Genomic DNA, 90,453 nt, shown 5'->3' on the forward strand with positions numbered 1-90,453 from the left:
CGGCGGTGCGCGCATGGATCGATCACTTGGTCGAATCGTTCAATGCCTGCGGGGATAGATTTCTATGAAACAGGGAAGAATGAGCGAAGCCGAGGTCGCCGAGTTTTGTCTGGCCCTGCCCGGCGCCCGGGAAGATTACAAATGGGGCGGCGTGCGGGTGTTCTCGATTGCCGGCAACAAGATGTTTGCCTTGCAGGGATTACGTGGGGATTCGCTGGCGTTCAAGGTCGACAAGGATCTGTTTCTCGGCCATTGCGACCGCCCGGGGATTCATCCGGCGCCGTATCTGGCGCGGGCGCAGTGGATCATCATGCACCCGCCCTACCCGCTGAGAGCCGAGGAATTGCAGGGTTTGTTGCAGCGATCGCATCAACTGGTGGTGAGCAAGTTGCCCAAGAAGACTCAAATCGGCCTGCTTTTGTAAGCACGCAAATCCTGTGGGAGCGAGCCTGCTCGCGAAGGCGGTTTGTCAGGCGACTCATCAGCGAGGATGAGATTGCTTTCGCGAGCAGGCTCGCTCCCACAGGGGATTTTCGATGGACGTTAAATCAGCGACAGCAAGTTCGATCCGAGAAAAATCTGGTCAATCCAGAACACCTGATGCAACAACACGATCGCCCAGAACAGAATCTGAAACGACACCTTGCGCGTCTTGTGCCGAAACACCTGCTGCGCAATCAAAGCTCCTGGCCAGCCGCCCGCCAGTTCTACCGCATGCAGGATGTTTTCCGGGGTGCGCCAGGCATCGGCGCGGGCCTTGCGTTTGTCGGCCCAGTACAGAAAGAACGCCAGCACACTGACAATCCCGTACGCCGCCAGCGGCACCCGCGAGATGCCGCTGAGCCACATCGACAGCGAGCCGAACAGCGGCAGCGCGCAGACGATCAGCAACACCACGAGCTTCAATTTCAGATGCTGAACGCGCCCGCCTGAAGGCCGCCCCTCAGGGCGGCGCGTGCGGGAATCGTTCATGCCTTGGCCGCCGACCAGTCCACCCAGCCGAACTGCCAGGTCGCCAGAATGAACAGGCCGAACGCAATCCGGTACCAGGCAAAGGCTGCGTAGCTGTGGCTGCCAATGAACTTGAGCAGGCCGCGCACAGCGATCATGGCGAAGATGAACGCCGTGACGAAACCAATGGCGAACACCGGGAAATCCGCCGGCACAAACAGATCGCGGTATTTGTAACCCGAATACACCGCCGCACCGACCATGGTTGGCATGGCGAGGAAAAACGAGAACTCGGTGGCCGTCTTGCGCGACAAGCCGAACAGCAAGCCACCAATGATCGTCGAGCCCGAACGCGAGGTGCCGGGAATCATCGCCAGGCATTGCGCGAAGCCGATTTTCAACGCGTCGGTCCAGCGGATTTCATCGACGGTTTCGGCATGCACTTCATGCTGGCGCTGTTCGGCCCACAGCATGATGATGCCGCCGATGACCAGCGCCGCCGCCACGGTGATCGGGTTGAACAGGTATTCGTGAATCAGATCAGCAAAGATCACCCCCAGCACCACGGCGGGCAAAAAGGCGATCAGCAGGTTGGTGGTGAAACGCCTGGCGCTCGGTTGGGTCGGCAGGCCGATCACCACGTCGAGGATCTTGCGGCGAAATTCCCAGACCACCGCGAGGATCGCGCCGAGCTGGATGATGATGTTGAACGCCATGGCCCGTTCGCCGCCGAAGTTCAGCAAGTCGGCGACGATGATCTGGTGTCCGGTACTCGAAATGGGCAAAAACTCCGTCAGCCCTTCTACAACTCCTAGAATCAGTGCCTGCAAGGCGGTCCAAAGATCCATCAATCCCCCAGAGAGCGATGCGCGCGGGCATGCCCCGATAGTATTTTTTCGTTCACTGCGTCCAGCGTAGCCGGTAAAAGCTGTAGCGATTGCGCGCGCACAGGATCCACACGAAACGGTAAAAATTCCGTGAAATATCAAAACCGGATTCAGGTTTTTGCGCGCGGGGCCGAAATCCTAACAGACAAGCCTTAATAGCGCTCCCCGCGTTAGGCGGCTCAAGTCGCGCAATCGCGAGCCCACAGCGGTGGCTGAATGCTGGCGATCGTTTATTACAAGAACAAGAATCCGGAGTGACAGCGTTATGAACAGCTTGCGCAGTGTGTCGATCAGCCGACGCTTGTGGCTCATCTTGATCGTGGCGGTGGTCATGTTGCTGACCTTGGGCGTGCTGATGCTCAAGCAGATCCACGACGACCTCTACCACGCCAAGGCGCAGAAAACCCAGCACGTGGTGCAGACCGCCAGTGGCCTGCTCACCTATTACCAAGGTCTTGAGACCGCCGGCACCCTGACCAGGGATGCCGCGCAAAAGCAAGCGTTGACCGCGATCCGTGGCCTGCGCTATGACCAGAGCGACTACTTCTGGATCAACGACCTCACGCCCGTGATGGTCATGCACCCGACAAATCCCAAGCTCGAAGGCCAGAATCTCTCGGCGATCCGCGACCCGGACGGCTTTGCGGTGTTCAACGAGATGGTCGCCATTGCCAAGGCCAAAGGCGCGGGCATGGTCAATTATCGCTGGCCGAAACCGGGTGCGACCGATCCCGTTGCGAAGACTTCGTACGTGAAATTGTTCGAGCCGTGGGGCTGGGTAATCGGTTCCGGCGTTTACGTCGACGATGTTCAGGCGGAATTTCAGGAACAAATGATCAAGGCGTCGGCGATCGGCCTGGCGATTGCGCTGATCATGGCGCTGCTGGTGATCCTGATCGCACGCAGCATCGTCCGTCCGTTGCAGGAGACCGTGAATGCCATGGCGAACATCGCCAGCGGCGAGAGCGACCTGACCCGCAGCCTTGATACCCACGGCAAGGATGAGGTCACTGAACTGGCCCATCACTTCAATGCCTTCACCGCCAAATTGCGCCGAGTGATTGGTGATCTGCAGGTCTCGGCCAGCGCTTTGGGTCAGTCGTCCAGTGAGCTGGGCAACGATGCCTCGCAAGCGCAGCAGCGCAGTCAGCAGCAATCGCAGCAGATGGAACTGGTCGCCACGGCGATCAACGAAGTCACCTACGGCGTGCAGGACGTGGCGAAAAACGCCGAACACGCCGCCGCCGAAATGCGTGATGCCGAAGCGCAGGCGCAACAGGGGCAGATCAACATTGACGGCAGCCTGCAACAGATCGACAAGCTCTCCGGCACGATCGATCAGGCGGTGGAAGTGATCCGCACCCTGGCGGCGGAGAGCACGCAGATTGGCAGCGTGCTGGAAGTGATTCGCTCGATTGCCGAGCAGACCAATCTGCTGGCCTTGAACGCGGCGATTGAAGCGGCGCGTGCGGGTGAACAGGGTCGCGGGTTCGCCGTGGTGGCCGATGAGGTGCGCTTGCTGGCCCAGCGTACGCAGAAATCGACCGCTGAAATTCAGTCGATGATCGAGCGTTTGCAGAATCACTCGGAGGCTGCGGTGAAGGTGATCGGCGACAGCAGCAAGGCCTCGCAATTGACCATCGAACAGGCGGGACTGGCCGGGGCGAGCCTTAATGCCATTGGCCAGGCGTTGCGTAATCTCAATGGCCTGAATGCGTCGATTGCCAGCGCTACCTTGCAACAGGCGCAGGTGGTTGAGGACATCAACCAGAACGTGACCCAGGCGGCCGGGCTTTCCCATAGCACCGCGTTGGCGGCTGAGCAATCCAGTGCAGCCAGCTTGCGCCTTGGGCAACTGAGCGAACAGCTCAACGGGTTGCTGCGCCAGTTCCGGGTCTGACCGGTCACCGAGGTGAGCCCACCCCTCACCCCAGCCCTCTCCCCGAGGAGAGGGAGCAGATCATTGCGCTTTTCATGATCTGCGTTCGACGCGATATTCCAGGTCAGCGTACCTCGACCAAACAACGCGGTCAGTTCCCTCTCCCTCCGGGAGAGGGTTAGGGTGAGGGGCTTTTGATCTGACTAATGCAGTACAATCCGCCCCCTTCTCAACTCCCCCAAGGATCCGCCATGTCCGGGCTTGAACTGTTTGCTGCTGCCCTCGGTGTCATCGCCGTGTGGCTGACGGTCAAGCAGAATCCGTGGTGCTGGCCGATCGGGCTGGTCATGGTGTTGCTCTACAGCTGGATCTTCTTTGAGGTGAAGCTGTATTCGGACATGTTGCTGCAAGTGATCTATGCCGCGCTGCAAATCTACGGCTGGTGGCAATGGACCCGCGCCGGGACGATGCATGACGGTCGCCAAGTCACCCGCCTCGATGCACGCTCGATTCTGCTCGGCCTTGGCATTGGAGCGATCGGCAGCCTGCTGCTGGGCGCGGCGATGGCGCACTGGACCGACGCCGCACAGCCGTGGCTCGATGCCGCGCTCACCGGTTTCAGTCTGGTGGCGCAACTGTGGATGGCGCAAAAACGCCTGCAATGCTGGGCGCTGTGGTTCGTCCTCGATGTGATCTTTGTCGGCCTGTTCATCTATAAAGGCCTCTATCTGACTGCCGGCCTGTATGCGCTGTTTACCCTGCTCGCAGTGCAAGGCTGGCGGGAATGGCGTGCCGATCCGGCGTTGCGCACATGAAAGTCGTTGTTCTCACCGGCCCGGAATCCACCGGCAAGAGCTGGCTGGCGGCAGGCCTTGAGCAGCGTTTCGGCGGCGTGCGCGTTGATGAATATGTTCGTCGGTTCATCGAAGACAACCCACGCGACACTTGCCTCGCGGATATTCCTGATATCGCTAGAGGCCAGTTGCAATGGGAAGATCAGGCACGGGCGAAACAACCCGAACTGCTGATTCTCGACACCCATCTGCTGAGCAACATCCTCTGGAGCCAGACCCTGTTCGGCGACTGCCCGGCCTGGCTGCAAAGCGAATTGCTCACGCGCCATTACGACCTGCACCTGCTGCTGTCGCCGCAACAGGTCGACTGGGCCGAAGATGGTCAGCGCTGCCAACCGGATCTTGCGGATCGCATGGCATTTTTCGAAGCCACCCGCGCCTGGTTGATTGAGCATCAACAGTCATTGCAAGTTATCGAGGGCAATTGGGCCGAGCGCCAGACGCAAGCCTTTGCGGCGGTCGAGCTTTTGCTGTCCAGCTGAGCCGCCTTGGGACGAAACTGTCCGTTTTTGAAACACTCCTCACCGCGCAAAGCCCCCGTCCAAACGCTGTTCATCACTCCGTCACGTCACCTGTTACGCCGATGAAACACATCGGCGCAAACCCTTGTTCCAGAGCTTTCCGACGTCAAGCACCGTCCAATCACCCATGCATGTGTCTCAGCGCTGAAACAGTACCCGCTTTGAGCATTCCCGGAAAACACCTAAGCCATTGAAATAACGCGACAATTCAAAACCGGCACAGCTTTCGCTCTCTCCTTCACAACGCTGAATAACCCAGCCCACTGAAGAAGGAATTGCAGCCGTGGGGAATTTCAATAAAAGCCTGACCTGCCTCCTGCTGATCGGATCAGCCGCCAGCGCATTGATCAGTGCCAGCGCCCAGGCCGACGGCAATGGAGTGATCGTCCTCAACCGCGACGTTCAACCCATCGCGATCGGTCGCAATGGCGGCAAAGATCCCTATCCAACCACGGTCAACGCCAACCCTTCGGCGCGGATCAACCAGACCCTCAGCAGTACCGAACTCACTGACGGTGATTTCGCCAGTGTCGCCAGCGGCTCATCGATTCGCGGCAACATGACCACGCCCAGTTCCAACCTGCCCGGCATGAACACTCTGACCAACCAGAACGGCCTGCCCGGTATGCGCACTGGCAGCGGCGGTGGTTCTGGCGCCTCGATCTCCAACACGGTCAACCGGGCGATGAGCACCGGGCTGGCGCCTCTGACTCGCATGGCCGGAGGCCAATGACATGAATCGCACCCTGCTGCTTCTCGCCCTGCTCGGCTGCACCAGCGCCATGGCCGATTCGGCTTCAGTGAACAAGGCCAATATTCAGGATTCCGGTGTTCAGTATCGCGGCAACTTCAATGTCAACCAGGCTGCCGGTGACCAGATGCAACAAGCCAACACCAAGGCGATTGCCATCGGCACCGAAGCCCATGCCACCACCAACGTCAGGCAAACCATCGACACGCCCGCCAGCCGCGCCATCGACGCGAGCGCCAATATCGGCGGCAACTCTTTCAGCAATGGCAACGGCATCCTCGGTGTGAACCAGGGCGCCGGTGCCAACAACCAAATGGCCAACGTCACGCGCGTCAGCATCAGTGCCGGCCCGCAGAGCGTTGACGACAGCGCCCTTTCACAACAGAACGTGGCGTTTATACCGAGCTCAGGAGCAACTGGTACTTCAATCGGCAGTCGCCAGGTCACGACCAGTGATCAGGCCTTCACCGGCAGCCGCGGGGTAATCCAGGTGAACCAGAGTGCCGGGGTGGGGAACCGAATGGCTAACACCCTGAGCATCCGGGTCGCAGACTGACCCAAACAAAAAGCAGTGCAATTAGAAAAGTCCCAACACTTAACCAACTAATAAGCACGACGGAGAAACAACCATGAAACCTACAATGGCTCTCAAACCACTGGTTTTCGCACTCGCAGCAGTGATGGCAATGGCAGCACAGGCTGGCGGCCGTGGTGACAATGATCATGGTAACGGGCACGGCAATGGACATGGCAACGGTCACGGCCAGCCACAAGGTCCGAATCTTGAACAACTGCTGCAGATCACCGCAGGCGCCGGCGCCGCTGTACTCGACGCACAAAACAGCGACGGCAACGTGGTGAAAAACCAGGGCACCCTGAACAACGCCAATGCCAGCGACTCGCTCAACGGCTCCAACGGCAACATGGGCGCCAACGTCGCCGCCGGCGACGGCAACCAGCAGGACAACGCTGCTGCACTGGCCACCGCTGACGAGAGCTTCATCTTCGGCAATGCTGTTGCCGCCTCGAGCGCGACTCAGGTGAACAACAACAACTACGTGAAAAACTCGTCCACCTTCAACAACGCCACGCTCAGCAATGCAGGCAACAATGGTTCCGGCAACATCGGCATCAACGTGACCGCCGGCAACTTCAACCAACAGAAAAACAACCTCGCCATCGCCGTTTCCGGTGGTCGTGTAGCGCAGGCCGCTGCCTCTGCCAACCAGTCCTCGACTGGCCTGGTCGTGGAAAACAAAGGCGTGCAGGCTTACAAAACCGACACCCTCACCGGTACTTATGCAGCCGCTGGCGCGTTCAAAGCCAAAGGCACCGCGACCATCGAAGACGACAACCACGGCGGTTGGGGCAACCGTGGCGGCGGCCATGGCGGCAACGATGATCAGAAAGCCAAGTTCGAAGCCGTGGGTACTTTTGGCCTCGCTGGCGTCACCACCCAACAAGTGTTGACCAAAGATGGCTGGAAAACTCCAGTCGTCAACAACGCCAACATGACCAACTCGATGAACAACTTCTCCGGCAACGGCGGAGCCAACGTCTCGGCGGGTGTGGGCAACCAACAAAGCAACTCGCTGTCCATCGCCGCAGGTTGCAAAGCCTGCATGTAAGCGCGATCGAAACGAAAGCCCCGGCAACGGGGCTTTTTTCCCAGGTTCCACAAGGCGTATTCGATCATGCGGACTCCTGCCCTCCTCGCTCTGCTTTGTCTGTGCGGCCTGACTCAGGCAGCCCAGATGCCGATCGCTGCCCTGCCGGGTGGCGTGCTGGTCTACAAGGACGTGCAAAGCATTCGTGAGCGCAAGTTTGCCGACATCGTCGAACAGAAAACCGATTTCAGCTGCGGCGCTGCTGCACTGGCAACGGTCCTACGCCAAGCCTATTGGCTCGACGTCGATGAGGAGCACATCATCAAAGGCATGCTGGTCCACGCTGACCAGGACCTGGTGCGAACCCAGGGTTTCTCCATGCTCGACATGAAGCGCTACGTAGAAAGCATCGGCATGCGTGCCCGTGGCTACCGGATCCCGCCCGAGAAACTCAAAGCGGTGACCATTCCGGTGGTGGTTCTGATGGACATTCGTGGCTACAAGCATTTCGTCGTCCTGCAGCGCTCGGACAAGGATTGGGTCTACATCGGTGACCCGGTTCTCGGCCACAAGCGCTACAAGCACGACGACTTTGTCAAAGGTTGGAACGGCATTGTCTTTGCCATCGTCGGCCCCGGTTACGACAAGGCCAATGCCTTGCGCAGCCCTCCCGTGCCGCTGACGGCGAAGAACTCGCTGGACAGTTTCAACCCGGTCAAAGATGCGGAATTGATGGATTTCGGGTTCATTCAGAGCGACTTCTTTTAATCGCCGAGTTAGAGAATGGGACTGGATGTCCCGGGAGCAGCAGATGAAAAGCTCATACTGGCTGGCCGCCGCCTGCCTGGCAGCGAGTGCGTCAGGTTTAGCCCATGCCGGATTCAAACCCATCGAAATCAAGGACCAGGAGCTCGCCGAGCTGCGCGGTCGTTACGTCATGCCGGGGCGGATCATCAGCTTCGGCATTGTCATGAGCAGCACCTGGCGCAACGCCAGCGGCGACTTGATCGGGGCCGCGACCTCGATGCAGATCCAGGCTGCAACCGTCAAACCGGAATTCTATGTCTCGACCATCAAGGAGTCGGGCAACGGCAGCACCCCCACCTTGGGCACCGGCACTGTCATCGGCGGTGCCGGCCTCAACAGTAGCCAGGGCGTTACGCAGAGTGTGCGCGCGGCGGGCGATGGCAATACCGCCAACAACAACGTCGCGATCAACGTCAGCGAAGCCAGTCAGGCCCCGGCACTGGTGCCGTCGCAGGGCCAGGCCCTCATCGCCGGGCAGACCATCAGCGGCAGCAACGGCGCCGGCAGTGTCGCGGTTTCGGCCAATGGCGGTGGCGTGCAAATGGCCATTCAGGCCAGCGGCAATCAAGGCACGGCACTGCAACAGGTCGCCCAGGGCGGGCTGCTGCAGAACACCCGTTTGCTGGGCAGCGCCAACGTGGTCAACAACCTTACGCAACTCAACGTCGTACTTAACAATAACGGCAGAAGCGCCGGTGCACTGGATTGCAACCTGACCCAACTCGGGGCCCTACGCAATATCGGATATTGAACTACGCTGAGTCTCGATCATTGGGCTTAAAGGGACGGCTTATTCATGTATCGATCAGTATCACTGCGTGCTGCAGTGTGTTTGAGTACCCTTCTCCCGGCGGCAATGCTGCAAGCAGCACCCGACGCCGATGTAGAAGCCCTGAAACGGGAACTTCTGGAACTGAGACAACGATACGAACAACAACAACAAGCGCTGGCGGTACTTGAACAACGGGTCCGCCAGGTAGAAGAAACACCCGCCGCCCCACCGCCAAAACGGCTGGCCAAATCGCCGTCCGACATGAAAGGCAATCGCGTCGCCGCCGGAGCCGCCACAGGCACCGGTGCGGCCGCTGCATCGGGAGGCGCTGCCGGGGGCAGTGGCGCATCCTACGGTCAATCACTGGCCGATGATTCACAACCGGCACAGAGCGTTTCCAATCTGTATGACGAAGCCAGCGGTTTCTTTGGCGGCGGCAAGTTCAGCGTGGAAACCGGCCTGACCTATTCGCGCTACGACACCCGTCAGTTGATCCTCAACGGTTTCCTTGCGCTGGATTCGATCTTCCTGGGCAACATCAACCTCGACCGGATCAAGGCCGACACCTGGACCCTGGACCTCACCGGCCGCTACAACTTCGATAACCGCTGGCAGTTCGACCTGAACGTGCCGGTGATCTATCGCGAGTCGACGTATCAATCCGGCGGCGGCAACGAGGGCGCGGCTGGCGTAACAACCGAAGAAACCGTGACCAAGGATCCAACCATCGGCGACGTCAACTTCGGTATCGCCTACAAGTTCCTCGACGAATCGGTCAACACCCCGGACGCCGTCGTCACCTTGCGCGTCAAGGCGCCGACCGGCAAAGACCCGTTCGGCATCAAACTGCGCCAGACCGACGCCAACTCCAACCTGTTCGTCCCCGACACCCTGCCCACCGGCAACGGCGTCTGGTCGATCACGCCGGGCATCTCGCTGGTCAAGACGTTCGACCCGGCGGTGCTGTTCGGCAGCCTTTCCTACACCCACAACCTCGAGGAATCGTTCGACGACATCAGCTCCACGGTCAACCAGAAAAACCCGGGCAAGGTGAAGATTGGCGACAGCTTCCAGATCGGCGCCGGTATCGCCTTCGCGCTCAACGAGAAGATGAGTATGTCGTTCTCGGTCTCCGACCTGGTGCAACGCAAGAGCAAGCTGAAACAAGACGGCGGCGATTGGGAATCGGTGGTGTCCAGTGATGCCAACGCCGGTTACTTCAACGTCGGCATGACCATTGCGGCCACCGACAACCTGACGATCGTGCCGAACTTGTCGATTGGTATGACGGATGATGCGCCGGACTTTTCGTTCAGTCTGAAATTCCCGTATTACTTCTAAGCAAAAGCAAAAGATCGCAGCCTTCGGCGGCTCCTGCATGTGGATTCGAGTAATCCCCGCAGGAGACGCCGAAGGCTGCGATCTTTTGATTCTGAGGCTCTTGCTCGTGACCACTCATCGGAAACACGTCCGCACCTGTCAGATCTGACAGGTGCGCTTTTCGCAGAAATAACTTCTGATAGCTCCAGCGTCTGGTCGCCCGTGACCAGCTCGGGCTCAGGAGATTTGCCATGACCATTCTTCTCGCTGCAGATTTGTTTCCTCCAAAAATTCCCATGGCAACTGATCTGGAAACACCAGAGGCGTATCACGGCGGTATTTCACTGGAAGCCGTGAGAACGGGTTACCTGACAGCTGTTGTCGATCCTTGGGTCAACCAGAGTATTGGAGAAAAGTGCGCCTTCCACTGGGATAACTCGCTCTTACCGGTTCGAACGATAGAAATTGATGACACCAATCTCAATAAACAGCTGCTGTTCCAGATCCCGGCAGGTCAAATCACCAACGGCGACGCTTACGCGTTTTACAAAGTAACCCGGCCACATCAGCAGCCTGTGAAATCCCAGGAAATACTGATGCTGGTTAAATTTACCCGGCCCGGCGGCGATGACAGCGACAGTGAACCGGGAAATTCCGGTCTCGTGTACACGCTGGATCCGGACCCGTCGAAGGGGGTGGATGCCGAAATGGCCAAGCTGGGCGTCAAGCTGTTGGCGAGCTACGTAAACTGCGCCACATTCGACCGAATTATCGGGCGCTGGGGTGACCAGTTGGTGTCCTACTATCCAGTCACCAGAGAGCAAGTCGAAGATCCGGTCAATAATCCGATCTTTCTCACCTTCACCGAAAAAGTCATCAGAGACGAAGGCAACGGCAGGAACATCGAAGTGAGTTATCAGGTGTTCGACCGGGTCGGCAATCTGCCGGATCCAAACGCGCCATGGTCGAAAGTCACCTATGTGAATGTGGACCTGAGCATCAGCCGCTTGCCGGCGCCAACAATCTGGGTCAACAACCAGAACGTCACCACCATCGACCTGAAGGTGCTGGGCACGAGCGACGCCGATGCACGGGTTTATTTCACCCCGCCGGATTTCCAGATTGGAGACGAGGTCGAGCTAAGGTGTACCGGCCAGACACCTGAGGGAGAACCTGTCACGATCGGACCGTTGGTACACACGGTCGGCGCCGTGCCTGGGCACTTCGATTTCAAGCTGGCCAATGCCTCGATCAGGGCCATGGTCAATGGCTCGGCCACGACCAACTACAAGTTAATCCGCGCCAACGTACCTGCGCGTCCGTCCAATGACGTTGTTGTTCCAGTCACCGGCGAAGTCAGTCAGTTGAAACCGCCAACGGTTGTCGAGGCGCCTGATTACAAACTTGACCCGAACCGGCATCAGAACGGATTCACCACGGTGTTTGACACTTCGATGTTTGGCGCAAATCACGAGGTAAAACTGGAAATCGCCGGCAGACCCGGCGCCGGCTCAATACCTCCACAGCAAAAGCCGGTGGCGGGACAGTCGAAAGTGCAATTCGAGATTGATTTCTCCGTCACCGGGGCAAATCTGCAGCGCAGTGTGGATCTGATATACAGCCTGATCGTTAATGGACAACCGACGCCGGTGCAGAGTGTGACGCTGGTGATTGGTGAGTTGTTGCAGACGAGCATGCCGATGCCGAAGCTCGAAGGGTTTGATGGTGAAGTGCTGGATGTTGGGTTGATCAAGGATGACACCAAGGTTTTGTGTGAGGCTTGGCCGTTCCAGTGCGCCGGGTGTCCAATTTGGTTGGAGTATGTGGAGACGTTTGCGGGTGGTGGGGAGCGGGTTAAGGAGCAGTTTGTGGGGGCGGCGCATGATCAGGAAGTGGGGCTGAGTTATCTGACTGAGGTGGAGTGGTTGCGGGGGTGTAAGGCGGATTCGAAGTTGGTTGTTGTGTTGAAGGTGGGGTTGTATTCGGGGACGGTTGAGAGTGAGGCGGTTGGGTGTCGGGTGAGGAGTTATGGGGTTAAGGCTGGGTTGGATGATTTGACTACGTTTGATAACTATGACTGGAATCACTGGGCAATTAGCGCTTCTGGGGATTATCAATCTAAGATTTCTAATTCTTCAGATGAGTTTTTTTTAGAATCGCTATCTAATACAGGTTCGAGTATTTACCACGTGTGGATCTCCAAATCTTTTCAAGGCATTGAGACGGGCACCCCGCTTGAGTTTAGTTGTGATTGTCGTTCCTCAAGCAGTATCGGATTAATGCTCGTGCAGAATAATGAAATTGTATTAGAAGACAATGTACCTTCGGGTGGGTTGTGGCAAAAAAAAATCGTAGCATTTTATGCAAGCGAGTCCCCGACACCTAACTCCCTAATGTTAGTTTTTCACGCGACCTCCCCCCACACTATAAATATGAAAAATCTAAGAATTAAACATAAATAATATAAAAATGGTGTCAGGACCAAGACTAGTATTGCTTTCCCCTAAACACCTCCCAATATGATTTCACTCACTCCAAAACGCTTGCAATCACCTAATCTGATGCTTATGCAACAACCGATAAAAAGTAGGCCGCGAAACCCCTAACACTTTCGCAGCCACACTCAAATTATCACTATGCCGATTCAACACATCACACAACGCCTGCCGTTCCGCTCGGGTCTTGTAATCCTCCAGCGTGCCCATCGGCGTGGCGATCGAGTGTTGGCTGATCAACCCTAAATCCCTTGCCTCGATCTGCCTTCCCTCCGCCAACACCAGCCCCCGCCGTACCCGGTTCGCCAGCTCGCGCACGTTACCCGGCCAGTCATGCTTGCCCATGGCAATCAATGCATCTTCGCTGAAGCTGCGTGGCCGGCGCCCGGTTTCGTGGCTGTAGAAGTGCGAAAAGTGGTTGGCCAGCATCGACAGATCGCCATGGCGCTCGCGCAATGGCGCGGTTACCACTTGCAGTACGTTGAGCCGGTAATACAGGTCTTCGCGAAAGCGCTTCTTCTCGATCGCCGCTTCCAGGTCAACGTGGGTTGCGGCCAGAACGCGAACGTCCACCGGGATCGGCTGACTGCCGCCTACCCGCTCGATGTGCTTTTCCTGCAGAAAGCGCAACAGGTTGGCCTGCAATTCCAGCGGCAAGTCGCCGATTTCATCGAGGAACAACGTGCCGCCATTGGCCGCTTCGATGCGTCCGACCTTGCGCTGGTGTGCGCCGGTGAACGCGCCTTTCTCGTGGCCGAACAATTCTGACTGGATCAAATGCTCTGGGATCGCCCCGCAGTTGATCGCTACAAACGGTTTGTTGTGACGCTGGGATTGTCGGTGCAGGGTGCGCGCGACCAGCTCTTTGCCGGTGCCACTTTCGCCGCGAATCAGCACGGGCGATTCGGTCGGGGCCAGTTTGCTCAGCAGTTTGCGCAGTTCGCGGATCGGTTTGCTGTCGCCGAGCAGTTCGTGCTCTGGCTGATCGACATGAATCGTGCCCTGCCCGCGCAGGCGCGCCATGCCGAAGGCGCGGCCGAGTGTGACTTGTACGCGGGAGACATCGAAGGGCAAGGTGTGGAAGTCAAAGAACCATTCACAAACGAAATCGCCAACGTTCTGTAAGCGCAGGACTTCCTGATTGAGCACGGCAATCCATTCGGTGCCGCTGCGGCTGATCAGTTCTTTGACCGCTTCTGGACGTTCCAGGTGATAAGGCTGCAAGCGTAGCAGGCCGACGTCACAGGCGCGGGATGCGGCGTTTTCCAGATTACAACTGTCGACATCCCAACCGACGGCGCGCAATCCGGGCAACAGGCGATGGCAGTCGTCGCAGGGATCGACCACCAGTAAACGTCTCGACGCAGGCGCTTCGCTCATGACTGTTCCTTGGCGCCAAATTTGATAAATGATCGTAAAAACAGTCATTTGGCAGACCCGGTTGTAACACTAGCAAGATTTTGACGGAGGCTTGTACCGATTGCTTATAGGCTGGCTATTAAAAGAGTTATAAGAAAGTTGGTTGTTAGTTAGCTATCGACTATTTACGCTGAGTCAAAGAGCAGCCCCTCACCCTAGCCCTCTCCCAAGGGAGAGGGAACTGACCGAGGTGTTTGCGCGGGGTACGCCGATCTGAAAGACCAAGCCGAACTCGAGCTTGAAAAGCCCACAAATCGGCTCCCTCTCCTCGGGGAGAGGGCTGGGGTGAGGGGTGAATTCAGCGCGGTGTTCGGACAGGTGCAGGATTAACGAAACGAACTTACGTTATGTAAAGAACCTGAAATTTCTTTGTTTCAAGTGTGACCCACCCCCCTGTTGCGTGCATCAGTACAAGTAACCCGCCGCACGGTAAGCCCAACCGACGGCACATCACTTGATTGGGCGCCAATAGAGAGAAGACCCCATGACTGCCCCGCTGCGTATCAACGAAGCTCTTCTGATTGCCAACCACGCGTTCAAGCCTTTTCAATGCGTGGCCTGGGCGCCACAAGACGGCAATGGCGAACTGAGCCTGACCGTCGTCGACCGCACCAATTCCCACATCGGTCGCAAACAGATCCCGAGCAGCGCCTACTCTGACCCGGCGCAACTCGAACAACTGCTGCAACAGGCCCGCGCCGAGCTGAGCGAAGACGGCCACAAGTTGCAATCGTGGTCGATGCCACACTGATAATCGAACAAAGGCGGATGACGTTAAAGTCATCCGCCTTTGTTGTATGCGAAGTCGAATAAGCACAGTACTTACCGCGCTGTTTCATCCAAATTGCTTGGCTCGCTTGCGACTGGTTCAACAAGACACTGTTCTGGCACAGTGCGACCGTCGTTCTGTTGATTCGTCCAGTTGTACTTCTCGCGGTTCAGGGATTGAATGTTTCGCTCGTGCAGTCAGCCTCCCAATCACTGGGATATCGGCTACTCGCAAGGAGACGCGTGCATGTCGACCCTGAACACTTATGCGCTGCCCACGGTATGGAACAACCCCGGTTCGCTCGACTCGACCTTCGCCATCGGCGGTGTTGCGCAGGTGTACTTTGCCGGTAGCCTGTCCAGCCAGACGCAACATGTCGCGCTCGATGCGCAGGGTCGGATTCTGGTCGCCGCCAAGGTCGGTACGCCGAAGGGAAGTCGTTTTGGCCTGGCGCGGCTGCTGGGTGATGGTTCGGCGGATTTGTCGTTCGGTATTCAGGGCAGCGTGATCGGCAGTTTCGTCGAAGGATTCGAAGCCAAGGCCGGCAAGGTTCAGGTACTAGCTGACGGCAAGATTCTGCTGGCCGGCCTGCATTATGAAGACACCCATCGCACCCTCCCCGCCTTCGCCCTGTTCGATGCCGACGGCCGGCCAGATCGAACTTTCGGTGATGACGGCTTCCAGATCGTGCGTCTGCCCGGGGAGCTGTCCATGGGCACCCGCGACAACTGGCTGCCGCCGGGTGTGCCTGGTGTTGAAGCCTGTGACTTTGCGGTGCAGGACGACGGTCGCATTCTGCTGATCGCCAACCATCATTTCAGCCTCGCCGACCACGCCGGGATGCTGATTCGCCTGTGTCCTGATGGAAGCCTCGACGAATCGTTCAACGGGCGCGGATTTGTCATGGTTCGCCACTTGCTGCTCAACACCTGGCTGAGCACCCTGCTGTTGAAGGCGGATGGGCGAATTGTCGTCGCAGGTTCCATCGACTTTCCGCAGCAAGGGCTGCTGGCGGTTTACCAGTCCGATGGGCGTCTGGACGAGCGTTTTGCCGTGGACGGTTTCATGGCGTTCAGGGCCCACGGCAACAGCGCTCAGGTCAGCCAGATCATCGAGTCCGCCGACAGGCTCTACTGCTTCGGCAGCAGCCGCGATCCGATCCGCTGCCTGACGTTTGTCCTGCACGCCAACGGTCGACCGGACCTGCACTGTCATCATGGCCAACCACAGGTGGTGGACATCGGTCCCAGCGGATGCCAATGGAACGCCGCCCAGTTGATGAGCGATGGCCGCATCGTTGCCGTGGGCGCGACCATCGGCGGGGTTGAAGCCGACTTCATGGTCGCCCGTTATCAAGCTGACGGCAGTCTCGATCCCGCGTTCGGCCAGGGCCACGGTTGGTTGCGCACGCGACTGGGGCGAAGTCTCGATACAGCCAATTCTCTGGCCATACAAACTGACGGGGCTATCGTGGTGGGGGGCTATTCACTGGATGGCAACTACCGGGCAATGGTTGCGCGTTATCTGAATCCATAGAGCATTCAACAGGATCGAGGTTATCGGCGACTTGATCTTCCTTGAAACATCCGGCAACTTTCGCGCTTCTAAATAAAAGGAGCAGCCGATGTCCGGTTCAATCGCCCAGGCGTTCGCGCACAACTTCCTCGGGCAATCGCCACGCTGGTACAAGGCGACCATCGTCGGTTTTCTCATTCTCAATGCCGTGGTCCTGTTCACCATCGGCCCGGTCGCCGCAGGCTGGTTGCTGGTGATCGAATTCATCTTCACCCTGGCCATGGCGCTCAAGTGTTATCCGTTGATGCCCGGCGGCCTGCTGTTGATTGAAGCGTTGCTGTTGAAGATGACCACGCCGCAAGCGCTTTACGATGAGTTGCTGCACAACTTTCCGGTGATCCTGCTGCTGATGTTCATGGTTGCCGGCATCTACTTCATGAAAGATCTGCTGCTGTTTCTCTTCTCGCGGCTGCTGTTGGGCGTGCGCTCGAAAGCGATTCTGGCGCTGATGTTCTGCTTCTTGTCGGCATTTCTTTCGGCATTTCTTGATGCGTTGACCGTGACGGCGGTGATCATCAGTGCGGCTGTCGGGTTTTACTCGGTGTATCACCGGGTCGCGTCTGGCAATGATCCACGCAAGGACAGCGAATTTGGTGACGATCAGCATTTACCGTCGCGACACCATGAGGACTTGAATCAATTCCGCGCTTTCCTGCGCAGCCTGTTGATGCACGGCGCGGTCGGCACGGCGCTCGGTGGCGTCTGCACCTTGGTCGGTGAGCCGCAGAACCTGTTGATTGGCCATGAGATGGGCTGGCATTTCGGCGAGTTCTTCCAGAAAGTTGCCCCGGTGTCGCTGCCGGTACTGGTGGCGGGTCTGGTTACTTGCGTGCTGCTGGAGAAGCTGCGCTGGTTCGGATACGGCACGCTGCTGCCGGACAACGTCCGCGCTGTGTTGGCTGACTACGCTGCCGAGGACAACGCCAAACGCACGCCCCGTCAGACGGCGGCGCTGCTGGTGCAAGGCGCGGCGGCGCTGATTCTGATTGGTTGCCTGGCGTTTCACCTGGCTGAAGTCGGCCTGATCGGTTTGATGGTGATTGTGTTGATCACTGCGTTTACCGGCATCACCGACGAGCATCGCCTGGGCAGCGCGTTCAAGGACGCCATGCCGTTTACCGCGCTGCTGGTGGTGTTTTTTGCCGTGGTGGCGGTCATTCACGATCAGCATCTGTTCGTCCCGCTGATCGAGTGGGTCTTGGCGTTGCCGATGGATCAACAGCCGGGGATGTTGTTCATCGCCAATGGTCTGCTCTCGGCGATCAGCGACAACGTGTTTGTCGCGACCATTTACATCACTGAGGTGAAACAGGCTTTTCTTGCCGGGCACATGACTCGTGAGCACTTCGAAACGTTGGCGATTGCGATCAACACCGGCACCAATCTGCCGAGTGTGGCGACACCGAATGGTCAGGCAGCGTTTCTGTTCCTGCTGACCTCGGCGATCGCGCCGCTGGTACGTTTGTCGTACGGGCGCATGGTGTGGATGGCGGTGCCGTATACCGTGGTGATGGGTTTGTTGGGCTGGTATGCGGTGAGCTATTGGCTCTAAGCAACACTGAATAACCCTGTGGGAGCGAGCCTGCTCGCGAATGCGTTAGGTCAGGCAAAGAAGGTGTTGAATGTGCCGACGCCTTCGCGAGCAGGCTCGCTCCCACATTGGTTTTTGTGTCGGGTCAGTGCGGGAGGATGTACTGCTCGATCGCCAAAGCCACGCCGTCTTCGGTGTTCGACGCTGTAACGACATCCGCCTGACGCTTCACCGCCTCCTCCGCCTGCCCCATGGCAATCGACAAACCGGCGCATTTGAACATCGCCGGGTCGTTGCCGCCGTCGCCGATGACAGCGGTTTGCTCCAGCGGCACGCCGAGGTATTCGGCAATCGTTGTCAGCGCGGTGCCTTTGTTGGCCTCAAGCGCAGTGACGTCCAGATACACCGGCTGCGAGCGCGACACTTGCGCCATGCCGTTGACCTTGGGCAACAGCTGCGCCTCCAGCTCAATCAGCAACTCTGTGTTATTGCTGGTGGCAACGATCTTGTCGATGCGCTCCAGATACGGCTCGAAACTCTCGACCACCACCGGCGGATAGCCGAGGCCGCTCTGCTCACGAGGGACCATCGGCCCGTGCGGGTCCTTGAGCAGCCAGTCGCCGCCACTGAACACCCAGATTTCCACCTCCGGTTGATCGGCAAACTGCGCCAAAGCAATCAGCGCGGTCGTGGCCGGCAGATAATGCGCGGCCAACAGTGTGCCGTCCGGTTTGACGATGGTGCCGCCATTGAACGCCGCTGTCGGCAGATCAACGCCCAGCGCCTCGATCTGCTGCAACATGGCTTTCGGCGGGCGGCCGCTGGCGAGGCTGAACAGCACGCCGGCCTCGCGCAATGAACGCACGGCGTCGATGGTGCGCTGGTTCAGCGTGTGATCAGGCAGCAACAAGGTGCCGTCCATGTCGCTGAGCAGAAAACGGATCGGTTGTTTCGGCAAATCACTCATCCCAGGCCGTGCCAGACGCGACCATCGCGAGTCAGCAGATCTTCGGCTGCTTGCGGGCCATCTTCGCCGGCCGCATACGTCTCGACGCTCGCATCCTGCTGCCAGGCATCAAGGAAAGGCTGCACCGCTCGCCAACCGTTCTCAATGTTGTCGGCACGCTGGAACAGCGTCTGATCACCGGTCAGGCAGTCGTAGATCAAGGTTTCGTAGCCAGTCGACGGCTGCATCTCGAAGAAATCCTTATACGCAAAACCCAGCTCGATATTGGCCATGTTCAGCGCCGGCCCCGGGCGCTTGGCCAGCAGGTCGAACCACATGCCTTCGTTTGGCTGGATCTGGATACGCAGGTAAGTCGGCTGCAACTCGTCGACTTCGGTGTCGCGAAACTGCGCGTACGGCGCCGGTTTGAAGCAGATGACGATCTCGGTGTCGCGCACGCTCATGCGCTTGCCGGTGCGCAGATAGAACGGCACGCCGACCCAGCGCCAGTTATCGATCATCACCTTCAGCGCCACATAGGTTTCCGTGGTGCTGTCGGGCGACACGTTGGCTTCTTCGCGATAACCCTTCAACGGCTGGCCATCGCGCTCGCCAGCGCTGTACTGCCCGCGCACCGAGTTGGCCCGGGCTTCTTCCGTCGACCAGGGACGAATCGCCCCGACCACTTTGGCCTTCTCGCCGCGCACCGCGTCAGCGCCGAAAGCAGCCGGCGGTTCCATGGCGACCATGGCCAACAATTGGAACAGGTGATTGGGCACCATGTCGCGCAGTGCGCCGGTGTGTTCGTAAAAACTGCCACGGGTTTCCACACCGACGGTTTCCGCCGCAGTGATCTGCACATGGTCGATGTAATGGTTGTTCCAGAAGGCTTCGAACAGGCTGTTGGAAAACCGGCTGACCAGGATGTTCTGCACGGTTTCCTTGCCCAGGTAATGGTCGATCCGGTAGATCTGCTTCTCGCTCATGACCTTGAGCAGGCAAGCGTTCAAGGCTTCGGCAGTGTGCAGATCGGAGCCGAACGGCTTCTCGATCACCACCCTTCTGAACGCTTCGGGGGTTTCTTCAAGCAAACCGGCGCTGCCGAGACGGCGCACCACTTCACTGAAGAAACGTGGCGCGGTGGCCAGGTAAAACACCGCATTGCCGGTGCCGCTGTCGGCGATTTTCGCCGCCAGGGCTGAATAAGTGCTGTCGTCGAGGAAATCACCCTGGACGTAGCTGATGCCTTTGGCGAGCTTGGCCCACAAGGCCGGATCAAGCATCTGATCGCCCTTGCCGACCTTCGCCGCCACTTCGGTACGGATGAAGTCTTCGAGCTTTTGCGCGAAGGCTTCATCGGTAATGGCGTTGTGATCAACGCCGACGATCCGCAGATTCTCGTCGAGCAGGCCGTCGCGACTGAGGTTGTACAGCGCCGGCATGAGCAAGCGCTTGACCAGGTCGCCGTGGGCACCGAACAGGAACAGCGTGGTCGGTGGTGCGGGTTCTGCCTTGGATTTTCTGCGGATCGTACGGGTCATTTCTTGGCAATCTCCACGTGGCCGCCGAAGCCGAAGCGTTGTGCTGACAGGATCTTGTCACCGAAGGTGCCCTGCCCGCGAGAGCGGTAACGGGAGAACAGCGAGTTGGACAGCACCGGTACCGGCACCGCTTGCTCCATGGCCGCTTCGATGGTCCATTGGCCTTCGCCGCTGTCAGCCACGGAACCGGAGAAACCGTCGAGCTTCGGATCGCTGGCCAGCGCATCGGCAGTCAGGTCCAGCAGCCACGACGAAACCACGCTGCCACGACGCCAGACCTCAGCGATATCAGCCACGTTCAGATCAAATCGCTGATCTTCCGGCAGGCGTTCGCTGGATTTGGTCTTGAGGATGTCGAAGCCCTCGGCGAACGCGGCCATCATGCCGTACTCGATGCCGTTGTGGATCATCTTCACGAAGTGCCCGGCGCCTGCGGGACCGGCGTGGATGTAGCCGTGCTCGGCACGGTGGTCATCGGATTTGCGGTCCTTGGTACGCGGGATGTCGCCCATGCCCGGCGCCAGTGCGGCGAACAGCGGATCCAGACGTTTGACCGTCTCGGCGTCGCCGCCAATCATCATGCAATAGCCGCGTTCCAGACCCCAGACGCCGCCGGAGGTGCCGACGTCGATGTAGTGCAGGCCCTTCTCGTTCAGCGTCTTGGCGCGACGAATGTCGTCCTTGTAGTTGGTGTTGCCGCCGTCGATGATCGTATCGCCGGGCTCAAGCAGTTCGCTCAGGGTGTTGATGGTGTCTTCGGTCGGTGCGCCCGCCGGCAGCATGACCCAGACCGCGCGCGGCTTGTCGAGGCCGGCGACCAGCGCTGGCAAGTCGGCGACGCCAGTGGAGCCCTCGGCGACCAGGTTATCGATGAAAGCGGTATTGCGGTCGTAAACAACGGTGGTGTGCCCGTTGAGCATCAGACGTCGCGCAATATTGCCGCCCATGCGGCCCAGTCCAATAATCCCGAGTTGCATGTGCTGATGCTCCTTACTACAAATAAATGTGTGTCATTGGTTATAGCCCAACGCGACTGATGGAGGTTAGTCCAGAGCGTTGCGATGAAGTTTCCGGGCATTGTGCCCGATCCAGAGTGATAACGCCCCGAATCCTGCCGAAGACACACCGACCATGAAAAATAAAAAAGTTCCCTTCCAGGGCAAAAGAAATCAAAATTGGCGCCGATAGTAAGTCAAGCGCCTCAAAACGAGGAGTGACTTACAGTTGATGCACGCCATTTGCGAGGTGAGCAATGGGCACAGTACACACAGCAATGCCGCCACAAACCCTCTACGTTACGATCCGTCGCGATGAATTGCGCCAGTTGAAAGACGAGCGCGACCAGTTGAAGCACGAATTGGCGCAATTGCGCGCATTGACCCAGGGCTCGCAGCCGCAACCGCGTCCGGTTGTGCAGCGCGCACCCCACGCCTGATCCCCGCCTGCTTCGGGAACGGCCCCCGTCGTTCCCGACACGTTGCACCTCTGACCGCTTGATACACACCAACAGCGGCGCTTAACAAATCTTTCACAAGCCCTTGGGGATACTCCGCCCCATTCTGGCCGTGCCTGCGCGCACGGCCTCTGTTCGTCGGTGTCATGGAAGCGTTTCCGGCGTGGGTCTGATGATTGAGCTGGAGCGCTGAATGGCATTGTTCAAACGCAGCAAAACGACTGCGGCCGGTTTCGACTGGGCCGGATTCATCTGGCTGTTCGTCTTCTTCTGGTATTTCTCGGGTATTACCCAACTGCTGATCCAGCTGACCGGCACGTCCGGCTTCACCGGATTTCGTCAGGCATTCGTGATGAGCGCGCTGTGGCTGGCGCCGATGCTGCTGTTCCCCAAACAGACTCGCCTGCTCGCGGCGATCATCGGTGTGGTGCTGTGGGCCTGCTCGATGGCCAGCCTCGGCTACTTCTTCATTTATCAGCAGGAATTCTCGCAGAGCGTCATCTTCATCATGTTCGAGTCGAACGTGTCGGAAGCCGGCGAGTACATGACCCAGTATTTCGCCTGGTGGATGATCCCGGCGTTCCTCGCCCATACCGCGTTTGCCTACTTTCTGTGGACGCGCCTGCGTCCGGTGTACATGCCCCGTGGACGCGCAATGGTTGCCGCGACCGCGATCGTGATCGCCGTGGCCGGTTATCCGCTGATCAAACAAACCATGCGCATGGGCAATTTCGCTGAAGGCTTCGAGAAATTCGAAACCCGCATCGAGCCTGCCGTGCCGTGGCAGATGGCTGTGGCCTATCACCGGTATCTGGAAACGCTGGGGGACATGCAAGGCATGCTCGACAGTGCCAGCAAGATCGCGCCGCTGAAAAACCTCAAGGACGCCTCGGCCGGTCAGCCGGCGACGCTGGTGCTGGTCATCGGTGAATCGACCAACCGCCAGCGCATGAGCCTCTACGGTTATCCGCGCAACACCACGCCGGAACTGGACAAGCTCAAGGATCAACTGGCGGTTTTTGACAACGTCATCACCCCGCGCCCTTACACCATCGAAGCGCTGCAGCAAGTGCTGACCTTCGCCGATGAGCAGAACCCGGATCTGTACCTGTCGACGCCATCGCTGGTCAGCGTGATGAAACAGGCCGGTTACAAGACCTTCTGGATCACCAACCAGCAGACCATGACCAAGCGCAACACCATGCTCACGACCTTCTCCGAACAGGCTGACGAGCAGGTGTACCTGAACAACAACCGCAACCAGAACTCGGCGCAATACGATGGCGACGTCATCGAGCCGTTCAACAAGGCGCTGGCCGATGCGGCGCCGCGCAAGCTGATCGTCGTGCATCTGCTCGGCACGCACATGAGCTATCAGTACCGTTATCCGCCGACGTTCGACAAGTTCAAGGATCGCCAAGGCGTTCCGGCTGGCGTGCGTGACGATCAGGTACCGACTTACAACAGCTATGACAATGCCGTGCTGTACAACGACTTCGTGGTCTCGAGCCTGATCAAGGACTACGCCAAAACCGACCCGAATGGCTTCCTGCTGTACCTGTCCGACCACGGTGAGGATGTCTTCGACTCCGCCGGCCACGGCACGCTGGGCCGCAACGAAAACAAACCGACCGCGCCGATGTACACCATCCCGTTCATGGCCTGGGCCTCGCCGAAGTGGAAGGAAAACCATGACTGGAACTTCGCCGGCGACCTCAGTCGCCCGTACAGCAGCTCGCAGCTCATTCATACCTGGGCGGACTTGGCCGGGTTGAGCTCCGATGAACTGGATCGCAGCAAAAGCCTGGTCAGCGACAGCTTCGTACCGCGCAAGCTGCTGATTGGCGACCCGTACCAGGCACCGCGGCGGGCGTTGATTGACTTCAGTTGATGAAGCCAAAGCACCCGGATCCGGCGGAAGTAGCGCAGAAGTAAAACGACAAAGGGCCGAGAAGGCCCTTTTTTGTGCCTATCGACCGCGTTGTTTCTGTAATACGCCGCAATATTTGCGCAGAACCAGCGTTAACCCATTGTTAATGGCCGCGACGCAGACTTCTTCCGCGGTCTGCTTCACGGACGAACCGACTCCCACTTGTTCAGTAGGAGGCACCATGAAAACCACTACCTTCATTCTCACCACCCTGCTCGCCCTCGGCTCCACCAGCGCCTTCGCTGAAGGCGGCGCCGAACGTATGCGTTATTACTACGACAATTTCCCGGTCCAGCACGCGCAAAGCGAGCAGAAGACCGACGCCAGCGCGAAAGAAATCCGCGTCCCTGCTGACCAGACGGCGCAGGTGACCGAGTCTTATCGCGACTGAATTTTACCGAGCAACCGATGAGCCTTCCGTGGCTCCGCTCTGGCCCGGGAGATGACAGTTAGGCGCCCTCATTGGGGCGCCTTTTTTTATGTTGGTGATTTGCGGTGAGGAGCCTTCAGGCCTGCAAGTCCTTTATCCAGAACAGCATCCGCCCGTGATCCGGATTGAACATCCCCGGTGCAAAGCCGAATTTGCGATACGAACCCTGCGCCACCGCATTGCCTTCCAGCACTTCGAGGGTGATCTTGCAGCAGCCACGCTGGCGGGCGATTTCTTCTACCTTCTGCAGCATTTTCTGACTGAGCCCCAGGCCGCGAAATTTGCCGACCACGGCGACGTCGTGAACGTTGACCAGCGGTTTACAGGCGAAAGTAGAGAAGCCTTCAAAGCAGTTGACCAGCCCGGCCGGTTCGCCGCCGACGAAGGCCAGCACGCTGAAGGCATGCGGGCGGCGGGCGAGTTCTTCGGGCAGGCGTTGCAGCAGTTCGGGCGCGATCGGATGACCGCCGCCCATGGGATCTTCGGCGTAGTGGTTGAGCACGATGCCGATGGCTTCGGCGTGCACCGGGTTGCTGTAACTGGCCTGAAGTACGAGTATTTCTGCGGAATCCATTTCCATCCCCGATTAAGCAAAGAGCCCCGGCGCGCAAGGTGCTAGCTGGAAGGCCTAGCGGGGACATTAGCTTGGGTGCGCCTGAGAGGGCAACTTGAAAAGCTGAAGATCAAAAGATCGCAGCCTCGTTGCACTCGTCAGCTCCTCCGGTCCGATATGTGTAGGAGCTGACGAGTGCAACGAGGCTGCGATCTTTCGTGGTCAGTGGCCCCAGATGAGCTCTTCGGTCCAGCCCAGTTCGGCGAAGTCTTCGGCGCGCAATGCGCTTTCGCCGACACAGAAAAATTCATCCAGTTGCGGTGGCTTGACCGCCGTGCCGCTGAGCATGGCGTGCACTTGGCCGCGATGATGGATCTGGTGTTCGAACAGGTGCGAAAGCATGCGCAGGCGGCTGTCATGTTGCGGTTCGTCGCGAGCGATAGTGACGATTCTTGGCAGATCGGCATCGCGCAGTTGCTCGCAATAGGCGATCAGCCGGCGATCGACGCGGGCCTGCTCTGCACGCAGCGCCGCAGCCTCGGTAAACGGCTCGTCTGCATTGAAGAAAACATAGCAATCCGGGTGCGGCTCGTCCCCGCGCAATTCGCGTTCCAGCGCGTCGACGTAGAACCAGTCGCAAGTGAGGATGTGACTAAGCGTGAGGCGGATGCTGGGGAAGAAGCTCACCCGTGGCGCCGCCAGTTCAGTGGCATCGAGCTGGGTCCAGGCCTTGGCCAGGCGATGGTTGGCCCAGGCATTCTGGTAGGCCATGGTCAGCAAATGATGGGACAGCGGTTGACTCATGTCGGTGCCCTCTTCTTTCAGGCTTCAGCGAAGCGCTGCAATTGCATCTCCTGCAAACGGCTGAGGGTGCGGCGGAACGGGAATTCCAGATAGCCCTCGGTGTACAGCGCATCCATCGGTACGCTTGCCTCGACGTACAGCGGCACCTTGCGGTCGTAGCATTCGTCGACCAGCGCGATAAAGCGGCGAACGCCGTCGTCATGTACCGACAATTGCGGCAATTCCCGGTCGCCGGCGACCACGCGCGCAGCGCCGTCTTCGGTACCGCGTGCGATACGTCCTTCGCGTTTTTGTGCGCTGAGGTTCGGCACTTCGCTCAACAGAATAGCCCGGTAGCGATCACACAGGGCGATGAAGTCCATGGCGGCGAAAGGTTGTTCGCACAAATCGCTGTAGCGACACCACAGCACGGATTCGCTGGCTTGCACCACGTTGAGTGTGCGGTGGCCCACGGCCACTGGCTCCTCGCTGACAGTCTCATCTGCAGCCAGCGATTTGAACACGGCCTCCAGTGCGCTCGGTAAATCATCCGCGCGAACAAAATAACGCTGCTCGATCGTCCCCGGATGCAAGCGATGATCCTCGGCGCCATTCACCGCGACCACGGTCATGTGCGCCTTGATCGCCGCAATCGCCGGCGTGAAACGGTCGCGGTTGAAGCCGTCGGCGTATAGATCATCGGGCGGCAGATTGGAGGTGCAGACGATCACCACACCTTCATCGAACATCACCTGAAACAGCCGGCCGAGAATGATCGCGTCGCCGATGTCATTGACGAACAGTTCATCGAAGCACAGCACGCGCACTTCGCCGGCCAGCTCTTTGGCCAAAGCGCGCAACGGATCGGCGATGCCACTGAGTTGAAACGAACGCTGATGCACCCAGCCCATGAAGTGATGAAAGTGTTGACGCCGCGCTGGCACCCGCAGGCTCTGATAGAACTGATCCATCAGCCAGGTTTTGCCGCGCCCGACCGGCCCCCACAGGTACACGCCGCCGACCGAACGGGCACCAGCGTGCAAGGCTTCATGGCATTTTTGCAAGGCCCAGACCGCGTGTTCCTGGGCTTCATCCTGGATGAAACCCTTGTGGTCGACTGCGTATTGCCAGGCACTGAGGGGGGAGTCGAAAGTCATGCGCGGGAGTATGCCACGGGCGCTTTTCCATTGCCGGTCGAGGCACGCTTGATCGTTCCCGCGCTCTGCGTGGGAATGCCTCAAGGGACGCTCCGCGTTCCAGCTCTGGAAGGGACACGGAGCGTCCCGGTCTGCATTACCACGCGGAGCATGGGAACGATCAGAACAAGGGAGAGGCAGTAAAACCTGACCTTTCAGGCAGTTATTGCTCGTTGCCCTCGCCGCCCTCTTCCGGCATTCTGCGCACCCATTTTCTGACCCGGCCCCGCCTTGCGGCGCGCACCTCACCATGACCGCCTCTGACAAAACCCCGCGCAACAACGACCTGATCTACGGCCTCAACGACCGTCCGCACCTGACCGCCACGGTGTTTGCCGCGTTGCAGCACGTGCTGGCCAGTTTCGTCGGCATCATCACCCCGACCCTGATCATGGGTGGCGCCCTCGGTCTGCACAGTGAAATCCCCTACCTGATCAGCATGGCGCTGTTCGTCTCCGGCCTTGGCACCTTTGTCCAGGCCAAGCGCTTCGGCCCGGTGGGTTCCGGTCTGCTCTGCCTGCAAGGCACCAGTTTCTCCTTTATCAGTGTGATTCTCAGCGCCGGGTTCATGGTCAAGGCGCGTGGCGGTGGCACTGACGAGATCCTCTCGACGATCTTCGGCGTGTGCTTCTTCGCCGCGTTCATCGAAGTGGTGCTCAGCCAGTTCATCGGCAAACTGCGCATGCTGATCACGCCGGTGGTGACCGGCACGATCATCACGCTGATGGGCTTGTCACTGATCAAAGTGGCGATGACCGACATCGCCGGCGGCTTCGGCGCGCCTGACTTGGGCGCGGCCAGTCACGTATTTCTGGCGGCACTGGTGATCGGCACCATCGTTGTGCTGAACCGTGTCGACGTGCCGTTTCTGCGCCTGGGCGCGATCGTCATTGGCCTGACCCTCGGCTACGTAGTGGCATGGCTGATGGGCACGGTGGATTTCGCTTCGATGCCCGAGGTGCCGCTGGTCAGCGTGCCGGTGCCGTTCAAGTACGGCTTCAACTTCGATTGGGTGGCGTTCGTGCCGGTGGCGGTGATTTTCCTCGTGTCGCCGCTGGAAGCGGCCGGTGATCTGACCGCCAACTCGATGATCTCCCGGCAACCGGTGAAAGGCCCGCTGTACATCCGTCGCATCAAATCCGGCCTGCTCGCCGATGGTCTCAACTCGGCCATGGCGGCAGTGTTCAACAGCATGCCGATGGTGACCTTTGCGCAGAACAACGGGGTGATCCAGTTGACCGGTGTGGCCAGCCGCTACGTAGCGTTTTTCATCGCCGGGCTGCTGGTGTTGCTCGGTTTGTTCCCGATGATCGGCGCGGTGCTGCAACTGATGCCGAAACCGGTGCTGGGTGGCGCCGAACTGGTGATGTTCGGCACCGTCGCCGTGGCCGGAATCAAGATCCTAGCCGAGGCCGGCCTGCATCGACGCAACATGCTGATCGTGGCGATCTCGCTGGGCATGGGCCTGGGTATTGCGGCGGTGCCGGAAGTCCTGCGCGAACTGCCGCAAGCGCTGCGCAACATCTTCGAATCGCCAATCACCGTTGGCGCGTTGTGCGCTATCGTGCTGAACATCTTCCTGCCGGAAGAATTCATCGAGCTGGAAGAAGATGATTTTGACCCGGAAGCGTCGATTCTGCAGGTCATGGAAAACCCCGACGTCGCCGCCAAAGGTGAACCCGGCCAAGCGGCGGCTGTCGCACAGTTGAACCGCTGACGTCGCGCCTCGAAAAAAAAGGGCTGCACCGGCGACGGTTCAGCCCTTTTTTGTCGAGAGATTTTTATGCGCCGCGTCCACGCCGTCATCCTGTCGCTTGTGCTGTTGTCGCTCAGTGCCTGCGCACTGTTTCCCAATCGCGACCCGGTGAACATCAACGTGGTCGGCCTCGAACCGTTGCCCAGCCAGGAACTGGAAGTGCGCTTCGCGATCAAGTTGCGCGTGCAGAACCCCAATGAAACGGCGATCGATTACAACGGCATCGCCCTGGATCTGGAGGTCAATGGCCATTCGCTGGCGTCCGGTGTGAGCGATCAGAGCGGCTCGATCCCGCGTTTCTCTGAAGCCATTGTCACGGTACCGGTCAGCGTCTCGGCGTTCTCGTTCCTGCGCCAGACCTTGGGCCTGAGCCAGACGCAAAGCCTCGACAACCTGCCCTACGTGCTGCGCGGCAAACTGGCGGGCGGGTTGTTCGGCACGATGCGCTTTACCGACAGCGGCAAGTTGAGCTTGCCTAAAGCGAGTGCGGCGACGTGGTAAAAAGTTTTCTGATCGGGCACCGATCCCTGTGGGAGCTGGCTTGCCAGCGATAGCGGTGCATCTGCCAAAAAGATGTCGACTGACATGGCCCCATCGCTGGCAAGCCAGCTCCCACAGGTTCTTTGCAAGCTTCAATGTCAGGTATTGAACCGCACCCCCGGCTTCGCCCGCTCATCAACGGTCAACTCGAACACATCCGGCCGCGCATAGTGGCCGACCACATCGTAGTCATACCGCGCGCGGATCAGTTCATCGGTGTCGATCTGCGCCGTCAGCAAACCCGCTTCCCCACGCAACGGTCCAGCCAGCACATCGCCCATCGGCCCGACGATCACGCTCCCGCCGGCAATCAAAGGTCGATCCCCGGGCCAATTGGCAATCTCCACACCCAACGCATTCGGCGAGGCCTGTACCTGACAGGCGCTGACCACGAAGCAGCGGCCTTCATGGGCGATGTGGCGCATGCTGACCTGCCACATCTCGCGCTCGTCAACGGTCGGCGCGCACCAGACCTCCACGCCCTTGGCATACATCGCCGTGCGCAGCAGCGGCATCATGTTTTCCCAGCACACCACCGCGCCAAGCTTGCCGACCTGGGTGTCGAACACTGGCAGCGTCGAGCCGTCACCCTTGCCCCAGATCAGTCGCTCGGTGCCGGTGGGCATGAGCTTGCGGTGTTTGCCGAGCAGCCCGGCCTGCGGATCGAAATACAGCACCGTGCAATACAACGTGCTGCCGGCGCGCTCGATCACGCCGATCACCAGATTGGCCCCGGTGCGCGCTGACAATCCGGCCAGCACGTCGGTTTCGACGCCAGGCACATCAATGGCGTTGGCAAAATAACGCGCAAAGGCCTCACGCCCCTCAGGCAGTCGATAACCCAACTGGGTGCCGAAACCCTCGCCTTTCGGATAACCACCGAGCAAGGCTTCCGGCATCACCACCAACGCAGCACCGGAGTCGCGGATTGCGTCTTCCCAGCTGAGAATCTGGTCGAGGGTTTCGCCTTTGCCCCCGGGCAAGGCACCGATCTGCAACGCCGCAACTATGGATTTGGCCATCGTGTTTACTCCATCAGGTTCAGGTGTTGCCGATTCTCCAGCCTCACGCGATCATGAATAAAGCCCTGCCCACTGCTGAATGATATGAGCCAAATGAATATCGCCGACATCGACCTGAACCTGCTGAAAGTCTTCGAAGCGCTGCACGAGGAATCCAGTGCCAGCCGCGCCGCCCTGCGCTTGGGCGTAACACAGTCAGCGGTCAGCGCGGCATTGCGTCGCTTACGTGAGGTGTATGGCGATCAGTTGTTCGTGCGCACCGGGCGCGGTCTGGCGCCGACGCTGCAAGCCAATCAGTTGAAACCGGTGATCAGCGATGCCCTGAACAAATGCCGGCAAAGTCTGGCCATGCTTGATCCAGCGGCCAATCAGTACGAGGGGCGCTCGGTGGCGATCGGTCTGTCAGATGATTTTGAAATTGCCTACGGGCGCCGCCTGATCGAGGAAATCGCCCGTCGTGCGCCGAAGCTGCGGCTGATATTTCGCCAGACCCACAGCCAGATCGTCGCCCGCGCGCTGATGGAGCGCAGCATCGACCTGGCGATCACTGCCGGAGGATTTGCCGAGCGCCTGCTCAGCCGTCAGGTGTTGGGGGAAGGCGACTATGCGTGTCTGGTCGACCCGGCCAGTCTCGCGCCAGGCCAACAGCAGATCGCGTTGCAGGAGTTCGTTGAACGCGAGCACATTCTGGTGTCGTCGGGCGGCTTTATCGGCATTACCGATGAAGGATTGGCGGCAGTGGGTTTGAGCCGCCGAGTCTGCGCGTCGACCACGCATTTTGCTGCACTGCCCTTTTTGCTCAAGGGCAGTCAGGCAGTGGCGACGATCCCGGCCCATGCCGCCGCAAGTATCGCGGCGCTGAGCGGGCTGGCGCTGCTGCCCTGCCCTCTGGCTTTACCGCGCTATCCGGTGGAACTGGGCTGGCGCACCAGCACGCAGATCGATCCGGTGCTGGTCAAGGTTCGCGAGGCAATTGCCGCCACGTTCAGCCAGGGGTGAAACAGATTATTTGTTCGCCGCCATCAGGCGATTGACTTCACTGCGCACCATGTTGGCGAACTCCGGCGGCGACATGCCATCCAGCTCGGCGCGGACCCACTCGGCCCATTTGCCCTTGCGCTTGGAGCGCTCCCCAAACAGGCGCGCGGCTTCGCCTTTGGCTTTGCCCAGATTGTTCTGCCAGAGTTCGAACAGACGGGATTTCTCGTCTTCCAGCGCTGCGCGCTCTGCGAGGGATTTGTCGGCCAGATTGAAACTCATGGGGATTTATCCTGCTGCGTAAAATGGCGACATCTTACACGCTCGACACAAATCTCCGGTGCAGGTTTTTCCCTTGTCCGCGAATGACATGCAACTTTTCGCCTGCCGCTACACTCCATTGGTCACTGTCCATTCACCTGCAAGGAGTCACCCAATGGCCCGTAAAACCGCCTCGCAAGCTGCCGAAGAGCAAATCAAGGATCAAGCTTTCAGCGAGCTTCAGGCTCTGATCGAAGAATCGGACAAACTGCTCAAGAGCAGCGCTTCACTGGTAGGCGAAGAAGCAGAAACGCTGCGCGCACAAATCGCCCAGAAGCTGCAGCTGGCACTGGATTCGGTGTCCAGCGTGCGCGACCGCACCAAACCCGCCGTTGAAGCCACGGAAAATTACATCGGTGGCCACCCATGGCAAACCGTAGCGATCTCCGCCGGTTTCGGCCTGGTGGTGGGCCTGCTGCTCGGCCGTCGCTGAGTCAGGCGCATAGAAAAAGGCGAACCTCAGGGTTCGCTTTTTTATGCCCACCGCTTTGCTTTTCCATTACTGAACTCACCTCGGTATCCCAAATCGGCGTACCTCGCCCAAACCACGCGGTCAGTCCCCTCTCCCCCCGGGAGAGGGCTAGGGTGAGGGGCTTTTGACCTTGTCACTGCAATGTCAGAACAACAAAAGACTCACTCCCCCGCCAACTCCCGCAACTGCCCCAGCGTCTGTTCATCCAGCGTGATGCCCTGCGCTAATGAGCGGGCACGCTGCAAATGCCGCCGATCCCCCGGCAATCGTTTGAGCCCGACTCCGTGCATCTGCCGCACCAGTTCCTCGCTGCGTTGGGCAAAGCTCTGCCCTGCCGCTTTGCTCGGGTCGATGACGATCAACAGCTGGCCGGTCCATGGTGTCTTCGCGCCCGGATGGTTGGACCAGTCGAACTCGAATGAGAAATTGCCGCCGGTCAATGCCGCTGCCAGCAACTCGACCATCATCGACAGCGCCGAGCCTTTGTGCCCGCCGAACGGCAACAACGCGCCGCCTTCAAGAATCGCCTTGGGGTCCTGGGTCGGTTGGCCGAGGCTGTCGACCCCCATGCCGACCGGGAGTTTTTCGCCCTTGCGCGCGGCGATCTGCACATCGCCATGGGCAATGGCGCTGGTGGCAAGGTCGAACACAATCGGCGCAGCGTTGGCCCTTGGTGCGGCGAAGGCAATCGGATTGGTGCCGAACAATGGCCGATCAGCGCCATGGGGCACCACGCAGGTCATGCTATTGACCACGCTCAGCGCGACCAGACCTTCGTCGGCGAAGGGCTCGACATCCGGCCACAAAGCAGCGAAATGATGCGAGTTGCGAATCGCCAGCACCGCGATCCCGGCATGACGCGCCTTCTCGATCAGCAGTGGTCGGGCCGCTGCCAACGCTGGCTGGGCAAAACCGTTGCCGGCGTCAACCCGGACAAACCCCGGCGCGACGTCTTCAACCTGGGGCACCGCATGGCCATTGACCCAACCACTTTTCAGCGTCGAGACATAACCGGGGATGCGAAACACGCCATGACTGTGGGCGCCGTCGCGTTCGGCGTTGGCGCAGTTGGCGGCCAGCACCCGGGCGACGTCGCTGGAAGTGCCGTGGCGCAGAAAAATCGTTTCAAGCAGTTGCGTCAGTGCCTCGAGGGACACTGTGGACGAGCCAGGATCGTGTAGCGCAGACATCTGAAGCTCCAGAATGATTATTGGAGGGAACAACAGCGTACGGTCGAATTTGCCCACCGATTAACCGCGCCCGAGCTGCCAGCTGTCAACCCTTCGATTGATCGGCATCCGCTGGCGCGCCCAGATGCACATTTCACGGTCAGCGTGTGCGGTAACTATCTACCGCAAGTGCTCCAGTCTGCGCATCTACTGTTGAGTTCCAGCCCGATGGCGCCCCGTTCAGAGTTGCAATGATGTCCACCCCGACTGCCCCGCTGTTGTTTCCAGTGATATTCGATTCACCCGGCCTGCATGCTGCCCTGGGTCCGGCACACGGTCTCAACAGTAAAGACTTCGACTGGCTTGCCCATGCGCAACTGGCGACGCAATCGCTGCGCAACAAGCAGACCCCGCCGATGCTGGCCGAACGCATCCTGCTCAACGCCGACAAGCAACAGGCCGTGCCGCTGGCGGGCAGCTTCATGCTCAGCGCAGGGCCGGATGACAACGGCGTGTTTCTCTATACGCCCTACGATGGCCTGAAAAAATTCGCTGACCGCCAAGCACTGACGGACGCCCTGCAGACACGCCTCGACAATGCCGGGGAAGCTGATGATCTGCTGGCTTTCCTCTCGGTTTCGCTGCGCAAGGAACTGGTGGAAAAACGCGGGATTACCCTGACCTGCGAAACCATCGAAGGCGATGTGTTCGAGGACCAGCAAGCGGCTATCGGCGAATCTCTGGACCGGTGCGCCCGTGACCTGCTGGACGAGCTCAAACGCCTGCCATCCCTTGCAACGTTGCTGGAAAAGATTCTCGACGAACTGCTCGAAGCGCATTTTGCTGCGTTGCAACAGTCGCTTACCCGGGTCGGTTTCTATTCGACGACCTCCTCTGCGGACAAACAGTGGGTCGACTCGCTGTCGCTCAGTGAGGCGCTGCTGCTGCACTTTCATCGCCAGGGCTGGCCGCACGGTCAGACCGTGGAATTTACCCATCCCGCTCGTTCGGTAAGCGAAGACGATCAGTCTGCCTGGACCCATGCGATCGAGTGCGCATCGGGAAAATTGACCATGCTGTTGTTTCGGCAGCTTGAGATCTACTGGAATGGAGCCTCATTCGAGGGCTCGCCCAGACGTACCCTCTTCAGCCAGACGCTACAGGATCAAGCGCGAGCGGATCTGATGATCAAGCGCGAAACGCAGATCCTCACTGCCAGCGAATTCGACGCCCTTCACTGTCTGGTCCGTGAGCCAAGCGTTGCAGTGCGGCGGCCAACGTTCGAAACCGTGTGCCTGAGCGAAGAGACAGCCTGTGTCGAGCTGGCCGGTTCGCTGATGATCAATCATGACAAGGCTTATCTCTATACGCCCAGCCAGGGCCTGCAGGTACTCACCGACTACGCCGACCTCAAACAGACACTGACCGCCAAACTGCGAGCTGTCGGGCACGAAGATGAGCTGTACGGGCTGATGAACCTGCAAGAGCGCAATCGCTACCTTGGCTTCACTAACGCACAGGTATCCGGGGAAAACATTGGCGGTGAGATCATGACGACGCTGTTCGAGACCATCATCACCAAACAACGCCAGAACATTGAATTCGTGTTGCAGCGCTTTCGTCAGAGCAAACGCACCACCGATATCCATGCACTCTTTGATAAGGCATTGGATATCCGTTCGATGATTCATGAACGATTGCTCAAGCTCGATCTCAATCAGCGCTGGAGTACCCGTCCGTTATTCACCAGCACTCCGCCATCGTCACTCGTGCAAGCGGACAAGGCTGCGCAACAGGCGACGAGTCTGGGACGGACGCTGGATAATCTGACCAGCCACTTCAAAGACCAGCCGACCGCGCACAGCGCCGAACAGCGCGTCTTTTTGGAAGGCATTCTGTGGAAGCTGGCGCAGGCGTTCGAAGATGGCCTGCGCGGTGAGGCGTACCTGCGCAGTCTCAGCGGGTCATGGCTGGAGGCGGAGCGAAAGATCGTCGACACCGTGTTCGATGCCACGCATCCGACACGCAGGGAGCGCCAGTCACTCAATGGTTTTCGCCCCGATGCCTGGTCGCTCACCCTCACCTGTGCCGAGTTCAAAGGTGCATTGCCGCTCGCTCACTGCGTGCTTCTGACCGAGCGCGGCGGCATGGATGACCAGCATTCCGGACGCGCCATCCTGTGGACACCGGCCACTGGGCTGGAACAGTTTGAAAATATCGCCGTCGCGCAGAAGCAATTGCAACAACGCCTGGATGACAACAACCAGAGTCACACGCTGCTGGAAAATCTGCCAAGAGCTCAACGTCGACTGGACCTGCAATACACCCTGGGCAGTTTTCAACTGATTGAAGACCGGGTTTCCAGTAATCGCATGCAATCGGGCATTGAACACTTCCTGGCCGATTCAGAAGAGCTGCGCGTGTGTATCAAGGCCCAGGACACGTTGCAGACTTACCTTGAGCAAATGAAAAGCGCGGTGATCGATACCAATCTGCGCCGCGCCGTTGACCTTGCCCGAACCCTTGCCAGTCATCTGGATTATCCCGACTGGTTGCGCATGGCCTCGGCGACCGAGCAGCGCACGCAACTGGCGTTGCTGGATGAACTGCGCCGCGCGTTCATCGACGGCAAGGATTTCCTCGATGAGGCCCCGGCGCTGGCCACTCATATCGAGCAGACCCTCAAGACACTGCTCGACGCGCGATTTCCAGGCAACGGCCTCAAGCCACAGGACATCCGGATCACCCCCAACCTGACACTGGCCGGCCCGGCCTGTGACTTGCTGGAGTTTGCCTTGCATCACTACAACGTCGTGCAGGACAGCGGTTTCAAAGTGGCATCGACAACCGCGACGGCACTACCGAAGGATTTTGGCCAGTCCGCCGTACGGCAACTGCTGCAATCTCTCGACGTTGCCACTACCTACACCGCGAAAGTGACCGAAGCGCTGACAGCTGATAGCGCGTCAGTACGCCTCAGCAAAGAACGGTTCTTGCGCCAGCTGCCCTGGCAATTGATGCAGCACGCCCACTCGATGAAGTTGCAACAGCAACTCTCCGATACCGGCTACGACTATATCTGCCAGGTCCTCGATATGCCGGACGGGATAGCGCGGGCGATGGTCGACGGTGCTCACGCCATCGCTTGTCCGCTATCGTTGATCAAGACTTCAGGCGCTGATTGCGTAGACGCGCTCGGACTGTATGTCTTCGGTCCGGGCGCAGGGCAAACAGGTCCCCGGGTCCTTTATGCGCCTTACTCAAGATGGATATTTCGCGAGTTCGAGAACGAAGCGCAGTTGATCGAAGCACTCAATACCCCCGGCCACTTTCAGGACTTGCTCATCCGGCGTCTGCCTGACGCGCAGCAGGCCGTATTCAAGAGCCTGTTGAAAACAACGATCGGCAAAAACAGTGAAATCACCCTTCATGACTCCCCCATAAAGGGCAACGTGCTCGAGCGGTTGCACAAAGACACCCTGAGTCTTCTGCCACAAATGCTGCGCAGCCAACCACAGATCAACGCCCAGGCAGATTGGGAAGCAGTGAAGTTTCTGTTCAGCCACGGCGTCCGCCTGGTGCCGCACGTGTTGCCGGGCAAACTCGCCTGCGGATTTTTCCTTTGGCGCAGCTATCAGGATTTCAAGGCCTCCGCTGAAGGCCTGCAGGATCACCACTGGGCGAACGCCCTGAAAAGCTTCATTGCAGGGGCGATTACCCTCTTCAGCCTGGGACGTCTGTCGTGGGAAAGCGAGGCAGAAACGGTCAGTACCGAATTCGCCGCAGAAGCGCACGCACCTGAGGGTACAGCCACGACGGTGCAAGCAGCCTCTCGCTGGGCAAAAGTGTCACCGGTAACGCCCGCCCGCGTGGATCTGCAGCCCTTCGAAAGCAGCACGGCGCTGGAAAGCCTCAAGCTCGATGCCAATAAGCTGGTCTATGGAGATTCGTCGACGACGCAGAAATACGCCGCTATTGCCGGCAAGGTGTATCCGACGGTCCAGGTCGAAAAGACCTGGTATTTGCGCAAAAAAGACGGCAACCAGGGGCCGGCACTCGAGGAGAAAAATTCCCGTCTGGTCGTCGCAAGCACCAGCCAGCAGGTGTATCGCTGCCGGTCAAAAAAACGTGACCCTGTGCAACACGAAGTCGAGGAAAACCGTTCCATAGAAATGTATATCCAGGCCAGAGGCATGGCCCAGATCAACCGTCGCTATCCGGCCAGGGCGTTCGTGATACAGCAAGCGGTAAATCGTGCAAGAGAATACGCAGTCAATTGTCTGCATAACTACGTTACGCAGCGCGACAACCTTACCGGCACGCGGTTAGAGACAGTTTTAAAGGAGTTCTTCGAGGTGTCGGTAATAACGCCTACGCTGCTCAGGAAATTCGAGAAGGTGATTATTCCTGTTTGCCGAGAACTGACGAACCCGAAAGACGATCTGCTCTACACCGAACGCTTTTTTACTGGTCTGAACGGACCTGGCAGCGGCAATACCGTGGCATTCGTTTTCAAACAGGATAAGAGAAAAATCATTCATCTCACTGAGCTGTTTTTCAACCCGGGACTGGATAAATACACTGCGCATTTGCCCCCTCGGTTCAATGTTGATTCCCATGCCCGCGCTGTAACGCTGATCCATGAGCTCTCGCATCTGGTTTGCGACAGCGACGATCTTGTCGCCGTGCAGGCCATGGCGCCTTATCTGGACCTCATCGATACGAGGACGCCCTCGGGCAAACATGCCAAGGAATCTATTGAACGTCATCGCAGCTTATTGTCGCGCTACGGCAAGCATTTGTTTGCGGTGAAGACCGGCAAACAGGTCTGGACCGACCTGGACAAAGTACCCGCGCATGCCGGCAATTACCAAAAAATCCTCAGCCTTACCAACACCACAAACCTTGCAGATGCACGCCTGGCGTTTTGCCGCCCTGATTCTGCAGATGCAAGGATTGACGTCATGCTCGCCAACGCCGATTCGATCGCGTTGCTCATCAGTGAACTGGGCCGCCAGCTCGACCCGCTTCCCGCCCCTCTATCGTCAGCGGCGGCGGGGTCGGATCAGGCAGGAGCCTCGCAAGCGCTGCCGTGAAGACAAAAAAATGCGCTGACGTCGCGCCAGCGCATTGCTCAACACAAGAATCAGTGAGTGCTTAAGGTGGGTTGGTCCTTCTGGTCCCGCAGCACATTGCCGGAAGCGCCATCAATGCGGAATTCGTAAACAGTGCCATCGGCCTTGCGCCCTTCGCCTTCCCAGTAGCCGTCATTGTCGGCGCCGATCTCATAGACCTCGACATAGCCGGCCTTGGTCTTGGCGACCTCGATGGCTTTTTCGATAGTGATCCAGCCTGCGCCGGGCTTGTCCGCCAAGGCGGCACCGGCGCTGAGCAGACCGGCAGTGGCGATCAGGGCTGCGAATGTCTTTTTGATCATTTTTTCACTCCATTTATGGATAGTAGGCAGTTGCTTCCTGTTTTTTTGGGCGCCACAGGGAAAAATAAGTTCCACGTTGATGGGTAAATGCCATGACGGATGTTCTCGGCAGCCTGCCGGCGAGGTTAGAATGAGCGAAATCAGGACGAGTCAATGACCCAAGACACTCTCTCGGAAGCCGAATACGATGCGATCACCGATGCCGCCGCGCACTGGTGCATGCGTTTGCACGCCGCTGACTGCACGGACGAGGAGCGTCGCGCATTTGAAGCCTGGCACGAAGCCCATCCGCTGCACGCCTTTGAATACGAAGCCATGCAGGAAATCTGGGAAGTCGCCGGAGATCTGCCTCGAACCGAACCCGAGGCGCTCGCGGCGCAGCGCAAACCCTTGCGTTCGTGGCGCAAGTTCGCGGTCATCGCCGGCGCCTGCGCTGTCGGCTTGCCGCTTGCGGCCTACAGCGGCTGGAATCTGGGCTGGGTGCCCAACGGTTATCAGCATTACGCCGCCACCGACAGTGTGCGTCAGATCACCCTGAGTGACGGCAGCCAGCTGGAACTCAACCTGAACACTGACCTGATCTTCAGCAATTACAAACATGAACGTCGCGTCACCCTGAACAAGGGCGAGGCGTTTTTCAATGTCAGCCATGACGCGTCTCATCCGTTTGTGGTGCGCGCCGGCGACGGCAAGATCCGCGTGACCGGTACCCGATTCAATGTGTGGATGTATGAAGATCAGGTTCGGGTCAATCTGGTCGAGGGTTCGGTGTTGGTCAGCAGCAATCGCGATCTGCCGGGCGACGGCCTGCGTCTGAGTCCATCGATGCAGGCACGCTACCGACATGGCGATTACGCACCGCAAATCAGCCAGACCTACCCCGGCGATACCTCGCTGGCGTGGCGCAGCGGCCGACTGATACTGGACAACCTTGCGCTGCACGACGCCCTGCCTTTGATCAACCGTTACCTGGACAAGCCGTTGATGCTGGCCGACACCAGTACCGGCGCGATCCGCGTGGGCGGTGTCTACAACATCAAAGAAATGAACAACCTCGCCAACAGCCTGCCGAAAGTGCTGCCGGTCTACCTGACCCGCAACAAGGAAGGCAACCCGGTAATCAATTCGATGCCGCAACGCCCACCGAAAAGCTGAAGGCCGCGTCCCTTGCGGGAGGCGGCCTTCGTTTGTTTCAGGCGACGACTGTTTACTGCGCTGCCACTTTTCCTGCTTGATCATGCTTGATCGTCTGCACCTGATATTGCGGATCCGCCTTGATCTGCTGCTCAGTGAATGGCAGGACACTCCACTGTTTCTTCGAAAACGCCTCGGTCTGATCGCGTGAATATTTCGACGCCGGATCACTGGATAACGAGAACGCCAGCAGCCCTTGGGCGTGCGGGCCTTTTTCGTCGAAGCTCACCACTTGCAGATAGCTGGTGCCGCTGACCACCTCAAGTTTGCCGTCATCACGGGGCACGCTCTGCATTGCATTGTAGATGCCCAACGTACCTGGCCCGCCATGAATCGGCGTTTGCCGCCCGCCACTGCTGACCACCTGGATATCACCCCAGCGCATGTCCGGCTTCAGGCCCATTTTGCCGGCCAGCTCGACCGACGCCAGCATCGCTTCACGCAGCGCCTTGGCCACGGCCGGTTGTTCGAGCGCCAGGCCGTGCGGAGTGTGTTGCGCATCGGCCGGATTGAATGCAACACGCCAGATTTCCGGTGATTCAAGCAGCGCCTGCATGATGTTCTGGAAGTGCACCAGACCGATCCCGGAATCCAGACTGGCACGACCATCCCAGGCTTTGAGGCTGGCGCAGACCGGCTTCAGCGTGGCCGCATCGCTGCCCAGATCGGCGCCGCAGAACTTCAGCAGATCGGGCATGACCTGCGCGGCCAGATAGACCTGATCGTCCATGACCATGTGCTGCAGATCCTTGACCGCCAACGGGCCTTTTTTGCTCAGCTCAGCCAAACGATCAAGCGCAAATCGCGAGCGCAGGCCCAGCGGTTGTCCGTCCTGACTGATCAGCGGTGAATAGCCAGTGAGCGGTTGCGCCGGGTTGGCCAGCCACGCTGAATCGTTGGAGTGCTGAACGAAATCCTTGCGCAGCAATTGCGGCAACTGGCTGGACGCAAAAATGCCCGGCTGCGCCGCTTGCGGATCGACATCCCAGGCACAGCCGCTGTTGGCACCGTCCAGGACAATCATGCGCAGACCGAGGCGTGGATCGCTGCACTTGGCCAGCTTTTCCGCGCTGACATTCGGCACCACCGACAGGTTCATGTACAGCGTCTGGCCCTTGTCATCCACCGCCAGAGTGTTGACCCACGGAATGCCCTGGGTCGTGTGCACCGCGTCTTGCAGATCCTTGAGACTGCCGGCCCGGTTCATCGCATACCACTGTTCGAGCACGCGATCGTTGTCGAGGTTGGCATCGCGCAAGCTGTAGGCATATTGCTTGTCCCAGTCGAGCTTGCCCGGCCATTGCACGATCGGGCCGAACTGCGAACTGTAGATATCGCGCTTCACCGGCACGACCTGGCCATCAGCCTGCTTGACCTGCACGGTAACCGTCTGTTTGTTCAGCGGCAGCGACTTGCCATCGAGCAAATACCGAGTCGGATCCTTTGGATCGAGTTGCAGGCGATACAAGGTGAAGTGCTTCGACGAGTCGACAGTGTGGGTCCACGCCAGATGCTGGTTGAAACCGATGTTGATCATCGGCAGACCCGGCAAAGCCGCGCCCATCACATCGAGCTTGCCGGGGATGGTCAGGTGCATCTGATAGAAACGCATGCCGCCGACCCATGGGAAATGCGGGTTGGCCAGCAACATGCCACGGCCGTTGAACGAACGCTCGCTGCCGACTGCCACGGCATTGCTGCCGCGATCCAGGGCGAAACGTTGCTGACGGGCGTCGGCCAACTGGAACGCCTCGGTGTCGTGCTTGACCTGCGCCGTCGCTTGCGGCGGTGTCGCGCCAGCAAGGGCTTCGGCGAACTGGCCCACCCCGCCTTCCACCAACAGGCGCCGCGTCAGTTTGACCAGATCCTCGGCACTGATATCGCGTACCCACTCGCCCTGGCATTGCTGCGGCAATCCCTGCTGGCGCCGTTCGGCCAGATAGCGGTTGTATCCGGCGGCATAACCCTCGACCAGGTCGCGGACCTGCGTCGGTTGCGCCTGCCAGAAGGTTTCGACCGCTTCTGGAGTATTGAGCCAGGTGAAGAACACATCACTGACGCGGTTTTCCCGTTGTTCGACAGTGAACTGCTCCGGGCCGAAGTAGCGTGAGCGCTCGCCGTTGACCGTCACAATCTCGTTGGCCAGCAAACAAAGGTTGTCCTGGGCATAGGCGTAACCGATGCCGAAGCCCAGCCCGCGTTCGTTCTCGGCGCGAATGTGCGGCACGCCGAAACTGGTGCGGCGAATATCGGCGCTGGTTTGTGCAGCCGGGCTCAGTGCATGGGCCGACAGGCTCAGTCCGAACAAGGTGCTGGCGAGGGCCAGCCCGGTGAGTTGCCTGGAAATAATCACGCTTGCTCCTGATCGAAAGGTCGATTGCCCCTGCGTCCACGCGCAATGAGCCTGTCGAAGAAACGAAGCTGAGGAAAAAAATTTAGCGGGCAATCTTTCGGCACGAGGCCGGCATCACAAGGCCGGGACGAATTTGCGACGAAATTTCTACATCTTTTCTTTCATGATTTGTCGTGCTGAAACGTCTTGTTTAGAGAGCGCAACAAAACCTTTCCCGATCTGGCTCTGAAAAGGAGTAATCGCATGTACAACTCGCAACTACCAACGGACGGTAGCCAGACGCCACAGGGCGTTTCCATGGGTTCGCACACCGGCAATTTCACCCAGCGCGGCGAGCGTCCGGGCAACGAGCGTATTCGCGTGCTACTGAAGAGTTTCGGCCTGCGCACCAGCCTGATTCGCCTGAAAGTCATCGACGCCCTGCTGGTGGCGGCACAGAGCAATCGTCGCCTGGGCGTCCGTGGCGTGCATAGCCAGTTGCTCGATCTGGACGTGCCGTTGTCGTTTCTCAGCGTGCGCGAAGTGCTGAAACGCTTGTGCGCCGAAGGCGTGATCACCTTCAACGCCGACAAGAGTTACAGCCTGCACCCGCAGGCTGCAGCGGTCCTCAACCACGAATGAGGCACCGGGTGCTCGCCGTTACGGCTTGACCTTGCGGCGCATCACGCCATTGATCACCACCACAACCACGGCCACGCCGATCGCGACGTACTGGAAAGTTTTCTCGGTGATCATGCCGGCGTTTTGCAGCCAGGACAGGCCCAGCATGATCGCCAGTACCGACAGGGCGATCAGAATCGAATAAATCAAGCGTTGCTTCTGGGTCATTGCGGTTTCCTGAAACGTTGGAATGTATGCGTTTGCAAGCCATACGCTTGCCGAATTACGGGGACGTGCCGGGGCAAACGGGCGCTCATGTTACCGCCCCTGAAGACTTTTGGCTGCAAGGTCAGCCGACCTTGAGGCATGGCCCGCCCTCCCTGCTCTGGCGCAAACAAGTAAACAGCTTCGGCGCCGCGCCAATCCTTTAAACATGCCGTAAGTTTTTGAAATCTGCTGACGCAGCAAACGGCTAGGTCGGCTGTGCGTCTGCACCTAGGCTCTGCGAACTTCCTACCACTCATAAAACAGGGATGTTCATGCAGAGAACACTTATCAATATCGGCCCCAGACAGGTTGCCGGTTTCTGTCTGGCGCTGACCGCTTTCGAACTGCTCACTTACATGGCCAGCGACGTGATCATGCCAGCGATGCTGGACGTCACTACCGACCTCGAAGCGGACGCGCGGCATGTTCCCCATGCATTCAATCTTTATCTGTTGGGTGGCGTCTGCCTGCAATGGTTGCTTGGCCCCTTGTCCGACCAATTCGGACGCAGGCCACTGCTGTTGACAGGCTGCGCGCTGTTCGGTGTGTCGTGCGCGGCAGCTTTCAGCACCGACAGCATTGAAGCGTTCAACCTGTTGCGTCTGTTGCAGGGCATGGGGCTGGGATTCGTCGTCGCCGTGAGCTACCCGGCATTGCAGGAGGTTTTTTGCGAAGCCGACGCCGTCAGGCTGATGGCGTTGCTCGGCAATGTTGCGTTGTTATCGCCGTTGCTCGGGCCGCTGCTTGGCATCCTGCTGCTGGAATGGCTGAGCTGGCGGGAAATTTTTCTGCTGCTGGGATGCACAGCAGCGCTGGTATGGCTCGGCCTGTTGCTGTGGATGCCGGAAACCGTGGGCGTCGAGCACCGCGACGGTCATCAAACTCGCCCAGTACCCTTCTCCTGGCGCCTCACTTGTCGGCGCTACGGTGCGCTGTTGGGCAATCCGCGTTTCCTCTGCGCAAGCCTGGCGCTCGGCCTGATGAGTCTGCCGCTGACCGCCTGGATAGGCCTGGCGCCATTGCTGCTGGTACGGGTACTGGAAATGCCGCCGCTGGAATATGGCCTGTGGCAGATACCGGTGTTCTCGGCAGTCATCGCCGGCAATCTGATTCTCGACCGCTTGCTGCAGACTCATTCGCTGACGCAATTGATTCAACTGGCGCTCTGGCCGTTCTGTCTGGGCCTTCTGTTTCTGGCCGCGTGCGCATTGCTCGGCGCGGGGCTTGGTCCGGTGGTGGCGAGTTTGTCGCTGTACGCCGTCGGGCTGGGCATGAGCAATGCGGCGGTGTATCGCCTGGCGCTGTTTTCCAGTGACGACAGCAAAGGTCTGGTGTCGGCGCTGACCGGCATGATTTCGATCGCCGTCATGGGCCTTGGCGGTTCGCTGATTGCGGCCATCGGTGGCGGCAGCCGTCTTGAATACTTCGCTATCTGGGCCGCATTCGGCGGGCTGATGTGCCTGCCCATGGTTTACCGGCTCCTGCAAACCACCACATCTGATGTGGCCTCGCCTCAGTAAGGAACACTGATGACTCACCTACCCTATGCCGACGCGCTGTGCGCGTTGACGCAACCCTATTGCCTGAATTCAGCCGCGCCCGCTCTGTTTGATCGGGCGATGACCGAAATCAGCCGCTTTCACTGCGATCACACCCCGGGTTACGCCCATTGGCTCAACGCCCATGGACTGACGCCGCAGGACCTAGACAATCTCAATGACTGGTCGCGTCTGCCGCCGATCTTTGCCAGTTTCTTCAAGCAACACCTGCTGCTGAGCAGCACCGGCGCAGACGCCCTTGAACTGACTTCGTCGGGCACCAGCGGGCAGAAAAGCCGGATGCGTTACGACGAACGCAGCCTGGCTCGCGCGCAGTTCATGGTTGCGCAGATCTTCCGCCATTACGCCTGGGACACTCCCGATAGTCCGTGCAACTACCTGCTGTTGAGCTACGAACCCGAAGGACGCATCACCTTGGGCACCTCGTTTACCGACCAGTTTCTCTGTCGGTTTGCCCCGGTCAATCGCGTGGTCTACGCCTTGCGTAACACTGGGCGCGGCCATCAGTTCGATGTATTCGGCGTGATCGCCGCCTTGCAGTCTTTCGCTGAAGAAGGCTTGCCGGTACGGATTTTCGGCTTCCCGGCGTTTCTCTGGCAGACCCTGCAACGCATGCAGGCTACCGCTGTGCAGGATGTGCAATTGCCCGCCGGTTCGCTGGCCTTTTTTGGCGGTGGCTGGAAAACCCAGGCTGCGCAGGAAATTCCCAAACAACAGTTTTACGCCCATATCCATCGGCAACTGGGCATCGAACCGGCCCGCTGCCGCGATGGTTACGGTGCTGTCGAGCACGCCGTGCCTTACATCGAATGTGCCCGTCACCGCTTTCATGTGCCGGTGTATTCGCGAGTGCTGATTCGCGATCCGGCGGATTTTTCCCTGCTGCCCTATGGCCAACAAGGCCTGCTCGGCTTCGTCTCGCCTTACATCTCATCGAGCCCGGCCCACGCCGTGGTCATGAGCGACCTTGCCACGCTGCACCCGGGCGCAAGTTGCGGCTGTGGATTGACCAGCGACTGGTTCGAACTGCACGGCCGCGCCGCCACCACAGCGGGCAGAAGCTGCGCAATGGCCGCCGCCGAATTACTGGGAAGTCACTGATATGTATTTGATCAATGGACAACTGCACCACGCTTATAGCCTCGACCAAGCGCTGCAAGACCTGCAACAGGCGTTGCCGCAACACTTGGCGAGGGCCCTCGACAGCCGCACAGTCATCGACGCAGTCGCGGGATTTGCCCGGCAACTGCATGACGCGCACTCGGATCTGCCCCTCGACAACGAGCAGCGGCAGGCCCTGATCGATTTCTGCCAACCCGAAGCGCTAGCCTACAAACGCCAGCGTGAGTTGGGCGCCGAAGCCGATTGCCTGCGTCGTTTCGATTATCGCCAGCCACGCTTCGAAGCCTGGCGTCCACTCGGGCTGGTGGTGCACATCACTCCGGCCAACGCGCCGCTGCTGGCCTTTTGCGCGGTGGTGGAAAGTCTGCTCGCCGGCAACGTCAACTGGTTGCGCCCCAGCCGCAGCGATCAAGGCCTGACGGCGCAACTGTTGCGCGCGTTGGTCGACTGCGATGCAAGCGGACAACTGGCCGGACATGTGGCGGTGATTCCAGCGAGCACCGAGCAGATCGGCAAGCTGTGCAAACCCGCCAACGGCGTTGCAGCGTGGGGTGGCGAAGCGGCCCTGCAAGCGATTCGGCAACAGTTGGTGCCGGGTTGTCGCTGGATCGATTGGGGGCACCGCATCAGCTTCGTGTTTCTCACCCCGGAATCGTCTACGCCAGAGGCGCTTGATGCCGTCGCCGATGAAGTCTGCCGACTGGATCAGCAGGCCTGCTCCAGCCCGCAATGGCTGCTGGTGGACAGCGATGATCCGCAGGTTTTGTGCGATATCGGTGAACGCTTGGCACAGGCCCTGCAACGACGCGCCACGCAATGGCCGGTCCTGGTACCGACAATCCAGGAAGCCTCGCAAATTACCACGCACACGCAGATGGCCCGCCTCGGCCAGAGTTTCGCCGGACACACCGGGCAAGTGTGGAGCGGCCCGGGCTGGCGGGTGATCTGGAGCCATGATCGGCAACTCGCGCCTTCACCGCTGTTTCGCAGCGTACTGCTGCACCCGCTGCCGCAAGCGCTGCTGACCGCCACCCTGCTGCCGTGGCGCAACGTCCTGCAAAGCTGCGCGCTGATGTGTGCGCAACCGCGCATTGCCGAGCTTACCCATGCGTTGATCGCCGCCGGGGTCACGCGTATCGCACCGATCGGCAGCATTCACGACGGTTACGCAGGCGAACCCCATGACGGCGTCTATGCGCTGCAACGCTTGAGTCGGCGGGTATCGGTGAGTCTGGCGGCCACGCAACTGCCGAATCAGGCCAGTCTCGATTTACCGCTACTCGCGGCGAAGTCGTGCGCTGCGATCATGAACAAAGAGGCCTTCGTCGCCCAGCCCATCAACGATCAGGCGCAGTTGTATTTCCGCTCCGGAGGCAGCAGCGGCACCCCTGCTCTGGCCGGCTACAGCTATCGCGATTTCGATCGACAGATGCGCGCAACCGCTGACGGTCTGTTCGCCGCTGGTCTTGATCCGGCGCGGGATCGGGTCATGAACCTGTTCTTCTGTGGCGGGCTGTACGGCGGTTTTCTCAGCTTCAGCAAAGCGCTGGAATTGCTTGAGGTGACGCACCTGCCCATGGCCGCCCCCGCTGATGACGATTATCGGGAGATTGCTCAATTGATCATCGACCAACGGGTCAACGTCCTGGTGGGAATGCCCGCCACACTGCATCGCCTGTTTTTGAATGAGCAGCAGCGGCTGCGCGCTTATGGCGGGGTTGAAAAAGTCTTTCTCGGTGGCGAGCACCTGAGCGAGCAGAACCGTGCATTGCTGCGCAGTTGTGGCGTCTCGAGCATTCGCTCGGCGATCTACGGCAGCGTCGATGCCGGCCCGCTAGGCCATGCCTGCAAGGCTTCGGCGGATGGCGTTTTCCATCTGATGAACGCGATCCAGCACTTGGAAATCGTCGCGTTCGATGAGGATGTGCCGGTGGTCGAGGATCAAGTCGGTCGGCTGCTGGTGACCTCGCTCGCCCGTGAAGGGGGCCAGCGCGTGCAGCGTTATGAGATTGGCGACACCGGGCGCTGGCTGCCGGGCGTCTGCGCCTGCGGGCTGACGTCGCCACGCTTCGAGCTGTTGCAACGCCACGGCAAGCTGTTGCGCATCGGCACTGACTTCATCTCCCTGAGCGAATTGGCGTCGCGGCTGCAAGTGCCGTTTCAGTTGCAGCTGGACCACAGCGCTGACGGCGTCGAGCGCATGCAACTGCACTGCGAACTTGCAGCCGACATCGCTAAACACCGTCTCGCCGATTACCTGACCCTGATGACCGTGGTCGACAGCGGATTGCTGGTGCTGCAGATCGAACAATGCCCGCCCGAGCACTTCGTTCAAAACAAACACAGCGGCAAGACGCCGCTGGTCATTGACTCCCGCCGCTGACGCTTGCCGTGAGCTGGCTCATTCGAATCAAGAAGAATACACCGTGAAAACAACCGACCCGATTAGCGAATTGACGGGTTTTGCCCGCAAGCATTCGCCCTACTACAGGAACAGCCTCGCCGATATTCCCGAGGCAATAAGCTCGCTGCGCGAACTGCCACTACTTGATCCGGCAGACTTCTGGAAAGACAGCGCGGATCTGGCGCAATGGCCAGTTCTGACAGCACCGATTGCCCACGCCCTGGTCTTCAAGACCGGTGGCTCAACCGGCGGCGGCAGGCTCTCCGTATATGCCCGCACGGAATGGCAACGCACAGTGGAAGCTTTCGGCCGCAGTCTGAGCGAGCAATTCAGCTCCGGCGACCGTGTCGCCAATCTGTTCTTCGCTGGCGACCTCTACGCCAGTTTCCTGTTTATCCACGATTCACTGGCCCATGTGGAAACGCCTATCACCGAGTTTCCGTTTACCGGCGAAGTCGACCCGCCAATGCTGGTCGATGCCATCGTGCAACACCGGATCAACGTGTTGGCTGGCTTGCCTGCGCAACTTTTGACCTTCGCCAGTTGGCTCGACCAACGCGGCCTTGCGCTGCCCTTGGTTGATAGCGTGCTTTATGGCGGGGAGAGTCTGTTTGCCTCGCAACGCCAGCTTCTCGAGCAAGTGCTGCCCAACGCGCGCATTACCTCGATCGGCTACGCCAGCGTCGATGGCGGATTCATCGGTGCAAGTCATCGTGACTGCATCGAAGGAGAACATCGCACACCTGACGGTCACGCACTGCTGGAGATTGTCGATCAGCACAGCGGCGCAACGATCGAGGCCTGCGATCAAACCGGTCTGCTGGTGCTGACCAATCTGCATCGCCGTTTGATGCCGCTGATCCGCTATCCCGTCGGAGATCTCGCGTGCTGGCGCGAACCGCCGGGCACTGCACAACGCAAATTCGCCCTGCGGGGTCGCAGCGGCAACAGTCAGCGCGTGCGGGTCGGCATTCTGTCGCTGATGACCGATGAAATCAGCGAAAGCGTACGGAGCATCACTGGCAGCAACGATTGGCAGTTATTGGTCGAGCACGACGACGGCAGGGATCTATTGACGGTGAAATACGTAGTCAACGAAAGATCGACCCGCATCGAGGACAGACTCGAGGCCCGCTTGATCGAACTGTATCCGCAGATACCGCAACTGCGAGGCGCCGGGTTATTGCAGCTGCGTATACGGAGCTGCCGCTTCGAGGACCTTGAGCGCCATCCTCGCGCAGGGAAAAGCCTGCGGATCGTCGATTTACGCTGCTACGACCGACATGACAGGGAGGTGCGTGATGGAAGCGTTGATCCTGCGCAATTACCGTGACACCGACGCCACGGCAGTCAGCCAGCTGTTTCGCGAGGTCTATGGCGATCATTACGTGCAAAGCGACGTCTACCTGCCCTGCCTGATCAACCAGAACCACGCCGACAAACGCTGGCACTCACTGGTTGCAGTGGAGGGAGAGCGGATTCTTGGCCATGCCACTTTGTATCGGCAGAGCGAAAGCTCGCACGATGCCGAACTGGCCTTGAGCGTCGTACATCCCGATACCCGCGGCAAGAACATTGCCACGCGCCTGGGCGCGCAACTGCTGACTCATGCACAAGCGTTGGGTTGTCGCAGCGTTTCGATCAAACAGGTCACCCACCACCCCTATACCCAACGCATGGCTATCGGTCTCGGTTTTCATAACACCGGACTGTTGCCGGACTATGTCCGCTCACCCTTTGGCGGCAAAACACCGGAGTCGATCGTCTTGGGTGTCCGCGCCATAGACGGCTATCAGCGCCCGCTGCCGGAGCAGCCGTGGCCAACCCGCTACCGTGCGTTCATGGAGCGTATGACGGCGGCGTTTGGCTGTTCTCCCAGTGCAGCATGCTGGCGCGGGCCCTCGGTTCAGGTTCAACAACACGGCAATCGGCATGAAATGCTCGTGGAAAAACTCGAACCGGAACTGCTCGATCAGCTGAGAACGTTGCCCGGGCATTGGCTGATTTCGATTCGTTTGCAGCTGTCCCGACAGTTTGCCGTGGATCTGCACAGTCTTAACGCCATCGGTTTTGCTTTCACCGGTCTGGCGCCTGCGCAAGACAATCGAGGAGGCTGGCTGACGTTGTTTCATCGCGGCTACCGCACGCGCAAGCTGACATTGCATTGCCCGCACATGCAGCAGTTACACGACCAGGCACAACGTCAACTCACTGGGCGAGCCATGGCTGCGGTGTAATCAGCCGGAGCCCGCACACGGATGAGCGGGCTTCATCGGCAGATGTCACGCCTTTGCCGTCAGGCCTTTGTCGGACGGAACTGCCGCATTGCCTTCGCCATAGGTCTTGAGATTCTGCAGGACGTAAATGGCTTTCTTGAATTCGGGAATCAGGCTCTTGCCGTAGTAATTGCCATTGAGACTGTTGGTCTGGATGGCATCGAGCTGCGTGGCGAAATATTCCAGCGCGTTGAACTTCGCCTCCGGGTCTTTCTGCACGCCGAAGCGGTCGAATTTGTCGCCGGCATTGAGCAAGGTGATCGAGGTGATCTCGGAAATCAGGCCGCGCCCGCGCAGGAATTCGCTGAGGTTGCCCAACTGCTTGACGGAGACGTTGGCTGGATCAAAGCCCTTGATCTGCTTGCGCAAACCCTGTTTGTCCATCTCCGCGACGTTAAGCGCATTCGGATCGTTGCCGACCAGGGTCAGCATCTGCTGCACCTTGACGCTCTGCGAAACCTGCTTTTTCGCGCCGGTATCACGGACCATTACGCCCGCCTTGCTTTCCCAGGCGCCGGTATAGCCGATCGTCATGCGAGGATTCCTTGTGCAATGAGCATGAAATGTCCTTGTCCCAACCAATTGAATGGGCGCGAGTATCGGCCGCTTCGCCTGATCCAACCAACCCTTTTGTGCGCTTTTTTACAAATCTCGTACATTCATGACACCGAGCTTAAGGCCCGCAAACATTGCTTCAGCGCCGTCATCAGGATGTAACAACTGTGGCGATTGCGAGGGATGTACCAATCCTGATACCAACCGGTCATCGACCTGAGTTCTTTCGGCGCGCAAGTACCTAAAGCTTCCGCCCGTAACGACGATACGCTGTGATACCCGCCCTGTTTTATTCCTGCCCTCCAACAAAAACGCCGCTCAAGGATCAGTTCCATGCCCGCACTGCGCACAATTCAGGCTCGCTACACGCTGTTTCTGATTCTGTTCATCCTGTTGTTGTCCGTGCTCACCGTGGTCGGCATCAGCCAACTGGTCGCACCGACCCTGCGCGATACCGAAGAGAAGGTCGTGCTCAACCGCATCGCCGAAGTCGCCGTGCAGATTCAGGGCGAACTGAACAAGGTGCAGGCGCAGCAACGCAGTATCACCCAGACCATCCCCCTGCTCGACAGTGCAGCCATCGACGTGGTGTTGCCAGGGCTGGTGGATCAGTACGGCGAACTGAAAGTCTTTGGCGGCGGTATCTGGCCGTTGCCCGGCCAGCGCGAAGCCGGGCGCAACAAGTTCAGCACCTTCTGGCATCGCGATGCCTCGGGTCAGCTCAAGGTCAATACGTTCTGGAACAGCGACGCCGCACCGAACTACTACGACCAGAGCTGGCACAAGGGCGGCATGGCCACCCCGCGCGGCCAGTGCGCGTGGGCCGCTGCCTATAAGGACGACGCCAGTGCCGAGCCGCGCACCAACTGCGCCATGGCGATCTACAAGAACGGCAGCGCCTGGGGCGTCTCGACCATCGACGTGACCCTGGGCTTCTTCAACGACCTGGTGGCGCGCAAGGAAAAAGACCTCAACGCCGAAATGCTCATCGTCGAGGCTGACGGCAAGATCATCAGTAACAGCTCGCGCATCAGCGGTCCGATCGTGTTGAAGAACATCAGCGAACTCGCGGCCAGCTCGACCTTCATCAATCAGATCAAGACCGGCCTGCAGAACCGCGATAAAGCGCAACGCGTCGAGTTCGACAACAACGGTGAAGACGCCACATTCTTCATGCGCCCTATCGAGGGCACACCGTGGTTCCTCGCCACCGCCCTGCCGACCAAAATGCTCACCGCCCAGCGTGACGATGTGCTCAACAGTCTCAGCCTGATCCAGATACCGCTGGTGATCCTGCTGGTGCTGTTGCAGGTTTACGCGATTCGCAAACTGGTACAGCGCATGAAGGCTCTGAAAGCCAACATCGATTCACTGTCCAGCGGTGACGCCGACCTGACCCGTCGCATCACCATTCGCGCTGAGGACGAACTGGGCGCCATCGGCCATTCGGTCAACACCTTCATCGTCTATTTGCAGAACATGATCGGCGAAGTCACCCAGGCCACCGGTGCCATGGCGTCCAGCCTCGATAATCTGCAGCGCACTTCGGCGCACACCAGCCAGATTCTGCTGCGTCACGCGTCGGAAACCGACCAGACTGTCACCGCCATTACCGAAATGAGCTCCACCGCTGAAAGCGTGGCGCAGAATGCCGCTGAAACCGCTGCGTTCACCCAGCGCGCCAATGAAAATGCCGATCGCTCGCGCGTCGTGGTGGGTGAAGCGACCAACAGCGTGGTCGCGCTGATCGACGAAGTGGCCAGCGCTACACACAAAGTTGAAAACATGCAGCAGGACGCCCAGCGCATTACCGAGATTCTCGGCGTGATCGGTGCGATTGCCGGGCAGACCAACCTGCTCGCCCTCAACGCCGCGATCGAAGCGGCCCGGGCCGGTGAACAGGGTCGTGGCTTTGCGGTGGTAGCGGATGAAGTCCGCGCCCTCGCCGCCCGCACTCAGGCCAGCACTTCGGAAATCAACGAGATGTTGACCCGTCTGACCCAAGGCGTCAGTTCCTCGGTCAGTGCCATGGAAAACACCCAGGCCAGTTGCCAGTCCGCCGCTGACGCCACCGCCCGAGTCAACTCGGGGCTGGACGAAATGGCCGGTTCGGTCAGCCACATCAACAGCCTCAGCACGCAGATTGCCACCGCCGCCGAACAGCAAAGCGCAGTGACCGAAGAGATCAACCGCAGCATGGTGCAGATCCGTCACATGGTCGACGAACTGGTGCAGAGCGGCCAGGCCAGCGAGCTGAATACCCGCCAGTTGCTCGAAGCCAACAGCCGCGTGAGCGCGATCATGGGGCGGTTCAAGGTCAGTTAAGCCAACCGCGACCACGGGGATGTTGGCCTTTACGCCAATCCCCTGTGGGAGCGGAGCCTGCTCGCGAAAGCGATTTCTCAGTCACTGGAGCTGCGGCTGGTCAACCGCATTCGCGAGCAGACTCACTCCTACAATGGTTCGGGTGTTTTGTAGCAACTGGAAACACTCAGTTGATGTAGGAGCGGGAAAACAGGTCAAAATGCGTTCTTGCTGACCTTCACCGAGTCGAGAGCCCATTCCCATGCGAAGCCAACTGCGTCTGCTCGCCCTGAGCGCCCTGTTCATCTCCTCCCTGGCGCAAGCCGCCGAACTGATCCCGATCGAAGTGCACCGCGATGCCAATTGCGGCTGCTGCAAAAAGTGGATCAGCCATCTCGAAGCCAATGGCTTCAAAGTCGAAGATCACGTCGAAAGCGACATGAGCAGCTTTAAACAGCAGCACGGCGTACCACCGCGTCTGGCGTCCTGCCACACGGCGATCATCAATGGCAAATTCGTTGAAGGCCATGTGCCTGCCGATCAGGTGCTTGCGTTGAGCAAGCGCGACGATCTGCTGGGTGTGGCTGCACCGGGCATGCCAATGGGCTCACCGGGCATGGAAATGGACGGCATGAGCGACGCGTATCAGGTCATCGGCCTGAAGAAGGACGGCGCTGATGTGGTAGTGGCGGACTACCCGGCCCGTTGATGGGGGCAGCCTACTTCGGCCTGTTCTTTGCTGCGTTTGGCGCGGCGACATTGTTGCCGTTGCAGTCCGAGGCGCTGCTGGTCGGCCTGATCGTCAGCGAGCGTTACTGGCTGTGGGGTTTGCTCGCGGTGGCGACGCTGGGCAACGTGCTCGGTTCGCTGGTCAACTGGTGGCTGGGACGGGGCATCGAGCGGTTTCAGGATCGACGCTGGTTCCCGGTCAGTCCGCGGCATATGGCCAAGGCGCGCAAGCACTACGAGCGCTATGGGCATTGGTCGCTGCTGCTCAGTTGGCTGCCGGTGATTGGCGATCCGCTGACCTTGATTGCCGGCGTCATGCGCGAACCGCTCGGGCGCTTTCTGTTGATCGTCACCCTGGCCAAAGGCGCGCGCTATGGCGTGCTGGCCTTGCTGACACTGGGCTGGCTCGGTTGAACCAACCCTTCCTGTGATTGCCTTTGTTTAACGTCGGCGTAATCCCGACCTTCCAGAGTCGGCCAATTTTCAAGGAGTTAGTGCTTATGTCCGTCACGCTTTCCCGCTGGCTGCCCGGCCTCGTCCTCAGCGCTGCCCTGCCATTAATGGCGCAAGCGGCCACTGAAACCGCCCCCGCCGAAGGGCCTGCCTACGGCCCGGAGCTGCAAGGCTTCCAATACCCCTACACGCTTAAACACTTCGCCTTCGAATCCCAGGGTCAGAAGCTGCAAATGGGTTACATGGACGTCGCCGCCAATGGCAAGGCCAACGGCCGCACCGTGGTGCTGATGCACGGCAAGAATTTCTGCGCGGCGACCTGGGACAGTTCGATCAAGGCCTTGAGCGATGCCGGCTACCGCGTGATTGCGCCGGATCAGATCGGCTTCTGCACCTCCAGCAAACCCGAGCACTATCAGTACAGCTTCCAGCAACTGGCGACCAACACCCAGCAATTGCTCAAGGCGTTGGGCATTCAGAAAGCCACTGTGCTCGGCCACTCCACCGGCGGCATGCTCGCCACCCGTTATGCGCTGCTGTTCCCGGAGCAGGTCGATCAATTGGCGATGGTCAACCCGATCGGTCTGGAAGACTGGAAAGCCCTCGGTGTTCCCTATCGCACCGTCGATCAGTGGTATCAGCGTGAGTTGAAGGTCACGGCCAAGGGCATTCGCGACTATGAGCGCACCACTTATTACGACGGCCGCTGGAAGCCCGAATTCGATCGCTGGGTCGACATGCTCGCCGGTCTGAGCAAAGGTCCGGGCAAGACCCAGGTCGCGTGGAACTCGGCGCTGATCTACGACATGATCTTCACCCAGCCGGTGTACTACGAGTTCAAGGACCTGAAGATGCCGACCCTGTTGCTGATCGGCACCTCCGACACCACCGCCATCGGCAAGGACCTCGCACCGCCGGAAGTCAAAGCGAAAATCGGCCACTACGAGGTGCTCGGCAAACAGGTCGCCAAGTTGATTCCGCAGTCGACGCTAATCGAATTCCCGGGCATGGGCCACGCGCCACAAATGGAAGAACCGGAGAAATTCCATCAGGCGTTGCTCGGTTGGCTGGGCAAGACTCCTTCCGCTCCATGATGAGGTAAGCCGATGACGGTGCAGATTGCAGTGATCGATGACTGGCAGGACGTGGCACGCGACGTGGTCGACTGGTCCGTGCTGGAGAGCATCGGTGAAGTGACCTTTGTGCATGATTACCCGGCCGACAACGCGACACTGGCCGAGCGCCTCGGCCAGTACGAGGTGATCTGCGTCATGCGCGAACGCACGCGTTTCGACGCCGACTTGCTCGGACGCTTGCCCAATCTGAAGTTGCTGGTCACCGGCGGCATGCGCAATGCGGCGCTGGACATGCCGGCCGCTGCAGCGCTGGGCATCAAGGTCTGCGGCACCGACAGTTACAAACATGCCGCACCGGAACTGACCTGGGCGCTGATCATGGCGGCCACCCGTGATCTGGTGAAGGAAGCCAATGCCTTGCGCGCCGGCCAGTGGCAACAGGGCCTCGGCGGCGATCTGCATGGCAAGACCCTGGGAATCCTGGGTTTGGGCAGCATCGGCCAGCGGGTCGCGCAGTTCGGCCAGGTGTTCGGCATGCGGGTGATCGCCTGGAGCGAGAACCTCACCGCCGAACGCGCGGAACAGGTCGGCGTGACGTACGTCAGCAAGCAGCAACTGTTCGAGCAGGCCGACGTGCTGTCGGTGCATCTGGTGCTCAGTGAACGCAGTCGCGGTCTGGTTGATGCCCAAGCGCTGGAGTGGATGAAACCGAGCGCGCTTTTGGTCAACACTGCTCGCGGGCCGATCGTCGATGAAGCGGCGTTGATCAAGGCGCTACAGAAACGGCGCATTGCCGGGGCAGCGCTGGACGTGTTCGAGCAAGAGCCTTTGCCGGCCCTGCACCCGTTTCGCACGCTGGACAATGTCCTCGCCACGCCGCATGTGGGCTATGTCAGTCGGCAGAATTACGAGCAGTTCTTCCGGCAGATGATCGAGGATATTCAGGGTTGGGCAACTGGGGAGCCGGTGCGTCTGTTGAATTGATTCCATCACTTTAAAGTTCAGTTGCTGCAACAGGCCTCTTCGCGAGCAGGCTCGCTCCCACAGGTTGTACGCGTTCCAATGTGGGAGCGAGCCTGCTCGCGAAGGTCTCATCTCAGATACCGCTCTGAAATACCCTCGCACCACAACGGTGCAACCGGCCCATCCCCTAGCACAAAACCGTGACTACCCAGTCACCGTTTTGGCCCACTCCGACCGAAAAACATGCCCTTCGTCGGAGCGTTTCCGCTCCTGAACCCTCGCTTACATCCCGACACAACCGATTGTCGAACAATTTACCCATTTGCCCTAACCCGCTCTAGGATCTGGCCTAGACTGATTTTTCAGTGGCCAAACCACTCGGTCATACCGACGAAAAAAAGTCGAAACTTTTGCTTCACGCCACAGGTCATCAGAACAACTGGGCGAAAGCGACTGGTGTAATCCTTGCAACGGCCTCACCACCCATTCTGCTTGCGCGTGTTGGGTCAGCATTTGCTCACCGATGCGTGGCGCCTTTGCGCCCGGCCACAGGACTTGGCCACGAAACAGCTTGTTCGAGACAAGAATCAGATCACACACGGGAGATACATATGATCAGTGCGGCATTGGATATTCAGGGAGAGCGTGCTCACCAGTCGCTTGGAGAATCGAGCACCATCAGTGTTCCCGGCAGCCGACAGATCAACGTACCCGGCACCAAGACGCTTGCTCCGGTAGCAAGCCAGAATCCCAACAAGAAAAAAGTGTTGTTCGTGACTTCGGAAATCGCCGATCTGGTCAAGACCGGCGGCCTCGGTGACGTCTCCGCCGCCCTGCCCCGGGCCATGGCCCATCTGCATGATGTGCGGGTGCTGATTCCCGGTTATCCGCAAGTGGTGCACAGCGAAAACCCGATTCACATCATCGGCGAGCTGGGTGGCCACGCTGCGCTGCCACCTTGCAAGATCGGACGCATGGACATGCCCGATGGCCTGGTGATCTACGTGTTGATCTGCCCTGAACTCTACGAGCGTGAAGGTGGCCCTTACGGCGCCAACAACGGTCGCGACTGGCCGGACAACCATATCCGCTTCGCCCGTCTCGGCCTCGCCGCTGCCGACATCGCCGCCAATCTTGCGCAAATTCACTGGCGCCCGGATCTGGTGCACGCCCATGACTGGCCGGCTGGCCTCGCGCCCGCTTACATGCACTGGCGCGGGCAGCGCACGCCGACCCTGTTCACCATTCACAACCTTGCCTACCAGGGCGTGACGAGCCTCGGTTCCTGCCCAGAGCTGGGGATTCCCACCCATGCCCTGCAACAGGAAGGCATGGAGTTCTACGGCAAGATGTCGTTCCTCAAGGCCGGCATGGCCTATTCGAGCCACATCACCACCGTCAGCGCGACGTATGCTCAGGAAATCACCACCCCGGACTTCGGCTGTGGCCTCGACGGTTTCCTTGCCGCCAAGACCCAGCAAGGCCTGCTCAGCGGTATCCCGAACGGCATCGACGAGAGCTGGGATTCGGCGACCGACCCGCACCTGTTTGCCCCGTTCGCCATCGGCGACTGGGAAGGCAAAGCGGTCAACGCCGCCCACGTCCGTGAGCTGTTCGGCCTGAATGACTCTTCCGGCCCGCTGTTCGCCGTGGTTTCGCGCCTGGTCTATCAGAAAGGTCTCGACCTCACCGAAGCGGTGTCCGAGTTCATCGTGCAGAACGGTGGTCAGATCGCGATCATTGGTCGCGGCGAGCCGGAAGAAGAGCAAGCCATGCGTGAACTGGCCCTGCGCTTTCCTGGCCAGATCGGCGTGCGCATCGGCTTCAACGAGACCGATGCCCGACGCATGTTCGCCGGCAGCGATTTCCTCCTGATGCCTTCGCGTTACGAACCTTGCGGCTTGAGCCAAATGTACGCCCAGCGTTTCGGCTCGCTGCCGGTCGCGCGCAACACCGGCGGTCTGGCCGACACCATTGAAAACGGCGTCACCGGTTTCCTCTTCGATGAGTCCACCGTTGATAGCTACAAGGAAGCCCTGAGCCGCGCGTTCAAGGTCTTCGCCTTCCCGGAACTGCTCAATGCCATGCGCTGCCGCGCCATGGCTGCACCGTTCAACTGGAGCAAAGCGGTTGAACCGTACGCCGAACTTTACGAACAACTGGTCGCCAAGGCGTTGGGTAAAGCCAGCCACAAATAACCAGGGAGTTGCAGAAAATGCCGTCAAGGACCCAAGAAACCTGGCCCCACGGCGCGATCATGCTGGATGCCGAGCACACGCAATTTGCGTTGTGGGCGCCTGACGCGTTCTACGTCAGTGTGGAACTGGAAGATGGAAAATCGTTGCCCATGCTGCCTCAGGGCGACGGTTGGTTTGTAATCAAGGCCAATTGCCCGGCGGGCAGTCGCTACCGTTACTGCATCGATGGCGAACTGGAGGTGCCGGACCCGGCCTCCAGAGCGCAGGATGGTGACCTCGACCGCCACAGTGTGGTGGTCGATCCCCATGCCTACCAATGGCGGCACACGACCTGGAATGGTCGGCCGTGGAGCGAAGCGGTGATTTACGAGCTGCACGTCGGTGCGCTCGGTGGATTTGCCGAAGTTGAACAGCATCTGGCGCGCTTGGTGGCGCTGGGCATTACCGCCATCGAATTGATGCCGCTGGCGCAATTCCCCGGTGATCGCAACTGGGGCTACGACGGAGTGCTGCCCTATGCACCGCAAGCCTCCTACGGCACACCGGAACAACTCAAACACCTGATCGACACCGCCCACGGCCATGGCCTGGCGGTGATTCTCGACGTCGTCTACAACCACTTCGGTCCCGACGGTAACTATCTGCATCGTTACGCCAAAGGCTTTTTCCGCGAGGACAAGCACACGCCCTGGGGCGCGGCGATCGACTTCCGTCGCCCGGAAGTGCGCGAGTTCTTCATTGAAAACGCGCTGATGTGGCTGCTCGAATACCGTTTCGACGGTTTGCGTCTGGATGCGGTGCACGCGATTGAGGATCCCGACTTTCTCAGCGATCTGGCCCGACGCATTCGCCAGCAGATAGACCCGACCCGGCACGTCTGGCTGACCGTCGAGAACGAGCTGAACCAGTCGAGCCTGCTGGAAAACGATTACGACGCGCAGTGGAACGATGACGGTCATAACGCCCTGCACGTGCTGCTGACCGGCGAAACCGACGCCTACTACGCCGACTATGCCGCGCAACCCACCGAGCAATTGGTGCGCTGCCTGAGTCAGGGCTTTGTTTTCCAAGGCCACATCACTCGCCATGGCGAACCCCGTGGCGAGCCGAGCGAACATCTGCCCTCCACTGCTTTCGTGCTGTTCCTGCAGAACCATGACCAGATCGGCAACCGTGCCTTTGGCGAACGCCTGCATCAGCTCGCCGACCCGCGTGCGGTACAAGCGGCGACGGTGTTGTTGCTGCTGTCGCCGATGATTCCGCTGATGTTCATGGGCGATGAATTTGCCGCCGAGCAACCATTCCTGTTTTTTACCAGCCACCACGGTGAACTGGCGGAACTGGTGCGTGAAGGTCGGCGCAACGAGTTCGCCGCATTCAGTGCCTTTACCGATCCGCACAAGCGCGAACAGATCCCCGATCCGAATGCCGAAGAAACCTTCCGCGCCTCACAGCCACGACTAGTTGGCAGTGGCACGCCGTTACAACAGGAGACGCAAGAGCTCTATCGGCAACTGCTCAAGTTGCGGCACCAATACATCATTCCCAACCTCTCCGGGACTCAGGCTCTGGGCGCGCAGATGCTCGGCCATGGCGCGGTCAGCGCACGCTGGCGACTGGGCAACGGCAGTGAGCTGCGAATTGACCTGAACCTCAGTGACACGCCAGTGGTCAACCCTGCACAGACTGATACCGAATGGTTGTTTCAACAGCCAGCCGCAGTCGAACTGTCGGACCCGAACCAACTGCCGGCGTACACCGCGCTCGTCAGCCTCACGGCCGCACCCGTTATGCACCCCCTGGATGGAGAGCGCCTATGAGCGATGCGCAACTGGAAATACTCGCCAGTCGAGCCGGCCTTGCCGTCGACTGGATCGACGCCAACGGGCGTCAGCAAAAAGTCGCTCCTGCTGTGTTGCGCAATGTCCTGATCGGACTCGGCCACCCCGCCAGTACGGCGCAAGAAATCGATGCCAGCCTGCTGGAATTGCAAGAAGTCCAGCAAGACCGCCATTTGCCACCCCTGCTGACCTGCGACGTGGGCGTTGCCCTCGACCTGAGCCGCTATTTCTCACCGGAAACCCCCTGCGAAATCCATCTTGAAGACGGCTCGCAGATGAACCTGAAGCTGGACAACGAAGCCATGTTGCCCGGCTTGATTCCGGTCGGTTATCAGCAAGTGCATATCGCCGATCAGTATTTCACGCTCGCCGTGGCGCCTGAACGCTGCTTCAGCGTCGCCGATGCGGTCGATAGCCCGATCCCGCGAGCCTGGGGTCTGAGCGCCCAGTTGTATTCGCTGCGCCGTCCGGGTGACGGTGGTTTTGGCGATACCCAGGCGCTGGAGGAACTGGTTCGTGTAGCGGGCGAACGTGGCGCCGATGCGCTGGCGATCAGTCCGATGCACGCGATGTTCAGCGCAGACAATGGCCGCTACAGCCCTTATTCGCCGTCCAGCCGCTTGTTTCTCAATTCACTGTATGCCGCGCCGGGGAGCATTCTCGGGGAACGCGCGTTGCGTGATGCAATTGATGCCAGTGGCCTGGCCGCGCAGTTCGAGCAGCTGGAAAATCTCAAGCTGATCGACTGGCCGACCGCTGCCGAAGCAAAGCAGAAGCTGCTGCAAGCCTTGTATGAAGGTTTCGTCGCTGGTGAGCATCCGCTGCACGCCGACTTCGCCAGTTTTCGTCACGCCGGTGGCGAAGCGCTGGAGAACCATTGCCGCTTTGAAGCGATTCAGGAAATGCGCGCCGCCCGTGGCGAAAGCCTCGACTGGCGCGAATGGCCGGAGCACTGGCACGACCCGCGCGGCGCAGCGCTCGGCGCGTTTGCCGAGGAATATGCCGAGCGCATCGGTTATTTCGCCTTCTGCCAATGGCTGATCCATCGCTGCCTCGAACGAGCGCAAACTGCTGCGCGCAGTGCTGGCATGGGGATCGGTCTGATCGCCGACCTCGCCGTCGGTGCTGACGGTGCTGGCAGTCAGGCCTGGAGTTTCCAGGACGAATTGCTCGCCTCGCTGACCGTAGGCGCACCGCCGGACATCCTCAATCGCAGCGGCCAGGGCTGGGGCATTTCCGCGTTCTCGCCGGAAGGGCTGATCCGCAATGGTTTCCGCGCCTTCATCGACATGCTGCGCGCCAACTTCGCCCACGCCGGTGGCTTGCGTATCGACCATGTCATGGGCCTGCAACGCCTGTGGGTGATTCCCAACGGCGCCGCTCCGGCCGATGGCGCCTATCTGTATTACCCGTTCGACGACATGTTGCGCCTGCTGACCCTGGAATCCCATCGGCATCAGGCCATTGTGCTCGGTGAAGACCTCGGCACGGTACCGGAAGGCCTGCGGGAAAAACTCGCCGCGCGTTCGATTCTGGGCATGCGCGTATTGTTGTTCGAACAGGACAACACCCGCTTCAAACCGATTCTCGACTGGCCGGATGATGCCCTGGCGACCACCAGCACCCATGACCTGCCGACACTCAACGGTTGGTGGCATGGCCGTGACATTGACTGGAATGCACGCCTCGGTCTGGTTGATGCCAACGGCGAAATCGACTGGCGCCGGCACCGTGAGCGTGAACGCGAAGGCCTGCGCGATGCACTGCGCCAGGATCCGCAGAATTTCCGCGAAGAGTCCCACGAAGCCGATCAAGTGGTCGATGCCAGTGTGCGTTTCCTCGGCCACACCCGCGCGCCGCTGGTGCTGCTGCCGCTGGAAGATGCCTTGGGTATCGATGAACAGCCGAATCTGCCTGGCACCACCGATTCACATCCGAACTGGTCGCGACGTTTGCCCGGTCCCAGCGAAGCGTTGCTGGACGGCCCCGATGCCGCCCGCCGCCTGGAACTGCTGGCCTGCGCGCGCCTTCAAGCCTCTGAGCGTGACCAATGAATCAACAGCAAATCCAGCCACTGCGCGCCACCTTGCGCCTGCAATTTCATAAAGGTTTTACCCTCGAACAAGCGGTGCCACTGGTGCCGTACTTTGCCCGCCTCGGCATCAGCCATATCTACGCCTCGCCCCTGCTGGCGGCGCGCGCCGGTTCCATGCATGGCTACGACGTCGTCGACCCGACCCAGGTCAATCCGGAACTGGGCGGCGAGCCGGCGTTGCGCCAACTGATCAGCACCCTGCGCGAACACAACATGGGCCTGATCCTCGACATCGTTTCCAACCACATGGCCGTGGGCGGCAATGACAACCCGTGGTGGCTCGACCTGCTCGAATGGGGACGCCTGAGCCCGTACGGCGAATTCTTCGACATTCAGTGGCACTCGCCGGACCCGTTGATGGAAGGCCAGTTGCTGCTGCCGTTCCTTGGCAGTGATTACGGCGTGGCGTTGCAGGAAGGCACGCTGAAGCTGAAATTCAACGCGCAGATCGGCACTTTTTACGTCGAGCATTACGACCACCACTTCCCGATCTGCCCGAACAACTATGGCGAGCTGCTCAAGTCCGACGACACGCTGAAGACTCTGGCAGATCGCTTCAGCACACTCAGCTACCAGACCGACGCACATTCGCTGGCGATGCCGCTCAAGCAGGAGCTGCGCGAGCTGGCGAGCGATCCGCGTGTTCTGGCGACTATCGAAGGCAACCTCGCACAGTACGATTCCACCACCGAGGAAGGCTTCCACAAGCTCCACGAGTTACTGGAACGGCAGAGTTATCGCCTGGCCAGTTGGCGCACGGCGGCGGACGACATCAACTGGCGGCGCTTCTTCGACATCAACGAGCTTGGCGGCCTGCGCGTCGAGCGTCCGGCGGTGTTCGAAGCGACCCACGGCAAAATTTTCCAATTGGTCGAAGAAGGTCTGGTCGACGGCTTGCGCATCGACCACATCGACGGCCTCGCCGACCCGCGTGGCTACTGCCGCAAATTGCGCCGTCGCCTTGATCACTTGGCGCCGGGACGTCATCTGCCGATCTATGTCGAGAAGATCCTCGGCGAGGGCGAAACCCTGCGCCGCGACTGGAGCGTCGACGGCACCACCGGCTACGAGTTCATGAATCAGCTGTCGCTGCTGCAACACGACCCGGACGGCGAACACGTGCTCGGCGAACTCTGGCAGCGCCGCACTGAGCGCCCGGCTGCGTTCATGGAAGAAGCGCAACTGGCCCGTCAGCAGATCCTCAACGGCTCGCTGGCCAGCGACTTTGAAAGTGTCGCGCAGGCCCTGCATCAAGTCGCGCGGGATGACCTGATGACCCGCGACCTGACCTTGGGCGCGATTCGCCGCGTGCTGCATGCGCTGATCGTGCACTTCCCGGTTTATCGCACTTACATCAGCGCCATGGGCCGGTCCGAGCAGGACGAAGCGATTTTCCAGCACGCCATGGACGGTGCGCGGCAAACCCTCAGCGAAGCCGACTGGCCAGTGCTCGACTCGGTCGCCAGCTGGCTCGGCGGCACGCCTTGGCGCCGCAAGCCACGGGGGCGCTCGCGCAAGATCCTCAAGCATGCCTGCGTGCGTTTCCAGCAACTGACTTCGCCGGCGGCGGCCAAAGCCGTGGAAGATACCGCGCTGTATCGCTCGGCGGTGCTGCTGTCGCGCAATGATGTCGGTTACAACACCGAGCAATTCAGCGCGCCGGTCAGTGAGTTCCACGAAGTCAATCAACAGCGCATGGCCGAGTTTCCAGACAACCTGCTCGCGACTGCTACCCATGACCACAAGCGTGGCGAAGACACTCGCGCCCGGCTGGCCGTGCTGAGCGAACGCAGCCATTGGTACGCCGATCAGGTCGAACTGTGGCGCGCCCTCGCCCGCCCCGTGCGCATCGAAGACGACGCGCCTTCCGCTGGCGACGAACTGATCCTCTATCAGGCATTGCTCGGCAGTTGGCCGCTGGACCTGCAGGACGACGACAAGGCCGGTTTCGCCGATTACGCCAAGCGCATCTGGCAGTGGCAACAGAAAGCCCTGCGTGAAGCCAAGCTGCAAAGCAGCTGGAGCGCGCCGAATGAAGCGTATGAAAACGCAGCACAGGCGTTCACGGAAAAGCTGTTGACCGGTGAAGAAGGCGAGTTGCTGCGTGCGGCGCTGAGCAAGACCGTCAACAGCATCGCCGCTGCCGGCGCGCTCAACGGGCTGGCGCAAACCTTGCTGCGCATGACCGTGCCGGGTGTGCCGGATCTGTACCAGGGCAACGAGTACTGGGATTTCAGTCTGGTGGACCCGGACAACCGTCGGCCGGTGGATTACGCCGCCCGCGAGCAAGCGTTGCAGGCATCTGTGCCGGGTACCGAACTGCTCAAGGACTGGCGTGACGGGCGCATCAAACAGGCGCTGATCAGTGAGGTGTTGAACCTGCGCAAGGAACACAGCGAGCTGTTCCGTCGTGGCGATTACCAGCCATTGGAAGTACTGGGCAGTCAGGCGCACAACGTCTTGGCATTCGCGCGTGAACACGAAGGCGTGCGGGCCATCGTGGTAGTGCCGGTGCGTTGCGCGACGTTGCTGGAAAACAGTGCCATGCCGCAGGTCGATGCGCGGCGCTGGGGCGATACGCGGGTGGTTTTACCGTCTGCCGCTTCGGATGCAAACCTGAAGGGACTTTTTGCAAGCAGCGTAGTCACACAAAACAGGGAGCTGAATGTCAGCGAAGCGCTGGGGGATGTCCCGGTCAATCTCTTTATCCAACACTTAACACAAGCATGAGTTCAGTTCAGGAGCATTGCGATGAGCACCGACGATAAACGCATTCGCGAATTCGCCTATCAGATCTGGGAGTCGGAAGGGAAACCTGAAGGCCACGAAGAACGTCATTGGGAAATGGCGCGCAAGCTGGCCGAGGCCGAAGCGCTGGCACCCAAGAAGCCACCGAAAGCGGCGGGCAGCAAAGTGGCTGGCAAGACTACAGCCGCTGCAGCGAAAAGCACCGACGGCAAGACTCCGGCAACCGCCAAAGCCAAACCGGCAGCGAAAGCCAAGCCGGCGGCCACGCCCAAAGTAGTCCCGCCGGGCGAAAAGGCTACCGAGAAAAAGCCGCGAGCAGCGAAGAAGCCTCCGGCGAACTGACCCGATCCATTTTTGAACTGAATGACTGTGTGGCGAGCGTGCTCGCCACAAGGGGTTCTTGCGCCCCGAAGAAAGTCCCTTATTGGGAACAACACACAACCCTGTGGGAGCGAGCCTGCTCGCGAAAGCGCTAGGTCAGTTGGTGAAAATGTCGAATGTACCGACGCTTTCGCGAGCAAGCTCGCTCCCACCAGGAAATCTCATTGCCTGAACTGTCCCGTTTTTTTGCAGGAGCAATCATGACCCGTCCAAAGAAAGCCGAACCCGCTGCGCACGCCGAGCCGTCGAGAATCCGTGAAGGCCTGCCCTTCCCGCTCGGTGCGACCTGGGATGGTCTGGGGGTGAACTTTGCTCTGTTTTCCGCCAACGCCACCAAGGTCGAGCTGTGCATTTTCGACGATGCCGGCGAGGTCGAGCTCGAACGCATCGAGCTGCCGGAATACACCGATGAGATCTACCACGGCTACCTGCCGGATGCGCATCCTGGCTTGATCTACGGCTACCGCGTATATGGTCCTTATGACCCGGCCAATGGTCACCGCTTCAACCACAACAAACTGCTGATCGACCCGTACGCCAAGCAATTGGTCGGCGAGCTGAAATGGTCGGAGGCGCTGTTCGGCTACACCATCGGCCACCCCGACGCCGACCTCAGTTTCGACGAGCGTGACAGCGCGCCATTCGTGCCCAAGTGCAAGGTCATCGACCCGGCGCACACCTGGGGCAACGACCATCGCGTCAGCGTGCCGTGGGACAAGACCATCATTTATGAAACCCATGTGCGCGGCATCAGCATGCGTCACCCGTCGGTGCCGGAAAACCTGCGTGGCACTTTCGGCGGTCTGATGGTCGACGACGTGCTCGAGCACATACGCAAGCTCGGTGTGTCTTCTGTCGAACTGCTGCCGATCCATGCTTTCGTCAACGATCAGCATCTGCTGCAAAAGGGCATGACCAACTACTGGGGCTACAACAGCATTGCGTTCTTCGCCCCGGACCCGCGTTATCTGGCCAGTGGCAAGATTGCCGAATTCAAGGAAATGGTCGCGCATCTGCACGATGCCAACCTCGAAGTCATTCTCGACGTGGTCTACAACCACACCGCCGAAGGCAACGAGCAAGGCCCGACCCTGTCGATGCGCGGTATCGACAACGCCTCCTACTACCGCTTGATGCCGGACGACAAGCGCTACTACATCAACGATTCCGGCACCGGTAACACGCTCGACCTGAGCCACCCGTGCGTGCTGCAAATGGTCACTGACTCTCTGCGCTACTGGGCCAGTGAGATGCACGTCGATGGCTTCCGCTTCGACTTGGCAACCATTCTTGGCCGCTACCACGATGGCTTCGACGAGCGCCACAGCTTCCTCGTCGCCTGCCGTCAGGACCCAGTGCTGCGTCAGGTGAAAATGATCGCTGAGCCGTGGGACTGCGGTCCCGGCGGTTATCAGGTGGGCAACTTTCCGCCGGGCTGGGTTGAGTGGAACGACAAGTTCCGCGACACCGTGCGTGCGTTCTGGAAAGGCGACGACGCTCAGCTCGCCGATTTCGCCAGCCGCATGACCGCTTCCGGCGAGATGTTCAACCAGCGTGGGCGCCGGCCGTATTCGTCGGTGAACTTCATCACCGCCCACGACGGTTTCACTCTCAACGATCTGGTCTCGTACAACGACAAGCACAACGAAGCCAACGACGAGAACAACCAGGACGGCAGCAACAACAACCTGTCGTGGAACCACGGCGTCGAAGGTCCGACCGACGATCCGGAAATCAACGCTCTGCGCCACCGGCAGATGCGCAACTTTTTCGCCACCCTGCTGCTGGCCCAAGGTACTCCGATGATCGTCGCCGGTGACGAGTTCGCCCGCACCCAGGACGGCAACAACAACGCCTATTGCCAGGACAGCGAGATCGGCTGGGTCAACTGGGACCTGAGCGAGGACGGCAAGTCCCTGCTCAAGTTCGTCAAACGCCTGATCAAGCTCCGCCTGACTTATCCGATCCTGCGACGCGGACGTTTCCTGGTCGGCGAATACAACGAAGACATCGGCGTCAAGGACGTGACCTGGCTGGCACCGGACGCTACCGAGATGACCACCGAGCACTGGCACGATGCGCACAACCGCTGCCTCGGCATGCTGCTCGACGGTCGCGCGCAGGAAACCGGCATCCGCCGCAAAGGTGCCGACGCGACCCTGTTGCTGGTGGTCAACGCCCACCACGACATCGTCAACTTCACCCTGCCTGAAGTGCCGGATGGCGGCTTCTGGACCTGTATGATCGACACCAATCAACCGTCGATTCGCGGCCAGGAGCGCTTTGACTTCGGCCATGAATATTCGGTGACCGGGCGTTCGTTGCTGCTGTTCGAACTGCAACGTGACGAAGAAGATTGATATGGACTTTCAACATTATCTGGCCCGCCGTCCGCCAGATTACGCCGACACCAATGCCCTCGGCCGTTGCCTGCGGGCAATGGTCGAGGCCGGCCTCGACCGCTTGCCGCTGCCCGGCAGCGGTCACACGCTGGAGCGCTTTCAGCGTCTCTCGGAAGTCGGTGGACACGATTTAGGCCTGTGCAAACTCTATGAGGGCCACACCGACGCGCTGGCGATCATCGAGCAATTGGGCGGTACGCCAACCCCGGGCAGTACGTGGGGCATGTGGGCCGCCGAACCGCCGCAGGCACGGGTGAAAGTCACGCCGGCCGGGCATATGGTGATGCTGAACGGACGCAAGGCCTGGTGCTCTGGCGCTGCGGTGCTCAGCCACGCCTTGCTTACCGCATGGGACGCGGACGGTCAGCAGCAATTGGTTGCAGTCGCACTCGATCAACCTGGCGTGACCATCACCGATCAAGGCTGGCAAGCGGTGGGCATGGCAGCCACCGGCAGCGTCGAAGTACTGTTCGACAACGCCGAAGCGCAGGCCATTGGCAACCCCGGTGATTACCTGCAACGGCCGGGGTTCTGGCAGGGCGGGATCGGTATCGCCGCTTGCTGGTACGGCGCTTCACGGCGGATTGCCGAAGGGCTGCGTCAGCATTGCGCGCAACGCGATGAACCGCACGCCCTCGCCCATCTCGGTGCGACTGACACAGCACTGCAAGCGGCAGCCGATGTGTTGCGCTTCAGCGCGCTGCAAATCGATGCGCAGCCCGAGGCCGACGCTGAATTGCTCGCCCGCCGCGCCCGCGCCGTGGTTGAACAGTCTGCTGAACAGGTGATGCGTGAAGTCGGTCGTGCGTTGGGTGCCGGGCCGTTTTGTCAGGATCGGCATTTCGCCCGGTTGAGTGCCGACCTGCCGGTGTTTCTGCGCCAGAGTCACGCTGAACGCGACCTTGCTGCACTGGGCCAGCAGATTGCTGGTCAGTCCTGCGAGGTCTGGGCGTTATGAAGGACAACCCGATCGTTGGCCAGGGCACTTCATTGCAGCAATGGCAGGCTTCGCGGCGTCTGGCCGAGCTGCCGGCCATCGACATTCTTGACTTGGTACCGCTGGGTTCGCGAGCGGTGATCATCGCACCGCACCCGGACGACGAAGTGCTCGGTTGCGGCGGCATCATGCAGTTGCTGGCGGCAGCCGGACGGCCGTTGCAGTTGATCTCGGTTACCGATGGCAGCGCCAGTCACCCCGGCTCGCAGCGCTGGACAGTCGAGCGTTTGAGCGTGGTGCGCCCGCAGGAGTCTGCCGAAGCCTTGCGTCGTCTCGGTCTGCCGATGCATAGCCTGAAATGGCTGCGCGGAGGTTTTACCGATACGCAAGTGGCGGCGCAGGAAACCGAGTTGAGCGAATTCATCGCCGGTTATCTGCACGCCAGTGATGTGGTTTTCACTACCTGGCGCCAGGACGGTCACAGCGATCACGAGGCCGTCGGCCGCGCCAGTGTCGAAGCGGCGCGACGCGTTGGTGCGACCTGCCATGAACTTCCGGTCTGGACCTGGCACTGGGCAACCCCGGAAGACGCTTCGGTGCCATGGGAGCGTGCGCGCAAGATTCTCCTTTCACCGACGCACATCGCACGTAAACGCCACGCCGCGCACGCGTTCGCCAGCCAGTTGGAAGGCGACCGCGACGTCGGCCTCGGGCCAGTGCTCGCGCCCTATGTGCTCGATCGTTTGCTGCAACCTTTTGAAGTGGTGTTCCTGTGAGCGTCGATGACCGCTATTTCGACGGCCTGTTCGCGGGCAATGACGACCCATGGGCGTTCCGCCAGCGCTGGTACGAACAGCGCAAGCGCGCGATCAGCCTCGCCGCCCTGCCCCGTCCGCGCTACAGGTCGGTGTTCGAGCCGGGTTGCGCCAACGGCGAACTGAGTGCAGAACTGGCCCCGCGCTGCGACCGCCTGTTGTGTTGTGACACGGCGAGCGCGGCGGTGAAGCTGGCGCGGACGCGCTTGAGCATTTTCGAGCATGCCGAAGTCCGCCAGGGCCGCCTTCCCGTTGACTGGCCGGAGGAAAAATTCGACCTGATCGTATTCAGCGAAGTCGGCTACTACCTCGACGAAAAAGATCTGACAGAAATGATCCGCCGGATCAGTGGGTCACTGACCGCCGACGGCCAATTGCTGGCCTGCCACTGGCGCCCGCCGATCGAGGGTTGCCCGCTGAATGCACGGCAGGTCCACGATCAGATCCACGATCAGTTGGCTTTGCCGCGTCTTGTGCTGCATCAGGAAGCGGATTTCATTCTCGAACTGTGGAGCCGCGAGCCACGCTCGGTGGCGGCCCTGGAGGGCTTGCGTTGATCGGTATCGTGATTCCCGCGCACAACGAAGAGGCGCTGCTTGATGAATGCCTGCGTGCAGCGTTGCGCGCCAGCCAGCATGCACAACTGGGCGGCGAGCCGGTGGAAATACTGGTGGTGCTCGACAGTTGCAGCGATGGCTCGGCGCGGATCGTCAGCGCTTATCCGGTGCTCAGCTTGCAGATTGATGCGCGCAACGTTGGCGAAGCCCGCGCCACCGGTGCGCGCCTGTTGCTCGAGCGCGGTGCCCGCTGGATCGCCTGCACCGACGCCGACAGCCGCGTCGCCGATGACTGGCTGGTGGCGCAACTGGGGCTGGAGGCTGATGCTGTGTGCGGCACGGTCACTGTCGAGCACTGGCACGAATCGATCGATGAAGCGGCGCAGATTCGCTATCACCGCCATTATCAGGCGTGCGATGGCCATCGACACATTCACGGCGCCAACCTCGGTGTCAGTGCCGAGGCTTATCGTCTGGCCGGCGGTTTCAAACCGCTGACCTGTGACGAGGACGTGCAACTGGTGCGTGCACTGGAGCGCAGCGGTGCGAATATCGCATGGAGTCACCGTCCGCAAGTGCACACCAGCGCCCGTCTGGACAGCCGGGCCAAGGGCGGGTTCGGTGACTTTTTGCGCAATCTGGCACAGCTGGAATAAAAAATTACGGATCAGATTGATCTGTGACGCGACGAATCGGCTGTCTTGAGCAATACTCTGCCTCGCAGTAATCCAAGGGTTGGAGCACTGCACCGTTGCTATTCATTTGCCTTCACGGGCCGCGATCAGCGTTGGCTGCTCACGACTGAGGGCGAGATACCACAAGGACGTCGCACTCATGAAATCGTCATTGCTCAACGAACACGGCCTGCCGGCACAGATCTGGAACAGCGCGCCGCAACTCGACAATATTCCCGTCATCAACACCCACAGCCTGGTACCCGCCGGCGCCCGCGCCGTGGTCATCGCCCCGCATCCGGGCGACGAAGTGGTCACTTGCGGCGGTCTGCTGCAATTGCTCTCCAGCCTTGGCCATCCCCTGCAATTGCTCTCGATTACCGACGGTAGCGCCAGCCACCCCGGCTCGCGCCAGTGGTCGGAACAACGTCTGAGCGTGTTCCGCCCGCAGGAAAGCGTCGAAGCCCTGCGCCGCCTCGGCCTGCCCATGCACAGCCTGAAGTGGGTGCGCGGCGGCTTTACCGACAATGCACTGAGTGATCAGCAAAGCCAGCTCACCGAGTTCATCGGCCGTTACCTGCGACCGGGCGACGTAGTGTTCAGTACCTGGCGCAAGGATGGCCCGCCGGATCATGAAGTGGTTGGCCGGGCCAGTTTCGACGCGGCGCAGAAAGCCGGGGCGACCTACCACGATGTGCCGGTGTGGGCCTGGCACTGGCCGGAGCGCGAGCAGCAAATGATTCCCTGGGAACGCGCGCGCAAGCTGCGTCTCGACACCTGGACAGTCGCGCGCAAGAGCCACGCCACCCATGCTTACGCCAGCCAGCTCAAGGGCGAGCCGGCCATCGGCATCGCCCCGCTGCTGCCGCCCGTGCTGCTGGAGCGGATGCGCTTGCCGTATGAAATCGTCTTCTTCTGAACGGTGGAAGCTCAACATACCTTTGGGAGCGAGCCTGCTCGCGAAAGCGGTGTGTCATGTGTCAGATGTATTGAATGTGATGAAGTCTTCGCGAGCAGGCTCGCTCCCACATTGGCCCAGCAGTGAATCATCGTAAGGAACTGCCACCCCCTCAAACCAGTCGCATGAACAGGCATGGCCCAATTCAGAGGAGTGAACGTGTCCAGCGATCCCAAGCGTCAAGCGGTCGACGCGCCAGTCATTCATCGCCTGCGGGTACTCACGGTCAACACCCACAAGGGCTTCACCGCGCTGAATCGGCGGTTCGTTCTCCCGGAGCTGCGCGAAGCGATGCGCAGTACCTCGGCCGATCTGGTGTTTCTGCAGGAAGTGGTGGGTGAGCACGAACGCCATTCCAGTCGTTACAACGACTGGCCGCAGACGTCGCAGTACGAATTCCTCGCCGACAGCATGTGGAGCGATTTTGCCTACGGGCGCAACGCCGTTTACCCCGACGGCCACCACGGCAACGCGCTGCTGTCGAAATACCCGATCCGCGAATATCGCAACCTCGACGTGTCGATCACCGGGCCTGAACGGCGCGGGCTGTTGCACTGCATTCTTGATGTCCCCGGGCATGCCGAGGTGCATGCAATCTGTGTGCATTTGAGTCTGCTGGAAAGCCATCGACAATTGCAGTTGCAACTGCTCTGTCAGCTGCTTGAATCTCTACCCGACGATGCGCCGGTGATCATCGCCGGCGATTTCAATGACTGGCAGTTGCAAGGCAACGCCGCCCTCGCCCGTCGCGATTATCTGCATGAAGCCTTTGAGCGTCACCATGGGCGCCCGGCGAAAACCTATCCCGCGCGGTTTCCCTTGCTGAGGCTTGACCGGATCTACTTGCGCAATGCCAGCAGCCACGACCCACGCATTCTTGGCAACAAGCCGTGGACGCATCTTTCCGATCACCTCCCGCTGGCGGTCGAAGTGCATCTGTAAGGGCATTTTTGACAGCAATTAAATGACAGGCCTTCCCGGCAACTGACGCTCGGGAGGACCTTTCGTCGGCGGCAAAAAACCGTCAGCCACCTGCTTCGCAGGCGTTTTTCCATGCAAACAAACACTTAGTTATGTGCAGAAAAACAAACGCTTGCAAAGGCTGATTTAAGCGCGCCATTCATCGTGCATTTTCTTGACGCGCAGGCGTCACTCTTCTTATCTCTACCTTACTACCCCCGGAATCACTACTGGGGCTGACCTTCCGGCACTCGCGAAATCGAGCAGCCGCGGTTCGCCCCGCTCTATTCGGTCGCCCCTCGTTCGGGGTAGGAGAGGCGCCAAACACGAGATGACGCATGCGCTTGCAAGGTAGACCTCCATGAAAACTTCACTGACCCCACACGAACTGAAAATCACTCTTTGCACAGTGTCAGGTTCACTGCTGCTGTGCTCGTCCATGGAGGCGCATGCGGGATCTGCGGCGGACGAACCCGCGTGGTATCACGCCGACGTACCGGTGCTGACCCTGCCAGCAACCGTGATAACACCCGGACCGCTGCCATTGAGTCAGCAGAGTTCGCGCCTGATCACTGAGGATCTTGCCCCATCTGCCTGGGACGAGCTGTACGGCAAAAGCGCTCGGCAAGCACAGACCGACGCACTTTCATCCGGTTATGCGATGGCCGCTGGTGAGTTCAAAGGTCCGGCCGTAGTCACGTTGAAAAGCGCTAACGGGACCACTCAGACCCTTGGTCTTATAGGTGGCGACAATCAGGTCCAGCTGAATGCCGATGGTGCGCTGACCCGACGTGCCCTCGCCGACCGCAACACTGACAGCCTCAACCTGCAAGGCCAGAGCCTCGGCGCCTATTACAGTCTGGTGGGTGCGCAAGGCTGGCACGTCGACCTGTCGGCCAGCGGCGGTCGGGTCAGCGGCTTCAGTCGCACTGCGCAAGGTAATCGGCAAGCCACCGAAGGCAATGCGATGACCTTTTCCGTCGAAGGCGGTTACCCGATCGGCTTGAGTGAAAACTGGGTGGTCGAGCCGCAGGCACAACTGATCAACCAGCGCATCAGTCTCGACGCTCCGTACGCCGGCTCGGGCAATGCCTCTTCCACCGACCTGACCGCGTGGAGTGGCCGCGTCGGTGCGCGGTTGAAAGGCAGTTATGACTTGAACGGGTTGCCTGTCGAACCCTACGTGCGCACCAACCTTTGGCACACCGTTTACACCGGCAGCACGGTGACGCTCGATCAGGTCGACAAGATCAGCAGCAGCCGCAAGTCTTCAACAGTGGAATTGGGTTTGGGACTGGTGGCGCGGGTCACACCGGCGGTAAGCCTGTACATGAGCGCCGATTACAGCAGCGATGTGGATGACAATGACCTGAACGGGATCATCGGCAGCCTTGGCGTGCGGATGCGCTGGTGATCTGCTGAACGCTGAAGAACCTTGTGGGAGCGAGCCTGCTCGCGAAAACGGTGCCACCCTCAACATCATTGTTGACTGACATGGCGCCTTCGCGAGCAGGCTCGCTCCCACAGCTGCTAGCCCTGCGGCTTGAGAATCAACACCGCCAACGGCGGAAGATTCAGTTCCAGCGACAACGATTGACCATGACTCGGTACTTCATCGGTCAATGCCCCGCCACCATTGCCATAGTTGGAGCCGGCGTAAATGTCGGCGTCACTGTTGAACAGCTCGGTCCAGCGCCCGGCAAACGGCACGCCGACCCGATACGCCTGGCGCGGTACCGGTGTGAAGTTGGCGACGACCAAAACCGGCGAGCCGTCCTTGCTCCAGCGTAGCCATGCGTAAACGCTGTTGATCGCATCATCGCCAATCAACCACTGGAAGCCTTGCGGCGCGTCGTCCTGATCGTGCAGCGCCGGCTCTTCGCGATACAGCCGGTTGAGATCGCCAACCAGTTTCTGCACGCCTTTGTGCTCGGAATACTGCAGCAGGTACCAGTCCAGCTGCTGATCGTGGTTCCACTCGCGCCACTGGCCAAACTCGCAGCCCATGAACAGCAATTTCTTGCCCGGGTGCGTCCACATGAAGCTCAGATAAGCGCGCAGGTTGGCGAACTTCTGCCAGCGGTCGCCGGGCATCTTGTCGATCAGCGAGTGCTTGCCGTGCACCACTTCGTCGTGGGAAATCGGCAGGATGAAGCGTTCCGACCAGGCATAGACCAGACCAAAGCTCAACTCGTTGTGGTGATGGGCGCGGTACACCGGGTCCTGCTGGATGTAGTGCAGCGAATCGTGCATCCAGCCCATGTTCCATTTGTAGGAAAAGCCCAGGCCGCCCTGCTGGGTGCTCTGGCTGACGCCCGGCCATGCGGTGGACTCTTCGGCGATCACCAGCGCACCCGGCGCTTCCAGTTCAACCACGTCGTTCAAATGACGCAGGAAGTCGATGGCCTCCAGGTTCTCGCGACCGCCGTGGCGGTTCGGCACCCATTCGCCAGCCTTGCGCGAATAGTCGCGATACAGCATCGACGCCACGGCATCGACACGCAGGCCATCGATATGGAAGTGTTTCAGCCAGTGCAGCGCCGAGGCCAGCATGTAGCCGTGCACTTCGGTGCGACCGAGGTTGTAGATAAGGGTGTCCCAATCCTGATGGAAACCTTCCAGCGGGTTGCCGTATTCGTACAGCGCGGTGCCGTCGAACTGCGCCAAGCCATGGGTATCGGTGGGGAAATGCGCCGGTACCCAGTCGAGGATCACACCGATGTCGGCCTGGTGACAGGCGTTGACGAACGCGGCGAACTGATCCGGTGTGCCGTAACGCGCACTCGGCGCGAATTGCGAAAGCAACTGATAGCCCCAGGAACCGCCGAACGGGTGCTCCATGATCGGCATCAGTTCGATGTGGGTGAATCCCAGCTCTTTGACATAAGGAATCAGCCGCTCGGCCAGCTCCGGCCAGGTGTACTGGCGCGCGACTTCGCCGAGATCATCCAGCTCGCACTGCCAGGAGCCGGCGTGCAACTCATAGATCGACAGAGGCTTGGAGCGCTGCTGGCGATCCTGACGGGAATTCATCCACTCGTGATCCTGCCAGTCGATTTGCAACGGCGAGGCGACTTTCGAGGCGGTATCCGGCGGCAGGCTGGTAGCCAGCGCCATCGGGTCGGCCTTGAGCGGCAGAATGCCGTGAGCGCCGAGGATTTCGTACTTGTACAACTCCCCCGCTTGCAGGCGCGGAATGAACAACTCCCACACGCCCGAAGGATGGCGCAGGCGCATCGGGTGACGACGACCGTCCCAGACGTTGAAATCGCCAACCACCGAGACACGGCGGGCATTCGGCGCCCACACGGCAAAGCGCACACCGTCGACACCATCGACGGTTTTCAGCTGCGCACCGAGGCAAGCACTGAGGTCACGGTGATTGCCTTCAGCGAACAGATACAAATCCATTTCGCCGAGCAGCTGGCCAAAGCTGTACGGATCTTCGGCGACCTGCTCGCCACCGGCCCAGCGCGTGCGCAACAGGTACGGTCGCGCCTGATCGAAATGGCCGACAAACAGCCCCGGCGTCTCGGTCATCTCCAGCGGGCCAAGCTCTTCGCCGCTGTCCTTGTCCAGCACCGCGACACTCAGCGCACCCGGCAAATAAGCACGGATGAACTGCCCGCCGGCGCCATCGCCGTGCGGGCCGAGAATCGAAAACGGGTCCTGATGTTCGGCGCGTACCAAGGCATCAATGTCGCGTGCCGAGGGTAACAATGCTTCCTTTACCACACCCTGTTCCTTGTTCGAGAAACTCATGACTACTCTCCACCAAGATCGGAAAAGGGTTTAAGCCCTGTCAATAATCCATACAAGCCGTGCAATGGCACGGGCAGCCACGTTGGGCGGTTTTCCGCCTCGTAGGCCACTTCATAAGCGGCTTTTTCCAGGCCGAACAACGCCAGCGCGGCGTCGGCACCCTGAGGATCCTGCCAGGCATGCTCAAGACTAGCTGCTGCCTCGCGGTATGCCTGGACGAATGCCTCGCGTGCTTCGCGCAGATAACGCTCGGCGACACGTTTACGCGCCGCTTCGGCTTCGACGCTGTTGTCGACGTTGTGCACATTGATGGTCATCGCCGCTGCGTAATCGAACGAACGCAGTACGCCGCTGACATCCTTGTACGGGCTGTGCTTGCCGCGACGCTCACTCAACGGCCGCGCCGGTTCGCCCTCGAAGTCGATCAGGTAGGCATCGCCCTTGATCACCAGCACCTGACCCAAATGCAAGTCGCCATGCACCCGGATGCGCAAGCCGCCAGTGGCTTTCTTCGCCAGATCCTGCACATGGGCAAGAATGGTTTTCTTCTCGTCGAGCAGACGCTTGACCAGTTTCTGGTCCGCCGCGTTCAACTCGCCTTGATGCTGCTTGAGCAGTTTCAAGGCATGTTCGACCTGGGCGGTGACATCCTTGGCCGTCGCGGCCATGTCCTTGCTCGACGATACTTGCGGCGCAAAGTCCGCGTTGTCGGTTGGCGCAGCGAGCACCTGATGCATCTCGCCCAGACGTTGGCCGAGCATGCCGGCGAAGTCCTTCAGCTCGCCGAGCGCGTTGTAATGCTGCTCCTGCTCGGACATGGCGTCGGCCAGTTCATCACGGAGCGCCCGTTCCAGGTTGTTCTGCGTCCATTCCCATGCATCGCCCTGATTGCTCAGATAACCCTGAGCGATCATCAGCAAGTTGTCCTCACCCTGCGCGTCACGGCGAATCACCGAACCCAGCAGTGGCGAGATATTGGCAAACCCGGCCTTGGTCAGGTAAGCGCTCATCTCCAGTTCCGGGTGTACGCCAGAAGCCACTTTGCGTATCAGCTTAAGCACCAGGCTGTTGCCGACAACCACGGAGCTGTTCGATTGCTCGGCCGACAGGTAGCGCACATCCGACTCGGCGCCGAGGCCGAGTTTTTCCAGATGATCTGTCTGTTCGAAGCGGATTTCGCCTTCGATCGATTCCAGTACGGTGTTGTTCTGCATGCCTTGCAGAACGGCGCGGACGAAAGTTTCCAGACTGAACGCATCGGTAATCAGGCCGACCTGACGCACACGGCGTACACGCGATAGCGCCAATTGCTGCGGCAACGGCGGGCCGACATGGTCTTCGCCAATGAAGCCGAACGGCAGTTGATAACGGTTGGTCTGGCCACCGCTGGTGACTTCGATTTCGCTGAGCAGCACTGGATGCTGGGCATCGCCGAAGCGCACGCCATAAGCCAGATTGACCCTCTCGATCGCCGCGTCCTTGCCGGCGAACCAGCGACGGTTCTGCAGCCAGCTCGGCAGAATGCTTTGCTCCAGCGTGTTGCGCGACGGCGCTTCGAGCAGCTCTTCCATGCGTTTTTTCAGTACCAGCGTGGTGAAGTCCGGCAGGCTCTGCGCCGGTTCGACGTGCCAGCTCGGCATCTGGTTCTCCGCTGCCAGCGCGAACCAATAGAAGCCGTACGGCGCCAGGGTCAAGAGGAAATTCAACTGACCGATCGGCGGGAACGCGTTACCGCCGAGCATTTCCACCGGCACCATGCCGACGTACGCCGACAGATCCAGCTCCACTGCTTGCGCACTGCGCGAGACGTTGGCCACGCACAGAATGATTTCGTGCTTGCCATCGACATCGGTGTATTCGCGGGTATAAGCCAGCACGCGACGGTTGGCCGGCGAGAGCATTTTCAACGTGCCACGGCCGAACGCTTTCGATTGCTTGCGCACGGCCAGCAGGCGCCGCGTCCAGTTCAACAGCGAATGCGGATCGCCCGACTGGGTTTCGACGTTGACCGACTGATAGCCATACTGCGGATCCATGATCGGCGGCAGTACCAGACTGGCCGGATCGGCGCGGGAGAAACCGCCGTTGCGGTCGATCGACCACTGCATCGGCGTACGCACGCCGTCGCGGTCGCCGAGGTAGATGTTGTCGCCCATACCGATTTCGTCGCCGTAATACAGGGTCGGCGTGCCGGGCATCGACAGCAGCAGGCTGTTGAGCAGTTCGATGCGGCGACGGTCGCGTTCCATCAACGGTGCGAGACGACGGCGAATACCGAGGTTGATCCGCGCGCGACGGTCAGCCGCGTAATAATTCCACAGGTAATCGCGCTCACGGTCGGTGACCATTTCCAGGGTCAGCTCATCGTGGTTGCGCAGGAAAATCGCCCACTGGCAATTCGCCGGAATTTCCGGGGTCTGCCGGAGAATGTCGGTGATCGGGAAGCGATCTTCCTGCGCCAGCGCCATGTACATGCGCGGCATCAGCGGGAAGTGGAAGGCCATGTGGCATTCGTCGCCATTGACGCCAGCGGCATCGGTGTCACCGAAATACAGCTGAGTGTCTTCCGGCCACTGATTGGCCTCGGCCAGCAGCATCCGGTCGGGATAGTTGGCGTCGATCTCGGCACGGATCTGCTTGAGGACGTCGTGGGTCTCGGGCAGGTTTTCGTTGTTGGTGCCGTCGCGCTCGATCAGGTACGGAATCGCGTCAAGGCGCAGGCCGTCGATGCCCATGTCCAGCCAGTAGCGCATCACCGACAACACGGCTTTCATCACTTGCGGGTTATCGAAGTTCAGATCCGGCTGGTGCGAATAGAAGCGGTGCCAGAAGTACTGACCGGCGACCGGGTCCCAGGTCCAGTTGGACTTTTCGGTGTCGAGGAAGATGATTCGCGTGCCGTCGTACTTCTGGTCGTCATCGGACCAGACGTAGAAATCCCGCGCCGCCGAACCCGGCTTGGCTTTACGCGCACGCTGGAACCACGGGTGCTGGTCGGAGGTGTGGTTGATGACCAGTTCGGTAATCACCCGCAGACCGCGCTTGTGCGCTTCGGCAATGAAGCGCTTGGCGTCGGCCATGGTCCCGTAGTCGCTGTGCACGCCACGGTATTCGGCGATGTCGTAGCCGTCGTCGCGACGTGGCGAGGGATAGAACGGCAGCAGCCAGATGGTGTTGACGCCGAGGTCGGCAATGTAATCGAGTTTGGCGATAAGCCCGGGAAAGTCGCCGATCCCGTCATTGTTGGAGTCGAAAAACGATTTGACGTGAACCTGATAGATCACCGCGTCCTTGTACCAGAGCGGGTCTTTGATGAAGGCGGCTGCCTTGGGTTTCTTCGCCATGTGGAACTCCTGTTGAATACTTTATGGGCGTCCCACGACGATCGTTCCCACGCTCTGCGTGGGAATGCCGCCATGGACGCTCTGCGTCCGCTTTGGGACGCGGAGCGTCCCGGGATCCATTCCCACGCAGAGCGTGGGAACGATCATTACGTGGCGCTGATCCGCCAAATCCCGAACGGCTGATACGCCGGGTCAATACGCATGAACTGATATTTGCCGTGCCAGTCCCAGCGATGGCCGTTCATCAAATCTTCGCCATGGGTGGTGGCATCGTCCGGCAGGCCCATTTCCCACAGCGGCAGTTCGAAGTTCGCTTCCTGCACGTTATGCGGATCGAGGCTGACCGCGACCAGGATGAAATTGCTGCCATCGGCGCTGCGCTTGCCGAAGTACAGAATGTTGTCGTTCCAGGCGTTGTAGATTTTCAGCCCCAGATGCGTGTGCAGCGCCGGATTCTGCCGGCGGATGCGGTTGAGCTGGGCGATCTCGGCGATGATGTTGCCGGGCGCGGTGAAATCGCGGACACGGATTTCGTATTTCTCGGAATCCAGATACTCCTCTTTGCCCGGTACTGGCGCCGATTCGCACAATTCGAAACCGGAATACATCCCCCACAGCCCCGAACCCATAGTCGCCAGCGCCGCGCGAATGAGGAAACCGGGACGCCCCGACTCATGCAAAAACGCCGGGTTGATGTCCGGGGTATTGACGAAGAAATTCGGCCGGTAGCATTCGCGCCACGGCGACTGGTTCAGCTCGGTGAAGTATTCCGCCAGCTCGGCCTTGGTATTGCGCCAGGTGAAATAGGTGTAGCTCTGCGAATACCCGACCTTGCCCAGACGCGCCATCATCGCCGGCGTGGTGAAGGCCTCGGCGAGGAAGATCACTTCCGGATACAGCGTGCGCACATCGGCGATCAGCCATTGCCAGAACGGCAGCGGTTTGGTGTGCGGGTTGTCAACGCGGAAGATTTTCACGCCTTCCTTGACCCAGCCGACGACGATGTCGCGCAACTCGACCCACAGGCTCGGAATCGCGTCCGGCGCATAGAAGTCGACGTTGACGATATCCTGGTATTTCTTCGGCGGGTTTTCGGCGTATTTGATCGTGCCGTCCGGGCGCCAGTTGAACCAGCCCGGATGCTCCTTGAGCCACGGGTGATCCTGAGAACACTGGATGGCGAAGTCGAGAGCGATTTCCAGGCCATGGTCGGCGGCGGCAGCCACCAGGCGGCGGAAATCTTCACGGGTGCCGAGTTGCGAATGTATCGCCTCGTGACCACCCTCCTCGCTGCCGATCGCATACGGACTGCCGGGATCGTCCGGGCCGGCAGTCAGGGAATTGTTGCGGCCCTTGCGGTGAGCGCGGCCGATGGGGTGAATCGGCGTGAAGTACAGCACGTCGAAGCCCATGTCCTGAATCATCGGCAGACGCGAGTGCACGTCGTTGAAAGTGCCGTGACGCTGGGGATCGTCGGTGATCGAGCGTGGAAACAGCTCATACCAACTGGCGAACTCGGCGAGTTCACGCTCGACGTCCATGGGGAATTCGGCGCTGACGCTGAGGTAGGCGCGGTGATCGGCCTGAGCCATCAGCTCTGCACTGCGCGAGTGCAGAAACAGCGCAACCTGCTCGGTTTCGAGCAGGCCCGACAATTCATGGTGCAGCGCCGCGAGCTGCTCGCTGAGCTGACCTTCGCTGCGTTCGGCGGCCTGTTGCACCATCGTGCGGCCTTCCTGCAGCTCCAGAGAAACCGGCACCGCCGCGCTGTGCTTCTTTTCCAGTTCGTACTGGAAGCTGGCGAAATGGTCGATCCACGCTTCGATGCAATACAGGTAGCGGCCCTGCTCTTCGGGGCGGAACTGGCCTTGCCAAGTGTTGTTGCCCTGATCGGACATGACCTCGGTCTGCCAGGTTTCCTGGCCTTCCTCGCGCCAGCGGATGCCCACGGCGAGCTTGTCATGACCGTCGGCAAAGACTTTGCTGGTCACCACCACTTCGCGCCCGGCAATCGATTTGGCGGCGAACTGGCCGCCGTCGAGAGTCGGCATGGTGTTTTCGATGACGATACGTGGCAGCAGCAACGCCTGCGACAGCGGCATGTGCGGGTTGTAACTCAGCTCTGAAGGTCTTTCAGCAGTCATTGAGCATCTCTCCTTAACGCCCCAAGGACGCTCTTGTGCCGGAACAGTATTCGCGACAAAGCGCCGGCCCTGTCATGAACTCACTTAGGTTCCGAGCAACCGGCGCGGGGAAAAGTTCAGATGAAATTAACAAGACAAACCTGCGGATCGAATTTGTCGTGGCCGGGTCAACTCACTTAAGCACGTCCCACGCCATGTGCCATACGGAGGTCACCTGATGAGCATCCCGATTCCGGCGGAAACGCCCGATCCGAACATCGACAAACCCACCCTGCCGGAGACCGAACCGCCACCGGTGCCCGAGCAAGAGCCGCCAGGCACCACGCCACCACCGAAAGAAGAGCCACCAAGCACGATGCCGCCGGTGATCGTCTGACCCTTGCCCCCCCTGATCGTCTGATCGTTCCCACGCTCCGCGTGGGAATGCAGCCCGGGACGCTCTGCGTCCCATCCAGAGCCGAACGCGGAGCGTCCGTTGAAGCATTCCCACGCGGAGCGTGGGAACGATCATCAGCCGGCGGGGAGTCAGAGGTGGTCGTTCTTGTCGACATCCTTTTCGAACACCCTCACCACGTACGGCATCACGCTGAAGATCGCCAGCGCCAGAATGGTACTGAGCAATGCCGTCGCTTCCTTGCCCAGCCCCGCCGCCACGCCGATCGCTGCCGTCATCCATAAACCCGCCGCCGTGGTCAGGCCTTTGACATGGGCCTCGTCGCCCTGTTGATTTTTCAGAATGGTGCCGGCGCCGAGAAAGCCGATCCCGGCAATCACGCCCTGCAATACGCGACTCATCGCATCGGATTCTGCGCCCGAGGTCTGCGGCACCAATACGAATAGCGCAGCACCCAATGCCACCAGCATGTGCGTGCGCACGCCCGCTGCCTTGCCTTTATGCTCGCGCTCGAAACCGAGTATCCCGCCGAGAATCGCCGCCATCACCAGGCGTACGGTGATCCGGGTCATTTGCGAGGCATCACCGATATCGGCGAACTCGGCTTGCATCGTGGCCCACACTTCATCCCACCAGTCTTCCATCGTGCCTCCCTTGTTATTGGCTTGATAAGCGATGGACAACAGCGACCATTAATCGGTTGCGCAGAACGATCGGCGCGCTGCGCTTCCTAATATGCAGACCTCCCTGGAACAAGGACTGCCGCCATGCCCGTTCGAATCGATGAATCCAACCCCGAGCAGAAAGTGTGTTTTTTTACCGTCGAGCATGGTGAGGAAATTCGCATCTGCGACACCCTCGAAGTCCTGACCGATAGCGACAAAGCCATGTCGTTCGTGGAAATCGAAGGCAAACGCACTTACATCACCGAAGCAGAAGCCGATGCCTTGACCGTCGCCGGGGCCAAGGACGGGCGCAAACATCTGAAGGCCGATGACAGTGATTCGGTGGTTTGATTGACCTCGATCAACACCCGACGCAGACGCCTGCAATAGGCGTTTGCGCCTTGCCTGGCAGGTTGCTTCACGTTGTCGCAGGCATTGCGCCAAACCTCATCTGATCCGCTTTTTATTGCCAAACCTGAGTCTGTTCTGCAAACAGATCGGCGCTCATAGTGCATCGGCCTGATGGAGGCTGATGAGCGAACGAACATGAGCGAGCAAATCCCCGTCCGAACCGTAGAAGCATCGCCAACGATAAAAAGCGTACCCGCGCGCCCACTGAAGGCGACTGCCGGCTCCACCGACAAGCAGATCCACACTCGCAGTTTCACCGGCCTGTTCCGCAACCTGCGTATGAGCGGTGCCGGACTTCTGTTTGTGCTGTTCTTCGGCACCGTGTGGCTGAACTGGGGCGGTCGGCAGGCCGTACTTTGGGATCTGGCGGAAAGCAGATTCCACATCTTTGGCGCGACGTTCTGGCCGCAGGATTTCATTCTGCTCTCGGCCCTGCTGATCATTGCTGCGTTCGGACTCTTCGCCATCACCGTGTTTGCCGGTCGCGTCTGGTGCGGTTACACCTGCCCGCAGAGTTCGTGGACGTGGATCTTCATGTGGTGCGAGAAGATCACCGAAGGCGAGCGCAACCAGCGCATCAAACTGCAAGCGGCGCCATGGAGCCTGAACAAACTGGCGCGGCGTGCCGCCAAACACACGTTGTGGCTGGCAATTAGCGTGATGACCGGCCTGACCTTCGTCGGCTATTTCACCCCGATCCGGCCGCTGGCCGAAGAGCTGCTGACCCTGCAGATCGGTGGCGTCAGTCTGTTCTGGGTGCTGTTCTTCGCCGCCGCCACCTACATCAACGCCGGTTGGCTGCGTGAGGCGGTGTGCATGCACATGTGCCCGTATGCGCGGTTCCAGAGTGTGATGTTCGACAAGGACACGCTGACCATTGCCTACGACGCCGCCCGCGGCGAAAACCGCGGCCCGCGCAAGCGTGACGTGCGCCCGGTCGAAGCCGGCCTGGGTGATTGCATCGACTGCCAGTTGTGCGTGCAGGTATGCCCGACCGGCATCGACATCCGCGATGGCTTGCAAATGGAATGCATCGGCTGCGCAGCGTGCATCGATGCCTGCGATTCGATCATGGACAAAATGCATTACCCGCGCGGCCTGATCCGCTACAGTTCCGAGCGCGAATTGCAGGGCGGCAAGACCCACCTGCTGCGTCCGCGTTTGATTGGCTATACGGCGGTGTTACTGGTGATGATTGGAGCGTTAGCACTGGCACTCATCGAGCGGCCAATGGTGTCGCTGGACGTGACCAAGGATCGCGGGTTGTTCCGCGAGAACGCTCAAGGGCAGATCGAGAATATTTATTCGCTGAAAGTGATCAACAAGACTCAGCAACGGCAGGATTACCGCTTGAGTCTGGTTGATGGCGACGGGTTTGAGTTGCAGGGCAAAACGGCATTGAGCCTGGCGCCCGGGGAGATTGTCGATGTGCCGGTGTCGGTGGCGATGACCACCGAGCGCCCGGCGAGCAGTTCGCAGACATTGAGTTTCAGGATTGAAGACAGTGACGAGCCGCAGGTATACAGCGTGGCGAAGAGCCGGTTTGTGGCGCCGATGAATCGTTGAGGAACTGGCACTGCTGCCCTCACCCCAGCCCTCTCCCGGAGGGAGAGGGAGCCGACCGAGGTGTCTGTCGCTATGCATCGACCTGAAAGACCGAGTCGTTTGTGGATTCGGCAAAGCACTGTCAGGTGGGCGTATTTCATCAGCATCCCCCAATCAGTCCCCTCTCCCTCTGGGAGAGGGCTAGGGTGAGGGCTCCTTCCCTGACACCCCACAAAATCAAGTCCACCAAGGCCCACCGATGAAACGCTACGAAAAATTCGCCGACGACATCGCTGAACTGATCCGCTCCGGCGTCCTCGGCCCTGGCCAGCGGGTACCGTCGGTGCGCTATGCCAGCCAGGCTTACGGGGTCAGCCCGTCGACCGTGTTCCAGGCCTATTACCTGCTCGAACGTCGTGGCCTGATCCGCGCCCGGCCGCGCTCCGGATACTTCGTCAACGCCCATACGCCGAGCACATTCTCCGAGCCGGTGATCAGCAGCCAGGTCAACGAATCCACCGAGGTTGACGTCAGCGAACTGGTGTTCTCGGTACTCGATTCGATCAAAGATCCCAATACCGTACCGTTCGGCTCGGCCTTCCCCAGCCCGACGCTGTTCCCGCTGCAACGCCTGTCGCGCTCCCTGGCCAGCGCCGCGCGGGAGATGGATCCGCGCATGGTCGTCACCGATATGTCGCCAGGCAACCCGCAACTGCGCCGGCAGATTGCCCTGCGCTACATGGTCGGCGGGCTGATGCTGCCGATGGAAGAGCTACTGATCACCAACGGCGCTCTCGAAGCGCTGAACCTGTGCCTGCAAGCAGTGACCGAGCCCGGCGATCTGGTGGCCATCGAGGCCCCGGCGTTTTATGCCTGCCTGCAAGTGCTGGAGCGCCTGAAGCTCAAAGCCGTGGAAATCCCCGTGCACCCGCGTGACGGCATCGACCTCGGCGTGCTCGCGCAAACTCTGGAACGCCATCCGATCAAGGCCTGCTGGTGCATGACCAGTTTCCAGAACCCGATGGGCGCGACCGTGCCCGAGGCGAAGAAACAGGAGCTGGTCGAACTGCTGCGTCAGCATCAGGTGCCGTTGATCGAGGACGATGTCTACGCCGAGCTTTATTACGGGCAACAGGCGCCTAAACCGGCCAAGGCTTTTGATACCGAAGGATTGGTCATGCATTGCGGCTCGTTCGCCAAAAGTCTCGCCCCCGGCTACCGCATCGGCTGGGTGGCGGCCGGGCGTTTCGCGCAGAAGATCGAGCGACTGAAGCTGATGACCTCGCTGTGCGCTTCGATGCCGGCGCAAGCGGCGATTGCCGATTATCTGCAACACGGCGGCTACGATCGGCATCTGCGCAAACTGCGTTATGCCCTGGAAGAACAGCAGAGCGCGATGCTCGCGGCGATTGCCCGTTACTTTCCGGCACAGACCCGCGTCAGCCAGCCGGCGGGCGGCTACTTTCTGTGGCTGGAATTGCCGGAGCAGATGGATTCGCTGAAGCTGTTTCAAATGGCATTGGCGCAAGGCATCAGTATCGCGCCGGGGCCGATTTTCTCACCGACCCAGCGTTTCAGAAATTGCATTCGCTTGAATTACGGCAGCCCGTGGACCGAAGAATCGGAAAAGGCCATGGAGACGTTGGGGCGGATTGTGCGGTCGCTCTGATGATTCTGTGCTGTTTGCACCGGCCTCATCGCTGGCAAGCCAGCTCCCACATGTATCTTCGACATATACAGAATCTGATGAGGCCGCAGAACCTGTGGGAGCTGGCTTGCCAGCGATGAGGGCCGCACTTTTAGCGAAAATCTTTCGGCCTTACCGCCCACCACCCAAATCCACAAACGTCCCGGTCGCATAAGAAGCCTTGTCCGACAGCAACCAGACAATCGCCTCCGCCACTTCATCCGGCCGCCCGCCCCGGGCCATGGGAATCGCCGATTCGAGCTTGCTGACCCGATCCGGGTCGCCGCTCAGGGCATGGAAGTCGGTATAGATGTAGCCCGGACGCACGGCATTGACGCGAATGCCCTCACCCGCGACTTCTTTCGACAGACCGATGGTGAAGGTGTCGAGCGCGCCTTTGGATGCGGCGTAATCAACGTACTCATTCGGCGAACCGAGGCGTGCCGCGACCGAGGAGACGTTGACGATGCTGCCGCCCTGCCCGCCGTGTTTGGGCGACATGCGCAGGATCGCGTGCTTGGCGCAGAGGATCGGCGCCAGCACGTTGGTTTTCATGATTTTGAGGATGCGGAATTCGGACATTTCATCGACCCGCGACTTCTGCCCGACGGTGCCCGCGTTGTTGACCAGCGCGGTGACCCGGCCCAGTTCGGTGTCGACGCGCTGAAACATCGCGATTACTTCGTCTTCGATACTGACATCGGCGCGAACCGCGATGGCCTGGGCGCCCAAGGCGCGAACCTGCTCGAGCACGCTGTGTGCGGCCTGTTCATCCGACTGATAGTTGATGCAGATCCGGTAGCCCTGTTCGGCTGCCAGCAATGCCGTAGCCGCGCCGATTCCGCGCCCGCCACCGGTGATGACAATGACTTTATCCATGCTGGCCTTCCCCCACGTGCACACGTAACAGTCGGGGGAAGAATAACTGCGATTGGCGGGTTTTGCATGTGGCGCCTATTCGGGCGCCTTCGCGAGCAAGCTCGCTCCCACAAGGGAATGCGATCACCTGTGGGAGCGAGCCTGCTCGCGAAGAACGATGACTCGGTATGTCAGACCACCGCCAGCCGTTGCCCACGCACGATGTCCTGCATGAAGCGCTCCGCCGGCATCGGGTGGCCGAGCAGATAGCCCTGCAGCGAGTCACAGCCCAGTTTGGTGAGGAAATCCTGTTGCGCGCCGGTCTCGACACCCTCGGCGACAATCCGCAGATCCAGGGCCTGCCCCAGCGCAACAATCGCCGAGACGATCGCCGCATCATCGCTGTCGTGCTCCAGATCACGGACGAAACCGCGGTCGATCTTCAATTCATTGGCCGGCAGGCGCTTGAGGTACATCAGGCTGGAATAACCGGTGCCGAAGTCGTCGATCGACAGGTCGACGCCCATGTCCGACAGCTCTTGCAGGACGGTCATGCTCGCGTCAGCGTCGCTCATGGCCGTGGTTTCGGTGATTTCCAGGGTCAGGCTGTTGGCCGGCAAGTGGTGGGTCGCCAGCGCCTTGGCCACGCTTTGCACCAGCCCGGCATGGCAGAACTGCAAGGCCGAGAGGTTCACGGCAATGCGCCAGTCGGTGTAACCGAGCACGTACCATTCGCGCATCTGCCGGCAGGCTTCATTAAGCACCCATTCGCCCATCGGAATGATCAGCCCGGTTTTCTCCGCCAGATCGATGAATTTATCCGGCATCAGCATGCCATGCAGCGGATGCTTCCAACGCAGCAGCGCTTCGGCACCGACGGGGCGACCGTTGGCAGCGTCGAATTTGGGTTGGTAATGCAGGCAGAACTGGTTGTGCTCGATGGCCGCGCGCAGGTCCTGCAACAGTTGCAGTTGTTTGCGCGCGTTGGTGTTCATCGACGCATCGAAGAAGCTGTAGCCGTTTTTGCCGCCGCCCTTGGCGTGGTACATCGCGGCGTCGGCGTTCATCAGCAGTTCCTGGGCGTTGGCGCCGTTGCCCGGATACAGGGCAATGCCGACGCTGGCGGAAATCTGCAGATCATGCTCGGCGACGCGGAACGTGCGACCGATCAGGCCGACCTGACGCGCAGCCAGGCTCAAGGCGTCATTGGGCTCGCTCAAGCGCACCAGCAGAACGAACTCATCACCACCGATCCGCGCCAGGGTGTCCTGGCTGCGCAAGTCTTCACGCAGACGCGCGCCGACCTCGCGCAGCAATTGGTCACCCATGTGATGGCCGAATGCGTCGTTGACCGGCTTGAAGCCATCAAGGTCGATGAACATCAAGGCAAAGCAGCCACCCTGCTCTTCAACTTTTCTGATCGCCTGATTGATGCGGTCGTCGAGCAACATGCGATTGGGCAGACTGGTCAGTGGATCGTGCAAGGCCAGTTGGGTGAGTTCGCGGTTGGCGACGGTCAGCGAGTGCGCCAGATCGGCGGTGCGCGCTTCGAGGCGGGCGTCGAGAATCGAGGTCAACAAGGCGATCGACAGCACCGCCAGCGTGGTGACCACGACCAGACTGTCGAGGCCATTGCCCTTCAAGCCATTGAGTGTCGCGCCGCAGAAACTGCCGTCAGGAAACTGCGCCGCCGCCATGCCGGTGTAGTGCATGCCGACAATCGCCACACCCATGATCACCGCCGCGCCGGCACGAATCAGTCGCACATAGGGCGATTGCTGGCGCAGGCGAAAGGCAATCCACAATGCCGCTGCCGACGCGCCGACGGCAATCAGCAAGGAGGCGCTGAACAGGGTCGGGTCGTAATCGATGCCCGGGGTCATGCGCAGCGCGGCCATGCCGGTGTAATGCATGGCGCTGATGCCCGCCCCCATGATCAGCGCACCGAAGGCCAGTTGCGCCAGGGGCAGCTTCGGCTGGCTGACCAGCCACAAGGCGAAACCGCAGGACAGCACCGCGATCAGCAGCGACAGCGCAGTGAGGGCGAAGTCATAGCCCAGGTCGATCGGCAATTTGAAGGCGAGCATGCCGATGAAGTGCATCGACCAGACGCCAACGCCCATCGCCAACGCCCCGCCCGCCGTCCAGAAATGCACGGCCCGGCCTTTCGCCGTGGCGATGCGCCCGGTGAGATCGAGCGCCGTGTAGGAAGCCAGAATGGCCACGCACAACGAAATGAAAACCAGGGTGAAGGAGTAGCTGCCGATGAGCATGGACGTTCTCGTGACAAGCCGAAACCGTACTGCTTCCATTCTCGGTCGGGCAAATGCGGCGATTGTACTGATTGCGCGAAATAACGCACTGACAAAGTAACCAAATTGCCATCAAGCCGATGAAACGCTTGTTCGATCGTCCTACAAGGCTCTGCGGTGGGCTTTAAGCACAACTTGTGAAAGCTATCTCACGCCGGCCACAAATCCCTGTGGGAGCGAGCCTGCTCGCGAAGGCGTCGGCACAGCCACCATCGTAGTTGCCTGACCCACCGCTTTCGCGAGCA

General features: G+C 60.0%; 72 protein-coding genes and 3 pseudogenes (1 of these 75 cut by a window edge). 53 read left to right on the forward strand and 22 right to left on the reverse strand.

Translation table 11 applies throughout. The features are described from left to right. Together V8J63_RS10655 and V8J63_RS10660 are read left to right on the forward strand one after the other, a co-directional pair. On the forward strand, positions 1-68 hold the end of the coding sequence (locus tag V8J63_RS10655; RefSeq protein ID WP_125916232.1) for a LysR substrate-binding domain-containing protein. Its footprint begins 841 nt before the window's first position; the window shows 68 of its 909 coding nt (coding positions 842-909); its start codon lies off the left edge, out of view; the stop codon is at positions 66-68. Continuing rightward, positions 65-424, forward strand: coding sequence for an MmcQ/YjbR family DNA-binding protein (locus tag V8J63_RS10660; RefSeq protein WP_125926850.1), 360 nt, complete (start codon positions 65-67; stop codon positions 422-424). The genes V8J63_RS10655 and V8J63_RS10660 overlap by 4 nt, the downstream gene beginning before the upstream one ends. 119 nt (positions 425-543) lie before the next feature. Here V8J63_RS10660 and V8J63_RS10665 read toward each other — a convergent pair whose 3' ends face one another. Together V8J63_RS10665 and V8J63_RS10670 are read right to left on the reverse strand one after the other, a co-directional pair. Beyond that, positions 544-972 carry a DUF1294 domain-containing protein gene (locus V8J63_RS10665; protein WP_071172405.1) on the reverse strand — a complete coding sequence of 143 codons (429 nt, stop codon included), beginning with the start codon at positions 970-972 and terminating at the stop codon, positions 544-546. Then, on the reverse strand, positions 969-1,799 hold the full coding sequence (locus V8J63_RS10670) for an undecaprenyl-diphosphate phosphatase (RefSeq protein ID WP_122692612.1): 831 nt from the start codon (positions 1,797-1,799) through the stop codon (positions 969-971). The genes V8J63_RS10665 and V8J63_RS10670 overlap by 4 nt, the downstream gene beginning before the upstream one ends. A gap of 304 nt (positions 1,800-2,103) precedes the next feature. Here V8J63_RS10670 and V8J63_RS10675 point away from each other — a divergent pair, with 304 nt between their 5' ends. The 10 genes from V8J63_RS10675 to V8J63_RS10720 all read left to right on the forward strand — a co-directional run bounded on the left by V8J63_RS10675 (position 2,104) and on the right by V8J63_RS10720 (position 12,811). Next, positions 2,104-3,738 (forward strand): methyl-accepting chemotaxis protein, encoded by a 1,635-nt coding sequence (locus V8J63_RS10675; RefSeq protein WP_125926852.1) that lies wholly within the window; start codon positions 2,104-2,106, stop codon positions 3,736-3,738. A 230-nt stretch (positions 3,739-3,968) separates the two neighbouring features. Further along, positions 3,969-4,532, forward strand: coding sequence for a nicotinamide riboside transporter PnuC (pnuC, locus tag V8J63_RS10680; protein WP_130887296.1), 564 nt, complete (start codon positions 3,969-3,971; stop codon positions 4,530-4,532). Beyond that, the gene (locus tag V8J63_RS10685; protein ID WP_051600449.1) at positions 4,529-5,053 is read left to right on the forward strand and encodes an AAA family ATPase; all 525 of its coding nucleotides are present in this window, start codon (positions 4,529-4,531) and stop codon (positions 5,051-5,053) included. Before pnuC ends, V8J63_RS10685 begins: the two co-directional genes overlap by 4 nt. Positions 5,054-5,375: 322 nt before the next feature. Further along, positions 5,376-5,825 (forward strand): hypothetical protein, encoded by a 450-nt coding sequence (locus tag V8J63_RS10690; protein WP_336464012.1) that lies wholly within the window; start codon positions 5,376-5,378, stop codon positions 5,823-5,825. A 1-nt stretch (position 5,826) separates the two neighbouring features. Further along, entirely contained in the window at positions 5,827-6,399 is a 573-nt protein-coding gene (locus V8J63_RS10695) for an adhesin (protein WP_130887297.1), read from the forward strand. Between the two features lie 73 nt (positions 6,400-6,472). Then, on the forward strand, positions 6,473-7,471 hold the full coding sequence (locus V8J63_RS10700; RefSeq protein WP_336464013.1) for a heme utilization protein: 999 nt from the start codon (positions 6,473-6,475) through the stop codon (positions 7,469-7,471). Between the two features lie 66 nt (positions 7,472-7,537). After that, complete coding sequence (locus V8J63_RS10705) at positions 7,538-8,218, forward strand: C39 family peptidase (RefSeq protein WP_336464014.1); 681 nt, start codon at positions 7,538-7,540, stop codon at positions 8,216-8,218. 43 nt (positions 8,219-8,261) lie between these two features. Further along, positions 8,262-9,008 (forward strand): hypothetical protein, encoded by a 747-nt coding sequence (locus tag V8J63_RS10710; protein ID WP_073474520.1) that lies wholly within the window; start codon positions 8,262-8,264, stop codon positions 9,006-9,008. Positions 9,009-9,053: 45 nt separating this feature from the next. Further along, positions 9,054-10,370, forward strand: a complete 1,317-nt coding sequence (locus tag V8J63_RS10715) for a hypothetical protein (protein WP_041479694.1) — start codon at positions 9,054-9,056, stop codon at positions 10,368-10,370. A 230-nt stretch (positions 10,371-10,600) separates the two neighbouring features. Continuing rightward, positions 10,601-12,811, forward strand: coding sequence for a hypothetical protein (locus V8J63_RS10720; protein ID WP_336464015.1), 2,211 nt, complete (start codon positions 10,601-10,603; stop codon positions 12,809-12,811). Positions 12,812-12,898: 87 nt separating this feature from the next. On the opposite strand, the gene V8J63_RS10725 is transcribed toward V8J63_RS10720, so the two are convergent. After that, complete coding sequence (locus V8J63_RS10725) at positions 12,899-14,224, reverse strand: sigma-54 dependent transcriptional regulator (RefSeq protein ID WP_016774678.1); 1,326 nt, start codon at positions 14,222-14,224, stop codon at positions 12,899-12,901. Between the two features lie 523 nt (positions 14,225-14,747). On the opposite strand from V8J63_RS10725, the gene V8J63_RS10730 reads away from it, so the two are divergent. From V8J63_RS10730 to nhaB, 3 genes are all read left to right on the forward strand, one after another. After that, complete coding sequence (locus V8J63_RS10730; RefSeq protein WP_016774677.1) at positions 14,748-15,014, forward strand: hypothetical protein; 267 nt, start codon at positions 14,748-14,750, stop codon at positions 15,012-15,014. A gap of 264 nt (positions 15,015-15,278) precedes the next feature. Next, positions 15,279-16,568 carry a hypothetical protein gene (locus V8J63_RS10735; RefSeq protein ID WP_336464016.1) on the forward strand — a complete coding sequence of 430 codons (1,290 nt, stop codon included), beginning with the start codon at positions 15,279-15,281 and terminating at the stop codon, positions 16,566-16,568. An 88-nt stretch (positions 16,569-16,656) separates the two neighbouring features. Beyond that, complete coding sequence (gene nhaB / locus V8J63_RS10740; RefSeq protein WP_336464017.1) at positions 16,657-18,159, forward strand: sodium/proton antiporter NhaB; 1,503 nt, start codon at positions 16,657-16,659, stop codon at positions 18,157-18,159. A gap of 124 nt (positions 18,160-18,283) precedes the next feature. On the opposite strand, the gene V8J63_RS10745 is transcribed toward nhaB, so the two are convergent. From V8J63_RS10745 to gnd, 3 genes are read right to left on the reverse strand one after another with little or no spacing between them, the layout of a single operon-like run. Beyond that, positions 18,284-19,105: an HAD family hydrolase gene (locus V8J63_RS10745; RefSeq protein ID WP_130887301.1), complete on the reverse strand. Its 822-nt coding sequence runs from the start codon at positions 19,103-19,105 to the stop codon at positions 18,284-18,286. After that, positions 19,102-20,625 (reverse strand): glucose-6-phosphate dehydrogenase, encoded by a 1,524-nt coding sequence (zwf, locus tag V8J63_RS10750; protein ID WP_130887302.1) that lies wholly within the window; start codon positions 20,623-20,625, stop codon positions 19,102-19,104. The genes V8J63_RS10745 and zwf overlap by 4 nt, the downstream gene beginning before the upstream one ends. After that, a complete protein-coding gene (gene gnd / locus V8J63_RS10755; protein WP_016774672.1) occupies positions 20,622-21,602 on the reverse strand; it encodes a phosphogluconate dehydrogenase (NAD(+)-dependent, decarboxylating) in 981 nt (326 codons plus the stop codon). The genes zwf and gnd overlap by 4 nt, the downstream gene beginning before the upstream one ends. Positions 21,603-21,877: 275 nt before the next feature. Here gnd and V8J63_RS10760 point away from each other — a divergent pair, with 275 nt between their 5' ends. The 3 genes and pseudogenes from V8J63_RS10760 (at position 21,878) to V8J63_RS10770 (ending at position 24,399) form a co-directional block, all read left to right on the forward strand. Then, on the forward strand, positions 21,878-22,060 hold the full coding sequence (locus V8J63_RS10760; RefSeq protein ID WP_016774671.1) for a DUF6026 family protein: 183 nt from the start codon (positions 21,878-21,880) through the stop codon (positions 22,058-22,060). Positions 22,061-22,271: 211 nt separating this feature from the next. Further along, positions 22,272-24,013: pseudogene (locus V8J63_RS10765) on the forward strand (phosphoethanolamine transferase CptA). Between the two features lie 176 nt (positions 24,014-24,189). Further along, the gene (locus V8J63_RS10770) at positions 24,190-24,399 is read left to right on the forward strand and encodes a hypothetical protein (RefSeq protein ID WP_071172389.1); all 210 of its coding nucleotides are present in this window, start codon (positions 24,190-24,192) and stop codon (positions 24,397-24,399) included. A gap of 115 nt (positions 24,400-24,514) precedes the next feature. Here the strand turns inward: V8J63_RS10770 and V8J63_RS10775 are convergent, their stop codons facing one another. The 3 genes from V8J63_RS10775 to zapE form a co-directional block, all read right to left on the reverse strand. Beyond that, entirely contained in the window at positions 24,515-25,012 is a 498-nt protein-coding gene (locus V8J63_RS10775; RefSeq protein ID WP_024012903.1) for a GNAT family N-acetyltransferase, read from the reverse strand. A 201-nt stretch (positions 25,013-25,213) separates the two neighbouring features. Further along, positions 25,214-25,795, reverse strand: a complete 582-nt coding sequence (locus tag V8J63_RS10780; RefSeq protein WP_336464018.1) for a DinB family protein — start codon at positions 25,793-25,795, stop codon at positions 25,214-25,216. A gap of 17 nt (positions 25,796-25,812) precedes the next feature. Continuing rightward, positions 25,813-26,931: a cell division protein ZapE gene (gene zapE, locus V8J63_RS10785; RefSeq protein WP_336464019.1), complete on the reverse strand. Its 1,119-nt coding sequence runs from the start codon at positions 26,929-26,931 to the stop codon at positions 25,813-25,815. A gap of 289 nt (positions 26,932-27,220) precedes the next feature. Between zapE and V8J63_RS10790 the strand changes: the two genes are divergently transcribed. Beyond that, entirely contained in the window at positions 27,221-28,687 is a 1,467-nt protein-coding gene (locus V8J63_RS10790; protein ID WP_016774665.1) for a nucleobase:cation symporter-2 family protein, read from the forward strand. A 66-nt stretch (positions 28,688-28,753) separates the two neighbouring features. Further along, complete coding sequence (locus V8J63_RS10795; protein WP_130887309.1) at positions 28,754-29,227, forward strand: LEA type 2 family protein; 474 nt, start codon at positions 28,754-28,756, stop codon at positions 29,225-29,227. Positions 29,228-29,364: 137 nt separating this feature from the next. Here V8J63_RS10795 and V8J63_RS10800 read toward each other — a convergent pair whose 3' ends face one another. Next, positions 29,365-30,288 carry a carbon-nitrogen hydrolase family protein gene (locus tag V8J63_RS10800; protein WP_336464020.1) on the reverse strand — a complete coding sequence of 308 codons (924 nt, stop codon included), beginning with the start codon at positions 30,286-30,288 and terminating at the stop codon, positions 29,365-29,367. 84 nt (positions 30,289-30,372) lie between these two features. On the opposite strand from V8J63_RS10800, the gene V8J63_RS10805 reads away from it, so the two are divergent. Then, the gene (locus V8J63_RS10805) at positions 30,373-31,287 is read left to right on the forward strand and encodes a LysR family transcriptional regulator (protein WP_336464021.1); all 915 of its coding nucleotides are present in this window, start codon (positions 30,373-30,375) and stop codon (positions 31,285-31,287) included. 6 nt (positions 31,288-31,293) lie between these two features. Here V8J63_RS10805 and V8J63_RS10810 read toward each other — a convergent pair whose 3' ends face one another. Next, positions 31,294-31,548, reverse strand: coding sequence for a hypothetical protein (locus V8J63_RS10810; protein ID WP_003224595.1), 255 nt, complete (start codon positions 31,546-31,548; stop codon positions 31,294-31,296). A gap of 154 nt (positions 31,549-31,702) precedes the next feature. Here V8J63_RS10810 and V8J63_RS10815 point away from each other — a divergent pair, with 154 nt between their 5' ends. Further along, complete coding sequence (locus tag V8J63_RS10815) at positions 31,703-32,020, forward strand: DUF883 family protein (RefSeq protein ID WP_016774661.1); 318 nt, start codon at positions 31,703-31,705, stop codon at positions 32,018-32,020. Positions 32,021-32,220: 200 nt separating this feature from the next. On the opposite strand, the gene V8J63_RS10820 is transcribed toward V8J63_RS10815, so the two are convergent. Continuing rightward, on the reverse strand, positions 32,221-33,249 hold the full coding sequence (locus V8J63_RS10820; protein WP_336464022.1) for an Ldh family oxidoreductase: 1,029 nt from the start codon (positions 33,247-33,249) through the stop codon (positions 32,221-32,223). Between the two features lie 395 nt (positions 33,250-33,644). On the opposite strand from V8J63_RS10820, the gene V8J63_RS10825 reads away from it, so the two are divergent. Then, positions 33,645-38,324: a dermonecrotic toxin domain-containing protein gene (locus tag V8J63_RS10825; RefSeq protein ID WP_336464023.1), complete on the forward strand. Its 4,680-nt coding sequence runs from the start codon at positions 33,645-33,647 to the stop codon at positions 38,322-38,324. A 50-nt stretch (positions 38,325-38,374) separates the two neighbouring features. On the opposite strand, the gene V8J63_RS10830 is transcribed toward V8J63_RS10825, so the two are convergent. Further along, a complete protein-coding gene (locus V8J63_RS10830; RefSeq protein ID WP_336464024.1) occupies positions 38,375-38,665 on the reverse strand; it encodes a PepSY domain-containing protein in 291 nt (96 codons plus the stop codon). A 153-nt stretch (positions 38,666-38,818) separates the two neighbouring features. Between V8J63_RS10830 and V8J63_RS10835 the strand changes: the two genes are divergently transcribed. After that, positions 38,819-39,820, forward strand: a complete 1,002-nt coding sequence (locus V8J63_RS10835) for a FecR family protein (protein ID WP_336464025.1) — start codon at positions 38,819-38,821, stop codon at positions 39,818-39,820. Positions 39,821-39,872: 52 nt separating this feature from the next. On the opposite strand, the gene pvdQ is transcribed toward V8J63_RS10835, so the two are convergent. Beyond that, positions 39,873-42,212 carry a bifunctional acylase PvdQ gene (pvdQ, locus tag V8J63_RS10840; RefSeq protein ID WP_125926870.1) on the reverse strand — a complete coding sequence of 780 codons (2,340 nt, stop codon included), beginning with the start codon at positions 42,210-42,212 and terminating at the stop codon, positions 39,873-39,875. 243 nt (positions 42,213-42,455) lie between these two features. Between pvdQ and V8J63_RS10845 the strand changes: the two genes are divergently transcribed. Next, a complete protein-coding gene (locus V8J63_RS10845; protein ID WP_024012892.1) occupies positions 42,456-42,833 on the forward strand; it encodes a fe2+ zn2+ uptake regulation protein in 378 nt (125 codons plus the stop codon). Between the two features lie 18 nt (positions 42,834-42,851). Here the strand turns inward: V8J63_RS10845 and V8J63_RS10850 are convergent, their stop codons facing one another. Further along, complete coding sequence (locus V8J63_RS10850; RefSeq protein ID WP_016770563.1) at positions 42,852-43,040, reverse strand: hypothetical protein; 189 nt, start codon at positions 43,038-43,040, stop codon at positions 42,852-42,854. A 311-nt stretch (positions 43,041-43,351) separates the two neighbouring features. Between V8J63_RS10850 and V8J63_RS10855 the strand changes: the two genes are divergently transcribed. Genes V8J63_RS10855 through V8J63_RS10875 form a run of 5 tightly spaced genes read left to right on the forward strand, consistent with a single transcriptional unit; the run spans position 43,352 to position 50,401 of the window. Then, positions 43,352-44,599, forward strand: a complete 1,248-nt coding sequence (locus V8J63_RS10855; RefSeq protein ID WP_336464026.1) for an MFS transporter — start codon at positions 43,352-43,354, stop codon at positions 44,597-44,599. Positions 44,600-44,608: 9 nt separating this feature from the next. Further along, complete coding sequence (locus tag V8J63_RS10860; RefSeq protein WP_197892178.1) at positions 44,609-45,739, forward strand: LuxE/PaaK family acyltransferase; 1,131 nt, start codon at positions 44,609-44,611, stop codon at positions 45,737-45,739. 1 nt (position 45,740) lies between these two features. Continuing rightward, positions 45,741-48,143, forward strand: coding sequence for an acyl-CoA reductase (locus V8J63_RS10865; RefSeq protein ID WP_336464027.1), 2,403 nt, complete (start codon positions 45,741-45,743; stop codon positions 48,141-48,143). A 43-nt stretch (positions 48,144-48,186) separates the two neighbouring features. After that, a complete protein-coding gene (locus V8J63_RS10870; RefSeq protein WP_336464028.1) occupies positions 48,187-49,497 on the forward strand; it encodes a phenylacetate--CoA ligase family protein in 1,311 nt (436 codons plus the stop codon). Beyond that, positions 49,466-50,401 carry a GNAT family N-acetyltransferase gene (locus V8J63_RS10875; RefSeq protein ID WP_336464029.1) on the forward strand — a complete coding sequence of 312 codons (936 nt, stop codon included), beginning with the start codon at positions 49,466-49,468 and terminating at the stop codon, positions 50,399-50,401. Before V8J63_RS10870 ends, V8J63_RS10875 begins: the two co-directional genes overlap by 32 nt. Positions 50,402-50,446: 45 nt before the next feature. Here the strand turns inward: V8J63_RS10875 and V8J63_RS10880 are convergent, their stop codons facing one another. Then, complete coding sequence (locus V8J63_RS10880; protein ID WP_016774651.1) at positions 50,447-50,974, reverse strand: hypothetical protein; 528 nt, start codon at positions 50,972-50,974, stop codon at positions 50,447-50,449. Positions 50,975-51,328: 354 nt separating this feature from the next. Between V8J63_RS10880 and V8J63_RS27775 the strand changes: the two are divergent. The 19 genes and pseudogenes from V8J63_RS27775 to V8J63_RS10970 form a co-directional block, all read left to right on the forward strand. Next, positions 51,329-52,459: pseudogene (locus tag V8J63_RS27775) on the forward strand (HAMP domain-containing protein); the annotation flags it as partial. Positions 52,460-52,792: 333 nt separating this feature from the next. After that, positions 52,793-53,320 (forward strand): annotated as a pseudogene (locus V8J63_RS27780) (methyl-accepting chemotaxis protein); the annotation flags it as partial. Positions 53,321-53,561: 241 nt separating this feature from the next. Next, positions 53,562-54,008 carry a DUF411 domain-containing protein gene (locus tag V8J63_RS10890; protein ID WP_041480975.1) on the forward strand — a complete coding sequence of 149 codons (447 nt, stop codon included), beginning with the start codon at positions 53,562-53,564 and terminating at the stop codon, positions 54,006-54,008. Beyond that, a complete protein-coding gene (locus V8J63_RS10895) occupies positions 54,008-54,442 on the forward strand; it encodes a YqaA family protein (protein WP_041480976.1) in 435 nt (144 codons plus the stop codon). The genes V8J63_RS10890 and V8J63_RS10895 overlap by 1 nt, the downstream gene beginning before the upstream one ends. Before the next feature lie 86 nt (positions 54,443-54,528). Further along, complete coding sequence (locus V8J63_RS10900; protein ID WP_125916206.1) at positions 54,529-55,575, forward strand: alpha/beta fold hydrolase; 1,047 nt, start codon at positions 54,529-54,531, stop codon at positions 55,573-55,575. A 12-nt stretch (positions 55,576-55,587) separates the two neighbouring features. Then, positions 55,588-56,541: a D-2-hydroxyacid dehydrogenase family protein gene (locus V8J63_RS10905; protein ID WP_130901980.1), complete on the forward strand. Its 954-nt coding sequence runs from the start codon at positions 55,588-55,590 to the stop codon at positions 56,539-56,541. Positions 56,542-57,131: 590 nt separating this feature from the next. Then, a complete protein-coding gene (gene glgA, locus V8J63_RS10910) occupies positions 57,132-58,718 on the forward strand; it encodes a glycogen synthase GlgA (RefSeq protein ID WP_336464030.1) in 1,587 nt (528 codons plus the stop codon). A 17-nt stretch (positions 58,719-58,735) separates the two neighbouring features. Further along, positions 58,736-60,538, forward strand: coding sequence for a malto-oligosyltrehalose trehalohydrolase (gene treZ / locus V8J63_RS10915; protein WP_125926880.1), 1,803 nt, complete (start codon positions 58,736-58,738; stop codon positions 60,536-60,538). Further along, positions 60,535-62,613 carry a 4-alpha-glucanotransferase gene (gene malQ, locus V8J63_RS10920; protein WP_123442542.1) on the forward strand — a complete coding sequence of 693 codons (2,079 nt, stop codon included), beginning with the start codon at positions 60,535-60,537 and terminating at the stop codon, positions 62,611-62,613. Before treZ ends, malQ begins: the two co-directional genes overlap by 4 nt. Continuing rightward, positions 62,610-65,384 carry a malto-oligosyltrehalose synthase gene (locus V8J63_RS10925; RefSeq protein ID WP_336464031.1) on the forward strand — a complete coding sequence of 925 codons (2,775 nt, stop codon included), beginning with the start codon at positions 62,610-62,612 and terminating at the stop codon, positions 65,382-65,384. The genes malQ and V8J63_RS10925 overlap by 4 nt, the downstream gene beginning before the upstream one ends. A gap of 21 nt (positions 65,385-65,405) precedes the next feature. Then, positions 65,406-65,744, forward strand: a complete 339-nt coding sequence (locus tag V8J63_RS10930; RefSeq protein ID WP_123442544.1) for a DUF2934 domain-containing protein — start codon at positions 65,406-65,408, stop codon at positions 65,742-65,744. Positions 65,745-65,983: 239 nt separating this feature from the next. Next, on the forward strand, positions 65,984-68,143 hold the full coding sequence (gene glgX / locus V8J63_RS10935; protein WP_336464032.1) for a glycogen debranching protein GlgX: 2,160 nt from the start codon (positions 65,984-65,986) through the stop codon (positions 68,141-68,143). 1 nt (position 68,144) lies between these two features. Then, positions 68,145-69,143, forward strand: coding sequence for an acyl-CoA dehydrogenase (locus V8J63_RS10940; protein WP_336464033.1), 999 nt, complete (start codon positions 68,145-68,147; stop codon positions 69,141-69,143). Then, a complete protein-coding gene (locus V8J63_RS10945) occupies positions 69,140-69,898 on the forward strand; it encodes a PIG-L deacetylase family protein (RefSeq protein ID WP_073474580.1) in 759 nt (252 codons plus the stop codon). The genes V8J63_RS10940 and V8J63_RS10945 overlap by 4 nt, the downstream gene beginning before the upstream one ends. After that, complete coding sequence (locus tag V8J63_RS10950) at positions 69,895-70,494, forward strand: SAM-dependent methyltransferase (protein WP_336464034.1); 600 nt, start codon at positions 69,895-69,897, stop codon at positions 70,492-70,494. Before V8J63_RS10945 ends, V8J63_RS10950 begins: the two co-directional genes overlap by 4 nt. Further along, the gene (locus V8J63_RS10955) at positions 70,491-71,150 is read left to right on the forward strand and encodes a glycosyltransferase (RefSeq protein ID WP_336352697.1); all 660 of its coding nucleotides are present in this window, start codon (positions 70,491-70,493) and stop codon (positions 71,148-71,150) included. Before V8J63_RS10950 ends, V8J63_RS10955 begins: the two co-directional genes overlap by 4 nt. A gap of 178 nt (positions 71,151-71,328) precedes the next feature. Continuing rightward, positions 71,329-72,087, forward strand: a complete 759-nt coding sequence (locus V8J63_RS10960) for a PIG-L deacetylase family protein (protein ID WP_016774638.1) — start codon at positions 71,329-71,331, stop codon at positions 72,085-72,087. A gap of 198 nt (positions 72,088-72,285) precedes the next feature. Further along, on the forward strand, positions 72,286-73,068 hold the full coding sequence (locus tag V8J63_RS10965) for an endonuclease/exonuclease/phosphatase family protein (protein WP_016774637.1): 783 nt from the start codon (positions 72,286-72,288) through the stop codon (positions 73,066-73,068). 379 nt (positions 73,069-73,447) lie between these two features. Then, entirely contained in the window at positions 73,448-74,500 is a 1,053-nt protein-coding gene (locus V8J63_RS10970) for an autotransporter outer membrane beta-barrel domain-containing protein (RefSeq protein ID WP_123442548.1), read from the forward strand. A 116-nt stretch (positions 74,501-74,616) separates the two neighbouring features. Here the strand turns inward: V8J63_RS10970 and glgB are convergent, their stop codons facing one another. The 3 genes from glgB to V8J63_RS10985 all read right to left on the reverse strand — a co-directional run bounded on the left by glgB (position 74,617) and on the right by V8J63_RS10985 (position 82,336). Further along, entirely contained in the window at positions 74,617-76,848 is a 2,232-nt protein-coding gene (glgB, locus tag V8J63_RS10975) for a 1,4-alpha-glucan branching protein GlgB (protein WP_125926885.1), read from the reverse strand. Positions 76,849-76,850: 2 nt separating this feature from the next. Then, on the reverse strand, positions 76,851-80,192 hold the full coding sequence (treS, locus tag V8J63_RS10980) for a maltose alpha-D-glucosyltransferase (RefSeq protein WP_336464035.1): 3,342 nt from the start codon (positions 80,190-80,192) through the stop codon (positions 76,851-76,853). A gap of 146 nt (positions 80,193-80,338) precedes the next feature. Continuing rightward, complete coding sequence (locus V8J63_RS10985; protein ID WP_336464036.1) at positions 80,339-82,336, reverse strand: alpha-1,4-glucan--maltose-1-phosphate maltosyltransferase; 1,998 nt, start codon at positions 82,334-82,336, stop codon at positions 80,339-80,341. A gap of 217 nt (positions 82,337-82,553) precedes the next feature. Between V8J63_RS10985 and V8J63_RS10990 the strand changes: the two genes are divergently transcribed. Then, a complete protein-coding gene (locus V8J63_RS10990; RefSeq protein WP_016774632.1) occupies positions 82,554-82,712 on the forward strand; it encodes a hypothetical protein in 159 nt (52 codons plus the stop codon). Positions 82,713-82,861: 149 nt separating this feature from the next. On the opposite strand, the gene V8J63_RS10995 is transcribed toward V8J63_RS10990, so the two are convergent. Beyond that, positions 82,862-83,374, reverse strand: a complete 513-nt coding sequence (locus V8J63_RS10995) for an MgtC/SapB family protein (RefSeq protein WP_016774631.1) — start codon at positions 83,372-83,374, stop codon at positions 82,862-82,864. 123 nt (positions 83,375-83,497) lie between these two features. Here V8J63_RS10995 and V8J63_RS11000 point away from each other — a divergent pair, with 123 nt between their 5' ends. The 3 genes from V8J63_RS11000 to mapR all read left to right on the forward strand — a co-directional run bounded on the left by V8J63_RS11000 (position 83,498) and on the right by mapR (position 87,020). Further along, positions 83,498-83,746 carry a DUF3203 family protein gene (locus V8J63_RS11000; RefSeq protein ID WP_016774630.1) on the forward strand — a complete coding sequence of 83 codons (249 nt, stop codon included), beginning with the start codon at positions 83,498-83,500 and terminating at the stop codon, positions 83,744-83,746. A gap of 195 nt (positions 83,747-83,941) precedes the next feature. Beyond that, positions 83,942-85,372 (forward strand): cytochrome c oxidase accessory protein CcoG, encoded by a 1,431-nt coding sequence (gene ccoG, locus V8J63_RS11005; RefSeq protein ID WP_336464037.1) that lies wholly within the window; start codon positions 83,942-83,944, stop codon positions 85,370-85,372. Positions 85,373-85,610: 238 nt separating this feature from the next. Next, positions 85,611-87,020 (forward strand): GntR family transcriptional regulator MpaR, encoded by a 1,410-nt coding sequence (gene mapR, locus V8J63_RS11010; RefSeq protein ID WP_336464038.1) that lies wholly within the window; start codon positions 85,611-85,613, stop codon positions 87,018-87,020. A gap of 150 nt (positions 87,021-87,170) precedes the next feature. Here mapR and V8J63_RS11015 read toward each other — a convergent pair whose 3' ends face one another. Together V8J63_RS11015 and V8J63_RS11020 are read right to left on the reverse strand one after the other, a co-directional pair. Next, positions 87,171-87,917, reverse strand: a complete 747-nt coding sequence (locus tag V8J63_RS11015; protein ID WP_071172352.1) for an SDR family oxidoreductase — start codon at positions 87,915-87,917, stop codon at positions 87,171-87,173. Positions 87,918-88,087: 170 nt separating this feature from the next. Next, complete coding sequence (locus tag V8J63_RS11020) at positions 88,088-90,169, reverse strand: putative bifunctional diguanylate cyclase/phosphodiesterase (protein WP_197892166.1); 2,082 nt, start codon at positions 90,167-90,169, stop codon at positions 88,088-88,090. Positions 90,170-90,453 lie beyond the last annotated feature (284 nt).

The sequence above is a fragment of the Pseudomonas sp. CCNWLW23 genome (assembly GCF_037095675.1).
Taxonomy (GTDB): domain Bacteria; phylum Pseudomonadota; class Gammaproteobacteria; order Pseudomonadales; family Pseudomonadaceae; genus Aquipseudomonas; species Aquipseudomonas atacamensis.

Excerpts from the sequence above, each read along its gene's own strand:
- V8J63_RS10700 (WP_336464013.1), top strand. The coding sequence starts at position 6,473 with ATGAAACCTACAATGGCTCTCAAACCACTGGTTTTCGCACTCGCAGCA.
- V8J63_RS10685 (WP_051600449.1), top strand. The coding sequence starts at position 4,529 with ATGAAAGTCGTTGTTCTCACCGGCCCGGAATCCACCGGCAAGAGCTGG.
- pnuC (WP_130887296.1), top strand. The coding sequence starts at position 3,969 with ATGTCCGGGCTTGAACTGTTTGCTGCTGCCCTCGGTGTCATCGCCGTG.
- V8J63_RS10725 (WP_016774678.1), bottom strand. The coding sequence starts at position 14,224 with ATGAGCGAAGCGCCTGCGTCGAGACGTTTACTGGTGGTCGATCCCTGC.
- V8J63_RS10820 (WP_336464022.1), bottom strand. The coding sequence starts at position 33,249 with ATGTCTGCGCTACACGATCCTGGCTCGTCCACAGTGTCCCTCGAGGCA.
- V8J63_RS10835 (WP_336464025.1), top strand. The coding sequence starts at position 38,819 with ATGACCCAAGACACTCTCTCGGAAGCCGAATACGATGCGATCACCGAT.
- V8J63_RS10825 (WP_336464023.1), top strand. The coding sequence starts at position 33,645 with ATGCTGGCCGAACGCATCCTGCTCAACGCCGACAAGCAACAGGCCGTG.
- V8J63_RS10905 (WP_130901980.1), top strand. The coding sequence starts at position 55,588 with ATGACGGTGCAGATTGCAGTGATCGATGACTGGCAGGACGTGGCACGC.
- V8J63_RS10845 (WP_024012892.1), top strand. The coding sequence starts at position 42,456 with ATGTACAACTCGCAACTACCAACGGACGGTAGCCAGACGCCACAGGGC.
- V8J63_RS10720 (WP_336464015.1), top strand. The coding sequence starts at position 10,601 with ATGACCATTCTTCTCGCTGCAGATTTGTTTCCTCCAAAAATTCCCATG.
- gnd (WP_016774672.1), bottom strand. The coding sequence starts at position 21,602 with ATGCAACTCGGGATTATTGGACTGGGCCGCATGGGCGGCAATATTGCG.
- V8J63_RS10815 (WP_016774661.1), top strand. The coding sequence starts at position 31,703 with ATGGCCCGTAAAACCGCCTCGCAAGCTGCCGAAGAGCAAATCAAGGAT.
- V8J63_RS10830 (WP_336464024.1), bottom strand. The coding sequence starts at position 38,665 with ATGATCAAAAAGACATTCGCAGCCCTGATCGCCACTGCCGGTCTGCTC.
- V8J63_RS10850 (WP_016770563.1), bottom strand. The coding sequence starts at position 43,040 with ATGACCCAGAAGCAACGCTTGATTTATTCGATTCTGATCGCCCTGTCG.
- V8J63_RS10770 (WP_071172389.1), top strand. The coding sequence starts at position 24,190 with ATGAAAACCACTACCTTCATTCTCACCACCCTGCTCGCCCTCGGCTCC.
- V8J63_RS10810 (WP_003224595.1), bottom strand. The coding sequence starts at position 31,548 with ATGAGTTTCAATCTGGCCGACAAATCCCTCGCAGAGCGCGCAGCGCTG.
- ccoG (WP_336464037.1), top strand. The coding sequence starts at position 83,942 with ATGAGCGAGCAAATCCCCGTCCGAACCGTAGAAGCATCGCCAACGATA.
- V8J63_RS10895 (WP_041480976.1), top strand. The coding sequence starts at position 54,008 with ATGGGGGCAGCCTACTTCGGCCTGTTCTTTGCTGCGTTTGGCGCGGCG.
- V8J63_RS10745 (WP_130887301.1), bottom strand. The coding sequence starts at position 19,105 with ATGAGTGATTTGCCGAAACAACCGATCCGTTTTCTGCTCAGCGACATG.
- V8J63_RS10675 (WP_125926852.1), top strand. The coding sequence starts at position 2,104 with ATGAACAGCTTGCGCAGTGTGTCGATCAGCCGACGCTTGTGGCTCATC.
- V8J63_RS10890 (WP_041480975.1), top strand. The coding sequence starts at position 53,562 with ATGCGAAGCCAACTGCGTCTGCTCGCCCTGAGCGCCCTGTTCATCTCC.
- V8J63_RS10800 (WP_336464020.1), bottom strand. The coding sequence starts at position 30,288 with ATGGCCAAATCCATAGTTGCGGCGTTGCAGATCGGTGCCTTGCCCGGG.
- treS (WP_336464035.1), bottom strand. The coding sequence starts at position 80,192 with ATGGCGAAGAAACCCAAGGCAGCCGCCTTCATCAAAGACCCGCTCTGG.
- malQ (WP_123442542.1), top strand. The coding sequence starts at position 60,535 with ATGAGCGATGCGCAACTGGAAATACTCGCCAGTCGAGCCGGCCTTGCC.
- glgA (WP_336464030.1), top strand. The coding sequence starts at position 57,132 with ATGATCAGTGCGGCATTGGATATTCAGGGAGAGCGTGCTCACCAGTCG.
- V8J63_RS10945 (WP_073474580.1), top strand. The coding sequence starts at position 69,140 with ATGAAGGACAACCCGATCGTTGGCCAGGGCACTTCATTGCAGCAATGG.
- V8J63_RS10960 (WP_016774638.1), top strand. The coding sequence starts at position 71,329 with ATGAAATCGTCATTGCTCAACGAACACGGCCTGCCGGCACAGATCTGG.
- V8J63_RS10925 (WP_336464031.1), top strand. The coding sequence starts at position 62,610 with ATGAATCAACAGCAAATCCAGCCACTGCGCGCCACCTTGCGCCTGCAA.
- V8J63_RS10875 (WP_336464029.1), top strand. The coding sequence starts at position 49,466 with ATGGAAGCGTTGATCCTGCGCAATTACCGTGACACCGACGCCACGGCA.
- V8J63_RS10930 (WP_123442544.1), top strand. The coding sequence starts at position 65,406 with ATGAGCACCGACGATAAACGCATTCGCGAATTCGCCTATCAGATCTGG.
- V8J63_RS10695 (WP_130887297.1), top strand. The coding sequence starts at position 5,827 with ATGAATCGCACCCTGCTGCTTCTCGCCCTGCTCGGCTGCACCAGCGCC.
- V8J63_RS10660 (WP_125926850.1), top strand. The coding sequence starts at position 65 with ATGAAACAGGGAAGAATGAGCGAAGCCGAGGTCGCCGAGTTTTGTCTG.
- V8J63_RS10735 (WP_336464016.1), top strand. The coding sequence starts at position 15,279 with ATGTCGACCCTGAACACTTATGCGCTGCCCACGGTATGGAACAACCCC.
- V8J63_RS10855 (WP_336464026.1), top strand. The coding sequence starts at position 43,352 with ATGCAGAGAACACTTATCAATATCGGCCCCAGACAGGTTGCCGGTTTC.
- V8J63_RS11000 (WP_016774630.1), top strand. The coding sequence starts at position 83,498 with ATGCCCGTTCGAATCGATGAATCCAACCCCGAGCAGAAAGTGTGTTTT.
- V8J63_RS10985 (WP_336464036.1), bottom strand. The coding sequence starts at position 82,336 with ATGACTGCTGAAAGACCTTCAGAGCTGAGTTACAACCCGCACATGCCG.
- V8J63_RS10795 (WP_130887309.1), top strand. The coding sequence starts at position 28,754 with ATGCGCCGCGTCCACGCCGTCATCCTGTCGCTTGTGCTGTTGTCGCTC.
- V8J63_RS10780 (WP_336464018.1), bottom strand. The coding sequence starts at position 25,795 with ATGAGTCAACCGCTGTCCCATCATTTGCTGACCATGGCCTACCAGAAT.
- V8J63_RS10715 (WP_041479694.1), top strand. The coding sequence starts at position 9,054 with ATGTATCGATCAGTATCACTGCGTGCTGCAGTGTGTTTGAGTACCCTT.
- V8J63_RS11020 (WP_197892166.1), bottom strand. The coding sequence starts at position 90,169 with ATGCTCATCGGCAGCTACTCCTTCACCCTGGTTTTCATTTCGTTGTGC.
- V8J63_RS10940 (WP_336464033.1), top strand. The coding sequence starts at position 68,145 with ATGGACTTTCAACATTATCTGGCCCGCCGTCCGCCAGATTACGCCGAC.
- V8J63_RS10760 (WP_016774671.1), top strand. The coding sequence starts at position 21,878 with ATGGGCACAGTACACACAGCAATGCCGCCACAAACCCTCTACGTTACG.
- V8J63_RS11015 (WP_071172352.1), bottom strand. The coding sequence starts at position 87,917 with ATGGATAAAGTCATTGTCATCACCGGTGGCGGGCGCGGAATCGGCGCG.
- V8J63_RS10995 (WP_016774631.1), bottom strand. The coding sequence starts at position 83,374 with ATGGAAGACTGGTGGGATGAAGTGTGGGCCACGATGCAAGCCGAGTTC.
- V8J63_RS10775 (WP_024012903.1), bottom strand. The coding sequence starts at position 25,012 with ATGGATTCCGCAGAAATACTCGTACTTCAGGCCAGTTACAGCAACCCG.
- V8J63_RS10865 (WP_336464027.1), top strand. The coding sequence starts at position 45,741 with ATGTATTTGATCAATGGACAACTGCACCACGCTTATAGCCTCGACCAA.
- glgB (WP_125926885.1), bottom strand. The coding sequence starts at position 76,848 with ATGAGTTTCTCGAACAAGGAACAGGGTGTGGTAAAGGAAGCATTGTTA.
- V8J63_RS10665 (WP_071172405.1), bottom strand. The coding sequence starts at position 972 with ATGAACGATTCCCGCACGCGCCGCCCTGAGGGGCGGCCTTCAGGCGGG.
- V8J63_RS10670 (WP_122692612.1), bottom strand. The coding sequence starts at position 1,799 with ATGGATCTTTGGACCGCCTTGCAGGCACTGATTCTAGGAGTTGTAGAA.
- V8J63_RS10880 (WP_016774651.1), bottom strand. The coding sequence starts at position 50,974 with ATGACGATCGGCTATACCGGCGCCTGGGAAAGCAAGGCGGGCGTAATG.
- V8J63_RS10805 (WP_336464021.1), top strand. The coding sequence starts at position 30,373 with ATGAGCCAAATGAATATCGCCGACATCGACCTGAACCTGCTGAAAGTC.
- nhaB (WP_336464017.1), top strand. The coding sequence starts at position 16,657 with ATGTCCGGTTCAATCGCCCAGGCGTTCGCGCACAACTTCCTCGGGCAA.
- V8J63_RS10710 (WP_073474520.1), top strand. The coding sequence starts at position 8,262 with ATGAAAAGCTCATACTGGCTGGCCGCCGCCTGCCTGGCAGCGAGTGCG.
- V8J63_RS10900 (WP_125916206.1), top strand. The coding sequence starts at position 54,529 with ATGTCCGTCACGCTTTCCCGCTGGCTGCCCGGCCTCGTCCTCAGCGCT.
- zapE (WP_336464019.1), bottom strand. The coding sequence starts at position 26,931 with ATGACTTTCGACTCCCCCCTCAGTGCCTGGCAATACGCAGTCGACCAC.
- V8J63_RS10705 (WP_336464014.1), top strand. The coding sequence starts at position 7,538 with ATGCGGACTCCTGCCCTCCTCGCTCTGCTTTGTCTGTGCGGCCTGACT.
- treZ (WP_125926880.1), top strand. The coding sequence starts at position 58,736 with ATGCCGTCAAGGACCCAAGAAACCTGGCCCCACGGCGCGATCATGCTG.
- glgX (WP_336464032.1), top strand. The coding sequence starts at position 65,984 with ATGACCCGTCCAAAGAAAGCCGAACCCGCTGCGCACGCCGAGCCGTCG.
- V8J63_RS10730 (WP_016774677.1), top strand. The coding sequence starts at position 14,748 with ATGACTGCCCCGCTGCGTATCAACGAAGCTCTTCTGATTGCCAACCAC.
- V8J63_RS10860 (WP_197892178.1), top strand. The coding sequence starts at position 44,609 with ATGACTCACCTACCCTATGCCGACGCGCTGTGCGCGTTGACGCAACCC.
- V8J63_RS10790 (WP_016774665.1), top strand. The coding sequence starts at position 27,221 with ATGACCGCCTCTGACAAAACCCCGCGCAACAACGACCTGATCTACGGC.
- mapR (WP_336464038.1), top strand. The coding sequence starts at position 85,611 with ATGAAACGCTACGAAAAATTCGCCGACGACATCGCTGAACTGATCCGC.
- V8J63_RS10990 (WP_016774632.1), top strand. The coding sequence starts at position 82,554 with ATGAGCATCCCGATTCCGGCGGAAACGCCCGATCCGAACATCGACAAA.
- V8J63_RS10970 (WP_123442548.1), top strand. The coding sequence starts at position 73,448 with ATGAAAACTTCACTGACCCCACACGAACTGAAAATCACTCTTTGCACA.
- zwf (WP_130887302.1), bottom strand. The coding sequence starts at position 20,625 with ATGACCCGTACGATCCGCAGAAAATCCAAGGCAGAACCCGCACCACCG.